Source organism: Pseudomonas sp. IT-P395, from assembly GCF_949767675.1.
Classification (GTDB): domain Bacteria; phylum Pseudomonadota; class Gammaproteobacteria; order Pseudomonadales; family Pseudomonadaceae; genus Aquipseudomonas.
Map to the genome: position 1 here is coordinate 111890 of NZ_CATKPW010000055.1, position 112767 is coordinate 224656.

General features: G+C 59.7%; 103 protein-coding genes (1 of these 103 running past the window's edge). 56 read left to right on the top strand and 47 right to left on the bottom strand.

The genetic code is table 11. From position 1 onward, the window contains the following. Window positions 1-1222, bottom strand: partial view of a C13 family peptidase gene (locus ACM6IN_RS22660; protein ID WP_414895089.1) — the 5' portion only. The gene continues 506 nt to the left of window position 1, outside the view; the window shows 1222 of its 1728 coding nt (coding positions 1-1222); its start codon is at window positions 1220-1222; its stop codon lies beyond the left edge, outside the window. 102 nt (window positions 1223-1324) lie between these two features. Then, window positions 1325-1780 carry a MaoC family dehydratase gene (locus ACM6IN_RS22665; protein WP_007909575.1) on the bottom strand — a complete coding sequence of 152 codons (456 nt, stop codon included), beginning with the start codon at window positions 1778-1780 and terminating at the stop codon, window positions 1325-1327. 194 nt (window positions 1781-1974) lie between these two features. On the opposite strand from ACM6IN_RS22665, the gene ACM6IN_RS22670 reads away from it, so the two are divergent. From ACM6IN_RS22670 to ACM6IN_RS22680, 3 genes are read left to right on the top strand one after another with little or no spacing between them, the layout of a single operon-like run. Then, window positions 1975-2337: a CidA/LrgA family protein gene (locus ACM6IN_RS22670; protein ID WP_007909577.1), complete on the top strand. Its 363-nt coding sequence runs from the start codon at window positions 1975-1977 to the stop codon at window positions 2335-2337. Then, on the top strand, window positions 2337-3053 hold the full coding sequence (locus ACM6IN_RS22675; protein WP_108226259.1) for an LrgB family protein: 717 nt from the start codon (window positions 2337-2339) through the stop codon (window positions 3051-3053). Before ACM6IN_RS22670 ends, ACM6IN_RS22675 begins: the two co-directional genes overlap by 1 nt. A 10-nt stretch (window positions 3054-3063) precedes the next feature. Next, entirely contained in the window at window positions 3064-3654 is a 591-nt protein-coding gene (locus tag ACM6IN_RS22680) for an LON peptidase substrate-binding domain-containing protein (RefSeq protein WP_007909580.1), read from the top strand. 336 nt (window positions 3655-3990) lie between these two features. Here ACM6IN_RS22680 and ACM6IN_RS22685 read toward each other — a convergent pair whose 3' ends face one another. The 6 genes from ACM6IN_RS22685 to ACM6IN_RS22710 form a co-directional block, all read right to left on the bottom strand. After that, window positions 3991-5694, bottom strand: a complete 1704-nt coding sequence (locus ACM6IN_RS22685; RefSeq protein ID WP_414916733.1) for a hypothetical protein — start codon at window positions 5692-5694, stop codon at window positions 3991-3993. A gap of 320 nt (window positions 5695-6014) precedes the next feature. Then, the gene (locus tag ACM6IN_RS22690) at window positions 6015-7778 is read right to left on the bottom strand and encodes a hypothetical protein (RefSeq protein ID WP_414916734.1); all 1764 of its coding nucleotides are present in this window, start codon (window positions 7776-7778) and stop codon (window positions 6015-6017) included. A gap of 330 nt (window positions 7779-8108) precedes the next feature. Beyond that, window positions 8109-11588, bottom strand: coding sequence for a calcium-binding protein (locus ACM6IN_RS22695; protein WP_414916735.1), 3480 nt, complete (start codon window positions 11586-11588; stop codon window positions 8109-8111). Between the two features lie 51 nt (window positions 11589-11639). Next, window positions 11640-13670, bottom strand: coding sequence for a hypothetical protein (locus tag ACM6IN_RS22700; RefSeq protein ID WP_414916736.1), 2031 nt, complete (start codon window positions 13668-13670; stop codon window positions 11640-11642). Between the two features lie 350 nt (window positions 13671-14020). Then, a complete protein-coding gene (locus ACM6IN_RS22705; protein ID WP_414916737.1) occupies window positions 14021-15337 on the bottom strand; it encodes a bifunctional DedA family/phosphatase PAP2 family protein in 1317 nt (438 codons plus the stop codon). Window positions 15338-15374: 37 nt separating this feature from the next. Beyond that, window positions 15375-16070: a DNA-3-methyladenine glycosylase gene (locus tag ACM6IN_RS22710; RefSeq protein WP_007909587.1), complete on the bottom strand. Its 696-nt coding sequence runs from the start codon at window positions 16068-16070 to the stop codon at window positions 15375-15377. A 177-nt stretch (window positions 16071-16247) separates the two neighbouring features. On the opposite strand from ACM6IN_RS22710, the gene ACM6IN_RS22715 reads away from it, so the two are divergent. The 13 genes from ACM6IN_RS22715 to ACM6IN_RS22775 all read left to right on the top strand — a co-directional run bounded on the left by ACM6IN_RS22715 (window position 16248) and on the right by ACM6IN_RS22775 (window position 28826). Next, window positions 16248-17519, top strand: coding sequence for a glutamate-5-semialdehyde dehydrogenase (locus ACM6IN_RS22715; protein ID WP_414916738.1), 1272 nt, complete (start codon window positions 16248-16250; stop codon window positions 17517-17519). Beyond that, window positions 17488-18210 carry a nicotinate-nucleotide adenylyltransferase gene (gene nadD, locus ACM6IN_RS22720; protein WP_007909589.1) on the top strand — a complete coding sequence of 241 codons (723 nt, stop codon included), beginning with the start codon at window positions 17488-17490 and terminating at the stop codon, window positions 18208-18210. The genes ACM6IN_RS22715 and nadD overlap by 32 nt, the downstream gene beginning before the upstream one ends. Before the next feature lie 72 nt (window positions 18211-18282). Further along, complete coding sequence (gene rsfS, locus ACM6IN_RS22725; protein ID WP_007909591.1) at window positions 18283-18774, top strand: ribosome silencing factor; 492 nt, start codon at window positions 18283-18285, stop codon at window positions 18772-18774. 9 nt (window positions 18775-18783) lie between these two features. Beyond that, window positions 18784-19251, top strand: coding sequence for a 23S rRNA (pseudouridine(1915)-N(3))-methyltransferase RlmH (rlmH, locus tag ACM6IN_RS22730; protein WP_003185785.1), 468 nt, complete (start codon window positions 18784-18786; stop codon window positions 19249-19251). A 10-nt stretch (window positions 19252-19261) separates the two neighbouring features. Continuing rightward, complete coding sequence (mrdA, locus tag ACM6IN_RS22735; protein ID WP_007909593.1) at window positions 19262-21157, top strand: penicillin-binding protein 2; 1896 nt, start codon at window positions 19262-19264, stop codon at window positions 21155-21157. A gap of 31 nt (window positions 21158-21188) precedes the next feature. Further along, window positions 21189-22292 (top strand): rod shape-determining protein RodA, encoded by a 1104-nt coding sequence (rodA, locus tag ACM6IN_RS22740; RefSeq protein WP_042704880.1) that lies wholly within the window; start codon window positions 21189-21191, stop codon window positions 22290-22292. A gap of 17 nt (window positions 22293-22309) precedes the next feature. Further along, a complete protein-coding gene (mltB, locus tag ACM6IN_RS22745) occupies window positions 22310-23320 on the top strand; it encodes a lytic murein transglycosylase B (RefSeq protein ID WP_007909597.1) in 1011 nt (336 codons plus the stop codon). Beyond that, window positions 23320-24330 carry a septal ring lytic transglycosylase RlpA family protein gene (locus ACM6IN_RS22750; RefSeq protein WP_007909599.1) on the top strand — a complete coding sequence of 337 codons (1011 nt, stop codon included), beginning with the start codon at window positions 23320-23322 and terminating at the stop codon, window positions 24328-24330. The genes mltB and ACM6IN_RS22750 overlap by 1 nt, the downstream gene beginning before the upstream one ends. A gap of 187 nt (window positions 24331-24517) precedes the next feature. Continuing rightward, entirely contained in the window at window positions 24518-25675 is a 1158-nt protein-coding gene (locus ACM6IN_RS22755; RefSeq protein ID WP_007909601.1) for a D-alanyl-D-alanine carboxypeptidase family protein, read from the top strand. Window positions 25676-25760: 85 nt separating this feature from the next. Then, on the top strand, window positions 25761-26036 hold the full coding sequence (locus ACM6IN_RS22760) for a DUF493 domain-containing protein (protein ID WP_007909603.1): 276 nt from the start codon (window positions 25761-25763) through the stop codon (window positions 26034-26036). Next, the gene (gene lipB / locus ACM6IN_RS22765) at window positions 26036-26683 is read left to right on the top strand and encodes a lipoyl(octanoyl) transferase LipB (RefSeq protein WP_008087909.1); all 648 of its coding nucleotides are present in this window, start codon (window positions 26036-26038) and stop codon (window positions 26681-26683) included. Before ACM6IN_RS22760 ends, lipB begins: the two co-directional genes overlap by 1 nt. A gap of 25 nt (window positions 26684-26708) precedes the next feature. Further along, a complete protein-coding gene (lipA, locus tag ACM6IN_RS22770; protein WP_162130178.1) occupies window positions 26709-27707 on the top strand; it encodes a lipoyl synthase in 999 nt (332 codons plus the stop codon). Between the two features lie 171 nt (window positions 27708-27878). Then, a complete protein-coding gene (locus tag ACM6IN_RS22775; RefSeq protein WP_414916739.1) occupies window positions 27879-28826 on the top strand; it encodes a S66 peptidase family protein in 948 nt (315 codons plus the stop codon). Window positions 28827-28929: 103 nt separating this feature from the next. On the opposite strand, the gene ACM6IN_RS22780 is transcribed toward ACM6IN_RS22775, so the two are convergent. The 5 genes from ACM6IN_RS22780 to leuS all read right to left on the bottom strand — a co-directional run bounded on the left by ACM6IN_RS22780 (window position 28930) and on the right by leuS (window position 35029). Next, complete coding sequence (locus tag ACM6IN_RS22780; RefSeq protein WP_007909611.1) at window positions 28930-30252, bottom strand: lytic murein transglycosylase; 1323 nt, start codon at window positions 30250-30252, stop codon at window positions 28930-28932. 60 nt (window positions 30253-30312) lie between these two features. Then, entirely contained in the window at window positions 30313-30477 is a 165-nt protein-coding gene (gene arfA, locus ACM6IN_RS22785; protein ID WP_007909612.1) for an alternative ribosome rescue factor ArfA, read from the bottom strand. Window positions 30478-30652: 175 nt separating this feature from the next. Beyond that, entirely contained in the window at window positions 30653-31690 is a 1038-nt protein-coding gene (gene holA / locus ACM6IN_RS22790; RefSeq protein ID WP_123375872.1) for a DNA polymerase III subunit delta, read from the bottom strand. Window positions 31691-31729: 39 nt separating this feature from the next. Then, on the bottom strand, window positions 31730-32335 hold the full coding sequence (lptE, locus tag ACM6IN_RS22795; protein WP_007909616.1) for an LPS assembly lipoprotein LptE: 606 nt from the start codon (window positions 32333-32335) through the stop codon (window positions 31730-31732). 87 nt (window positions 32336-32422) lie between these two features. Next, the gene (gene leuS / locus ACM6IN_RS22800) at window positions 32423-35029 is read right to left on the bottom strand and encodes a leucine--tRNA ligase (protein WP_414916740.1); all 2607 of its coding nucleotides are present in this window, start codon (window positions 35027-35029) and stop codon (window positions 32423-32425) included. A 255-nt stretch (window positions 35030-35284) separates the two neighbouring features. Here leuS and ACM6IN_RS22805 point away from each other — a divergent pair, with 255 nt between their 5' ends. Together ACM6IN_RS22805 and ACM6IN_RS22810 are read left to right on the top strand one after the other, a co-directional pair. Then, entirely contained in the window at window positions 35285-35608 is a 324-nt protein-coding gene (locus tag ACM6IN_RS22805) for a hypothetical protein (protein WP_414916741.1), read from the top strand. Window positions 35609-35712: 104 nt separating this feature from the next. Then, window positions 35713-36474, top strand: coding sequence for a YdcF family protein (locus tag ACM6IN_RS22810; protein WP_095114029.1), 762 nt, complete (start codon window positions 35713-35715; stop codon window positions 36472-36474). Window positions 36475-36561: 87 nt separating this feature from the next. Here ACM6IN_RS22810 and lnt read toward each other — a convergent pair whose 3' ends face one another. From lnt to miaB, 5 genes are all read right to left on the bottom strand, one after another. Further along, on the bottom strand, window positions 36562-38085 hold the full coding sequence (lnt, locus tag ACM6IN_RS22815; protein ID WP_414916742.1) for an apolipoprotein N-acyltransferase: 1524 nt from the start codon (window positions 38083-38085) through the stop codon (window positions 36562-36564). 14 nt (window positions 38086-38099) lie between these two features. Further along, complete coding sequence (locus ACM6IN_RS22820; protein WP_007909641.1) at window positions 38100-38939, bottom strand: HlyC/CorC family transporter; 840 nt, start codon at window positions 38937-38939, stop codon at window positions 38100-38102. Between the two features lie 5 nt (window positions 38940-38944). Beyond that, window positions 38945-39439 (bottom strand): rRNA maturation RNase YbeY, encoded by a 495-nt coding sequence (gene ybeY, locus ACM6IN_RS22825; RefSeq protein ID WP_007909643.1) that lies wholly within the window; start codon window positions 39437-39439, stop codon window positions 38945-38947. After that, entirely contained in the window at window positions 39432-40430 is a 999-nt protein-coding gene (locus ACM6IN_RS22830; protein ID WP_042704951.1) for a PhoH family protein, read from the bottom strand. The genes ybeY and ACM6IN_RS22830 overlap by 8 nt, the downstream gene beginning before the upstream one ends. A gap of 177 nt (window positions 40431-40607) precedes the next feature. Continuing rightward, window positions 40608-41936 (bottom strand): tRNA (N6-isopentenyl adenosine(37)-C2)-methylthiotransferase MiaB, encoded by a 1329-nt coding sequence (miaB, locus tag ACM6IN_RS22835; RefSeq protein WP_007909647.1) that lies wholly within the window; start codon window positions 41934-41936, stop codon window positions 40608-40610. A gap of 133 nt (window positions 41937-42069) precedes the next feature. On the opposite strand from miaB, the gene ACM6IN_RS22840 reads away from it, so the two are divergent. Next, entirely contained in the window at window positions 42070-42399 is a 330-nt protein-coding gene (locus ACM6IN_RS22840) for a DUF1820 family protein (RefSeq protein ID WP_003185742.1), read from the top strand. A gap of 124 nt (window positions 42400-42523) precedes the next feature. On the opposite strand, the gene ACM6IN_RS22845 is transcribed toward ACM6IN_RS22840, so the two are convergent. The 4 genes from ACM6IN_RS22845 to ACM6IN_RS22860 form a co-directional block, all read right to left on the bottom strand. After that, a complete protein-coding gene (locus tag ACM6IN_RS22845) occupies window positions 42524-43078 on the bottom strand; it encodes a tetratricopeptide repeat protein (protein ID WP_003228518.1) in 555 nt (184 codons plus the stop codon). A gap of 225 nt (window positions 43079-43303) precedes the next feature. Next, on the bottom strand, window positions 43304-44587 hold the full coding sequence (gene hemL / locus ACM6IN_RS22850) for a glutamate-1-semialdehyde 2,1-aminomutase (RefSeq protein WP_007909648.1): 1284 nt from the start codon (window positions 44585-44587) through the stop codon (window positions 43304-43306). A 15-nt stretch (window positions 44588-44602) separates the two neighbouring features. Then, window positions 44603-45226: a thiamine phosphate synthase gene (gene thiE / locus ACM6IN_RS22855; protein ID WP_414916743.1), complete on the bottom strand. Its 624-nt coding sequence runs from the start codon at window positions 45224-45226 to the stop codon at window positions 44603-44605. An 18-nt stretch (window positions 45227-45244) separates the two neighbouring features. Next, window positions 45245-46042 carry a hydroxymethylpyrimidine/phosphomethylpyrimidine kinase gene (locus tag ACM6IN_RS22860; RefSeq protein ID WP_007909650.1) on the bottom strand — a complete coding sequence of 266 codons (798 nt, stop codon included), beginning with the start codon at window positions 46040-46042 and terminating at the stop codon, window positions 45245-45247. Between the two features lie 347 nt (window positions 46043-46389). Here ACM6IN_RS22860 and ACM6IN_RS22865 point away from each other — a divergent pair, with 347 nt between their 5' ends. The 4 genes from ACM6IN_RS22865 (at window position 46390) to ACM6IN_RS22880 (ending at window position 52889) form a co-directional block, all read left to right on the top strand. Beyond that, window positions 46390-48744, top strand: coding sequence for a 7TM diverse intracellular signaling domain-containing protein (locus ACM6IN_RS22865; protein WP_414916744.1), 2355 nt, complete (start codon window positions 46390-46392; stop codon window positions 48742-48744). 95 nt (window positions 48745-48839) lie between these two features. Beyond that, a complete protein-coding gene (locus ACM6IN_RS22870; RefSeq protein ID WP_414916745.1) occupies window positions 48840-50489 on the top strand; it encodes an acyl-CoA dehydrogenase family protein in 1650 nt (549 codons plus the stop codon). Window positions 50490-50681: 192 nt separating this feature from the next. Next, entirely contained in the window at window positions 50682-52181 is a 1500-nt protein-coding gene (gene amn / locus ACM6IN_RS22875; protein ID WP_161986511.1) for an AMP nucleosidase, read from the top strand. 72 nt (window positions 52182-52253) lie between these two features. Then, window positions 52254-52889, top strand: coding sequence for a pseudouridine synthase (locus ACM6IN_RS22880; RefSeq protein ID WP_414916746.1), 636 nt, complete (start codon window positions 52254-52256; stop codon window positions 52887-52889). Here the strand turns inward: ACM6IN_RS22880 and ACM6IN_RS22885 are convergent. Both ACM6IN_RS22885 and ACM6IN_RS22890 read right to left on the bottom strand, forming a co-directional pair. Then, a complete protein-coding gene (locus ACM6IN_RS22885; protein ID WP_007909655.1) occupies window positions 52884-53093 on the bottom strand; it encodes a DUF2788 domain-containing protein in 210 nt (69 codons plus the stop codon). The two genes, ACM6IN_RS22880 and ACM6IN_RS22885, sit on opposite strands and share 6 nt — an antisense overlap. A 280-nt stretch (window positions 53094-53373) precedes the next feature. Beyond that, a complete protein-coding gene (locus tag ACM6IN_RS22890) occupies window positions 53374-53853 on the bottom strand; it encodes an Lrp/AsnC family transcriptional regulator (RefSeq protein WP_008081091.1) in 480 nt (159 codons plus the stop codon). Between the two features lie 450 nt (window positions 53854-54303). On the opposite strand from ACM6IN_RS22890, the gene ACM6IN_RS22895 reads away from it, so the two are divergent. Then, window positions 54304-55368 (top strand): DUF6515 family protein, encoded by a 1065-nt coding sequence (locus ACM6IN_RS22895; protein WP_414916747.1) that lies wholly within the window; start codon window positions 54304-54306, stop codon window positions 55366-55368. Here the strand turns inward: ACM6IN_RS22895 and ACM6IN_RS22900 are convergent. Further along, the gene (locus tag ACM6IN_RS22900; protein ID WP_123375878.1) at window positions 55362-56270 is read right to left on the bottom strand and encodes a cation diffusion facilitator family transporter; all 909 of its coding nucleotides are present in this window, start codon (window positions 56268-56270) and stop codon (window positions 55362-55364) included. The two genes, ACM6IN_RS22895 and ACM6IN_RS22900, sit on opposite strands and share 7 nt — an antisense overlap. A gap of 12 nt (window positions 56271-56282) precedes the next feature. Continuing rightward, the gene (locus tag ACM6IN_RS22905; protein WP_007909665.1) at window positions 56283-56702 is read right to left on the bottom strand and encodes a hypothetical protein; all 420 of its coding nucleotides are present in this window, start codon (window positions 56700-56702) and stop codon (window positions 56283-56285) included. Window positions 56703-57066: 364 nt separating this feature from the next. Between ACM6IN_RS22905 and hrpB the strand changes: the two genes are divergently transcribed. Continuing rightward, complete coding sequence (hrpB, locus tag ACM6IN_RS22910) at window positions 57067-59586, top strand: ATP-dependent helicase HrpB (RefSeq protein ID WP_414916748.1); 2520 nt, start codon at window positions 57067-57069, stop codon at window positions 59584-59586. 111 nt (window positions 59587-59697) lie between these two features. Here hrpB and ACM6IN_RS22915 read toward each other — a convergent pair whose 3' ends face one another. After that, window positions 59698-60612: a LysR substrate-binding domain-containing protein gene (locus tag ACM6IN_RS22915; RefSeq protein ID WP_414916749.1), complete on the bottom strand. Its 915-nt coding sequence runs from the start codon at window positions 60610-60612 to the stop codon at window positions 59698-59700. A 221-nt stretch (window positions 60613-60833) separates the two neighbouring features. Here ACM6IN_RS22915 and ACM6IN_RS22920 point away from each other — a divergent pair, with 221 nt between their 5' ends. The 4 genes from ACM6IN_RS22920 (at window position 60834) to ACM6IN_RS22935 (ending at window position 65394) form a co-directional block, all read left to right on the top strand. Continuing rightward, window positions 60834-62324 (top strand): aldehyde dehydrogenase, encoded by a 1491-nt coding sequence (locus ACM6IN_RS22920; protein ID WP_414916750.1) that lies wholly within the window; start codon window positions 60834-60836, stop codon window positions 62322-62324. A gap of 445 nt (window positions 62325-62769) precedes the next feature. Further along, window positions 62770-63756 (top strand): ABC transporter substrate-binding protein, encoded by a 987-nt coding sequence (locus tag ACM6IN_RS22925; RefSeq protein WP_095114041.1) that lies wholly within the window; start codon window positions 62770-62772, stop codon window positions 63754-63756. A 10-nt stretch (window positions 63757-63766) separates the two neighbouring features. Next, the gene (locus ACM6IN_RS22930; protein ID WP_007909675.1) at window positions 63767-64570 is read left to right on the top strand and encodes an ABC transporter permease; all 804 of its coding nucleotides are present in this window, start codon (window positions 63767-63769) and stop codon (window positions 64568-64570) included. Continuing rightward, entirely contained in the window at window positions 64558-65394 is an 837-nt protein-coding gene (locus ACM6IN_RS22935) for an ABC transporter ATP-binding protein (RefSeq protein ID WP_007909677.1), read from the top strand. The genes ACM6IN_RS22930 and ACM6IN_RS22935 overlap by 13 nt, the downstream gene beginning before the upstream one ends. A 49-nt stretch (window positions 65395-65443) precedes the next feature. On the opposite strand, the gene ACM6IN_RS22940 is transcribed toward ACM6IN_RS22935, so the two are convergent. From ACM6IN_RS22940 to ACM6IN_RS22950, 3 genes are all read right to left on the bottom strand, one after another. Continuing rightward, window positions 65444-66364: a hypothetical protein gene (locus tag ACM6IN_RS22940; protein WP_414916751.1), complete on the bottom strand. Its 921-nt coding sequence runs from the start codon at window positions 66362-66364 to the stop codon at window positions 65444-65446. A 51-nt stretch (window positions 66365-66415) separates the two neighbouring features. Beyond that, window positions 66416-67495: an endonuclease/exonuclease/phosphatase family protein gene (locus ACM6IN_RS22945; RefSeq protein WP_095114043.1), complete on the bottom strand. Its 1080-nt coding sequence runs from the start codon at window positions 67493-67495 to the stop codon at window positions 66416-66418. Window positions 67496-67569: 74 nt separating this feature from the next. After that, a complete protein-coding gene (locus ACM6IN_RS22950; RefSeq protein ID WP_007909682.1) occupies window positions 67570-68244 on the bottom strand; it encodes a YciC family protein in 675 nt (224 codons plus the stop codon). Window positions 68245-68422: 178 nt separating this feature from the next. Here ACM6IN_RS22950 and ACM6IN_RS22955 point away from each other — a divergent pair, with 178 nt between their 5' ends. The 3 genes from ACM6IN_RS22955 to ACM6IN_RS22965 all read left to right on the top strand — a co-directional run bounded on the left by ACM6IN_RS22955 (window position 68423) and on the right by ACM6IN_RS22965 (window position 70446). Then, window positions 68423-69181, top strand: a complete 759-nt coding sequence (locus ACM6IN_RS22955; protein ID WP_414916791.1) for a DUF2076 domain-containing protein — start codon at window positions 68423-68425, stop codon at window positions 69179-69181. A 138-nt stretch (window positions 69182-69319) separates the two neighbouring features. Continuing rightward, entirely contained in the window at window positions 69320-69799 is a 480-nt protein-coding gene (locus tag ACM6IN_RS22960; protein WP_007949802.1) for an NYN domain-containing protein, read from the top strand. A 41-nt stretch (window positions 69800-69840) separates the two neighbouring features. After that, on the top strand, window positions 69841-70446 hold the full coding sequence (locus ACM6IN_RS22965) for a PolC-type DNA polymerase III (protein WP_007909701.1): 606 nt from the start codon (window positions 69841-69843) through the stop codon (window positions 70444-70446). A gap of 130 nt (window positions 70447-70576) precedes the next feature. Here the strand turns inward: ACM6IN_RS22965 and ACM6IN_RS22970 are convergent, their stop codons facing one another. Beyond that, on the bottom strand, window positions 70577-71032 hold the full coding sequence (locus ACM6IN_RS22970; RefSeq protein WP_414916752.1) for an Lrp/AsnC family transcriptional regulator: 456 nt from the start codon (window positions 71030-71032) through the stop codon (window positions 70577-70579). 162 nt (window positions 71033-71194) lie between these two features. On the opposite strand from ACM6IN_RS22970, the gene yedA reads away from it, so the two are divergent. Both yedA and ACM6IN_RS22980 read left to right on the top strand, forming a co-directional pair. Then, a complete protein-coding gene (yedA, locus tag ACM6IN_RS22975) occupies window positions 71195-72130 on the top strand; it encodes a drug/metabolite exporter YedA (RefSeq protein ID WP_095114045.1) in 936 nt (311 codons plus the stop codon). Between the two features lie 52 nt (window positions 72131-72182). Further along, window positions 72183-73520 (top strand): DEAD/DEAH box helicase, encoded by a 1338-nt coding sequence (locus tag ACM6IN_RS22980; RefSeq protein WP_007909704.1) that lies wholly within the window; start codon window positions 72183-72185, stop codon window positions 73518-73520. A gap of 235 nt (window positions 73521-73755) precedes the next feature. On the opposite strand, the gene ACM6IN_RS22985 is transcribed toward ACM6IN_RS22980, so the two are convergent. Then, window positions 73756-75003 (bottom strand): TIGR03862 family flavoprotein, encoded by a 1248-nt coding sequence (locus ACM6IN_RS22985; RefSeq protein WP_414916753.1) that lies wholly within the window; start codon window positions 75001-75003, stop codon window positions 73756-73758. Window positions 75004-75283: 280 nt separating this feature from the next. Next, window positions 75284-76204 carry a histone deacetylase gene (locus tag ACM6IN_RS22990; RefSeq protein WP_007909706.1) on the bottom strand — a complete coding sequence of 307 codons (921 nt, stop codon included), beginning with the start codon at window positions 76202-76204 and terminating at the stop codon, window positions 75284-75286. 82 nt (window positions 76205-76286) lie between these two features. Here ACM6IN_RS22990 and ACM6IN_RS22995 point away from each other — a divergent pair, with 82 nt between their 5' ends. The 3 genes from ACM6IN_RS22995 to ACM6IN_RS23005 all read left to right on the top strand — a co-directional run bounded on the left by ACM6IN_RS22995 (window position 76287) and on the right by ACM6IN_RS23005 (window position 78425). Continuing rightward, window positions 76287-76856, top strand: coding sequence for a GNAT family N-acetyltransferase (locus ACM6IN_RS22995; protein ID WP_123375887.1), 570 nt, complete (start codon window positions 76287-76289; stop codon window positions 76854-76856). Between the two features lie 109 nt (window positions 76857-76965). Continuing rightward, window positions 76966-77835 carry an acyl-CoA thioesterase II gene (tesB, locus tag ACM6IN_RS23000; protein WP_414916754.1) on the top strand — a complete coding sequence of 290 codons (870 nt, stop codon included), beginning with the start codon at window positions 76966-76968 and terminating at the stop codon, window positions 77833-77835. After that, complete coding sequence (locus ACM6IN_RS23005; RefSeq protein WP_007909708.1) at window positions 77832-78425, top strand: HAD family hydrolase; 594 nt, start codon at window positions 77832-77834, stop codon at window positions 78423-78425. Before tesB ends, ACM6IN_RS23005 begins: the two co-directional genes overlap by 4 nt. A 114-nt stretch (window positions 78426-78539) precedes the next feature. On the opposite strand, the gene ACM6IN_RS23010 is transcribed toward ACM6IN_RS23005, so the two are convergent. From ACM6IN_RS23010 to ACM6IN_RS23025, 4 genes are all read right to left on the bottom strand, one after another. Beyond that, on the bottom strand, window positions 78540-79490 hold the full coding sequence (locus ACM6IN_RS23010; protein ID WP_042704932.1) for an alpha/beta hydrolase family protein: 951 nt from the start codon (window positions 79488-79490) through the stop codon (window positions 78540-78542). Beyond that, a complete protein-coding gene (locus ACM6IN_RS23015) occupies window positions 79491-80378 on the bottom strand; it encodes a neutral zinc metallopeptidase (RefSeq protein ID WP_123375888.1) in 888 nt (295 codons plus the stop codon). Between the two features lie 192 nt (window positions 80379-80570). After that, window positions 80571-81404 (bottom strand): aldo/keto reductase, encoded by an 834-nt coding sequence (locus ACM6IN_RS23020; protein ID WP_414916755.1) that lies wholly within the window; start codon window positions 81402-81404, stop codon window positions 80571-80573. Further along, entirely contained in the window at window positions 81388-83127 is a 1740-nt protein-coding gene (locus ACM6IN_RS23025) for an FAD-dependent oxidoreductase (RefSeq protein WP_414916756.1), read from the bottom strand. Before ACM6IN_RS23025 ends, ACM6IN_RS23020 begins: the two co-directional genes overlap by 17 nt. Before the next feature lie 177 nt (window positions 83128-83304). Between ACM6IN_RS23025 and ACM6IN_RS23030 the strand changes: the two genes are divergently transcribed. The 4 genes from ACM6IN_RS23030 to ACM6IN_RS23045 all read left to right on the top strand — a co-directional run bounded on the left by ACM6IN_RS23030 (window position 83305) and on the right by ACM6IN_RS23045 (window position 87091). Next, entirely contained in the window at window positions 83305-84081 is a 777-nt protein-coding gene (locus tag ACM6IN_RS23030; RefSeq protein ID WP_414895073.1) for an IclR family transcriptional regulator, read from the top strand. Between the two features lie 152 nt (window positions 84082-84233). Continuing rightward, window positions 84234-85295 carry a Gfo/Idh/MocA family protein gene (locus ACM6IN_RS23035; protein WP_007909715.1) on the top strand — a complete coding sequence of 354 codons (1062 nt, stop codon included), beginning with the start codon at window positions 84234-84236 and terminating at the stop codon, window positions 85293-85295. Window positions 85296-85297: 2 nt separating this feature from the next. Beyond that, window positions 85298-86113 (top strand): sugar phosphate isomerase/epimerase family protein, encoded by an 816-nt coding sequence (locus tag ACM6IN_RS23040; RefSeq protein ID WP_414916757.1) that lies wholly within the window; start codon window positions 85298-85300, stop codon window positions 86111-86113. Between the two features lie 99 nt (window positions 86114-86212). Then, window positions 86213-87091, top strand: a complete 879-nt coding sequence (locus tag ACM6IN_RS23045; protein WP_007909717.1) for a DMT family transporter — start codon at window positions 86213-86215, stop codon at window positions 87089-87091. A gap of 126 nt (window positions 87092-87217) precedes the next feature. On the opposite strand, the gene ACM6IN_RS23050 is transcribed toward ACM6IN_RS23045, so the two are convergent. Beyond that, entirely contained in the window at window positions 87218-88555 is a 1338-nt protein-coding gene (locus tag ACM6IN_RS23050; RefSeq protein WP_414916758.1) for an MFS transporter, read from the bottom strand. A gap of 356 nt (window positions 88556-88911) precedes the next feature. Between ACM6IN_RS23050 and quiC the strand changes: the two genes are divergently transcribed. Further along, entirely contained in the window at window positions 88912-90813 is a 1902-nt protein-coding gene (quiC, locus tag ACM6IN_RS23055) for a 3-dehydroshikimate dehydratase QuiC (protein WP_007909724.1), read from the top strand. A gap of 101 nt (window positions 90814-90914) precedes the next feature. Next, window positions 90915-91592: a TetR family transcriptional regulator gene (locus tag ACM6IN_RS23060; RefSeq protein ID WP_007909725.1), complete on the top strand. Its 678-nt coding sequence runs from the start codon at window positions 90915-90917 to the stop codon at window positions 91590-91592. 113 nt (window positions 91593-91705) lie between these two features. Here the strand turns inward: ACM6IN_RS23060 and ACM6IN_RS23065 are convergent, their stop codons facing one another. Then, entirely contained in the window at window positions 91706-92560 is an 855-nt protein-coding gene (locus ACM6IN_RS23065; protein WP_007909726.1) for a shikimate dehydrogenase, read from the bottom strand. 5 nt (window positions 92561-92565) lie between these two features. Next, window positions 92566-93006: a type II 3-dehydroquinate dehydratase gene (aroQ, locus tag ACM6IN_RS23070; protein WP_007909727.1), complete on the bottom strand. Its 441-nt coding sequence runs from the start codon at window positions 93004-93006 to the stop codon at window positions 92566-92568. A 330-nt stretch (window positions 93007-93336) separates the two neighbouring features. On the opposite strand from aroQ, the gene ACM6IN_RS23075 reads away from it, so the two are divergent. Together ACM6IN_RS23075 and ACM6IN_RS23080 are read left to right on the top strand one after the other, a co-directional pair. Next, window positions 93337-93765, top strand: a complete 429-nt coding sequence (locus tag ACM6IN_RS23075) for a DUF4160 domain-containing protein (protein ID WP_081498730.1) — start codon at window positions 93337-93339, stop codon at window positions 93763-93765. Next, the gene (locus ACM6IN_RS23080) at window positions 93762-94205 is read left to right on the top strand and encodes a DUF2442 domain-containing protein (protein WP_042704861.1); all 444 of its coding nucleotides are present in this window, start codon (window positions 93762-93764) and stop codon (window positions 94203-94205) included. Before ACM6IN_RS23075 ends, ACM6IN_RS23080 begins: the two co-directional genes overlap by 4 nt. Window positions 94206-94263: 58 nt before the next feature. Here the strand turns inward: ACM6IN_RS23080 and trmA are convergent, their stop codons facing one another. Both trmA and ACM6IN_RS23090 read right to left on the bottom strand, forming a co-directional pair. Continuing rightward, complete coding sequence (gene trmA, locus ACM6IN_RS23085; protein ID WP_007909731.1) at window positions 94264-95343, bottom strand: tRNA (uridine(54)-C5)-methyltransferase TrmA; 1080 nt, start codon at window positions 95341-95343, stop codon at window positions 94264-94266. Further along, complete coding sequence (locus tag ACM6IN_RS23090) at window positions 95340-96635, bottom strand: NCS2 family permease (protein ID WP_007909733.1); 1296 nt, start codon at window positions 96633-96635, stop codon at window positions 95340-95342. Before ACM6IN_RS23090 ends, trmA begins: the two co-directional genes overlap by 4 nt. 222 nt (window positions 96636-96857) lie before the next feature. On the opposite strand from ACM6IN_RS23090, the gene ACM6IN_RS23095 reads away from it, so the two are divergent. Then, entirely contained in the window at window positions 96858-97307 is a 450-nt protein-coding gene (locus ACM6IN_RS23095) for a DUF4879 domain-containing protein (protein ID WP_414916759.1), read from the top strand. Between the two features lie 66 nt (window positions 97308-97373). Continuing rightward, complete coding sequence (locus tag ACM6IN_RS23100; protein ID WP_414916760.1) at window positions 97374-97919, top strand: DJ-1 family glyoxalase III; 546 nt, start codon at window positions 97374-97376, stop codon at window positions 97917-97919. A 12-nt stretch (window positions 97920-97931) separates the two neighbouring features. Here ACM6IN_RS23100 and ACM6IN_RS23105 read toward each other — a convergent pair whose 3' ends face one another. After that, complete coding sequence (locus tag ACM6IN_RS23105; RefSeq protein WP_007909739.1) at window positions 97932-99170, bottom strand: MFS transporter; 1239 nt, start codon at window positions 99168-99170, stop codon at window positions 97932-97934. 392 nt (window positions 99171-99562) lie between these two features. On the opposite strand from ACM6IN_RS23105, the gene ACM6IN_RS23110 reads away from it, so the two are divergent. From ACM6IN_RS23110 to ACM6IN_RS23120, 3 genes are all read left to right on the top strand, one after another. Continuing rightward, window positions 99563-101011, top strand: a complete 1449-nt coding sequence (locus tag ACM6IN_RS23110; protein WP_007909747.1) for a cytochrome ubiquinol oxidase subunit I — start codon at window positions 99563-99565, stop codon at window positions 101009-101011. Between the two features lie 3 nt (window positions 101012-101014). Beyond that, entirely contained in the window at window positions 101015-102022 is a 1008-nt protein-coding gene (gene cydB / locus ACM6IN_RS23115) for a cytochrome d ubiquinol oxidase subunit II (protein WP_007909749.1), read from the top strand. Window positions 102023-102092: 70 nt separating this feature from the next. After that, window positions 102093-102260 (top strand): DUF2474 domain-containing protein, encoded by a 168-nt coding sequence (locus tag ACM6IN_RS23120; protein WP_007909751.1) that lies wholly within the window; start codon window positions 102093-102095, stop codon window positions 102258-102260. Between the two features lie 72 nt (window positions 102261-102332). Here ACM6IN_RS23120 and ACM6IN_RS23125 read toward each other — a convergent pair whose 3' ends face one another. Together ACM6IN_RS23125 and ACM6IN_RS23130 are read right to left on the bottom strand one after the other, a co-directional pair. Beyond that, on the bottom strand, window positions 102333-103457 hold the full coding sequence (locus ACM6IN_RS23125; protein WP_414916761.1) for a methyltransferase: 1125 nt from the start codon (window positions 103455-103457) through the stop codon (window positions 102333-102335). A gap of 178 nt (window positions 103458-103635) precedes the next feature. Then, on the bottom strand, window positions 103636-104349 hold the full coding sequence (locus tag ACM6IN_RS23130) for an autoinducer binding domain-containing protein (RefSeq protein WP_176472365.1): 714 nt from the start codon (window positions 104347-104349) through the stop codon (window positions 103636-103638). A 282-nt stretch (window positions 104350-104631) separates the two neighbouring features. On the opposite strand from ACM6IN_RS23130, the gene ACM6IN_RS23135 reads away from it, so the two are divergent. Further along, on the top strand, window positions 104632-105408 hold the full coding sequence (locus ACM6IN_RS23135) for a ferredoxin--NADP reductase (protein ID WP_007909769.1): 777 nt from the start codon (window positions 104632-104634) through the stop codon (window positions 105406-105408). A 46-nt stretch (window positions 105409-105454) separates the two neighbouring features. On the opposite strand, the gene mscL is transcribed toward ACM6IN_RS23135, so the two are convergent. Beyond that, entirely contained in the window at window positions 105455-105868 is a 414-nt protein-coding gene (mscL, locus tag ACM6IN_RS23140) for a large-conductance mechanosensitive channel protein MscL (protein WP_007909770.1), read from the bottom strand. A 286-nt stretch (window positions 105869-106154) separates the two neighbouring features. On the opposite strand from mscL, the gene katB reads away from it, so the two are divergent. The 3 genes from katB to radA are packed head-to-tail and all read left to right on the top strand — an operon-like array spanning window position 106155 to window position 109711. After that, the gene (gene katB, locus ACM6IN_RS23145; RefSeq protein WP_414916762.1) at window positions 106155-107696 is read left to right on the top strand and encodes a catalase KatB; all 1542 of its coding nucleotides are present in this window, start codon (window positions 106155-106157) and stop codon (window positions 107694-107696) included. Between the two features lie 58 nt (window positions 107697-107754). After that, complete coding sequence (locus tag ACM6IN_RS23150) at window positions 107755-108300, top strand: ankyrin repeat domain-containing protein (protein ID WP_414916763.1); 546 nt, start codon at window positions 107755-107757, stop codon at window positions 108298-108300. Between the two features lie 43 nt (window positions 108301-108343). Then, window positions 108344-109711: a DNA repair protein RadA gene (gene radA / locus ACM6IN_RS23155; RefSeq protein ID WP_007909773.1), complete on the top strand. Its 1368-nt coding sequence runs from the start codon at window positions 108344-108346 to the stop codon at window positions 109709-109711. A gap of 126 nt (window positions 109712-109837) precedes the next feature. Here radA and ACM6IN_RS23160 read toward each other — a convergent pair whose 3' ends face one another. Then, on the bottom strand, window positions 109838-110206 hold the full coding sequence (locus ACM6IN_RS23160) for a PilZ domain-containing protein (RefSeq protein ID WP_007909775.1): 369 nt from the start codon (window positions 110204-110206) through the stop codon (window positions 109838-109840). A gap of 159 nt (window positions 110207-110365) precedes the next feature. Between ACM6IN_RS23160 and ACM6IN_RS23165 the strand changes: the two genes are divergently transcribed. Together ACM6IN_RS23165 and ACM6IN_RS23170 are read left to right on the top strand one after the other, a co-directional pair. After that, window positions 110366-112432 (top strand): carbon starvation CstA family protein, encoded by a 2067-nt coding sequence (locus ACM6IN_RS23165; RefSeq protein WP_007909776.1) that lies wholly within the window; start codon window positions 110366-110368, stop codon window positions 112430-112432. A gap of 15 nt (window positions 112433-112447) precedes the next feature. Continuing rightward, window positions 112448-112645 carry a YbdD/YjiX family protein gene (locus tag ACM6IN_RS23170; RefSeq protein ID WP_003228401.1) on the top strand — a complete coding sequence of 66 codons (198 nt, stop codon included), beginning with the start codon at window positions 112448-112450 and terminating at the stop codon, window positions 112643-112645. The last annotated feature ends 122 nt before the right edge of the window (window positions 112646-112767 follow it).

Here is a 112767-nt window from a genome sequence, read left to right on the forward strand (position 1 = left end):
CTTCCGGGCCACTGCGTTCGGCGAGGGTTTGTGCGGCGCGGCGCAGGTTCTCGCGGGTGGCCATCGGCCGGTCGCCGAGGTGGTCGCGGTGGTTGACCAGACGGATCTGGCCATAAGCGCCGAAGCGCGTATTGAGCATGTTGGCGACATAGTCGGATTCACGCAGGAACACGCTTTGCTTGCCGTCACCGCCGAGGGTCAGGGTGTACAGCTCGACTGCCGGGGTCGACGCGGGAATGGCGGCCAGTGCGTCCTCGAGCAGACGGCCCTGAGCGAGCAAACCGAGTTCGAGCGTATCGGGCAGCAACTTGCCGTCGGCGTCGCGCACGCGCTGGCCGTTGATCCAGGTGCCACTCATGACGCTGCCATCGGTGAGCACCAGGGTGCCGCGTCCGGAGTAACTGTCGTTGTCGAAACCGCCGATGTAGAAACTGCCATCAGGCAGGTTCAAACGGCCCTGACCGCTGAAGCGCCAGTCGCTGAACACGCCGATGTAATGGCTGCCATCGGCGCCGATCAGTTCGCCCTTGCCGGTCAGCGCGCCTTCCTTGAACTGGCCGAGCCAGACATCGCCGTCGGCGTTTTCGTAGCGACCTTTGCCGTGCAGTTGATTGTTCTTGAAGCCGCCGACGTAGATATCGCCGTCCGCGCTGTTGAAGGTGCCGTTGCCTTCCAGCTGACCGTTGACGAAATGCCCGCTGAACGAGTTTCCGCTGGCGTCGCCGCGCTGACCCTCGCCGTTCGGTTTGCCGTGGGCGAACTGGCCTTGATAGGAGCTGCCGTCGTCCATTTCCAGACGTCCGAGCCCGGAGTATTGATCAGCCTTGAACTCGCCACGGTAGGTCATGGCGTTTTCTTTCAGCGTGCCTTCGCCTTCGCGGCGGCCCTGCTTGAAGCCGCCGGTGTAACTGCTGGCGTTGGTGGTCAGACTGCCCTGACCGTCGAACAGGCCTTGCTGGAACTGTCCGCGATAGACCTCGCCATTGCTGCCATGCCATTCGCCCTGACCATGCCATTGGCCCTTGTCGAACTGCCCGGCATACCAACTGCCGTTGGGGTAGTCGACGCGGCCCTGACCTTGCAGCAAGCCATCGACCAGTTCACCGCGATAGCGTCCGCCGTCGGGCAGGCGCGCATCCGGCGGCAACAGCGATTCGCCGTCGCCGCACGCGGTGAGCATCAGGGTCAAGGCAAGGGGTGCAAGACGAGCGAGTGAGCGCATAGCGGGATCCGGGCAATTAGGCGACCGAGTATGCCGCAGCTATGCGTCGCATATATAGAGACGTGACGCGAAACAGCGTGCGCTGCTTCGCATCCGGAACCATCAGACGAAGCAGAGCGACAGTGGCTCGGCGATATAGGCCGGTTTGTCCGAACCTTCTATCTCCAGGGTCGCGGTGGCTTTGAGCAGCCACTGCCCGGGTTTTTTCTCGGTGACTTCACCCAGATCGACCTTCAGGCGAACTTTGGAATTGACCTTCACTGGCTGGATGAAACGCACGCTGTCCAGACCGTAGTTGACGACCATCTTCACGCCTTGCGGCAGGATCAGGATGTCTTCCATCAATTTCGGGATCAGCGACAACGACAGGAAACCGTGGGCAATGGTGCTGCCAAATGGCGTTTGCGCGGCTTTGACCGGGTCGACGTGAATGAACTGATAATCACCGGTGGCTTCGGCGAACAGGTTGATGCGTTCCTGATCGATGGTGAGCCATTCGGAACGTCCGAGTTCCTTGCCGACATAATCTTTGAGCTCTGCAACGGGAACATAGGGCATTGAGACTCTCCTTGGGTTCATCGGTTTTATAGTTTTTCAGGTGGGGGGATTTGACCTCCCTGCGAACCACTGTAGATCATCATGGCGATTTGCTCCGGTCAACCGACCATGCTTTTGGCGAATGCCGATCCATAGCGCAGGCGTGCTTATAATGCCGAGCCCCTGCTGGGCAAAAAGTAAGACGGAGATGTCGGATGTTGCTACGTGGCCTGACCTTGCTGGTGCTGTTTCAATTGCTCGGCACGGCGCTCAATCATTTGCTGTTGCCGGTGCTGCCGGGGCCGATCATCGGCCTGCTGCTGTTGCTGGTCTTCCTGATCATTCGCGGTGAAGTCGGCGAACCGCTGAACCTTGCGGCCGGCAGTCTGCTGCGTTATCTGCCATTGCTGCTGGTGCCACCAGCCGTCGGCGTGATGGTTTACGCCACAGCCATTGCCGCCGATTTCTGGGCGATTGTCGGCGCACTGGTGCTGTCGCTGCTGCTGTCGATGGCGTTCGCCGGGGTATTGATGCAGCGCCTGGTTAAACGGCACGCGCCAGCGTCGGAGGAATCCTGATGCTTTTCGACTGGCAGGGCGCCTGGGCTTCGGTCATTCATCATCCGCTGTTCGGCATCGGCATTACCCTCGGTGCTTATCAACTGGTGCTGGCGGCGTTCGAGAAAACCCGCTGGATCTTTCTGCAACCTGTGCTGGTCTCCATGCTGTTGGTGATTGGTGTTCTGGTCGGCTGCGGCCTGACCTACGCCGAGTATCGCAAGAGCACCGAGATCCTCAGCATTCTGCTTGGCCCGGCGACCGTGGCGCTGGCGGTGCCGCTGTATCTCAATCTGCGGCGTATTCGCCAATTGTTCTGGCCGATTTTTACTACGCTGGTGATAGGCGGGGTGGTGGCGACGGGCATGGGCGTGTTGCTGGGCTGGTGGTTCGGTGCCGAGCACATGATCCTGATGACCATGGCGCCGAAGTCGGTGACTTCACCGATCGCCATGCTGGTGGCCGAACAGATCGGCGGCGTTGCGGCGCTGGCGGCGGTTTTCGTGTTGATCACCGGGGTGATTGGCGCGATCTTTGGTCCGACGCTGTTGAACCGCCTCGGTGTGCACAGCCCCGAAGCGCGCGGCATGGCGCTGGGTATGACCGCCCACGCGGTCGGCACGGCGGTGGCCATGCAGGAAAGTGATGAGTGCGGTGCCTTCGCGGCGCTGGCAATGAGTCTGATGGGCGTGGCCACGGCAGTCTTCCTGCCGTTGGCGGTGTCGATGGTGGTGTAAGGAAATGTCTATGAGTCTGCCGCTTTTCCCGCTGAACACAGTGCTGTTTCCCGGCTGCAACCTCGACTTGCAGATCTTCGAAGCGCGCTACCTGGACATGATCGGCCGCTGCATGAAACAGGGCGGCGGTTTCGGCGTGGTGTGCATCCTCGACGGCCAAGAAGTCGGCGTCGCACCACAAGGTTTTGCCTTGGTCGGCTGCGAAGCACGCATCACCGACTTCCAGCAGCAGGACAACGGCTTGCTGGGCATTCGTGTCCAAGGTGGGCGGCGGTTCACGGTGTCGCGTACCGAGGTGCAGCGCGACCAGTTGATCCTCGCCGATGTCGACTGGCTGGATGACGAGCCCGAGCAACCGCTTCAGGACGAAGACGCTGACCTGGTGGCGCTGCTCAAGGCGTTGGCCGAGCATCCGATGGTCGAAGCGCTGAACATGGGCACCGATGCGCTGGGTCAGCAATCGCTGGCTAATCAATTGGCCTATCTGCTGCCGTTCGCAGAAGAAGACAAGATCGACCTGCTGCAACTTGACGATCCCCAGCAACGGTTGGATGCGATTCAGGCATTGCTTGACGAGCTACAGGGTGAATTGTTCGCCTAGTTGCACTTTGAATTAACTCATTGCATCTGCCAGCATTGTTTGCTTTCGTCTTTGTCTTGATTTCAAGTTGCCCGCAGGAGACGGGCGACTTGAATAAAAATAAGGATGAAATCATGACTGTATATGAAGACGAGTGGGAGTTTTGGGATGACATTGCCGGCATGTATATTCTGAAGCATGCCGAAACGGATCATTCCTCAATGTCGACCCTCATCTGACGGGGCATAACGCGTTCAATAACAAACCAGCAACATTCGTGATCAAGGTGATCAAATAACGTCCAGCCGCTGATTAATAAAAAGGCGCCATTCATTTTTAAATGAATGGCGCCTTTTGTCAGACTCGGTAATGTTCGGCCACTGGCCAGGTCACATCGTTAGAGTAGGTGTTTTCGCCTTTTGGCAACTTCAACACGACACCGCCGGAGTTGGCTATTTGATCTATCAATTTGTCGTAAGCAGTGAGTCCATAAGAATAGACATCGTCCCCGTCGGTACCTGCCCATGTGGCTTTCTCGATAGCCTCAGCGTTGTCACCGGCCTGCCGCAAGATATCCTCGACTCTGACTGCCTGGCTCAGGTCCGATCTCACCAGCCAGATTCTTTCTGCGCTGATACCTCGCGTCGGCATTGATATCCGGCCTTCCAATGGATCACCGTCAAAATCCATGTCGTTCAGGTAAATATTTTCATCTCGGGGGACCACTTCGATGCCGCGGGTGTCGATGATGTAACGGAAGCCAAGACGTTGTTCGCGCCGCAGCAATGGATAGTTACGCGAGTCGTCCATTTCAAACGATGTATCAGAATCGTTAGCTGAACTGTGTCGATTCCCGCTCGACGAGTCGCTGTCAGAGAAATGCCCCGGATAACGGTTAGCTTGGCTGTTGTAATGCCGAGGGTTGGAGTAGTAATCAAAAAACATGTAGGACTTGAGCTTGGCCACAGAGAATGTCGCACTGAAAGCCGATTTGTTCGTGGAGTCTGAAGGGTTACCCCTCAATTTCACCAGTCGTTTGTCCCGCGCCAGTTCGAGAGGCGTGCGCAAATCGGCGCGGAACATGGCCGGGATGTCCGTTCTGAAAAGGTAGCCATGCCTGGTGAGCTGGTAGCCGGCATATTCCAGATAACTTTTCAGAAAACTTTCTTCATAGCGTTGTGCAACGGGATGTGAGTCGAAATCAGGCTGCTCGCCTTCTTCTCTTATTCTTAGAATCAATGGCTGTATTTCCTCTGCAATCTGATCGAAGCGGCGTTCGTCCAGCGTGTTCTGAGTCAATCGTTTGTGCTGTTCGGTCCATTCGGGAAAGCCATTATCCATGTCCGGGAGCAAGCGTTTTTGCTGGGCGATGGTCAAGTTGTAGCTGCGCAGAAGTTCGGCGCATTCGCTCCGGGATTTCTGCGGATAGGACCATCTCATGGAGTTCATGAGGGATTTGTGGTGATCGTCATTATCGGTGCGTCTTGCCCAGTCCGGCGCTCTGCCGCTGGCTTGGGCCTCGGCTCGAAAGGCCACAACTTCTGCACCGTGGATGTTGTACACGTCCCATATTTCGCGATCGGTCCAGTGCGCAAGCTTCAAGGGTACGGATGCGTCTCCGCGAGCCTCGCTCGGCTCGACTTTAACCAGATGGCCGTATCGATCCTTGAAGGCAAAGCCGACATTACGGCGCATGATAGAGTTCCCGTGAAGCGGCACATGTTTCCATTCGTGTACCGCGTAATAGCCTTGTGCATCTGGCACGTTACTAGTGTAGGTATGACCCTTTTCATGCACGGTGTAGCGATCAAGAGGGTAGTACGCAATGGGCTTTTTCAAGCTCCAGAGGTTGCTGTCAGCGACTCGATAGAGCGGAGGACCGGATGGCACCCGCTCACTCGGCAACCTGGCCCGGTAGGCTTTCATCAGATCGTGGAACGCCACCATCACCGTCAGTCCGGCGGCTGATCCATCTTCCTGGGCGATGTCCGCGAACGTGCGACCCTTGTGAATCTTCAGCCCGCCTGCGTCGTGGCTCAAAGACGCATCGACGTTCTGCAAATAGGGCTCGAGGGGCGAGGTTGTTGTACGAGGCCGGGGCATTTGCGTTTCGGGCATCTGTGTAATCGATAAGGCGGATTCCACTTTTGAGGTGCTGCTGTGAGGGCCGTCGGCGTTAATGCCCGGTGATTCGTTTGTCCCGTCCGGTCTGATGCGGCCAGGCAACCGGGGATCCAGATCGACTGGACGATCGGAGGGCGCAGGACGGGGTGTCGAGGTGGCGGATGTCTCTGTGGTTGGGGATGGGCGCAGTGGCCCGGGTTTTTGGCGCATAAAAGTCACTCCATGTGATTGAGTCAGCCATCCATTGGCTGAATGAGTCAGGGCCGGTCATGCTCGGGAGCCGGCCAGACGATGTCGTCGGCGAACGTCTTGTCGCCCTTGGGGAGTTCAAGAATCAGGCCGCCTGAACCGGCGATTCCATCGATCAGGCTGTCATAAGCGTTGCTGCCAAAATAGCTGCCTGTTTGACTGTCGGTTCCCGCCCAGGTTGCCTGTTCGATTGCAGCGACTCGGTCAGCGGCCTGCTCCAGTACATCCTTGACCCGGGCGGCGCGCGTCAGGTCGGAACGTACCAGCCAGATCCGCTCGGCACTGATGCCGCGTGTGGGCGTCGAGATATGCCCCTCCAGTTCGTCGAAGAAGAATTTACTGTTGCCGGGGTTGAATGCCTTGTTCTCCGCCCCCGGCACCACTTCCAGACCGCGTGTGTCGATGACATACACAAAGGAAGTCTTTTGCTGGCGGCGAGTGGATTCATAACCTTTCGACTCATCGAAAACGAACGAGCTGTCGGAGTCGGCTTCGTCGCCGGTCCGTTTACCGTCCGACACTGAACTGTCGCCGGAATCCGAGGGCTCACTGCTGCGTCCTTTGGAACTCTGTGGATTCACGCCGGGAAAACGATTGGCCTGCGAGTTGTAATGCAGCTCGTGATAGAAGCCGCCCCTGGTTGCCGCATAAGCGGTGGCGTCATGCAGTCCGAACGTTGCACTCAGCGCACGCTTGTTCGTGGTGCCCGTGGGATTGCCTTTGCGGTAAATCATCCGCCCGTCCCGGGCCAATTCGAAGGGTAATCGGGTTTCGCCCCGGAACATCGCCGGAATGTCCGTGCGGTAGAGCATGTTGTGTCGGGTTCGCTGGTAGCCAAGGTGGGTCGCGTAATCGGCTAAAAAAACATCGCTGTACCGGGTGGCGGGCCAGTGATGGTCGAGGGCCAGCCCTTGGCTTCTCAAGTCTTGAACGTAGTTTTCCAGTTCGTCGGCGATCAGTTTGAAGCGCTGGTCATTGCTCGGGTCGAGGCTCAGACGTTTATGCTGTTCGGCCCATTCCGGTATCTGGCCGTCGCCCGATTCAGTACGCAGACGACACAGTTGGTCTTGGGTCAGATTATAGCTGCGTTGTAATTCCAGACGCTGGGCAAGAGGCAGTTGTGGATGCAGCCACTTCAATGACTCGGCGACAAACAGATGGTCTTCGCTGTTCTGCGCCCGGGGTGCCCAGTCCGGTGCCTTGCCTGAGGCTTGCGCTTCTGTGCGGAAGGCGGCGATCCGGGTGTCATCCAGAATGTACATTTGCTGGATGTCCTGATCCGACCATTGCGCCAGTTGCCTGTCGGCCAGTCTCTCGTGTTTTGCTTGCGCGGGATCGATGGCAAGCCAGTGATGCTCCGGGTTTTTGATGGCATAGCCGAGAATGGCTGAATCACTGCTCGATCCGAAAGCGCGGAATGCGTAGTGGCCATCAGCGTTTGGGGTCGCGGAGAACGCATAATCATCGCCATTCAGGAGCGTGCGGTGACGATCCAGGCTCCATAGATTGTCCTGCGTGGTTCGGTATATCGGTGGGCCAGGGGCCAGACGTCTGAAGGACATCACTCGATATGCCTTGAGGTCGGCGTCGTATTTAACGCAAACGTGCTGCCGGCCTTGCGTGCCTGGAAGCTGGACATCGACCCACTCTTTGGTGAGATAACGCCTGACACCGGTTGCATTGGGTGCAGGCAGATCACCGAAGTAGGGTTGCACGAAATCTTCGAGTGAGGTTGCCGGAAAAAATGGCGGGTCGGCACGGTCGGGCGACATGACGCTGACTTCGATTGGCGAGGTTCCTTGTCGGGAGCTGCCTGGCTCATCCATACGGGGCCGCTTGGAGGAAGAAGGCGATTGGAGTGGAAAATGGCCGGGAATGTTTTCCGGTGTGGGAATTGCCGGGTTGTGCGCGGAATGATCTCCAGACGCGCGTGTTGTGGTCGCCGGCGTGTCGACTGTCGGTGAGGGGGGGCGTGACCCCTGCTTTTGTCGCATGCAGTGAATCTCCTTTATGTTTGACACAGCCTTTCCTTGGCTGAGTGATGCACGCACCCGGGCAATGAGTGGCATCGTCCGGGCTTGTTGATCATTGGCTGAAAATGTTCAGAGAGTGACGGCCGCTTCGATCAGCAGGTCTTCGGGTTTGATTCGCGCTGCCGGATCGCCAACACGCCCCCAATATTTCCTCTTCGAGTTGTAAAGCACTGTGCCGCTTTCTCCAGACGTCGAAGCGATGTGGGTGACATAAACGACTGCCGCCAGTTCGTTCCGTTGCTGATGTGCAGTTATCTCGGCCAGAAGCGCCTCGACGCTGGCATGACTGCGGGCGTCGATGACGTAAAGCTGAAACACTTCAAACAGCAGGGAAACCTCATAAATGTTGCCGGATGAAGTTGCTACGCTGATGAACTCCACCGGCACGTCGTCTTCGATATCGGGCAATTCAATTGTGACGCTGGCGACTCGCAAGCGGTTGCCGTTCAACTGAATGTCGTTGCGTGACACGGTTTCTTTCAGCGTATGGCTGAAAAGATTCCAGGTAGACGCATTGCTTGTTTTTGCCGTTGCGCCGGGAGTGGAGAGGCGAATGATCGAGTTGCTCGCAAGGTGGATGTCGTAAGTGGCACCTTTTCCTTCGAGCAGATAAATGTCGGTATGAGGCCTGGCGTCGATCACAACGGTGCTGTTATACGCCGGAAGCGGAGTCTTCTCGCCGGGTTGTGGTCGGGTAAACAGATATCTGCCATTGCGCTTCATCAGGCAACTGCGGGTGTGAAGTACCCTGCGGCCGGGATTTTTTACATCGTCTTCGTAGTCCAGGTCGGGCACTTGAAGTCGGTATGAAACTTCATCCAGCAGGATCAGGGCGATGTCTTGTACAAGGTGAACCGTGGTGACTCTCAGGCTGTTTCTCCCGCCGTAGCCTGTAGCGGCCGCGATTGGCTGGATCACCCCTTTGAATGCCACGACTTTTTCCGGCAGCCGGATTGAAAGATCGAAGTCTTTATAAATCAGGTAGGTGTAACCCGAAACACCTTTGCGCACTTCAACCTCATAGCTGACGGCGACGTCGACAATCTCCGAGTCCTTGAAATCCAGGTAAACGTTTCTTGAGGTTTCAGGTGTATTGCCCTTGGCCACAAACTCGACATTGCGGTTAGTGCGAGACACGAAATGCCGCTTCAACCCTTCCTCGGTAATGATGACGGTGCCGTCGTTGACGATTTGGGGGGGCAGGGCGGCCTGACCACTGACGGTTATTGCAACCTCGATGCGTTGATTTACCGTGTCGTCCGGTTGCGGTGGCAGCAACGCCACCAGTTCATAGCCGTCCTCCGTGATGAACCGCCACTGACCGTTCTTCAGGTGGCGTTTGTTATCGATCCATTGGTAGACATTTTCGATGGTCAGGACATGTTCGGGATCTCTGCCATCTTTGTCGCGCAAAGAGCGCACGATCAACGAGGTGCCGACGATCTTCCACTGCTGAATGACCTCCATCGGCCAGCCGAACTCGATCAGGCTCGACTGTTCGCCGTCCTCGACGATCGTCGTCCGTGCATTGGTGTTGGCAATGTAGTACCGATCTGTGCCGGCCCCCCCTTCAACCCGGCAGTCTGTTCCGTAGATGGCAATGGTGTCGTCACCGGCGCCGGCGCTGATGCGGTCGTAACCGTTGGCGGCAATCCGGTTGGCCTCATCAGTCCCGATGACCCGGCTCGTCCCCTTGCGCAATGTCGAGACGTTTTCAAACGAGGTGAGGTGTGCGACTTCCACCGCATCAGCAGCGAGATCAAGCCCACGCAAAGCCACCCTGCCCGTTTGCAGATTGATGTCGTGGCCAATGTGACGAGTATCAGAGCGCGGGCGAATGCCTTCAAAGGTCAGGGTGTCCGAGCCGGCACCACCATCCAGCACATTGAGATGAGCCGGTGGGGCGGCAAGATTCAAGGCCTGTTCGTTGATCTCCTGATGAAACGCATCGTTCCTGTCACCCCCGGTCAGCGCTTTGTGTCCTTCGCGATAGGTGAAGAGGTTGGTTTTGGCCTTGACGCCGACGACCCGGTCATTTCCATCCCCTAGGCGCCAGAACACACCCTTGTCAGCGCCTGCGCTTCCGCTGACCTTGCCTTTGAGATCGGCGGGCAAGCCATTACTGGCATCCACGATGTCGTCACCGCCGACGATGACCGCCTGACTGTCGAGTTTGAACGGCTTCTCGCCGGTGCTTTCATTCCATTGATAGCGCCACAGTTCAACCGGTTTCAATTCGACGCTGAAAATGCCATTCACTACGTGCTCGATGGCGTTTTTGTAGGCGCCTTCAAGCATGTCTTTAGCGGACAGTTCCAACTGCTTCTCGTGATCAACAAAACCTTTGGAAAGCTTGAAGCGATCCATGACTTGCGTGTCCAGGTCCTGGCGAGTGAAGGCGAACCAGCCAGAGCGCAAGCGTTCGTGGAAAGTCAGTTCAATGTAATCATCAATGTCATCCACCACCCTTGCGGCCTGGTAAATCACCGAGGCGGCGATGAGCAAACCGGCGGCGGCAAGGCCGAGCGGCCCGGCGGTACTGCCGAAGCCCGCCAGTGCGGCGATGCCCAGCACCAGGCTGATACCTGCGCCGGCGACGCTCAGGCCACCACTGACATAGTGATCCTGAGCTTCTTTGCCTTGCGCTGCCGCGGCGGCGTTGAACGATTTGACCGCATCGATGATGTCGAACGGAAGGGTGATCACGCTGGCGAACAATCCGGCGCCCCGGCTCATGTATTTGCCTACCGAGGTCAGGGGGAAGTACTTGAACGCGGTCGCGCCATTCGTGAGCATCGCCTCACCAGTCTTGGTCAGGCCTCGCTCGATGATCAATGAGCCAAACTCGGCAGCGATCGAACCTCCCTGGAAAATCGCTTCCAGCGCATCGCCTTGTCTGATCGCGTCGATCATGGCCCGGTAGCCGCTGTAGATGCCGAATGCCTGCATGCCTACGCCTGCGCCGCTCATCAGATAGCTTTTGTTTTTACTGATCCAGCCAGGGGCGTTTTCGAAAGAGTCGGCACGGTGGATATCCAGTTTCTGCGCGGCCTTGCCCAACTGATTCATGCGATCCATTGCGCTGCCTGGAGCCTGCGGTGTATCGCTGATGAACAGAGGGGGGGCGTCTACCGAACGCATCAAGGCGATTTCGAAGAACAGCATGGCCGGGGTGTCGCTGTTCGGAGTATCCGCCGAACGCAGCCGGGCCTTGACTCTGGTCTCCTCGAAATTGAGCCCGTCGAGAAATGTTTGATCCGGTGTTTGCATGCCTGCGTTCGCAGGGCTGATGGGCTGGCCATGGACCGTCGCGCCCAACGCCTGAAGTTCGACGCGGCTGGTCAGTATTTCACCGAAACGTAGCCGCCCGAAATGTTTGTCGAGGGATTTGAGCGTGCGTCGATAGGGGGCGTCAGCGTCGTCTGACGGCGTGACGTCGTGGAGCGTGCCCGCCAGCGGCGTATGAGGATTGGCCGAAACGTTGAGAGGCACGATCTGAACGGGGCTGACGTTGGCAATCTGCATAGGTGGGGAGATGATTTTTGACATGTCATTAATCCTTTAATGTAAAGCCATGGATCCGGTGTCCTTACCGGCGTATCACTGGCCTTGAGTTGTCGGCTTGTCCGTTTCGGGCCAAGTGATGTCGTAGGCGAATTCGTTGCCGTTGCCGGACAGTCTGAGCACGGGCTTGCCTGCGTCCTCGGCCTGGTCGATCAGCAGGTCGTATTCGAATTTGTTGGTGTGCCCCGCATGGGTGGCGGCCTCGATCCGTTCAGCGCGATCTCCTGCCTGGTACCTGATGTCGTCGACTTTCACCCCTTTGGTCAGGGCGGTGTTCAATAGCCAGACGCGGTCGGCATTCAGCCCGCTTCGAGTGACCGAAATCAGCCCTTCGAAATCATCGGAGGGAAACCAGGTCGCGGAGGTATCACGGGCCGCTGAGTTGAAGCGAATGTTTTCTTCATGGGGGACCACCTCAAGATGGCGGGTGTCGAGCGCATACATAAACATGACGGTCTGGCGCGTACGTGTGGATTCGTAGTGACGATCGTGATCCCACGGGATCGGGCTTGTGGCTTCGGACCACTCGGAAGACGAGGTGCCTGGCGTGTCACTGGCATCGCTGTCTGGGGCCTGGCCGTCAACGTCCCCTCCCGGGTGCTTGTTGGTCTGGCTGTTGAAGCGCAAGTACTCGGGGTCGGGTGCCCGGGCATACACCTGACCTTCATTGAGGCTGAAGGTGGCGCTCATCGGCTTGTGAGTCGTCGCGCCCGGTTCATGGTGGTAGCGCGGGAGCATCGCTTCGTCATTGGCGAGCTCGAAAGGCGTACGATCATCACCGCGGAACAGGGCCGGCACGTCCGTGCGGTACAGGCAATTGTTCTGGTTGCGCTGATAACCGAGTTTATTCAGCAGTGCTTCGAGCACTTCAGGGGTCATGCTGGCCTTGGGGCTGTACCAGTCATGTTGGGCACCGCGTTTGAGATTGAGTTCTTCGCTCACATCCCGACTCAGTTGCTCCAGACGCTGCGGGTTATCGAGGTCCTCTGTGAGTTGCTTGTGTTTCTGAGCCCATTGAGGAATGGCCAGTTCGGTGAGCAGGTCATCTCGCAAGCGCGTCAACTGACTCGGCAACAAGTTGTAGGACTGCAGTAGGGTTTCGCGCTGCTGGAGATTCATGTCGGGATGTAGCCAGCGCAGGGAGTCGTCCAGCAAATCGGTGAGCGGATTGTCCGTGGCCACGGATTCGACCCACTGCGGCGGTTTGCCAAGTGCTTGGGCTTCAGCTCGAAATCGCACGATCTCCTGACCATGAATGCCGTATGTCTGCCATATGTCGTGATCGGTCCAGTGCTTTAACAGGGCGTGTTGTGCGCCGAATCCGGCGGCGGGTGGATCGACCTGAACCCAGTTGCCGAATGGATCCCTGAAGGCAAACTGTATGTCGGTGCTGTGGCGATCAAGGGAAGGTTTGAGTTCGTAATAGCCCTGAGGGTCCGGTGAGCGCGGTGTTGCCGCGTATTGGCTTTGATTGAGATAAGCGGGGGCGGGGCGGGGTCGCTTGGCGACGGGAGCAAGACCGGAGTGCTCGGCCGTTGGCAGGGCGGGGCGTTTTGTCGATAGCGCGGGCCCTGAGGGGCGTTCTGTCAGGCGCCAGGTCGCCTGGCCTTCGTTTTTGTAAAGCCGCGGGCCGGACGGCACGCGTTCGAACAGCGTCTTGCTTCGATAGTGACCCGTGTCATCAAGGCCGACATGGGTGGTTTGCAGGCCACTTGCATATTCGACGTCGACAAACTGGCGCCCGACGATCCAGCGAAAACCATTGTCGTCAGCCGGTCGCATGCCGACCAGAAACTCATCGGACAGCCAGTAGCTTTCCACCGAACCGTCATTCGCGAGATGGGCCGGATTTTGCGTCGGCATGGCATGAATGACCACGGAGGGGGGAGTGATGCTCTGCGAAGTTGAATGCGTGCCGGTGGGGCGAGCGGGATCCGATGGGTGCGCAAAACCCGGCAATCGGTAGGCTGGCGGAACGCCCGGAGCAACGTGCTGATGGTGTAGGGAGACCGGATCAGGTTGTTGCGAGGAAGACAGGGGCGGTTTGCGGGGAATCTTCGGACTCATGGAATGCTCGAAATAATATTAAAGAGTTTAAAAGCCTGATGTAAGTGGTGAAATTTTTGTAACAGCAATGCGGCCCGTCGAATTGAAGTTGAAGGGGTGAGTTTGACGGGTTTTAATGTTTGTGAATTTAATCTAGCGCATTTTCGGCGTGGCGAAAGTTATTGTTGTTCTAATTCTTGTTGGAAGTGTAACTTTTGTTATAGCGTCTTTTAAATGTATGAGGTTGTCGGTTGGTCAGGCGGGAAGTTTTACCGGCTGCGAGAAAGTTTGAATGGGAGAAGTGCGCCGCTCATGTCGGAAGTTTCTTAAAAGAGCAGCGCGAAGGAAATAAGCCTTGTGTATTGCCTCGTTCAATAGGCGTAACGCAATAGCGTATGAGGCAGATGCCTGAGGACGAAAAAGCCAAACAGCGCCAACATGGCCGGCAAGATCAACCACCAGATCTTGTACGGCATGGGATTGAGTGCGGTTTTGCGTTGACTCAGCCACAGGGCGGCAGCGCAGACACAGGCGGCGAGCATAGCGCCGGCCAATACGTCGGTTGGCCAGTGAGCCCCCAGATAGACCCGCGACAGTGCGATGAAAAGAGCCGGAATACAGGCGATCAGCAACCAGGTCAGGCGCATGCGTGGCGGCTGGCCACGGCCGGCGAGTACTGCCAGGGTCAGAAACAGCGCGAACGAACCTGAGGCATGGCCACTGGGCATGCTGTAGGTGGTCAATGGATCAGTCAGCACTTCCGGGCGCACCCGGGCAAAGAAATATTTGGTTCCGGTGTTGGCCAGTGCGGTCACCAGGAGCGTGCCGCCGACGAAGATCGCCTGGCGCCATTGCCGGCACAGCAGCAACAGACCGGTCAGCAGGGCGCTGAACAACAGCATGTTGCGGAACTCGCCGACCAGGGTCAGCGTGACCGCAATTTCATCCAGCATTGGCTGGCGATGTTCCTGCACCAGCGTCATTACGCCTTGATCGAGCGCGGTCAGGTACGGGTAGCCGATGAACAGGCCAATCAGAATCAACAGGCTCATGCTGCTGATCCAGATCGTCGCGCGGCGGTGCCGGCGCAGGCTGCTGTTGACGCTGAGGCCGACCATCACGGCGATGCTGCCGGCGACAATCCCGGCTTCCAGCCAGAACCCTTCTGGCAATGGCAGGCGGAAGGCCGCGCCGGTGGCCCAGCCCGGCAGCAAATAGGCCAGACTCCAGCCGGCAGCCGCCAGCAGGCTGACAGCGGCGAAACGCGGGAAGGGCATGTCGCACATGCCGGCGACCATGGGCAGCATTGGCCGCAACGGCCCGATGAAGCGGCCGACCAATAGACTGGCGATGCCGTAGCGCTGGAAATACGACTCGGCACCGGCCATCCATTCCGGATGATGCCGTAGCCCCGGCAGGCGTCGAATGTTCTGGTGGAAATGGCGGCCGAGGAAGTACGAAACGGCATCGCCGAGAATCCCGCCGAGGAAACCCAGCAACAGCGTCTCGCTCAGCGAAAGAGCGCCGCTGCCGGCCAGTACGGCGACGGCAAACAGCAGCACGGTGCCCGGCACGATCAAACCGGCAATCGCCAGGCACTCCACAAAGGCAACAATGAACACCGCCACAGCCAGCCATTGTGGATTCGCCGCCAGCCACCCGGTAACGCTATCGAGCCATGGGCCCATACAGAAAAACTCCAATCGTTGATTAACCCTGTGGGGGTTACAGCAAGAAATAATCCCGGCCTTCGACCTGACCGCGTCGCAGCGGGTTCCGCGTGCACCATTGCGCATGGTTTGCGTCGACAAAGCGGTACATCAGGTGTTCGTCGCGGCCGCGGGGAATGCCCAGGCGGGTGGTTTGAATGATGTGCGAAGGTGCCGGCCCGGTGTCTTCTACCAGAAGGACTTCATGATCGAAACGCTTGGCGTCCCACACTGGCACTTTCAGTCCCAACGCTTTGCACAAGAGGGTTTGCCCGGCGCAGAGTTTTTGCGAAGGACGCGCACGTCCCTGTGCGTCGGGATTGTTCAGCAGCATTTGCGCCAGACTCGCCGGCCCGCTGACTTCATCGACCCACGGATAGGCGGATTTGATCAGTACCGCATTGCCCGGCCCCTGCGCGCTGAAGTTCAGCGAATCACCGCCTCGGGCGTAATACATATAGATGTGACCGCCATCCAGAAATAAAGCCTTACGTTTTTCTGTGTAGCCCAACGAGGCATGGCTGCCTTTTTCGGCACAGTAATAGGCTTCGGTTTCGATGATTCGCGCGCTCAGCCACAGATCGCCAACCCGGTGCCGGATGACTTTGCCGAGCAGGTCCTGCGCCAGCACTTGCGCATCTCGGTCGAAAAAGGCGTCGGGCAGCCCCAGCGGCAGGCGTTCGGCGCGGTTGCGAACGGTCAGATCGGACATGGCAGGCAATGATTATCCAGGCTCAGGAGGTCGTGATGATAACAACGCGTGGCTTAATTGGGCCTGAACACCGGCGAATCCGCGTTCATTTCGACCATCCGCCCGTCACCGCTGTTAGTCCCGGGACGCGACAGCTATAATCTGCCGCTTTCCTCTTTGCCAAGACCCCAGCAGACCATGACTGAGTCCGTTCTTGACTACATGACCCGATTGGGTCGCGCCGCCCGTGAAGCCTCCCGGGTCATCGGCCGTGCCAGCACCGCGCAGAAAAACCGCGCCTTGCAGGCTGCTGCCAATGCCCTGGATGCCGCGCGTGCCGAGCTTGCCGCCGCCAATGAGCAGGATCTGGCTGCCGGCCGCGCCAATGGTCTGGAACCGGCATTGCTGGAGCGTCTGGAACTGACCCCGGCGCGTATCGATGGCATGATCGTCGGTCTGCGTCAGGTCGCTGCACTGCCGGACCCGGTTGGTGCGATCCGCGACATGAGCTTCCGTCCGTCGGGGATTCAGGTTGGCAAGATGCGTGTGCCGCTGGGCGTGATCGGGATCATCTACGAATCCCGGCCAAACGTGACCATCGATGCCGCGAGCCTGTGCCTGAAGTCCGGCAACGCGACCATCCTGCGCGGCGGCTCCGAGGCGATTCATTCCAACCGGGCGATTGCCGCGTGCATTCAACGCGGTCTGGCCGAGGCCGAATTGCCCGCCGCCGTGGTGCAAGTGGTCGAAACCACTGACCGTGCCGCCGTTGGCGCGATGATCACCATGCCCGAGTACGTCGATGTCATCGTACCGCGCGGTGGCCGTGGCCTGATCGAACGCATCAGTCGCGATGCCCGTGTGCCGGTGATCAAGCATCTGGACGGCATCTGCCACGTTTACGTCAGTGCCCATGCCGACTTGCCGAAAGCCCAACGCATTGCTTTCAACGCCAAGACTTATCGCTACGGTATTTGCGGTGCGATGGAGACATTGCTGGTCGATCAAACTGTTGCGAAAGATTTCCTGCCGTCGATGGCGGCGCAGTTCCGCGAAAAAGGCGTTGAACTGCGCGGTTGCGAGCGTACGCGGGCGATCATCGACGCCGTTGCCGCCAGCGAAGACGACTGGAGCACCGAGTATCTGGCGCCGATTTTGTCGATTCGCGTGGTCGACGGTCTGGATCAGGCGATCGAACACATCAACCATTACGGCTCCCATCACACCGACTCGATCGTCAGCGAAAACCTCGCCGACACCCGTCGGTTTGTCGCGGAAGTCGACTCGGCGTCGGTGATGATCAACACCCCGACCTGTTTCGCCGATGGATTTGAATACGGATTGGGTGCCGAGATCGGCATTTCTACTGATAAGCTGCACGCCCGCGGCCCGGTGGGCCTCGAAGGGCTGACCTGCGAGAAGTACATCGTGGTCGGTGATGGCCAGTTGCGCGGCCAGGCGACGGTCTGACTTGACCGACCTCGACCTGACAGCGCCGGCACCCGGCAGCGAGTCCCGCCCTCGGCGCATTGGCGTCCTGGGCGGCACGTTCGATCCGGTGCACATCGGCCATCTGCGCGGTGGCCTGGAAGTCGCCGAAGCGCTGGCGCTCGACGAGTTGCGCCTGATGCCGAACGCGCGCCCGCCCCATCGCGGTACGCCGCAGGTGTCGGCGCAGGATCGGCTGGCGATGGTCGAGTGTGCGGTGGCCGGAATGCCGCCGCTGGTGGTGGACGCCCGCGAATTGCAGCGGGACAAACCGTCCTGGACCATTGATACCCTGGAGTCGATGCGCGCTGAAATGCCCGCCGAGACCCAGGTTTTTCTGCTTTTGGGCTGGGACGCATTTTGCGGCCTGCCCACTTGGCACCGCTGGGAAGAGTTGCTCCAGCATTGCCACATCCTGGTGCTACAGCGCCCGGACGCCGACAGCGAACCGCCGGATGCCTTGCGCAACCTGCTGGCAGCGCGTTCGGTGAGCGACCCGCTGGCCCTGAAAGGGCCGAGCGGACAGATTGCATTCGTCTGGCAGACACCGCTCGCGGTTTCCGCCACCCAGATCCGTCAACTGCTGGCCAGCGGTAAGTCGGTACGTTTCCTGGTGCCCGACGCGGTCCTGGCCTACATCGATGCGCACGGTCTGTACCGTGCGTCGAACTGAGCAAGGCGTGCTTCACTGATACGAATCCACGTATCGCCAAGCCGCCGAATATATGAGCAAAACGAGTTTTATATGACTGACAACGAAAAGAAAGTTAAGCGCAAAGGTACATTCAAGAGCGCTCCGCTGCCTGAGCCGATCAACACCAATGAGCCACTGACTGGCGATCAGCTGGTCAAGCTTGCCGAGGCGGCACTGGAAGACGTCAAGGCGCAAGATATCCAGATCATTGATGTCCGCGACAAGCAGAGCATCACTGACTACATGATCATCGCTACCGGTACGTCCAACCGCCAGATCAACGCGATGCTCGACAAGGTTCGCGAAGAAGTCAAAAAGCAGGGCGCCAAGCCGCTGGGCGAAGAAGGCAAGGGCGACAGCGACTGGGTGCTGTTGGACCTGGACCTGGTGATCGTGCACATGATGACCGCCTCGGCACGTCAGTTCTACGACCTGGAGCGCCTGTGGGCCGGTGCCGAGCAAAGCCGTGCGGCCGACGCCAAGCACCACAGCCCGGAAAACACCCACGAGCACTTCACCAAGCTCAACAAAGACCAGCTGTAAGGGATTGCTGTGCGACTGCGCCTGATCGCCGTCGGTTCACGCATGCCCAAGTGGGTGGAAGAAGGCTGGCATGAATATGCCAAGCGTCTTCCGTCCGAGCTGGCGCTGGAACTGGTGGAAATACCGCTCAATACCCGTGGCAAGAATGCCGACGTGGCCCGTTTCATCCGCCAGGAAGGCGAAGCCATGCTGGCCAAGGTCGGGCCGAACGAGCGGATTGTCACGCTGGAAGTCCACGGCAAACCCTGGAGCACCGAGCAGCTGGCGGTCGAACTTGATCGCTGGCGGCTGGATTCGCGCACGGTCAATTTCATGGTTGGTGGCCCGGAAGGGCTGGCGCCGGAAGTCTGTGCCCGGGCCGATCAGCGTTGGTCGTTGTCGCCGCTGACGTTGCCGCACCCGCTGGTGCGGATCCTGATCGGCGAACAGTTGTATCGTGCCTGGACCGTGCTGTCCGGTCACCCTTACCACAAGTAATCCAGCCCTCATGTCTCAGCCGATCCGCATCAAGGACCACGAAAAGGACGCACGCCTGGTGCGTAGCCGCGTCGTGTTCGGGGCCATTGCGATCATGTTGCTGATCGGCGTGCTGATCGCGCGGCTGTATTACTTGCAGGTGATCCAGTACGAGTACCACTCGACGCTCTCGGAAAACAACCGCGTCCACGTGCAGCCGATTCCGCCGACCCGTGGGTTGATTTTCGACCGCAACGGCGTGGTGGTGGCGGACAACCGTCCGAGCTTCAGCCTGAGCATGACCCGCGAGCGCTCCGGCGACTGGCAGCAAGTGCTCGACGTTATCGTCGAAGTGCTGGAGCTCACGCCTGAAGACCGGGTTATCTTCGAAAAACGCATGCGTCAGGGGCGCCGGCCGTTCGAGCCGGTGCCGATCCTGTTCGAGCTGAGCGAAGAGCAGATTGCCCGGATCGCGGTGAATCAGTTCCGCCTGCCGGGCGTGGAAGTGGTTGCACAATTGGTTCGTCACTATCCGCAGGGCGCGCATTTCGCGCATTCGGTGGGATACATGGGGCGGATCAACGAGAAAGAGCTGAAGAGCCTCGATCCGGTCAATTACAGCGGCACCCATCACATCGGCAAAACCGGCATCGAGCGTTTCTACGAGCCGGAATTGCACGGTCAGGTCGGTTACGAAGAAGTCGAGACCAACGCCCGTGGCCGCGTACTGCGAGTGCTCAAACGCACCGATCCGATTCCCGGCAAGGACATCGTCCTGAGTCTGGACATCAAGTTGCAGGAAGCGGCCGAGGCAGCGTTGGGCGGGCGTCGTGGCGCGGTGGTTGCGCTGGATCCGAAGACCGGCGAGGTGCTGGCGATGGTCAGTCAGCCGAGCTTTGACCCGAACCTGTTCGTCACCGGCATCAGCTTCAAGGCCTACGCCGAGTTGCGTGATTCCATCGACCGGCCATTGTTCAACCGCGTGCTGCGCGGTCTGTATCCGCCGGGTTCGACGATCAAGCCTGCGGTGGCGATTGCCGGTCTTGATTCCGGTGTGGTGACGGCGTCCAGTCGAGTGTTCGACCCGGGCTACTACATGCTGCCCAACTACGATCACAAATACCGTAACTGGAACCGCACGGGCGACGGCTTTGTCGACCTCGACACGGCGATCATGCGGTCCAACGACACCTACTTCTATGACCTGGCGCACAAGCTCGGCATTGATCGGCTGTCGGCCTACATGAACAAGTTCGGCATCGGCCAGAAGGTCTCGCTGGACATGTTCGAAGAATCCCCCGGCCTGATGCCGTCCCGTGAATGGAAGCGGGCGACGCGCAAGCAGGCGTGGTTCCCCGGCGAAACCCTGATCCTCGGAATCGGCCAGGGCTACATGCAATCGACTCCGCTGCAACTCGCCCAGGCGACTGCGCTGGTCGCCAACAAAGGCATCTGGAATCGCCCGCACCTGGCCAAATCCCTCGAAGGGGTGAAGCCGGTGGACGAGAATCCGATGCCGGACATTGTCCTGCGTGATCCGTCGGACTGGACCAAGGTCAATCACGGCATGCAGCAAGTGATGCACGGCGCTCGCGGTACCGCGCGCAAAGCGGCCATCGGCGCGCAATACCGTATCGCCGGCAAATCGGGTACGGCGCAGGTCGTCGCGATCAAGCAGGGCGAGAAGTACGACCGCTCCAAGGTTCAGGAGCGTCACCGCGACCACGCCTTGTTCGTCGGTTTCGCTCCGGCCGATGACCCGCGCATCGTCGTGTCGGTGATGGTCGAGAACGGTGAGTCCGGTTCCGGCGTTGCCGCACCCGTGGTGCGTCAGGTCATGGACGCCTGGCTGCTCGATCAGGACGGACGTTTGAAGGCCGAATACGCCAGCCCAATCAGTGCGGAGGCTACGGCCCGTGATGAATAACTTTGATCGCATGCTCTCCAGTGAGGATGTGATGCGTCGCCGCGCGACGCTGCTGCAAAGGCTGCATATCGATGGCCCGTTGCTGATCCTGCTGCTGATCCTCGCCGCCGGCAGCCTGTTCGTGCTGTATTCGGCGAGCGGCAAGAGCTGGGACCTGCTGGCCAAACAGGCGACCTCGTTCGGCATCGGTCTGGTGTCGATGATCGTCATCGCCCAGTTCGAGCCGCGTTTCATGGCGCGCTGGGTGCCGCTTGGTTATGTGATCGGCGTGGTGCTGCTGTTGGTGGTGGACATCATGGGCCACAACGCCATGGGCGCCACACGCTGGATCAACATCCCCGGAGTGATCCGCTTCCAGCCCTCGGAGTTCATGAAAATCCTGATGCCGGCGACCATCGCCTGGTATCTGTCCAAACGCACGTTGCCGCCGCAACTCAAGCACGTCGGCATCAGTTTGATGCTGATCGGCGTGCCGTTCATCCTGATCGTCCGCCAGCCTGATCTCGGTACTTCGCTGCTGATTCTCGCGGGCGGTGCGTTCGTGCTGTTCATGGGCGGGCTGCGCTGGCGCTGGATTCTCAGCGTGCTGGCGGCGGCGATTCCAGTGTCAGTGGCGATGTGGTTTTTCATCATGCACGACTACCAGAAGCAGCGAATCCTGACCTTCCTCGACCCGGAAAGTGATCCGCTCGGCACGGGCTGGAACATCATTCAGTCGAAAGCCGCGATCGGTTCCGGCGGCGTGTTCGGCAAAGGCTGGCTACTCGGCACCCAGTCACACCTGGATTTTCTGCCGGAAAGCCATACCGACTTCATCATTGCCGTACTCGGCGAAGAGTTCGGCCTGGTGGGCATCTGTGCGCTGTTGCTGATCTATCTATTGCTGATCGGCCGAGGACTGGTGATCACCGCTCAGGCCCAGACGCTGTTCGGCAAATTGCTCGCCGGTGCGCTGACCATGACGTTTTTTGTTTACGTTTTCGTCAACATCGGTATGGTCAGTGGCCTGTTGCCGGTCGTAGGGGTGCCGTTGCCGTTCATTAGCTACGGAGGAACTTCGCTGGTGACGCTGCTGTCAGCGTTTGGGGTTTTGATGTCGATCCATACCCATCGCAAGTGGATCGCACAGGTTTGAATAAGGTGAAGAGTTCAATGCAAGTAATGCGTGGCTGGGCGACTCGATGCGCGCCGCTGGTTGGCCTGATGGGCCTGCTGGGCAGTGTGCAGGAAGCGCTGGCTGGCGAATACGAAGGCTCGCCTCAGGTGGCCGAGTTCGTCGGTGAAATGACCCGCGACTATGGTTTCGCCGGTGAGCAATTGATGGCGGTGTTCCGCGAGGCTCAGCGTAAACAGGCGATTCTCGACGCCATTTCCAGACCTGCCGAGCGCGTGAAGCAGTGGAAAGAATACCGCCCGATGTTCATCACCGACGCGCGTATCGCCCGTGGTGTGGATTTCTGGCGTCAGCACGAGGCCACGCTGGCCCGTGCCGAGCAGGAATACGGCGTACCGGCACAAGTCATCGTGTCGATCATCGGCGTTGAAACCTTTTTCGGACGTAATACCGGTAATTACCGGGTGATCGATGCCTTGTCCACGCTCGGTTTCGACTATCCTCCCCGTGCCGAATTTTTCCGCAAGGAACTGCGTGAGTTCCTGCTGCTGGCGCGTGAAGAACAGGTCGATCCATTGACCCTCAAAGGCTCGTACGCCGGGGCCATGGGCCTGCCGCAGTTCATGCCGAGCAGCTTTCGTGCGTATGCGGTGGATTTCGACGGTGACGGCCACATCAATATCTGGAACAACCCGGATGATGCGATTGGCAGCGTAGCGAGCTATTTCAAACGTCATGGCTGGGTTGCCGGTGAGCCGGTAGTCAGCCGTGCCGATGTGCGTGGCGAGCAGGTTGATGAAGGCCTGACCACCGGCATCGAGCCGACGAAAACCGTTGGAGAGTTGCGGGTGCTGGGCTGGTCAAGTCATGATGCGCTGCGCGATGATATGCCGGTGACTGCATTTCGCCTCGAAGGCGACAACGGCCCTGAATACTGGATGGGCCTGAAGAATTTCTACGCGATCACGCGTTATAACCGCAGCGTGATGTACGCCATGGCCGTACATCAACTGTCTGAACAGCTGGTACAAGCACGGGGCGTCAAGTAATGCGGGCATTGCCTAACAATAAACCCCTGAAGCTGGTGGCATTCGCTGCGTTGGCGGTATTGGTCGCCAGTTGCACGACCAGCCGTTCCCCGACGCCGAAAACCTCCAATACCGCTGTGCGAGCGCAGCCGGGTCTGGATATCAACCGCGCGCACAAAGATGGCGCGCCGTGGTGGGATGTCGATGTTTCGCGCATTCCTGATGCCACACCAACCCTGCACACCGGTCCGTACAAGGCCAACCCGTACACCGTACTGGGCAAAACCTACTTCCCGTTGCAGGAATCCAAGACCTACGTCGCCTCCGGCACGGCGTCCTGGTATGGCACCAAGTTTCACGGCCAGAACACCGCCAATGGCGAGGTTTACGACCTGTACGGCATGAGTGCCGCGCACAAGACATTGCCACTGCCAAGTTACGTTCGGGTGACCAACCTGGACAACAACCGCACGGTGATCCTGCGCGTCAACGACCGTGGGCCGTTCTATTCCGATCGCATCATCGACTTGTCGTACGCCGCCGCGAAAAAACTCGGTTACGCCGAAACCGGTACTGCGCGGGTCAAGGTTGAAGGCATCGATCCGCAGCAATACTGGGCCGCCAAGGGTCGTCCGGCACCGTTGATGCTCAACGAGCCACAGGTCGCGCAGAACAGCGCTCCGGTGATCACGGCTTCGGCTGGCACCGTCGAGCAATGGACGCCACCGCCGCAGCAACATGCCTCCGACACCGTCCCCGTGCCGATGAGTGCAAAAAAAAACGCTTCTGCAACAGCAACTGGCCAGTATCTGCAGGTGGGCGCGTTCGCCAACCCGGACGCTGCAGAACTCCTGAGGTCGAAGCTCAGCGGGATGGTGAGCGCTCCGGTGTTCATCAGTTCGATCGTGCGCAATCAGCAGACCCTGCACAGGGTGCGACTGGGGCCGATCGGCTCGCCGGGTGAAATTGCCCAGGTGCAGAACAGCGTGCGCCTGGCCAACCTTGGTTCGCCAAGTGTGGTCACCGAGTAATACGTAGAACTTGATTGACGGTTCACTTGCAGTATTGGGGGGTGAACCAGGTTGTTGGCTCGTCGAAGAACAAAAGCCCGGCAAGGGTGACTGGAGTGAGCAACTGAACACGCGATGGCTCGTTAGAAAGTCATCTGATTAAATTTTGTCCGCAAGGACAGTTTCCATTAGCGATTTCGAGAGACGGATGAACATCACCACCTTTGCCAAACGCCTGTGTCTGCTAGTCCCGCTGCTCCTCTCGCCAGCCGCCTTCGCGGCCGAGATGATGCCGTCGCCACCGCAACTGGCCGCCAAAGCCTACGTCCTGATGGATGCCAGCAGCGGCAACGTGCTGGTCGAGAACAATGGCGACCAGCGTCTGCCACCGGCCAGCCTGACCAAGCTGATGACCGCGTACATCGCGACCCTGGAAATCCGTCGTGGCCAGATCGGTGAAAACGATCCGGTGACCGTCAGCGAAAACGCCTGGCGTACCGGCGGTTCGCGGATGTTCATCAAAGTCGGCTCGCAGGTCACTGTCAGCGACCTGCTGCACGGCATCATCATCCAGTCCGGCAACGACGCCAGCGTCGCGCTGTCCGAGCACATCGCCGGCAGCGAAGACGCGTTCGCCGACCTGATGAACAAGACAGTCGCTGATCTGGGCATGACCAATTCCCACTTCATGAACCCGACCGGTCTGCCAAACCCTGAGCACTACTCGTCGGCTCACGACATGGCGATCCTGGCCCGTGCGATCATCCACGAAGACCCGGCTCACTATGCGATCTACTCGCAGAAAGAGTTCTTCTGGAACGGCATCAAGCAGCCTAACCGCAACCTGCTGCTGTGGCGCGACAAGACCGTCGACGGTCTGAAAACCGGTCACACCGACGAGGCCGGCTACTGCATGGTGTCCTCGGCTGTACGTGACGGCCAGCGCCTGATCGCCGTGGTGTTCGGCACCAACAGCGAAGTGGCTCGCGCCGCTGAAACCCAGAAGCTGCTGACTTACGGCTTCCGCTTCTTCGAAACCCAGACCTTCTATCAGAAGGGCACCGAACTGGCTCAGGCCCCGGTGTGGAAAGGCACCACCAATCAAGTCAAGGCCGGCCTGGCTGAAGACCTGACCATGACCCTGCCAAAAGGCCAGCTGAAGAAGCTCGCTGCGAGCATGACCATGAACCCGCAACTGACCGCGCCAATCGCCAAGGGCGACGTGATCGGTAAAGTCGAAGTCAAACTGGAAGACAAGGTCGTGCACAGCGCCGACCTGATCGCTCTGGATGGCGTCGAGGAGGGTGGTATCTTCCGCCGCATGTGGGATAGCATCCGTCTATTCTTCTACGGCTTGTTCAACTGATTTGTGTTGACCTGCATGGCCCCGCCCCGATCCGGTGCGGGGCCATGTGCGTTACCACGGCTTGCGCTCTAGAGGCCGTTACGCCATGACCGATACCGAAGTAAAGGCGCCAAAGATCGAATTTCCCCAGGTTGATTATCCCGTTAAGGTGATCAGCGATACCGGCGTTGGCAACAAAGACAAGATCATCGACATCGTCAAGAAACACGCGACCATCAATGATGAACGCATCGACGAGCGTCAAAGCACCAACGGCAAATACACCACCATTCAGTTGCACATCGTCGCGACCGATCAGGATCAGCTGTACAACATCAACAGCGAACTGCGGGCGACCGGCTTCGTGCACATGGTGTTGTGATGCCGGGCACGCTGGGCTTTCGTGAGCTCGGCCAGATGGCTTACGAGCCGGTCTGGCATGCCATGCAACGTTTTACCAACGAACGCGGCAGCGATGCCGCCGACGAAATCTGGCTCGTCGAACACCCGCCGGTGTTCACTCAGGGCCAGGCCGGCAAGGCCGAACACCTGTTGCTACCGGGCGATATCCCGGTAGTGCAGGTCGATCGCGGCGGGCAGGTGACTTATCATGGTCCCGGCCAGTTGGTGGCCTACCTGCTGCTGGATGTACGCAAGCTGGGTTTCGGCGTGCGTGATCTGGTCAGCCGCATGGAGCTTTGCCTGATCGAACTGCTGGCCAGTTACGGGGTAACCGCAGCGGCCAAGCCAGACGCTCCCGGCGTGTACGTCGATGGAGCGAAAATCGCTTCTCTGGGTTTGCGGATTCGCCACGGTTGTTCCTTTCATGGCCTGGCCCTGAACGTGGATATGAACCTGGAACCGTTTCGACGGATTAATCCCTGCGGCTACGCCGGGCTGGCGATGACCCAGCTGAGCGACCACGCAGGATCGATTGAATTTGCCGAGGTAAGTGCCCGGCTGCGTGCGCAGCTCGTCAAACACCTCGACTATGCTGAGCAGACGACCCTGACGGGCGGAATCGACTGATATGACTACTGATGCAGTGCAAACCATGATCCCGACGCTCGACGTGACCGAGCGCCCGGCCCCGCGTCCCAAGGTAGAAGCCGGCGTCAAGCTGCGCGGCGCCGAGAAGGTTGCACGCATTCCGGTAAAGATCATTCCGACCACCGAGCTGCCGAAGAAACCTGACTGGATTCGTGTGCGCATCCCGGTTTCCCCGGAAGTCGACCGGATCAAGAGCCTGCTGCGCAAACACAAGCTGCACAGTGTTTGCGAAGAAGCGTCCTGCCCGAACCTCGGCGAGTGCTTCTCCGGTGGCACCGCGACTTTCATGATCATGGGCGACATCTGCACCCGTCGCTGCCCGTTCTGCGACGTCGGCCACGGCCGTCCGAAGCCATTGGACGTCAACGAGCCGGAAAGCCTGGCCATCGCCATCGCTGACCTTAAGCTCAAGTACGTGGTGATCACCTCGGTTGACCGCGACGACCTGCGTGACGGCGGTGCCCAGCACTTTGCCGACTGCATCCGCGAAATCCGCAAACTGTCGCCGAACGTGCAGCTGGAAACCCTGGTTCCAGACTACCGTGGTCGCATGGACGTCGCCCTGGAAATCACCGCCGCCGAGCCGCCGGATGTGTTCAACCACAACCTGGAAACCGTGCCACGTCTGTACAAGGCTGCGCGTCCGGGTTCGGATTACCAGTGGTCGCTGACCCTGCTGCAACGCTTCAAGCAGATGATGCCGCACATTCCGACCAAATCCGGCTTGATGCTGGGTTTGGGCGAGACCGACGACGAAGTCATCGAAGTCATGAAACGCATGCGCGAACACGACATCGACATGCTGACCCTGGGCCAGTACCTGCAGCCGTCGCGCAGCCACTTGCCGGTGCAGCGTTTCGTGCACCCGGACACCTTCGCCTGGTTCGCCGAGGAAGGTTACAAGATGGGCTTCAAGAACGTTGCCTCGGGCCCGCTGGTACGATCTTCGTACCATGCCGACGAGCAAGCGAAGTTGGTCAAGGCTGAGCTGCTGGGTTCCTGATCCGGCGCTGAATGAAAAACTGCCCGCCGAGGTTTAACGCCCGGCGGGCATTTTTTTGCCCGTCTTACATTCGATGCTGATTTTTCCTGCAACCTGCGGCGTGGCCGACCCTCTTCTGTTTGCCGCCGTTCCTGACTACTGTGTGTGCATGACTCACAGGGAGATCCAAGGATGACCGTTCGACCGACCCATACTCTTTGCCCACACAGAGCCGTGCCTGCACTGCCCTCGGAAGGGTTGATCGGCGTGATTGCGCCGGCGGGCCCCGGAGCTCTGGACACCGAGAAAGCGCTGCAATGGATGCGCGCCCGTGGTTATGGGCTGAAGGTGTTTCCCGGTGTTTATGAAAAGGACGGCTATCTGGCCGGCAGTGACGATATACGCCTGCGTGACCTGCACGCAGCGTTCGCTGATCCCGAGGTCGATGCGATCATTTGCTTGCGCGGCGGTTACGGTACGCCGCGCTTGCTCGACCGCATCGACTATGACCTGCTGAGCCGCAACGCCAAGCCGTTCATCGGCTACAGCGATATCACCGCGCTGCACCTGGCTATCAGTCGATACGCAGGATTTGTGACCTTTCACGGGCCACTGCTCAACGCCGACCTGTTGGGTGACAAGGAGCCGCCGACCGTTACTTCGTTCTTCGCCATGCTGCGTGGGCAATTGAAGGCGGGAAGTGTGTTCAGCCATCCGGTGGCGTATCCGTTGACCACTGTCGAGCCTGGTATCGCGCACGGCCGATTGCTCGGCGGTAATCTGGCGATGATCGCTGCGACGTTGGGTACGCCTTACGAAATCGATGTCGAGGGGGTAATTCTGCTGATCGAGGACATCAACGAGCCGCTGTATCGCATTGATCGCTTGCTGACCCAGATGCGCCTGGCCGGCAAGTTGGCGAAGTTGCGGGGGGTGTTGGTCGGGGACATTGCCGGCGTGGATGTCGCAGCGCTGAACCGCCTGCTCAAGCAGACGTTCGAGCCTTTACGAATTCCGGTGTTGTCGGGGTGGCGCAGCGGGCACTGCGATCCGAACCTGACGTTGCCAATGGGCGCGCTGGTGCGGCTGGATGCGGGGAAGCAGGAGTTGATGCTGGAGCAGGATGTCGTCACCCGATAGTGTGTGGGTGAAGCAAAAAGATCGCAGCCTTCGGCAGCTCCTACTGGGGATTGATATTTGCCCTGTAGGAGCTGCCGAAGGCTGCGATCTTTTGATTTTTACTTTATTGGTTGCGCAGGCTTTCCAGCAACTTGTGCGTCGGATACCCATCCGCCGGCCAGCCAAACGACTGCTGGGCACTGCGAATCGCTTTGCGCGTATTGGCGCCGATGATCCCGTCCGCTGTGCCGGCATCGTAATTGCGAGCGCTCAGCAATGTCTGCAATTCCATACGCTCGGTGCGGCTCAGCGGCAGGTCATCTTTCGGCCAACTGCCGTTGATCAAACCGCCACCGCTGAAACGCTCGGACAACAGGCTCACTGCCAGCGCGTACGACGAGGAGTTGTTGTACTTGAGGATCGCGCGGAAGTTGTCGAGGATCAGGAACGCCGGCCCACGATAACCAGCCGGCAGCAGCAGTGCGGCAGAAAGCTGTTCAGAACCTGCTGGCACCTGACCGCCATTCGGCAGAGTCACGCCCAACTGACGCCATTCGGCGACGCTCTTGCGAATCGCACCATCAGCCAGTGTGTAGTTGAAGCTGCTCGGCAACTGCACTTCAAACCCCCACGGCTGACCACGCTGCCAGCCGGAGCTTTGCAGGTAGTGCGCGGTCGATGCCAGTGCGTCAGCAGGGCTGCCCCAGATATCGCGGCGACCGTCACCGTCGAAGTCCACGGCATGAGTGTTGTAGGTGGTCGGAATGAACTGGGTCTGACCCATCGCGCCAGCCCAGGAACCGAGCATCTTCTCCGGCGTGATATCGCCTTGTTGCAGGATCTGCAGGGCGGCGATCAGCTGTGCATGAGCAAAGCCCGGGCGGCGGCCTTCGTAGGCGAGGGTGGCCAGCGAGTTGATCACCGACTTGCTGCCCTGAAACTGGCCGAAGTTGCTTTCCATGCCCCACACCGACACTAGCGCCTGGCGGTCGACGCCATATCGCTGTTCGATGCTTTGCAGAATATCGGCGTACTGACTGATCAGTGCCTGGCCTTTACGCACACGCAGTGGCGACAGGGCGCCGTCGAGGTATTCCCACACCGGGCGGGAGAACTCCGGCTGACTGCGATCGGCACGAATCACACTGGCGTCGAAGCTGACATTGGCAAACGCCTGATCAAACAGCTCGGCACGAATCCCGGCGGCCAGGGCATCTTTGCGAAAGCTCGCCTGCCATTCGGCAAAGGTCTGCGTTGGCTGCAGATCGAGAGGGTCGGCGGACGGCACTACCGGCGGGATGATCGCTGGGGCCGTGGCGACAGGAGCGGCTTGAAGAGGTTGCGCATCGGCTGCGGTCGGTTTTTCCGCACAAGCGACAAGCAGAATGAAGCTGGAGGCAGCGATCAGTTGGCGAACAGGCCAACGACGGGAAAGACTTAGGGGCATGCACAGTTCCAGGAAAACGAATCAGGTGCAGACCTTAACATGACCGGGGGGTACTGCGCTTTAAGCGGCCAGAAAGTAAGAAGCCTCCCAGCTGTCAGACTGGAAGGCTTCGCGGCGGTAGCTGCCTTTACCCTTGATTGGTCGTTCCTGGCGGCTGCGGAACAGGGGTTGGGCGACAATGGATTTGGCCTTGTTGGGGCCATGTTTCGATGGCTTTTTGCTCATGAGAGTTCTCTCGAGTGAGTGGGTTTTGCGGGGGAAATAATCTGCCGATGTTGGGCATCTGTCTATAGTGCAAATGCAGGCGTGCATTGTAGGAAACAAGATCAAAAGATTGCAGCGTGCCGCAGCTCCTACAGGGATTGGTGTAGGAGCTGCCGAAGGTTGCGATCTTTTGATCTTATTCGGCAGGCAGTGAAAGTCGCTGGCCAGCCATCAATAGAGCCAGACGACTCAAGCTCATCCACGGCGACCCGGCAGCCTGGCCCTTGATCTGCGCGTCAATACGCTGAGCCTCAAGCAACAACTGCGCCCAGCGTTGTGCCGAGTAGCGTTGCAGGGCTTTGCTCATCAACGGTTTGCGCTTGTCCCAGACCGGCGGTTTCGCCTGACTGAAGCACTTGTCCAGCGGCGTGCCCTGGCTGTACTGCAACGAGATATTGGCCAGCAGACGCAACTCCCGCGCCAGTGCCCAGAGAATCACCGGTGGCTCGACACCCTCGCCACGCAAGCCTTCCAGCATGCGCAAGGCATGGGCCGGCTCGCCGTTGAGCACGGCGTCGGTCAAACCGAACACGTCAAAACGTGCACTGTCCGCCACAGCGGCCTGCACGGTTTCGACTGTGATCTGGCCACCCTCGGCCATCAACTTGAGCTTTTCGATTTCCTGCGCGGCAGCGAGCAAGTTGCCCTCGACACGTGCAGCAATCAATTCGACCGCGTCCTGGCTGGCCGACAATCCGGCCTGAGACAAGCGCTGACGAATCCAGCTCGGCAGCTGATTGGCATCCACCGGCCAGATCTGAATGAACTGGGTCTGTTGGCCTTCAACCAGCGCCTTGCCCCACTTGGTCTTCTGCGCGCTGCCATCGAGTTTGGGCAGGCTGATCAGCAGCACAGTGTCTTCAGCCGGACGCGAGCAATATTCGATGAGTGCGGCAGCGCCCTTGTCACCAGGCTTGCCCGAAGGCAGGCGCAGTTCCAGCAGACGCTTTTCTGCGAACAACGACATGCTGGCGCCGGCCTGCAACAACGTGCCCCAATCGAAATTGGCGTCGGCGGCAAAGACCTGGCGTTCGTCGAAACCTTGCTGGCGCGCAGCACTGCGGATGGCGTCGGCGGCTTCCTGACACAACAGCGGGTCATCGCCGCTGATGATGTAGACGGGGCCGAGAGCACCTTGCAGGTGTTTACCGAGTTGGGCGGGAGCGAGCTTCATAAGAAAGGTCGAACGGGGCGCCTGAGCGCCCCGAACGTCTTACTGCTGCGGTATTTCGAGCGGCGACTGACGCGGGGTTTCCGCTTCAGCCTTTTGCGCCGCTTGCAGTGCATCGGCTTCTGCCTTGGCGCGATCATTGGCCGCTTGCTGCAGTTGTTGCAGTTGGCCCGGCGTCAGTTGCTGCAGACGCAGCATCATGCGCTGAACCAGTTCGCGGCGGGTTTCGCGGCGGGCGTCGTTGGCTTCCTGATCGGAGCCCACGAGGTTGTTACCGTCGTGAATGAACACTTTCTGCACTTCCAGCTTGTCGCTCAGCAGTTGCAGGTTCTTGTCGCCACGGATCTCGTAGTTCAGGACTGTATTGACCTGATATTCGCCCGTACGGCCGGCACCGGCGTAGCTGAGGATGCGCTGGCTTTCCTGCTCGTCAGCCAGGAACAGCTTGTACGGAGCGCCGCTGTAAACCTTGACGCCGCTCGACTCCAGCACCTGACGCAGTTGCGTGACCGTCTCGCCGTAGGCGTTGCGGGCGCTCAGATCAAGTTCCTTGATTGACAGCTCGTTGGTGCCGGTGCCGCGCAGCTGGAAACCGCAGGCGCTCAAGAGAACGGCGAGGCCCATCACCAGCAGATTGCGTTTGATCATTGTGTTGCTCCCCTTGAAACCACGTGGGCCGACGGTGCGGCCCGAAAGGTTTTACTTGGCGTCAGGCGAACCTGACGCCCGATCCAATTAGCTGGCGACGATATTGACCAGTTTCCCGGGCACTACGATCACTTTACGAATGGTCAGACCGTCGACGAAACGCAGTACGTTTTCGTTGGCGCGTGCTGCCGCTTCCACTTCTTCACGGGTTGCGCTGGCTGGCATGTCGATCTGGCCACGCAGCTTGCCGTTGACCTGGATAACCAGGGTCAGGCTGTCTTGCACCAAGGCGCTTTCGTCCACTGCTGGCCAACCGGCGTCGATCACTGCGTCGGCGTGACCCAGTTGATTCCACAGGTTGTGGCTGATGTGCGGCGTGATCGGTGCGAGCAACAGCGTCACGGCTTCCAGGCCTTCGTGAATCAGCGCGCGATCCTGCTCGGTGCCTTGTGCGGCTTTTTCCAGCACGTTCATCAGCGTCATCACCTGAGCGATGGCGGTGTTGAATTTGTGGTTCTGGCCGACGTCGTGGCTGGCCTGCTTGATGGCCAGATGGATCGCGCGGCGAACGGCTTTTTGTTCGTCGTTCAGGCTGGCGATGTCCAGTTTGCCCGGCAAGCCCTGTGTCACGTGGGCTTGCGCCAGACGCCAGACGCGCTTGAGGAAGCGGTGCGAGCCTTCAACGCCGGAATCGGACCACTCGGCGCTCATGTCTGGCGGCGAAGCGAACATCATGAACAGGCGGCAGGTATCGGCGCCGAACTGATCGATCATCGACTGTGGGTCGACGCCGTTGTTTTTTGACTTGGCCATTTTCTCGGTGCCACCGATTTCCACCGGCAGACCGTCGGATTTCAGTTTGGCGCTGATGACCTTGGCTTTGCTGTCGCGCTCGAGTTCTACGTCCGCCGGGTTGAACCAGGTGTAAGCACCATTGGCTTCGCGACGGTAGTAGGTTTCGGCGATCACCATGCCTTGGGTCAGCAGGTTTTTGAACGGCTCGTTGGAGCTGACCAGACCTTCGTCACGCATCAGTTTGTGGAAGAAGCGCGCGTAGAGCAGGTGCAGAATCGCGTGTTCGATACCGCCGATGTACTGATCGACCGGCAGCCAGTGATCGGCTGCGGATTTTTCCACCAGGCCGCCTGCAAAGTGCGGCGAGGCGTAACGGGCGTAGTACCACGACGACTCGACGAAGGTGTCCATGGTGTCGGTTTCGCGCTTGGCAGGCTGGCCGCATTTCGGGCAACTGCACTCGTAAAACTCAGGCATGCGTGCCAGCGGCGAACCGGCGCCGTCCGGCACCACGTCTTCCGGCAGGACGACAGGCAGTTGATCTTCCGGCACCGGCACGTCACCGCAGGCATCGCAGTGGATGATCGGGATCGGGCAGCCCCAGTAGCGCTGACGGCTGATGCCCCAGTCGCGCAGGCGGAACTGAGTGCGCGAGGCGCCCAGTTCTTTCTTGATCAGGGCGACTTCCATGGCGTCGAACGCGCCCGCGAAGTCGAGACCGTCGAACTCACCGGAGTTGATCAGCGTGCCGTGCTCGCCGTAGGCGTCTTGCCACGGGGCCGGGTTGCTGTCGCCGGAGCTGGTACGTACGACCGATTTAACCGGCAGGTTGTACTTGTGGGCGAATTCGAAATCGCGCTCGTCGTGCGCCGGTACTGCCATGACCGCGCCGTCGCCGTAGTGCATCAGCACATAGTTGGCGACCCACACCGGGAGTTTTTCACCGGTCAGTGGGTGCTCGACGAACAGGCCGGTCGGCAGGCCTTTTTTCTCTTGAGTGGCAACGTCGGCTTCAGCCACGCTGCCGCCCTTGCATTCAGCGATGAACGCTTGCAGCTCAGGATTGTTTTTCGCAGCCAGGGTGGCCAGTGGGTGCTCGGCAGCCACGGCGACATAGGTCGCGCCCATCAGGGTGTCCGGACGGGTGGTGAAGACTTTGAGGGTACCGGCTTCGCCGATCGAGTCGACGTTGTACGGGAACTGCACTTCCATGCCACGGGATTTGCCGATCCAGTTGCGCTGCATGGTCTTGACCTGTTCAGGCCAGCCAGTCAGTTCGTCGAGGCTCTCCAGCAGCTCATCCGCGTAAGCGGTGATCTTGAAGTAGTACATCGGGATTTCGCGCTTTTCGATCAGCGCGCCGGAACGCCAGCCGCGACCGTCGATTACCTGCTCGTTGGCCAGAACGGTCTGGTCGATCGGGTCCCAGTTCACGGTGCCGTTTTTACGGTAGATCACGCCTTTTTCGAACAGGCGAGTGAACAGCCATTGTTCCCAGCGGTAGTAATCCGGTTTGCAAGTGGTGACTTCGCGCGACCAGTCGACCGCCAGGCCCAGGCTGCGCAGCTGGGTTTTCATGTAGGCGATGTTTTCGTAGGTCCACTTGGCCGGGGCGACGTTGTTCTTCATCGCGGCGTTTTCCGCCGGCATGCCGAACGCGTCCCAACCCATTGGTTGCAGAACGTTTTTGCCAAGCATGCGCTGGTAGCGGGAGATCACGTCGCCGATGGTGTAGTTGCGCACGTGCCCCATGTGCAGCTTGCCGCTGGGGTAAGGGAACATCGACAGGCAGTAGAAAGTCTCCTTGCCTGGCTGTTCACTGACTTCAAAGGACTTTTGCTCGTCCCAGAACGACTGGGCGGCGGCTTCGATTTCACGGGGCTGATATTGTTCGTGCATGGCTACTTTTGTACTGGATAGGGGTGGCCTAATCCTCTTCAACGCAGGTTCCGGGGTTGGCCCGGACGAGCTGGAAGTGGAATTACAGGAAGCGCCGTAGCATACATGACCGCGCTTGGCCTAGGGAAACCCTGATTACAGCAGTTTGGCCCGGTCAATCCTTGGCGAGGGCCGTTGGTCGCGGCGTGCAGCCGGTTTGTGCAGCGAAGCTAAGCTCTAACTGGGGAGTGAGTCTTATCTTCAATGAGGTGAGGGATGGTGGAGCAACGGCAAAAAAACGTGACGAAACCCGAGTTGTACGAAAGGTTGATCGATCGTCTGGGGATGGCCCTGGACGCTGTAAAAACCGCTGACCGGCTGCGCGACGAGCGCCCCCTGGAACTGGAATTGCGTGGCTTGAGCCCCGCCGAGTTCAAACTGGTCAAGGCCTATCTGGATCGCAGTGAACGTGAATCGCATGGATGCCTGTCACAAGCAGTGAAGCAGCTCGATGCAGCACATTCGGCCAAGGTCATCTGGCTCAAGGACAAGGCGCCCGGCAGAGACACCGTCAAATTACGTGCTTTGCAGGCCAAGTAAGCGCATGGCAGGTCAAGAACCGGATCTTTTTCAACAGGATCCCACCTATTGGTTGTAACGCTTTATTAACACTCTTAGGCTTCGGGCATCTCTGGAGATGCTCGATGCCCTTTCGTTATTTCATCAAACAACTTTTATTGCCGCCCGGCATTCTTTTGCTGCTGTTGCTGGCTGCGTGGTGGTTACGCCGCTCACGGCCGCGACTGGCTGGCGTGTGTTTTGCCCTTGGTTTTGGCGGGTTGTGGCTCATGAGCCTGCCTGTCGTCGTGCAATGGGGCGCCAAAGCGCTGGAGCGCGAGCCGCCGCTGGCACGTGAAGAATGGGCGACGCTGGCGCAGCGCGCGGACGCGATTGTGGTGCTGGGCTCCGGGCGCGAGCGCGGCGATCTGGCCTGGGGTGAGGATCAGCCGACCGGCGTGGGGCTTGAGCGTCAACGTTACGCGGCGCGGCTGGCGAAAGCGTCCGGTTTGCCGATTCTGACCACGGGTGGCTTGCATTACGGTACACCGCCGACCGAGGCGAAACTGATGTCGGATTCATTGCGCGACGATTTTGGCGTGATGGTGCGTTGGCAGGAAGGCGAGAGTCGTACAACGTGGGAAAACGCCAAGTTCAGCGCTGACATTCTATTGCCGCAGGGGATCAAGCGCGTGGTTGTGGTGACGCAGGCTTGGCACATGCCGCGATCAGTCTGGAGTTTTGAACAGGCAGGATTTGAAGTGGTGCCGGCGCCGGTCGGCTTTTTGGGCACGGATAACGCAAGACCGTTTGGTGGCTGGCTTCCGGAGTTCAAGTCGATCTGGCAGAGCGGGCAACTGTTGAATGAAGCGGTGGGGCAGGTGGGGTATTCGTTGTTTTATCGCTGAAGATCAAAAGATCGCAGCCTGCGGCAGCTCCTAGATTGGGATTTGCGTTTTCCCTGTAGGAGCTGCCGCAGGCTGCGATCTTTTGCTTTAAAGGGTTTTCGACATCCGGCTGGCCATCAGTGCCCAGCCAAACAACAGCACGCACAGGATGATCAATGGCCACGAACGCCATTGCAGGTACGGCGTCAGGTTATGCATCGGCACCACTTCGCCGTACAGAATGCCCTGTTCAAACTGCGGAATCTGCTCGGTGATCTGACCGAACGGATTGATCAACCCGGTCACGCCGTTGTTGGTCGCGCGGATCATCCAGCGCCCGGCCTCAAGCGCGCGCATCTGCGCCATCTGCAGATGTTGCAGCGGGCCGATCGAGGTGCCGAACCAGGTGTCGTTGCTGATCGTCAGCAGCAGATCACTGCGCGCCGACAGGCTGGCGGCAAACTCCGGATACACCACTTCGTAGCAGATAAACGGTGCGATCTGATAACCCTTGGCCTGCAACAGTGCCTGATCCGCCGGGCCACGGGCAAAGTCGGACATTGGCAGGTCGAAGAAGGCGATCAGCCCGCGCAATACATCCTGCAGTGGCACGTATTCGCCGAAGGGCACCAGTTTCTGTTTCAGATAAGTACCGTCGCCTTCGCCGACCACGGTAATACCGTTGAAGAAGCGTTTTTCATGACGAACGGTTTCGCGAATCGGTACGCCGGTGATCAGCGCCGATTTACGCTCGGCGGCGAAGGTGCCCATCATGTTCAGGTAGCCCTCGGCGGACTCCTTGAGCACGGGCACGGCGGTTTCCGGCCAGATCAGCAGATCCACCGGTTTCGAACGGAAACTCAAATCGCGGTACAGGGCCAGCTGCGCGTTGAGCTCGGCCGGGTCCCATTTCATGCTTTGTGCGACGTTGCCTTGAATCGCGGCAACACTCAGCGGCGCGCCGGACGGACTTGTCCAGGCATGGCCCTTGAGCGTAATGCCGGCCACCCAAGGGCCAACCAGCAGCACCAGACCGGCAACGACAAAACCTTTGCGGCCGGTTTGCAACAGACGCGGCCCGTTGTAAATCAGCGCCGCAGTCAACGCCAGTACGAACGACACCAGCCACATGCCACCGACTGGCGCGAGTCCGGACAATGGGCCGTCGAGCTGGCTGTAACCTGAGTACAGCCACGGGAAACCGGTGAGGAACCAACCACGAAATGCTTCCTGGCCGACCCACAACGCAGCAAATGCCAAGGCATCGGCCACCGGCGCCTCGTTACGGCGCAACCAGCGCGCCCATAACCAGGCGGGCAGGGCGAAGAACCAGGCAATCGCCGCCGTAAACAGCAGCATCAGGAACCCGGCCAGCAGCACCGAAGCGCCGCCGAAATGATGAATGCTGTAATAGATCCAGCTGGTGCCGGCGCCGAACAGGCCGAAACCGAAACACCAGCCTCGGCCCAGCGCCTGACGCGGGCTCAGCTCGCGCAAACCGGCATAGAACAAGCCGACCGCCAGCAAAGCCAGCGGCCAGATGTTGAAAGGTGCCAGAGCGAAGGTGGTGATTGCACCGGCCGCCACGGCCAGCAGGTTACCGGGCCAGCCGGGGCGGGTTGTCCAGCGCATTTCAGTCCTTAGGATTAACGAGCAATTGGCGTCAGTCGCAGCAAATGAATCCGACGGCTGTCGGCGTTCAGGATGCGGAAACGATAGGCGCCGATTTCAGTGATTTCGTTGCGTTTTGGCAAGTGCCCGAACGCGCTCATCACCAGACCGCCGACGGTGTCGAATTCGTCATCGGAGAACTCGCTGTCGAAGAACTCGTTGAAGTTCTCGATCGGGGTCAGGGCCTTGATCAGGAAGTCACCGCTGGGCAGCGGCTTGATATAGCTGTCTTCTTCGACGTCGTGCTCGTCTTCGATGTCGCCAACGATCTGTTCCAGCACGTCTTCAATTGTTACCAGGCCGGCCACACCACCGTATTCGTCGATGACGATGGCCATATGATTGTGGTTGGCGCGGAATTCTCGCAGCAACACGTTCAGACGCTTGGATTCCGGCACGAAGGTGGCCGGGCGCAGCAGATCCTTGATGTTGAAGCTGTCGCCGTTCTCCTTGAGGATCAGCGGCAGCAGATCCTTGGCCAGCAGCACGCCCATCACGTCGTCATGGCTTTCACCAATGACCGGATAGCGCGAGTGGGCCGAGTCGACCACGGCCGGGAGGAATTCACGCGGTGTCTGGGTCGCCTTGATGCTGATCATCTGCGAGCGCGGCACCATGATGTCGCGTACTTGCAGGTCAGCCACCTGAATGGCACCTTCGACGATGGCCAGCGCTTCGCTGTCCAGCAGTTTGTTTTGATGTGCATCACGCAGTAGCTCAAGCAGCTCCTGACGGTTCTTCGGCTCGTGGGCAAAAGCCTGGGTCAGTTTGCCCAGCCATGACTTCTGCCCGTTGCTCGATCGATCTTCGCTCATAGCGATTACTCTGAATCCTTTGTTGTAACGATAGGGGATGTTTCGGGTTCGTCGTCCGCGTACGGATCGGGATAGCCCAATTCGGCAAGCAACTCGCGTTCCAGTGCTTCCATTTCTTCGGCTTCCTCGTCATCTATATGGTCGTAACCCAGTAGATGCAAGCAGCCGTGAATGACCAGATGTGCCCAGTGGGCCTTTAGTTCCTTGCCTTGTTCGGCGGCTTCACGCTCGACCACGGCCACGCAGATCACCAGATCGCCGAGCAACGGGATATCGAGAAACTCGTCGGGTACTTCCGCCGGGAACGACAGGACGTTGGTCGCGTAATCCTTGTGACGCCAGGTGTGATTGAGCTCGCGACCTTCTTCCTCGTCGACCAGACGAATGGTCATTTCCGAGTCGGCGGTGCGCTGGCGCAGGGCCAGTTCGCACCACAGGCGGAAGTCGGCTTCACTCGGCGCGCTCGCTTCAGTCGCGATTTGCAGGTCTAGCTCAAGCATTTCGCGAAGTGTCCTTGGGGGCGTCATCACGGTTTTCGAAGCGCTCGTAGGCTTCGACGATCCGCTGGACCAAAGGATGGCGCACGACGTCTTTAGGCTGGAAGTGCGTGAAGCTGATGCCCGGAACGTCTTTGAGCACTTCAATCACGTGGTGCAGACCCGACTTGGTGCCTTTCGGCAGGTCGACCTGGGTGATGTCACCGGTAATGACTGCTGTAGAGCCGAAGCCGATTCGGGTCAGGAACATCTTCATCTGTTCGACGGTGGTGTTCTGGCTTTCGTCGAGAATGATGAAGCTGTTGTTCAGCGTGCGGCCGCGCATATAGGCCAGTGGCGCCACTTCGATGACCTGACGTTCGATCAACTTGGCCACGTATTCGAAGCCGAGCATCTCGTAGAGCGCGTCGTAGAGCGGGCGCAGGTACGGGTCGATCTTCTGCGACAGGTCGCCGGGCAGGAAGCCGAGTTTTTCACCCGCTTCAACCGCCGGACGCACCAGCAGGATGCGGCGGATCTGCTCGCGCTCCAGGGCATCGACAGCGCACGCCACGGCCAGATAGGTCTTGCCGGTACCGGCGGGGCCGATGCCGAAGTTGATGTCGTTACCGAGAATTTCCTTCACGTAGCGCAACTGATTCAAGCCGCGCGGGCGAATCATGCCTTTCTTGGTGCGCAGGGCGACGGAGGCTTCGGCGGGGGCGTGATTGTCCAGCTCGACCACGGCTGATTCCTGCAGGAACAGGTGAACCGTATCTGGCGACAGCTCTGAACCTTTGGTTTCCCGGTACAGGCGACGAATCAGATTTTCCGCAGACGTGGTGTGTTTGGGGTCGCCGATCAGTTCGAACTGGTTTCCGCGGTTGCGGATCTCGATGGTCAGGCGCTGTTCGATCAAGCGCAAATGCTCGTCGAATTGCCCGCACAGATTGGCGAAGCGGCGAGCCTCAAAGGGCTCGAGGATAAAACGATGTGGTTCTATGGGAGCGTTCAAGGTCGTATTTAGCCGCCCTGGGGCAATTAAGATGAAATCAAGGATAACGCCAGAGGCCTGGGTGCGAAAGCTCTTAAATATTCTCGGCGTCGACACCGTCAAGATCGCAGCCTTCGGCAGCTCCTACAGGGGAATGTAATCCATGTAGGAGCTGCCGAAGGCTGCGATCTTTTGCATTTATTGGATCAGCGAGCCGCGCAGCGAGTGCGGCTGTGCCGCGTCGATGTGCACGTCGGCGAACTGACCGATCAGGGTTGGATTGTCGCAGCGGAAGTTGACGATACGATTATTCTCGGTACGCCCCTGCAACTCGCCCGGGTCTTTCTTCGAGTAATCGGTGACCAGAATGCGCTGGATCGAACCGACCATTTGTCGGCTGATCTCGAAGCCTTGCTGATTCAGGCGATGTTGCAGCGCGTTCAGGCGTTCCTTCTTCAGCTCTTCCGGGGTCTCGTCGGCCAGATCGGCCGCCGGCGTGCCCGGGCGCTGGCTATAAACGAAGGAATAAGAGAAGTCGAAACCGACGTCGGCAATCAGCTTCATGGTCTGTTCGAAATCTTTCTCGGTCTCGCCGGGGAAACCGACGATGAAGTCCGAGCTGATGCAGATTCCCGGCACAGCGGCGCGCAGTTTGCGCAGCTTGGATTTGTACTCAAGCGCGGTGTGGTTGCGCTTCATTGCCGCGAGAATCCGGTCGGAGCCCGATTGCACCGGCAAATGCAGGTGTTTCACCAGTTCCGGCACGTCAGCGTGGGCCTGAATCAGGCTGTCGGAGAATTCCAGCGGGTGCGAAGTGGTGTAGCGGATGCGGTCGATGCCGTCGATGGCGGCGACAACGCGAATCAGCTCAGCGAGATCCGCCAGGCGCCCGTCATGGGTGGTGCCGCGATAGCCGTTGACGTTCTGCCCGAGCAGCGTCACTTCACGCACACCGTTTTCGGCGAGGTGGATGACTTCGGCGATCACGTCATCGAACGGCCGGCTGACTTCTTCGCCGCGGGTATAAGGCACCACGCAGAACGTGCAGTACTTGCTGCAGCCTTCCATCACCGACACATAAGCGCTCGGGCCATCGATACGCGGCTCGGGCAAGTGGTCGAATTTTTCGATTTCCGGGAACGACACGTCGACTTGCGGCAGCTTGGTGATGCGCGCGGCGTCGATCATTTCCGGCAGGCGGTGCAGCGTCTGCGGGCCGAACACGACATCGACGTATGGGGCGCGATCACGAATCGCTGCGCCTTCCTGACTGGCCACGCAACCGCCAACGGCGATCACCATCTCCGGGTTGGCCAGTTTCAGTTCGCGCCAGCGGCCGAGCTGCGAATACACGCGATCCTGGGCGCGCTCGCGGATCGAGCAGGTGTTGAGCAGAATCACGTCGGCGTCCTCCGCGCGAGCGGTGACTTCCAGGGCCTGATGTTCACCCAGCAGATCGACCATGCGCGAGCTGTCGTACTCGTTCATCTGGCAACCGTGGGTTTCGATGTAAAGCTTCTTGGCCATGGATTAGTGTCGTCACGTGATTCAAAGAACCCGGCATTATAGGGAACAAGCCCGCAGGTTCCTACCGCTGTGCGTCCGGAGGCTATGCTATAGTTTGCGCCCTCATTTTTATCCCCGATGTTATCCCCCCGCCATGACCAAACGCGAAGCTCCAATCTATAAGGTGATTTTCCTCAACCAGGGCCAGGTGTTCGAAATGTACGCCAAGCAGATCTATCAAAGTGATCTGTGGGGTTTTCTGGAAGTGGAAGAGTTCGTCTTTGGCGAGCGCACGCAAGTGGTCGTCGATCCGAGCGAAGAAAAGCTCAAGGCGCAGTTCGAAGGCGTGGTGCGCAGCTTTGTGCCGATGCATTCGATTGTGCGCATCGACGAGGTTGAGCGTCTGGGTACCCCGAAAATCAGCGAAGCACGTGGCGCGGTCGGCAACGTGATGCCGTTCCCGATGCCGATGCCTGAGAAGTAAAACCGGATCTGGATTTTTGATCGTTCCCACGCTCTGCGTGGGAATGCCGCCTTCGACGCTCTGCGTCGGTGACGTGGAGCGTCACGGGATGAGTTCCCACGCAGAGCGTGGGAACTATCGGCGGTCAGGGAAGAGGCGAGAACGGCGTACGCCCATCGGCGCTCTGCAATTCCATCAGGTATTTACGGAAAATTTGCCCAAGCACCTGAGTGGCAGTCTCAAGGTCTTCGCGGGACATTTTTTCGGAGACTTCGTCGGCCGTGTCCAGCGCATCTTCAGCGCCGTTGACCGCCGCCATCTTCAGCACGATATACGCCTGAATGTTGTTGGCCTGCACGCCTTCACCGTGGAAGAACATCGTGCCGAGTTTGAACTGTGCCTGAGCGTGGCCTTGCAGCGAGGCCTTTTCGAAGTAGCTCAGGGCTTGATTGAGGTCGCGCGGCGCATTCTTGCCGTCGTAGTAGAACTCACCCAACTCGTATTGCGCTTGCGCATCCCCTTCGTCCGCCGCTTTCTGGCAGGCGGCCAGTGCCTGCGTGACGTCTTGCGGCTGAGTATTGAGGGTGCAACGACCCATCGCCGGGATCAACAACGAGTTGCCGCCTGCTTGTGCATGCGCGAGCAGGGGCTGAAGGAGCAACAGGCAGCCCAAGGCAAGGGTGCGGCCGGTGCGGTTCATGGGAATCGACTTACCTCTGAAGGGCACGCGGACCCATCGAGGGATCCAATAAGCGCGCATTATGAAATAAGCAGGGCCAACCTTACAAAGTCTTTACTCGTTTTTCTGCTGCACGGGGAATATATCGCCCACTTTAGGGGAGATTTTTAGCAGGAGCATCGGAAAAACAGCGCGGATGTAGGTGAATGCTGACGCTGGCGATAGCCAACGTCAGCGGCAGTGCGATTATTTCAGTGCGGCGAAGGCGCGCTCGGCAGCGTCCAGCGTCAGTTGCAACTCGGCTTCACCGTGGGCGATCGAGGTGAAACCGGCTTCGAAGGCGCTCGGTGCCAGGTAAACGCCACCTTCCAGCATCAGGTGGAAGAAGCGACCGAACAGGGCAGCGTCGCTGGCCATCACGTCTTCAAAGGTGACGATGTCATCGGCGCCGCTGAAGTACAGACCGAACATGCCGCCGGCCTGAGTGGTCACGAACGGAATGCCCGCGGCATCGGCGCGTTGTTGCAGACCGTCGAGCAGACGCGTGGTGTAGTCGGTCAACTCGGCGTGAAAGCCTGGACGACTGATCAAACGCAGCGTGGTCAAACCGGCGGCCATGGCCAGTGGGTTGCCTGACAGCGTGCCGGCCTGATACACCGGACCCAACGGCGCGATGCGTTCCATGATTTCACGCTTGCCGCCGAAGCAGCCGACCGGCATGCCGCCGCCGATGATCTTGCCGAAAGTGGTCAAGTCAGGATTGACCCCGTAGTACGCCTGGGCACCGCCGAGGGCAACGCGGAAACCGGTCATCACTTCGTCGAAAATCAGCACTACGCCATGCTTGTCGCACAGTGAACGCAGACCTTCGAGGAAACCTGGCGCTGGCGGCACGCAGTTCATGTTGCCGGCCACCGGTTCAACGATGATGCACGCCACGTCCTTGCCAACTTCAGCGAGCATCTTTTCAACCGCGTCGATGTCGTTGAACGGCAGGGTCAGGGTGTGTTTGGCGAATGCTGCCGGTACGCCGGCGGAGCTCGGCACGCCTTGGGTCAGTGCGCCGGAACCGGCCTTGACCAGCAGGCTGTCGGAGTGACCGTGGTAGCAGCCTTCGAACTTGATGATGCTGTCGCGGCCGGTGTAACCACGGGCCAGACGGATCGCGCTCATGGTCGCTTCGGTGCCGGAGCTGACCATGCGCACCATGTCCATCGAGGGCACCAGCGAGCAGACCAGGTCGGCCATCTCGGTTTCCATCGCCGTCGGCGCGCCATACGACAAGCCGTGTTGCAGCTGATTGCGCACCGCGTCGAGCACGTCCGGGTGGCTGTGGCCGAGGATCATCGGACCCCACGAGCCGACGTAATCGACATAACGCTTGTCGTCTTCGTCGGTCACGTAAGCGCCTTCGGCGTGTTTGAAGAACAGCGGGGTGCCGCCCACGCTTTTGAACGCGCGAACCGGCGAGTTCACGCCTCCGGGAATGTGTTTCTGGGCATTGGCAAACAGCGTTTCGGAACGAGACATGATCGGGCTCTCAAATCAGACTTTCAGTAATTCATTGAACGCGCGGGCGCGGCGGGTCACTTCGGCGGTGCTTTCGGCACCAAACAGACCGTGAACCACGGCCAGCAAGTCGACTCCATGGGCCACCAGCGGCGCGGCGTTGTCGAGGGTGATGCCGCCTATCGCACAGACCGGCAGGTGCAGTGTGCGCTTGGCCTCGTCCAGCAGATCGAGGCTGCAGGTCGGTGCGCCGGGCTTGGTGTTGGAATTGAAGAAGCGACCAAAGGCGACGTAACTCGCGCCTTCTTTGGCGGCTTGTTCGGCCAGCGCGATTTGCGCGTGGCAGGTCGAACCGATGATGGCTTTTGAACCGAGCAGGGCGCGGGTCGGCGACAGCGGGCCGTCGGTCTGGCCGAGGTGCACGCCGACGTTGAGGCGCGCGGCCAGTTCGGCGTCATCGTTGATGATCAGTTGCGTTTTGTAGCGCTCGCACAGATCGCGCAACGCTTCGGCCTCGCGCAGACGGCGGGCCTCGTCGTTGCTCTTGTCGCGGTATTGCAGCAGGGTGACGCCGCCTTCCAGCGCCGCCTCTACATAAGAGAGAAACTTGCCGGCCAGCAATTCGCTGTCGGTAATGGCATACAGGCCACGTAGTTTCATCGGGCAGACCTCACGACGTTACGAGCAGAAATCCAGCGGCAGGCGACGCGGGACGAACTGGCCTTTGCCCAGTTGTTCGGCATCGCGCAGGGTGCGCCAGGTGTAATCAAGTGCACTGCGCACGGCACTGGCGAGGTGTTCGCCTTGCGCCAGTCGACCGGCCAATGCGCTGGCCAGCGTGCAACCGGAACCGTGATAGCTGCCCGGCAGACGCTGGCAGATAAAGGTTTCACGCAGACCGTCGCGGCTGTACACGCGGTTATGGATTTCAGTTTCGTCGCCATGGCCGCCGGTGATCAGCAGGTTTTTGACGAACGGCAGGAGTTTTTCAGCGCACTCGTCCGCGGTGCCTTCGGGCAGTTCGGCGAGGATGCGCGCTTCGGGAAGGTTGGGGGTGGCAATGATCGACAGCGGCAGCAGACGCTCGCGCATCGCATAACCGACTTCGTCCTTGCCCAGGCGACCGCCGCCACCGGCGCGCAGTACCGGGTCGCAGACCACCGGCAAGTGCGGGTGTGCAGAAAGCAGTTCGACAACAGTGTCGACCATTTCCAGCGAACCGAGCATGCCCAGTTTGACCGCCGCGACTTCGGAGTCGTTGAGCACGGCATTGGCTTGAGCCAGTACCCACTCACGGTCGAGGACGCGGAAGTCAGTGACGTTGACGGTGTCTTGCACGGTCAGGGCGGTGACGGCCGGAGCCGCATGGCAACCCTGCGCGAGCAGGGCTTCGATATCTGCCTGCAAGCCGGCGCCACCACTGGGGTCGTGGCCGGAGAGACAGAGGACAACGGGGCGGGAGCTGTAGATATTCATGGTGCGCGAGCTTACCACCAAAGCTGATTTTCGGGTGTGGGTGGAACAGCAAGATCAAAAGATCGCAGCCTGCGGCAGCTCCTACTAGGGAACGCATTCAAGTGTAGGAGCTGCCGCGGTCTGCGATCTTTTTGTCTACCTGACCGATCCAACAGCTCTAGCTCGCCGCTTTGCTCTGGAACGCCCGTTCTAGAGCCTTTGTAGGAAAAATTTCAATGGTGCTCAATGGCCATCAACGGCTATGCTAGTCTGGATCCAAACCAATAACAGGTAATACCGGTTTTACGTCTACTCAAAGGGAATGGGGGGCTTCCTGACACAACCGGACGAGCCACGCTGGGGCTTCAATGCGCTATTTGCTGATGTTGCTGTTCTGCTTGCCCTTTATGGCGAGCGCCGTCGAATTCGACGAATTTACCCAGAGCCTCCCTCTGGGCCGATCACTGCAAGTGTTCGAAGACCCCAGTGGTCAGGCGAGCATTGCCGATGTTCGTGCGCAGGCTGCCGCCGGTAATTTCAAACCTCACGATAAAGCCACGCTCAATGCCGGATACTCGCGCTCGGCGTTCTGGCTGAAGATTGACCTGCATTACCGTCCGAGCAATCCCGCCGCCCAACGCACCTGGCTGCTGGAACTGGCGTATCCACCGCTCGACCATCTCGACCTCTACATGCCTGACGCCAGTGGCGACTACCGCCTCGTCCGGCAAACCGGCGACGCCCTGCCGTTCGCCAGTCGCGAGATCCGCCAGAACAACTATTTGTTCGACCTTTCATTCACGCCGAATCAACAGCAAACCGTGTACCTGCGACTGGCCAGCGAAGGCTCGATTCAGGCACCGGTGACGTTATGGTCGAGTACTGCGTACCTCGAAGACCAGCCGGTGCGCCTGTATGTGCTGGGCATCATTTATGGCGTGCTGTTGGGGATGCTGGTTTACAACCTGTTCATCTTCCTCAGCGTGCGCGACACCAGCTATCTCTATTACATCTTCTATATTGCCTCGTTCGGCCTCTATCAACTGTCGGTGAACGGTGCGGCAGTCGAGTACTTCTGGCCTGACAACCCATGGTGGGCCAACGCCGCGACGCCATTCTTCATCGGCTGTGCGGGGCTGTTCGGCAGTCAGTTCGCCCGCAGCTTCCTGCAGACCAAAAACCACAGCCGCTGGCTCGATCGCTTGCTGATTGCGCTGATCGCGTTCGGCGCGCTGGTGGTTGGTTTGTCGCTGATGACCAGTTACGCGTTGTCGCTGCGTCTGGCGACGGTACTGGCGCTGACCTTTACGGTCGTGATTTTCGCCGCCGGGATTCTGGCCTGGTGGCGCGGCTTGCGGGTGGCACGTTACTTCATCATTGCCTGGTCGGCGTTCCTGCTTGGCGGCATCGTCAACACCCTGATGGTGCTCGGCCTGCTGCCGAACGTGTTCCTGACCATGTACGCCAGCCAGATCGGTTCGGCCATCGAAGTGGCGCTGCTGTCGCTGGCGCTGGCCGACCGCATCAACGCGATGCGTGAGCAACAGGCGCAGACGTTGTACGACGCCGGGCAGAAACTCGAAGTGCTCAACCAGCAACTGGCCCACAGCAACAAGCTCAAGGATGAGTTTTTGGCGACCTTGACCCACGAACTGCGCACGCCGATGAACGGTGTGATCGGTTCGCTGGAACTGATGCAGACCGTCGATCTGGATCCGGAGCTTGAGCAATATCAGCAAACCGCCGCCGGTTCCGCGCGGGACATGATGCGCATGGTCAACGGCATCCTCACCCTCACCGAATTGCAGGCCGGCAAACTCAAGGCTGCGCCGGGCAGTTTCAGCCTGCGTGCGGTGGTCGAAGCATTGCGCGTGCAGTTCGACGGCAACGCGGCGAGCAAGTCGCTGGATTTCAAGGTTGAAGTACTGCCGACCTTGCCGGATCGCTTGTATGGCGACAGCGCCAAACTCGCGCAATGCCTGGAATGCCTGCTGGATAACGCGATCAAGTTCACCCGCGTTGGTGGTCTGGCACTGCGGGTTACCGGCAAACCGTCGACGGGCAATCGTTTGGCCCTGTCGTTTGCGGTGATCGACACCGGCATCGGTTTCACCGATCTGGGCGAGGCGACGATGTATCAGCGCTTCTTCCAGCTCGACGGTTCGATGACCCGCGAATATGGCGGATTGGGCGTCGGCCTGGCGATCTGCCGACAGTTGGTCGAGCTGCTCGACGGCAAGCTCACGCACCGCTCGGAACCCGGGCGTGGCAGCCGCTTCCAGCTGGATGTCGAGTTCGAACTACCGGTAATTGAACCGGCGTCGATCCCGGCGCCTTCGCGCCATTTTGTGCGCGCACCACAGGACTGCACGGTGTTGCTGGTGGACGACAACAGCGTCAACCAACTGGTGATGCGCGGCATGTTGCTCAAGCTCGGCTTCCGCGTGCGTACCGCCGATAACGGCGCGGCGGCGCTGGATTGCTTGCAGCGTGAGGCCTTCGATGCAGTGCTCATCGATTGCCAGCTACCTGCTCAGGAGGGCGCAGCGTTGTGCTGCCAGATTCATGCATTGCCGGGCTGCGCGAATCTGCCGGTGTTTATGCTGGCGCTGACCGTCGAGCGGGAACTTTGCACGCCTGGCGCGCCCATCGATTACTTGAACAAACCGGTGAAATTCGAAGAGTTGCAGTCCGCGCTGGAGCGCCGGGTGCTGTGTTGCTGACAGGGTAAAAGCGCCGCAAAATCGGCGGATATGACACTTTGATCGATCTTGGGGCGGTGCTTAACTGACCTTCTGGATGACCAAGGAGCCCCGTCATGAACCTGCATCAGTTCGCCGAAACCCACGAAGTCACCAACCAGCCGCCGTCGCTGGACGGCACCAATCTGTATCGCATCGACCTGCCATTGCAGGAGTGGTCGCGGCGCTTTGGTGCCGGGTGGGCGGAGTCGCGGATCGATGCCTACGGCGCGCTCGCCGGTGGCCCGCTGATGGAAGCCGGGTTCCTCGCCAACCAGAACAAACCGGTGTTTGCCAGCCATGATCGCTACGGCCATCGCATTGATCTGGTGGAATTTCATCCGGCTTATCACCAACTGATGCGCACCGCGATTGAACATGGTCTGACCTCGCTGCCATGGACTCATCCGCAGGACGGTGCTCACGTCGCCCGCGCGTCCATGAGCTATCTGCACAGCCAGGCAGAGGCGGGCAGCGGCTGCCCGTTGACCATGACCTTCGCCAGCGTGCCGGCCCTGCGTTTGCAGCCGAATCTGGCAGAACAATGGCTGCCGAAAGTCCTCGCCACGGAATACGATCCGCGCAACGTCGGTATGGCGCACAAGGCCGGCGTGACCATCGGCATGGCCATGACCGAGAAACAGGGCGGCACCGACGTGCGCGCCAACACCACCAAGGCGTATCCGGTCGGCGCCAGTGGCCCGGGCGAGGCCTATGAACTGGTCGGGCACAAGTGGTTCTGCTCGGCGCCGATGTGCGATGCCTTCCTGACGCTGGCGCAGACCGACAAGGGTTTGACCTGCTTCCTGCTGCCACGCCATCGCCCGGATGACACGCGTAATCAGTTCTATATCCAGCGTCTGAAAAACAAACTCGGTAACCAGTCCAACGCCTCCAGCGAAGTGGAGTTCCGTGGCGCGCTGGCGTGGATGGTTGGCGAGGAAGGGCGCGGCGTGCCAACCATCATCGAGATGGTCGCGATGACACGTTTTGATTGCATGGTCGGTTCCAGCGCGCTGATGCGCCAGGCGCTGACCCAGGCCAGCCACCACTGCGCGCACCGCAAGGTCGGCGGCAAACTGCTCAGCGAACAGCCATTGATGCAAAATGTGTTGGCCGATCTGGCGCTGGAAAGCGAAGCCGCGCTGGCGCTCAGTTTGCGGATGGGCAAGGCGCTGGATCATCTGGATGATCGCCATGAAGCGCAATTCGCGCGGCTGGTGACAGCGGTGGGCAAGTATTGGATCTGCAAACGTGCGCCGGGGATGATCAATGAAGCGGCCGAGTGCATGGGCGGCGCCGGGTATGTCGAGGACAGTATCCTGCCGCGCCTGTACCGCGAGGCGCCGGTGAATTCGACGTGGGAAGGTTCGGGGAATGTGCAGTGCCTCGACGTGCTGCGCGCGTTGTCGAAAGAGCCGGGTGTGCTGGATGTGTTGTTCAGCGAACTCGGTGATGGACATGGTGACAAACGGCTGGCCGCGCATATTCAGCAATTGCAGGCGCAGTTCAAGGACACCAGTGATATTCAGTACCGGGCGCGGCAACTGACCGAAGACATCGCGCTCGGTTTGCAGGCCAAGCTATTGCTGGAAGCCGGCAACTCGGCGGTCAGCGATGCGTTCATTGCCAGCCGTCTGAGCGGTGGTGGCCGCGTGTACGGCGCCTTGCCGCGTGGGCTGGACGTCGAAGCTATCGTCGCCCGCTCGACCCCGCAAGGTTTCTGACCGCAATCTCCCCAACACTACAAAACCCTGTGGGAGCTGGCTTGCCAGCGATGGCGGCCTGTCAGTCAACACTGATGTTGCATGTGCCAGCCTCATCGCTGGCAAGCCAGCTCCCACAGGGGTTCGCTTTGTCTGAAAGATTTGGGTACACCCACAACGCCACTGTTCCCGTGACGCCACGATGCAGGCAAGATGAAGCTCTGCAAGTCAGAACACAGGAAGCTGATCGTGACCGAAGCGTTTATTGTCGTTCAAACCGCCGAACAAGCCGTGGATCGTCTGGCCGAGTTGCACGAGCGGGCCACCACTGCGCTGAACTCGGCGCTCAAGCGTTACCTCAAGGATCGCGTCGAACCCGACGCTGCGCAGCGTGCTCTGTTTCGTTATCCCGAACTGCGTCTGACCTACCATTGCCAGGGCGAAGTCCCACAGACCACCCGCGCTTACGCCAAGGTGCAATTGCCGGGCACTTATAGCGTCACCGTCACCCACCCGGCGGCGTTCCGCAAATACCTGCTCGAACAACTTGTGCCGTTGATGCATGACTTCACCGTGACCGTGGAAGTCGGCGTCAGCCAGCAAAATATCCCGTATCCGTATGTGGTCGAGCAGGGCGATGAGCTGGCTGGCTCCGGCGTCACCGCTGCCGTGCTGGCGCGGGTGTTCCCGAGTACCGACCTGTCGGCGGCCACCGACGGCATCGCCGACGGTCTCTACGACTGGGAAAACACCGATCCGCTGCCGCTGGCCTTGTTCGACGCCGCGCGCGTGGATTTCTCGCTGCGTCGTCTGGTGCACTACACCGGCAGCGACTGGCGCCATGTGCAGCCGTGGATTCTGCTGACCAACTATCACCGCTACGTCGACCAGTTCATCGTCCATGGTCTGGAGCAACTGCGCAGCGACCCGCGTTTCGTGCGCATGGTCTTGCCGGGCAACGTGATCATCGAGAAGGGCATGGATCACGGCGAAGCGTCGGCGATTGCTGCCGGTGTGGTCTGGCACCGTTACCAGATGCCGGCCTATCACCTGATTGCCAGCGATGGCCACGGCGTGACCCTGGTCAACATCGGCGTCGGCCCGTCCAACGCCAAGAACATCACCGATCACCTGGCGGTGCTGCGTCCGCATTGCTGGCTGATGATCGGCCACTGCGGTGGCCTGCGTCAGTCGCAGACCATTGGCGACTATGTGCTGGCCCACGCTTATATGCGTCGCGACGGCATTCTCGACCGCGTGGTGCCGCCGAACATTCCGATCCCGGCACTGGCCGAAGTGCAAATGGCGCTGCAACAAGCAGCGGCGAATGTCACCGGCGAGAAGGGCGATGACCTGAAAAAACGCCTGCGCACCGGCACCGTGCTGACCTACGACGACCGTAACTGGGAATTGCGCTGGGCGCAGGAGCGGCCGTTGATCAACCTGTCCCGCGCCGTGGCGGTGGACATGGAAAGCGGCACGATTGCCGCGCAGGGTTATCGCTTGCGGGTGCCGTACGGCACGTTGCTGTGCGTTTCGGACAAACCGCTGCACAGCGAAATCAAGCTGCCGGGTTCGGCCAACGCCTTCTATGAGCGTGCGGTCAGCCAGCACTTGAAGATCGGCATCGAAGCGGTGGACCTGCTGCGCACTGAACTCAACTCGCTGCACTCGCGCAAACTGCGCAGCTTCGACGAACCGCCGTTCCGTTAACGGTTAGTCGTGGTCATTTGGCGGTCGGGGCACTAGCATTGTCAGCCTCGACCGTTAGATGTTCTTTTCGCCATGTCCCGTCCTCCACGTCCACCTTCCCGCCGCCCTGGCGCGAAGCCTCAGTCGTCTTCCCCGCGCCGTGTTGCCAAGGCACCCCCGGCCGAGCCGAAATTGATCCTGTTCAACAAACCGTTCGATGTGCTGACGCAATTCAGCGACGGCGAAGGGCGGGCGACCCTCAAGGATTTCATTGATGTGCCCGGCATTTATCCGGCCGGTCGCCTGGATCGTGACAGCGAAGGGTTGTTGCTACTGACCAACGACGGGCAGTTGCAGGCGCGCATCGCCGATCCGAAACACAAACTGGCGAAGACTTATTGGGTGCAGGTCGAAGGCGTGCCGACGGCCGAGCAGTTGCAGCGTCTGCGGGATGGTGTTGCGTTGAATGACGGCATGACCTTGCCGGCCGAAGCGCAACAACTGGACGAGCCTGAGTTGTGGCCGCGCAATCCGCCGGTGCGCTTTCGCGCGACCATACCGACTTCATGGCTGGAGCTGGTGATTCGCGAAGGGCGCAACCGTCAGGTACGGCGCATGACCGCGGCAGTCGGGTTGCCGACATTGCGGCTGGTGCGGGTGAGAATTGGCGACTGGTCGATCGAAGGGCTTGATCAGGGCCAGTGGAAGGAAGTGCCGGCGCGCTTATAGAGCGCCGGATTCGATCAGGCCGATCACCACACTCTTGATGATGAACGCGGCCACGCCCAGGCCCAGCACGAAGAACAGAATGAACGAGCCAAAGCGCCCGGCCTTGGACTTCTTCGCTAGATCCCAGACGATGAAACCCATGAAAATGATCAGGATGCTGACCAGGCCGGTCATCATCCACTCTTCTAATAATGCTGGATCCATTGGGTTTCTCCGGCGCGCATGCGGCTAAAAGGGCGCGGCGAGTATACGCCAAGGTGTGTGGGGTGACATTGATCTGGGTCTGATCCGAAGCCTTTGCCCTCACCCTAGCCCTCTCCCGTAGGGAGAGGGGACTGACCGAGGTGTCTGGCGTCATACATCGACCTGAAAGATCGAGTCGATTATGAATTCACAGCAGAACGCTCAGGTCGGCGTACTTCTTCAGCATCTCACGGTCGGCCCCCTCTCCCTCCGGGAGAGGGCTGGGGTGAGGGGCTTTTGATCAGTTGCGCAGGTGGGTCAGCGGCAGTTCTGTGCTGTTGAGCACCTGATTCAGCACAAAACTCGAGCGCACACTCGTCACCCCTTCAATCCGCGTCAAATGTCCCAGCAACAATTTCTGATAGTGATCCATATCTGGCACCACCACTTTCAATTGGTAATCGGCATCCACACCCGTCACCAGACTGCACTCCAACACCTGCGGCAACGTGCGAATCGCCGCCTCGAAGTTCTCAAAACGCTCCGGCGTATGCCGGTCCATGCCGATCAGCACATATGCGGTCAGACTCAGCCCGAGCATCTTGCGATCGAGCAACGCCACCTGACGTGAGATGTAGCCGTCGTCTTCCAGTTGCTTGACCCGGCGCGAGCAAGGGGAGGGCGACAGACCGATGCGCTCGGCCAATTCCTGGTTGGAGATGCGGGCGTCGCGCTGCAATTCCGCCAAAATGCTCAGGTCGTAACGGTCGAGTTTGCTCATCAATCTGTCCTTGGTTGTAACTATTGCGGCGGATTATCTATCCAGGGTTAAAAATTGCGCAAGTGGTGTTTATTTCAGCAATCTTCGCAATCCTCTGCCGCCGTCTCAGGCCTATTCTTATCACCAGAATCACTGCTCGGTAACACAGTCCACGCGGCCCGCCCTATCCGGCCTGCCGCGGCCGCCACCCCCACCGGGGTTGTGCCGGCCCCCGAGCTGCACACTGTCCAGAAGACGGCGTGAGGTGAGCCGACGTCAAAAGCGTCGAGCCAGGACGAAGTTCTCTAGAAGGGAGGCCGACGGGTCTCCCTTTTTTCTTGCCTGCGATTTCATGCCGGGCGCTCAATAAATAAGTTGCGTGACTGATAACCTGTTGCAGAACCCGGTGTGTGTAATCCCGGTCTTAGCTACAAGTCCTCTTACATTTACAGCCCCGCAGTGAGAAAAAGCATGAATTCGCGCATTTGGCGTCTGGCCAGTGTTGGTTTGCTGTGTGTGAGTGTCAGTGTGCAAACGCTCGCCGATGAGCCACAGAATCGCGGCCCGGAGGGCGGAGGCCACGGCCAGGATCATCAGGGCAACAATCAGGGCCGTGGCGGCAACAATCAGCCGCGTCCGCAGAACAATCCATCGCAGAATCAGCCGCAACAGAATCAGCCGCGCCCGCAGAACAACGAAATCATTCGTGGCGACAACAGCCGCCAGTTCGAGCACAACGGCAACAACAATGGCCAGTGGCAGAACCGCGATCAGAATCGCCCGGCTTACAACCCCAACCCGGTACGTCAGCCGCCACCACCGCCGCAACTGCCGGCCAACAGCCTGCCGATCCAGCCACGGCCCGACGCCGTACGCCAGACTCAAGAGCCGCGTCAGGGTTACTACCGCGACGAGCGTCCGCAGAACGGTTACCACAACCAGCAATGGCAGACCGGCAACCGGCCCAACGACAATCGCTGGCCGGGGCGCCCCGACGGGCATGGCAACGGTTGGGGCCCAGGCCCGCAATACCGGCCGGGACATGTGATCGACCGCTTCCCGGATCGCGATTACCGCGTGCCGTATCGTGGTCAGGATTACTTCTTTTCCGGCGGCTACTGGTATCGCCCGCAAGGCCCGCGCTACATCGTCGTGCAGCCGCCGCGCGGGATTCGCATCCAGTATTTGCCGGATTACGCCCGTGAGGTGTGGATCGGTGGTTCGCTGCTGTTCCTCGCCGCCGGTTCCTACTACGCGTATCAGGAAGCGACGCAGGATTACGTGGTGGTCGAGCCGCCGGTGCAGCAACAGCCGCAGCCGCAATCCCAAGGCTATGACGTCGAAGCGTATCCGGCCAACGGCCAGTCGCCGGAGCAGGTGCAGCAAGACGGTTATCAGTGCTACCAGTACGCGGTGCAGCAAAGCGGTTTCGATCCGCGCACCGCGACGTATCAACCGGCGCCCGAAGTGGTGCAGACGTACCGTCAGGCGCAGGGCAATTGCCTGAGCAGTCGCGGTTATCAGGTCAGTTACTGAAGCCGGGTTTGCGCCCGCTCTGACTTGACCACTTCCTGCGGGTCGGCGTGCACCAGCACTTCGGCTCGCGGGTAGGCCTTGTGAATGGCATCGGCGGCTTGGTCGCTGATGCCGTGCGCCACTGACAGGGTCAGCTCCCCCGGCAACTCCAGGTGCAACTGCACGAACCAGTGGTTGCCGGAAATCCTCGTGCGCAAGTCATGCGCGCCCAATACGCCCGGCACACTGCACGCCAGTTCGAGCATGTGCTGACTGACATCTGTTGGCAGTTCTTCATCCATCAACACCGAAAAACTTTCCCGGGCGATCTGGATCGCACTCCACAGGATATAGGCGGCAATGCCAAGTCCGAACCACGCATCCAGTTGATGCCAGCCGAACCCGGCCAACATCAGCGCCACCAGAATACTGCCGTTGAGTAACAGATCGGATCGGTAATGCAGTGAGTCGGCACGCACGGCATTGGAACCGGTCTGCTTGATCACTCGATGCTGCAGCACCAGCAAGGCCACCGTCAGCAGCAATGAGAAAATGATCACGCCAATGCTGATCCACGGCGCGCCAAGCGGTTCCGGATGCTGGATGCGTTCATAGGCCTGAAGCGCGATCAACACCGCACTGCCGCCAATGAACAGCGCCTGCGCCATGCCCGCCAGCGATTCCGCCTTGCCGTGACCATAACGGTGATCGTCATCGGCCGGGCGCAGCGCGTAATGCACTGCCAGCAGATTGAGCAGCGAAGTGACGCCATCCAGCGCCGAGTCGGTGAGGCCGGCGAGCATGCTCACCGAACCGCTGAGCCACCAGGCGATGGCTTTAGCGATGATCAGCGTGCACGCCACCGCCACCGAGGCGCGGGTCGCCAGCCGTAGCAGGCGGGCGTGTTCGGGGCTGGATGTCATTTAACTTCCTTTTTAAGCGGCGGGTTGCAGGCCGAACATCGCCAGTTGTTGAGTGCTGCCCTTGTGTTGAATCAGGCGCGGGTCATCCAGTGGGAAATCTCGGCCCAACTCGCTTTCGAGAATAGCCTGCAACTTGTGATTATCGACTTGACCGTCCGGGCCAATGGCTTGCTTGAGTTTGGCCGGATCGATCTGCGCGGTGTGGCCCGGTTCGAAATAGATCGCGCCGGTGGCGAAGTCGACGGCAAACGCGATCAGCCCGGGAATGACGTAGAACAGCAGGCCCACGGCGTCGAGCACGGCAATCGCCGGGTCGATCTTGCCGTCGATCTGACCGCGCCGGTCCGGGTAGAAAATCGAACCGCACGCGGTGATTTGCGTGAGCAGGGTGGCGACCAGTACACCGCCGATCAGGCGAAAAGGTAAGCGCATGGGGAAATCTCCTGATTGATCTAAGAACGAAGCGTCGTCGTGTGAAGTTAAGACCCTGACGAACGCCTCGCAGTTCGCCGTTATACTCGCCGCTGGCAGGGCGTGCCCACAGTAAATTGCGGCCTCGTCTCACCCCTACCGAAATACGTTGAGGATTGAAGTTGTTTTCTCCAGATCGACACCGCGTGAAGGCCAACGAATCCTATCGGGGTTCGGCCCTCCGGGCTAAAGCTGTGAGCGCGCCATGCTGCGTTGCGGGACTTGGCAAGGAAACGACCCTTACCTGCGTCCCGCGCCTTGCCTGGCACGCTCACCGCTTTAACGCGACTCGCAATTTACTGTGGGCACGCCCTGGGGAGCCAGCATGAATTCTTTGCCAATCGATGACGTTTTACCCGCTCTGCGTGAAGCCTTGGCGACGCGCCACGAAGCCGTGCTCGAAGCACCGCCCGGCGCCGGTAAAACCACCCGTGTGCCCTTGGCCTTGCTCAATGAAGCGTGGCTGGCCGGGCAGACCATTCTGATGCTCGAGCCGCGCCGTCTCGCCGCGCGTGCGGCGGCAGAACGTCTGGCCAGTGAGCTGGGCGAGAAGGTCGGGGAAACCGTCGGTTATCGCATCCGTCTCGACAGCAAGGTCGGCCCCGATACGCGTATCGAAGTGGTCACCGAAGGCATTCTCACCCGGCGTCTGCAGGATGACCCGGCGCTGGAAGGCGTGGGTCTGCTGATCTTTGACGAATTTCACGAACGCAGCCTCGACGCCGATCTGGCGCTGGCGTTAAGTCTGAACGGTCGCGAGCTGTTCCGCGCTGAACAGCCGCTGAAGATTTTGCTGATGTCGGCCACGCTCGAAGGTGAACGTCTGGCCGGGTTGCTGGATGATGCGCCGATCCTGCGCAGCGAAGGCCGCATGTATCCGGTGACGATGCGCTGGGGCCGTCCGTTTCAGCCCGGCGAATACATTGATCAACGCGTCACCCAAACCGTGCTTGAAGCGCTGCACGACGAAACCGGCAGCCTGTTGGTGTTTCTGCCGGGGCAGGCCGAGATTCGTCGCGTCCACCAGCAATTGGCCGATGCCATCGGCTCACGCAGCGATGTATTGCTGTGTCCGTTGCACGGTGAACTCGACCTCAATGCGCAACGTGCGGCGATCGATCCGGCGCCGGCCGGGCAGCGCAAAGTGGTGCTGGCGACCAATATCGCCGAGACCAGTCTGACCATCAACGGTGTGCGCGTAGTCATCGACGCCGGGCTGGCGCGGGTGCCGCGTTTCGATCCCGGCAGCGGCATGACGCGTCTCGATACCCAGCGGATTTCCAAGGCCAGTGCCACTCAGCGCGCGGGCCGGGCGGGGCGACTGGAACCGGGTGTTTGTTATCGCTTGTGGTCGCAGGATCAGCACGAACAATTGGCAGCGTATGGCAGCGCGGAAATTCTTTCGGCGGATCTTGCCAGCCTCGCCCTGCAACTGGGGCGCTGGGGCGTGACGCCGGGCGAACTGGTCTGGCTGGATGTCCCGCCAGCGGCGGCTTATGCGCAGGCGCAGGATTTGTTGCAAAGGCTTGGCGCGCTGGAAGGTGAGGCGCTGACCACTCATGGTCAGGCCATGGCTGAGTTACCGGCGCATCCGCGCATCGGTCATTTGCTGTTGCGCGGTCAGGCATTGGGTTTGGCCAACATGGCCTGCGACGTCGCCGCATTGCTTGGTGAACGCGATATCTTGCGTGGCGCCGGGGCGGATCTGCACAGTCGTCTGGTGTTGCTCTCGGGTGAGGAACGTGCGGCTCGAGGTGCGCAGGGTGGTGTGCAGCGCGCCAAGCAACTGGCGCGGCAATATCGCGGTTACTTGCGCGGCAAGGCCAGCGAGCCGGTCAGCGATCCCGATCATCCGCGTTGGCTCGGCGCTTTGCTGGCGCTGGCGTATCCGGATCGCGTCGCGCAACAGCGGCGTGCCGGTGGCGCCGAATATCGCCTGGCCAATGGTCGTGCGGCGCTATTCGCCGAAGCCGACAGCCTGATGAAAGAGCCGTGGATCGTCATTGCCGACCTCGGCAGCCGTCAGGGCCAGCGTGAAGAACGGATTTATCTGGCGGCGGATTTCGACCCGGCGCTGTTCGATTCGGTGTTGGCCGAACAGGTGCGCAACGTCGATCAACTGGACTGGGACGAGCGCGAAGGCGTGTTGCGCGCCGAGCGTCAGCGCAAGGTCGGCGAGCTGATTCTCAGCCGTGAACCGCTGACCGGTCTCGATGAAAATGCGCGCAGTCAGGCACTGGTCAATCTGGTGCGGCGCAAGGGGCTGGAGCTGCTGCCGTGGACGCCGGAGCTGCGCCAGTGGCAGGCGCGCGTGGCGTTGTTGCGGCAGTTGGAATTGAACAATCAGGACGACAGTCAATGGCCGGATGTCAGCGATGCGACGTTGCTCGATACCCTCGAAGACTGGCTGATGCCGTATCTGGGCAAGGTCTCGCGACTCAGTCATTTTGCCAATCTCGATCTGTCGAGCATCGTCCGCAATCTGCTGCCATGGCCGCTGCCGCAAAAGCTCGATGAGCTGGCGCCGCATCATCTGAGTGTGCCGTCGGGGTCGTCGATTCGTCTGGACTACAGCGAGTTTCCACCGATTCTGGCTGTGCGTTTGCAGGAGTTGTTCGGGCTGGCGGACACGCCTCGGATTGCGGGCGGGCGGCAGGTGGTCAAGTTGCATCTGCTGTCGCCGGCGCGGCGGCCGGTGCAGGTGACGCAGGATTTGGCCAACTTCTGGCGCAGCACCTATGCCGAGGTGAAGAAGGATTTGAAGGGCCGCTATCCGAAGCACTATTGGCCGGATGATCCGCTGGTGGCCGAAGCGACCGCGCGAGCCAAACCGCGCGGGACCTGAAGAGCAAAAGATCGCAGCCTTCGGCAGCTCCTACCGAATTGAAGTCGGCCACAAAATGACGGTACGACACCGACATACTGTAGGAGCTGCCGCAGGCTGCGATCTTTGCTGTTAAAGGTGAGTCTTTGCGGTCAATTGCTCGCGGCAATAATCGGCGAACAACTGCGCCGGTTTGGTCAGTTGCCCGCGCTTGAGCCATGCCGCGACCAAACCCGAACCGGTGACATCTTCGACGATGTCCACGCACACGACTTTCTTGCCGTCGTAGGTGCATTCCGAATGCGGTTTGGTCACCAGAATCGAGAAGCCGAAACCCTGGCCGACCATCCCGCGTACCATTTCAATCGATGGCGAGCTGAACTCGATGCGCGGCGTCAGCCCCAGTTCTTCAAACAGGCTGACGAAGTAAGTCCGGCTCGGCTGCACGTCGAGCAGGATCATCGGATCCAGACACAGATCGCGCAGCGACACTTGCTTGTATTGGGCAAAACGGTGGTCGGCGGGCAACAGCGCATACGGGCGTTGCGCCGGCATCAGCGGTTCGGTCTGGATGGTCGCGTCGAGTTCATGTTCATAAAGAATCACCAGATCGAACGCGCCTGACGTCAGGCCTTGCACCAGCTCTTGCTGTTCACCGTCGCGAATGCGGATTTGAACGCCCGGATACAGCGCCGAGAAACCGGCGATCAACTGCGGCAGGTACAACGGCGCGACCGTTTCGAAACAACCAATATCGATCTGCCCGGCGATCACGTCGTTGTCGGCGAGGGCGTTCTGTTCGAACTCCTTGGCCATGCGCAGCAACTCTTGAGCCTTGCGAAAAAACCGCGCACCGCTTGGCGTCAGTGACACACCTTGGGCGTGATGACGGATCAGCAGTTGCACACCGAAGCTGTCTTCCAGTCCTTTGATCGCGGTGGAAATCGCCGGCTGCGCGATGTACAGCTTGCGTGAAGCCTCGGCAACGCTGCCGCATTCGACGGTGGTGATGAAATACTTCAGCTGACGCAAATTGTAGGCGGCCACGGCAAACCTCAGGACGAGCGGACTCGACTTCAAAGCAATTTGTGCGCCGCCACGTCCATTGCACGACGATGTTTTTATCCTTCAACCATAGCCATCTGCACAGCGTTTGGGGGAAGTCATTGCCCCGCTTTTTTATTGCCAGCGAAGACATTTTTACTATTTTTAGCCCGTGTGGGCCTGAGCGACCATCGACGGACAATAACGTCTCAGGAGCATCTGTCGTGTTCGAGCTTGCAGAGTGGCAGCGCCGTGCCGTTGCATTGAAGTTTCCCGACCAGGCCGTGATCGACGGCAAACATTGCGCTGCGCAATCGGGGCAGACCTTTGCCGCGATCAACCCGGCGACCGGGCAATGCCTGGCGAATGTCGCTGCGTGTGGCGAGGCGGATGTCGACGTCGCAGTGCGCAATGCGCGACAAGTGTTTGAGGCCGGTACGTGGTCGCAACGATCTCCAGCCGAGCGCAAGCAAGTGCTGCTGCGCTTGGCTGATCTGCTGATGAGTCATCGCGAAGAGCTGGCCTTGCTCGACTCGCTGAACATGGGCAAACCGGTGATGGACGCTTACAACATCGACGTGCCGGGCGCCGCCGGGGTGTTTCGCTGGTACGCCGAAAGCATCGACAAACTCTACGATCAGGTCGCGCCCAGTGCGCCGAATGTGCTGGCGACCATCACCCGTGAAGCACTCGGTGTAGTCGCTGCTGTGGTGCCGTGGAATTTCCCATTGGACATGGCCGCGTGGAAACTCGCCCCGGCGCTGGCGGCGGGCAATTCGGTGATTTTAAAACCGGCCGAGCAATCGCCGTTTTCGGCCTTGCGTCTGGCTGAGCTGGCGCTGGAAGCGGGGCTGCCAGCGGGTGCGTTGAACGTGTTGCCGGGGCTTGGCGAACAGACCGGCAAGGCGTTGGGTTTGCACGCGGATGTCGATTGCCTGGTGTTCACCGGCTCGACGCAGGTGGGTAAATACTTCATGGAATATTCAGCTCGATCCAACCTCAAACAGGTGTGGCTGGAATGCGGTGGCAAGAGCGCCAATCTGGTGTTCGCCGATTGTCAGGATCTGGATCTGGCGGCGGAGAAAGCGGCGTTCGGGATCTTCTTCAATCAGGGCGAAGTCTGCTCGGCCAATTCGCGCTTGCTGGTGGAGCGTTCGATTCATGATGAGTTCGTGGAACGGCTGAAAGCACAGGCTGAACGGTGGTTACCCGGTGATCCGCTGGATCCGCAGAGCAGCGCTGGCGCCATCGTTGATCACAGGCAGACGGTGGGCATCATGCGCTTCATTCGCAACGCCGAGCAGTCGGGGGCGACCCGGGTTTGTGGCGGTGGGCAGCGGCGCTTGAATGGCTCTGACAACTTCATTGAACCGACGATTTTCACCGGTATAACCGCCGACATGCCGCTGTTTCGCGAAGAGGTATTCGGGCCAGTGCTGGCGGTGATGCCGTTCGATGATGAGGCCGAGGCTATTCGGCTGGCCAATGACAGTGTGTATGGACTGGCGGCGTCGTTGTGGACCGATGACCTCAACCGCGCACATCGTGTGGCGCGGCAGTTGCGGGCGGGTACGGTGTCGGTCAACACGGTGGATGCGCTGGATGTGACGGTGCCCTTTGGCGGCGGGAAACAGTCGGGGTTTGGTCGGGATCTGTCGCTGCATTCGTTCGACAAATACACCCAGCTGAAAACCACCTGGTTCCAGTTGCGCTGAGACCGAGTTGCCCCCTTCGCGAGCTTGCTCGCGAATGCGGTGGGTCAGCAGCATGGATATTGACTGCTTCGGCACCATCGCTGGCAAGCCAGCTCCCACAGGTTTCAGCGTTGTTCACACAATCCAGGCACATCCACGATCCCTGTGGGAGCTGGCTTGCCAGCGATAGCATTCTCCCCGCCGCCGAAAATCCCCAATCTGCACCCACCTCGCGCATCCCCGCAATCCCCGCCCTTTAGCAGTGCGCACTACCCAGTTTTTTCATCATTTGCAGCCAACAATTTCCTGATTTTCCTCACCGCGCACATGGGCCACCATCGATCTTGCCCGCCAGCCGAATGTTGTCCGCCCAAACGTCCGCGAGAGACCCATGGCAGCAACTGCACAACGGCCGGCGACCGTACTGCCCATGACAAAACTAAATCAACAGCGTCGGGAGTGCTCCATGATCAAGTCCTTGTGTCTCCGTCTCACTCACCCTCTGGCAATCACTGCTCTTGCCGCCACGGTCGCGACCAGCGCCCAGGCCGGGACCCTGTCCATCGGCCACACCACGTGGGTCGGCTACGGCACCCTGTATCTGGCTCAGGACCTGGGCTACTTCAAGGAAAACGGTCTGACCGTCGAATTGCCGGTGGTCGAAGAGGCGTCGATGTACATGGCCGCGCAGGCGTCCGGGCAACTGTCCGGCTCGGCGTCGACCATCGATGAAGTGCTCAAATACCGCCCGCAGTTCTGCTTCAAAGCAGTCGCGGCGCTGGATGACAGCCATGGCGGCGATGGCGTGCTGGTCGGCAAGGATGTGAAAAGCCTGCAAGAGCTCAAGGGCAAATCCGTGGCCGTCAACGAAGGTTCGACCTCGCAGTTCTGGCTCTCCTATTTGCTGAAAAAGAACGGCATGAAGATGAGCGACATCACCGTGCAGAACATGACCGCAGATGATGCCGCCACCGCGTTCATCGCCGGTCGCGTGCCCGCTGCGGTGACCTGGGAGCCGCACCTGTCGATGGTCCGCGACAAGCAACAAGGCAAAGTGCTGATCGACAGCAGCAGCACCCCCGGCGTGATCGTCGATGTGGTCGCGCTTAATTGCAGCGTGATCGAGAAGCAACCGGAAGACGTCAAGGCGCTGGTCGCCGGTTTGTACAAAGCCGTGCAATACACCAAGGATCATCCGGAAGACGCTTACAAAATCATGGCCAAAGGTGTCGGCGGTTACCTGTCCGATCCGAAGGAACTGGCCGCCGCCGCGCAAGGCGTGCGTTTCTACGATCAAGCCATGAGCGAGAAGCTCTTGGGCTCACCGGGCAAACCGGGTGACAGCGCAGCGCTGATCAAACTGGCCAACGAAACCGCCAGCGAATTGCAGGGCAAACCTTACAACGTCAGCAACGACGAGCTGGTCGACAACCGTTTCGTCAGCCCGCTCTAGGAGGTGTGCAATGTTCAAGCGCAATTCGTGGCTGAGCCGCAGCCTCACGCCAAAAACCGCGTTGCCGGTGCAAGTGGTGTGGAGCGCCAGCGCTCTGGCCTGGGTGTTGTTGGTCGGCCTGTGGGCCGGGCTGTCTTACGGCGGCATCGTCCCAGGGATGTTTTTGCCGACGCCGGGCGCGGTGGTTGAAGCCGCCATGCGCCTGGGCCGCGATGGCACGCTCGGCACACATGTGTGGGCGAGTGTCGAAGTGGTGATGGTCGGCTTCATTGTGTCGTCGTTGGTGGCGGTGCCGTTGGGGTTGCTGATGGGCAGCTTTCGCATCGTTCAGGCGTTCCTTGAACCGCTGGTGAACTTCATTCGTTACCTGCCGGTGACCTCGTTTGTGCCGCTGTTCATCTTGTGGATCGGCATCGGTCTGGAGCAGCGCGTGTCGGTGATTATCTTCGGTGTGTTCTTTCAGCAGTTGGTGATGATCGCCGACGTCTCGAAAGGCATTTCCAAGGACCTGATCAACGCCTCCTACACCTTGGGTTCCAGTCGCCGCGATGCGGTGTTGCATGTGATCGCGCCGGCCTCGGTGCCGGGCGTGCTCGATACCCTACGGGTAACTATGGGCTGGGCCTGGACGTATCTGGTGGTGGCTGAACTGGTCGCCGCGTCCAGCGGTTTGGGTTACCTGAGCCTGAAGGCCATGCGCGGTTTTCAGGTCGACGTGATTTTCCTCGCCATCGCGATCATCGGCCTGCTCGGTCTGGTCACCGATCAACTGTTCCGTTTTCTCCGCCTGAGGGTTGCCGCATGGGCTCAGTGACTGCTGCCAATCATCGTTTTATCGAACCCGTTGCGACCCCGGCACAAGCCGCGCCGCGCTTGCAGGTGGACAAGGTCAGCCTGCGTTACAGGAAACCTGACGGCGGCACGTTTACCGCGCTGGAAGAGGTCTCGTTCGAGGTGCCGGATCAGCAGTTTGCCGTGCTGGTCGGGCCATCGGGTTGTGGCAAGTCGAGCCTGTTGTACCTGACCGCCGGTCTGGCTGAGCCGACCTCCGGTGAGATCTACGTCGGCGGCCAGCAAGTGCAAGGCCCCGGTGCGGATCGCGGCATGGTCTTTCAGAGTTACACGCTGTTCCCGTGGCTGACCGTGCGGCAGAACGTCGAGTTCGGCCTCAAACGCCGCGGCATGCCGGCGGCGCGGCGCAAGGAGATCGTCGATTATTACGTCAACGAAGTCGGCCTCGGCGGGTTCGCCGACAACTACGCCAAGCAACTGTCGGGCGGGATGATGCAGCGCGTGGCGATCGCCCGCGCGCTGGCCAATGATCCGCAGATTCTACTGATGGACGAACCGTTCGGTGCGCTCGATAGCCAGACACGTCTGCAGATGCAGCAGTTGTTGCTGCGGGTGTGGGGCAACAGCAAGAAGACCGTGTTGTTCGTCACCCATGACATCGACGAAGCCATTCTGCTCGGCGATCGGGTCTATGTGATGGGCGCGAAACCGGGGCGGATCAAGCAGATTCTCGACGTGCCAATCGAACGTCCGCGCTCGCTCGACATGGTCATGGAGCGCTCGTTCATTGACATGAAGCGGCAGATCTTCGGGTTGCTGCATGATGACCTGGAAGAAGTGCATTGATCCAACGGTCATGTCACCTGGCCATTGTGGGGCAGCCGGCGATGTGATTTCACTGCTGGGCAAACACGGTTTTGACCCAGCCCTGCAGGGTGTATTGCTGGTAGATGGGTTCAGGCACATCGACATACGGATCAGTAATGAACCGTTCAGGAATCACCGGGTTGGCCTCATCAATGACCAGGATGTTCGCCGGGTTGTAAAAGTCATAGTCGACCACGCTCTTGTTGGTGGTGATGACTTTTTTTCGTGAAGCCATGGCTTCAAAGAAACGGAAGCTCAACCCGGCCTGGCCAGGCTTGGAAATGTCCAGAATGATGCGCGAGCGCTTTACCAGTTCGCCAACAGACGCCAGTGACATTCTCTGCTCGAAGAACGTGATACCCGGATGCGCGCCCGGGATCGGTTTGCACTGCACCAGAAACTTGTAATCGGTCACCCCGAGACGATCGAATGCCTGCGCCAGGCCTTCAAGTGCCGGCACCCGATCCTTGCCCGCCATTACCACAAACGCCGAGTATTCACCGGGTTCGCCGTCTGCGGTGTAGTCGTCGTAAATGAAGTTGTGGAGCTTTTTCAGGCCGTAGCTTTCAGCATTCTGCGGGTCGAAAGAAAACACCTCGTCATAACCGGCAAGTTCTTCCCGGGTCATCGGCCAGCGACTGAAACTGTCGTAGAGGTAGGCGATCTTGCGCTCGCTGGCATTGAGGCCGGCGGTCAGTTGCTTGGGCTCGATTTGCGCCGGGTTGATGATCAACGCAACGTCAAAGCGCCCTGAGGCACCGATACTCTTCTTGAACTGGCGTAACTGCGCCCAGCGTTTCAGCGGGCGGCGCAGGATCTTCGGCGCTCGATCAAAGCTGTTCTGCATCGCTGACGTATCGATGAAACACACGTCATTGTCGATCATCAGGTAGTCCGCCAGTTTGCGCGCGTAACCACCAATGTCCTTGCACACCAATAAGATTTTCATGAGATTCCATATCGTCAATTCGGGCGACGGGTCGATGTTCCTCGGCCCTGCCTAGGGCGCCGCCGGCAGCAGGAAGCGCGCAATCACCGGCAGATGATCGGAGATGCGCAGCGTATCGTCCTGGCGCACCCTCGCTTCCACCCGTTTGATCTTCGGGCTGTAAAACAGATAGTCGACCGTGCGATCCGGGCCATTCAGGCCGGGGTCGTTGGGGTAGTGGGTCAGCCACTGCGCACGGTCGATGCCGCTGGCTTCGTTGTTGGTCGGGATCATCGGGTACTTGTCCCACAGCAGATGCAGTTCGCTGTCGGCGGAGTAGGGCGTGCGCTGCTCGGCAGGCAGGCGGCGGAACTGGCCGAGCGGCAGCAGATTGAAATCGCCACCGATCAACCATGGCAGGCCCTGACTTTCGTACTTGTCGAGCACTTTGGCCACGGCGCTCACTTGCGCCTGCAACGTGTCATCGGGCTGGCTGGCACGCTCCAGATGGGTATTGAAAACGGTCAGTTGCCCACCATCGCTCAGGGGCAGTTTGGTCGCGAGCAGGGCGTCTTTTGGCTGGAATTGACGGCTGATGAAATTGGCCGCAGCAACCGGCAATTGCAGGCGTTCGGCGTGTTCGATGCGATAGCGGCTCAGGGTTGCCAGTTGCCGGCCAACGCTGCCGAAAACGTGTCGATCAGGGACGAAATCGGCTTTCCAGTCGAATGCGCTGGCGCTGCACGGGTACAGGTCGGCGACGCGTTCCTGCAACAGTTTTAGCTGGTTCTGATAATCGCTGGCCTTGGCGCCGTCATCGAGCTCCTGCAACAGCACCACATCGGGCTGCTCGTCGCGGATCACCCGCGCCACTTCGTCGAGGCTGAAGGCCATGTCTTCCTGTGTCGGCGCTTCATCGTTGCCCTGGGCCAGATCATTCCAGAACACGTAACGCTTGCCGGCCAGATACTGCACGTTCCAGGTCATGACTTTCAGCGCCTGGCCCGGCACCAGCGTCGGTGGGGTTCCTGTGCAACTGACTGGCAGGGTTTCGCGGGCGTCCGGGCGCCAGGTCAGGCTGAAGATCAGCGCGCCAATCAGCACAAGGGCGAGCACAGAAAGAAACAGGGTGTAGCGCAGTAGACGGGTCATGGCTCGGCTTATAGCGTTACAGAAAGTGGCCCGAGCATACCTGACGGCCGTCTCGAAGCCCAAGCGCAGTGCTGTCAGACCACTCTGTCGCGTTTGTCAGGCAATTCGCTGATCAGCATGAACAGGCGGAACAACACCACGCTGGTGAACAGTTGCAGGAAGCTGTGAGCACTGTCGATCAGTACGGCAATCAGCGGATTCTGCGGCTCGGGGTACACCGCCAATGTCGCGCCTTTGAGCAACCACAGTGGCGTCATCACACAGAGAATGCACAGCAGGATCCGCCAGAAGTGTCCACGGGTCAGGCGCAGGCTTTCTTTCATCGCCTGCAAAGGCCCCATGCCGCGCAGCACCAACAGGTATTCGCCGAACGCGAGCATGACCATCAGCATCAGGCCTGGCAGGAAATACAGCGACAGGCCCAACAGAATCAGCAAGGTATTGAGCGCCGTGAGCAACGCGAAGCGCGGCCACAGGGTCGCAGCCATTGCCAGCAGGTCACGGTTGCGCGGCGCTTCGCCACGGCTGCGCGCATCGAGGAACAGGATCAGCGCTGCGGTGTACAGCGGATACACCAGCAGACCGACGACGATACTGATGGCCGAGATATTTTCCGGCCCGCTGGCGCGATCGACCACTTGTTGTAAAAACGCTTCGAAAATCACCAGCGGCAGGCACAACCGTACGATGCTGCCCAAATGGCGTTTGAAAAAATACAGAGAGTCGCGCAACACTTCGAGGGCATTCATCAGTCGGTATCGCAGGTCGAAAACAGTGGCTCACTTTAACCGATGATGGCTGGTGCGACACAAACGTAAACATTCGGTAAAGGTCATTGAAACGTTTTGTCACCGTCTCCATTACAGGAGAGCACCTCGGCCAACGTGGACGAGGGCAATGTTATCCCCGGCAATCTACGAGGTCGCCATGAACAGCGAAGAGCAAACCCTGATCGATGGACTGTTTTCCCGGCTGCAACAGGCCGAAACGGAGGCAGCCCCGCGCGATGCCCAGGCTGAGGCGCGGATCAAGGAACACCTGACCCGCCAGCCAGCGGCAGGTTATTTCATGACCCAGGCGATTCTGGTGCAAGAGGCGGCGCTCAAAAGCCTCGATGAGCAGAACAAGCAACTGACTCAACAGGTCCAGCAGTTGCAGGCTGAACTGCAATCGGCCAAAGCGCAGAGTGCCGCACCGGCGCCGAGCGGTGGTGGCGGTTTCCTGTCGAGCATTTTTGGTGGCAGCCCGCGTCCGGCGCCGACCCAGAGCGCCGCCCCGGCGTCCACTGGCGGTTGGCGTGAGCCGGCACCGCAGCAGAACTTCGGTGCTCCTGCGCCACAACAGAACTTCGGCGCAGCGCCGCCTAACTATGCGCAGCAAGCCGCTCCGGCGGCCGGCAGCAGCTTCCTCGGCGGCGCCTTGAAAACCGCCGCGGGTGTGGCCGGTGGTGTGATGCTGGCGCAGGGCATCAGCAGCCTGTTCCATCACAACCAGCAGCCGGAGGAAATCGTTGAGGTCATCAAGGAAGAACCGGCGCAGGTCGCCGACCAGAGCAACAACGGTTGGGGCGATGACCAGCGTGTGGCGGACAATGGCTACGCTGGCAATGACCAGAGTGGTTTTACCGACACCGACTACAGCGATGACAACTCATCGTTCTTCGATGACGACGATTCCTTCGTCTGACTCACCATTCGTCCGGAGCCCCTGAGGGCTCCGGGCCGATTATTCGCGGAACCCTCCTGATGGCTGGCATACTGAGCGCCTTTTTCGGGCCCTGCGCCTGATCCCGCTTCGTGCGCTTGCGCGCCCACAGGAACTCCGGTGAAAAAAATCGCAGTGTTCGCCGACGTGCAGAACCTCTACTACACCGTGCGTCAGGCCTATGGTTGTCACTTCAACTACGCCGCATTGTGGGCAGACATCAGCAAGGACGGGCAGATCGTCGAGGCCTACGCCTACGCGATCGACCGTGGCGACAGCAAACAGCAGCAGTTCCAGCAGATCCTGCGCAACCTCGGTTTCACCGTGAAACTCAAGCCCTACATCCAGCGCAGCGACGGCTCGGCCAAGGGCGACTGGGACGTGGGCATCACCCTCGACATCATGGACGCCGCCGACCACGTCGACGAAATTGTCCTGGCCTCCGGTGACGGCGATTTCGACATGCTGCTCGAACGCATTATCAGCAAACACGGCGTGCAAGCGGTCGCCTACGGCGTGCCCGGCCTGACCGCCAACTCGCTGATCCGCGCCGCCAGCCGTTACGTGCCGATCGAAGGCGCGCTGCTGCTGAAAAATTGAGCGGCTACTGAAGAATTGATTTGTACGGAGTTGAACCCGGTTTGGAACGCATTGCAGTCATCGACTTTGAAACCACCGGCCTGTCGCCGAACAGCAGCTGCCGCGCCACGGAAATCGCCGTGGTCATGCTGGAGAACGGCCGCATCGTCGAGCGTTACCAGAGCCTGATGAACGCCGGCGTCCGCGTTCCGGCGTTTATCGAGCAACTGACCGGCATCAGCAACGCCATGCTGCGCACCGCGCCGCCGGCGGAGCGGGTGATGGAAGAGGTCAATGAGTTTGTCGGCTGCACGCCGCTGGTAGCGCACAACGCATCCTTCGACCAGAAGTTCTGGGATTTTGAGTTGGGCCGGATCAAGCGCACGCGGTTGCAGAACTTTGCCTGTTCGTTGCTGCTGGCCCGGCGTCTGATGCCGGCGGCGCCGAACCACAAGCTCGGTACGCTCACCACGTTTGCGCGTTTGCCGCACACAGGCCAGGCTCACCGGGCCATGGCCGATGCCGAGATGGCGGCCAATCTGATGGCGCATCTGGCTGATGAGTTGCGTCACAAGCACGGCGTCAGCGAGCTATCGCATGACCTGCTGTGCAAGTTGCAGAAAGTCCCCGCCGCCAAAGTCAGCGAGCACCTGCAGCGCTATCGCTGATCCCAAGCCCAACACAGACCCCCTGTAGGAGTGAGCCTGCTCGCGATGACGGTGTGTCAGTCAACATTCGTTTCGACTGACGCGCCGCTATCGCGAGCAGGCTCACTCCTACAGGGAGGAGTCATCATCCTCAGGATTTGCCGCTGCCTTCGATCTGGCTGAGTGGCACGCGCTTTTCGATGGCGCTCGACAGCACAATCGAGGTCTTGCTGAAACCAAACTTCGCCACCCGATTGATCAACTCCTCCAGCTCCGTCATCGATCCCACCGCAGCCTTCATCATCACGCACGGATCACCTGTCACTCGAAAGCATTCGGTCAGTTGCGGGATTTTCACCAGCTCGTCGTAGACCTTCTGACTGCCGTTCTGGTGCAGGCGCAATTCGATCATGCACTGGATCGGCAGGCCGATTTTCGACAGGTCAATTTTCGCCTCATAGCCGGTGATCACGCCCGATGCCTCAAGCTTGGCCACGCGCTCGGCAACTGCCGGGGCGGAGAGGTTAACTTTGCGCGCCAGATCGGCGTAGGACGCACGGCCGTTTTCCAACAGGGCGCTGAGCAGCATGCGGTCGTATTTATCCAAGGCCGGACTCCTGAAAATGCCAGACTTTCGAAATCACGGCTTAAGCCGTCGATCTCCGTTCTTTCCAAAGTGTACCGGCGCTATAAACAGGTTTTGTAACTTATTTTTAGTCGTGGGCCTTTCTAGAATAATCCATCCCCTGCCCAGACTTTCGAGCTGCCCATGCCTGCCTTGCGCCGTTTTTCCTTGCCGCTGATCGCCGCGTTTTTTGCGTTGTATGTGATTTGGGGATCGACCTATCTGGTGATCCGCATCGGCGTCGAGTACTGGCCACCGCTGATGCTCGGCGGTGTGCGCTTTGTGATCGCGGGTACGTTGATGTATGCCTTTCTGCGCTGGCGCGGGGCACCGGCGCCGACCTGGGCGCAGTGGAAAGCGGCGGGGATCATCGGGATTTTGCTGTTGAGTTTTGGTAATGGCGCGGTGAGTGTGGCTGAGCACACCGGTGTGGCCTCCGGCGTGGCGGCGTTGGCGGTGGCAACGGTGCCATTGTTCACCTTGCTCTGTGGATATTTCTGGGGCGCGCGCAATACCCGTCTGGAGTGGGCCGGGGTGGCGTTGGGGATTATCGGTATCGCCATGCTCAACATGGGTTCCAACCTGCAATCGAGTCCGCTGGGCGCGGCGTTGCTGATTTTCGCAGCGGCGACCTGGGCGTTCGGTTCGGTATGGAGCAAGCATCTGCCATTGCCGCAGGGGGCGATGGCCAGTGCGGTGGAAATGCTCGTTGGCGGTGTGGTGCTGCTGATTGGTAGCGCCGTCAGTGGTGAACACCTGCAAGCTGTGCCGCCGATTGAAGGCTGGCTGGCGCTGGCGTACCTGATCTTCTTCGGCTCGATCATCGCCTTCAACTCTTATATGTACCTGCTCAAGCACGTGCGTCCGGCGGCGGCGACCAGTTATGCCTACGTCAACCCGGCGGTGGCGGTGTTGCTGGGGATCGTGTTCGTTGGCGAGACCATCGGCATCGAAGAAGCGCTGGCGATGCTGGTGATCATCAGCGCCGTGGTGTTGATTGGCTTGCCACAGTGGCGCCGGCCAGCACAGCCGCCAGTCGTGGCGCCGACAGCCGTTCCCACAGAAACGCGTACGAATTAGGGTAAACTGCGCGGCATTGCATGCCTGCGTCATTTTTTCCTACGGTACTTCCATGACTTTCGCCACCCTTGGCCTGATCGAACCCTTGCTGCGCTCCCTCGAGAAGCTCGGCTACCAGACCCCGACGCCGGTTCAGGCGCAAGCCATTCCGGCCGTGCTGGCCGGTCGTGACCTGATGGCAGCGGCGCAGACCGGCACCGGCAAAACCGCCGGTTTCGCCTTGCCGCTGCTGCAGTTGCTGGCCATGGAAGGGCCGAAAGTCGCCGCCAATTCGGTGCGCGCGCTGATTCTGGTGCCGACCCGTGAGCTGGCCGAACAAGTCCACGAAGCCGTGCGCCAGTACGCCGAAAACCTGCCGTTGCGCACGTACGCGGTGTACGGCGGCGTCAGCATCAACCCGCAAATGATGAAGCTGCGCGGCGGCGTCGATCTGCTGGTGGCGACGCCGGGCCGTCTGCTCGACCTGTTCCGCCAGAAGGCGCTGAAATTCAATCAGCTGCAAACCCTGGTGCTCGACGAAGCCGATCGCATGCTCGATCTGGGCTTCTCCGAAGAACTGTCGAACATCTACCGCGCACTGCCGAAGAAACGTCAGACGCTGCTGTTCTCCGCGACCTTCTCCGATGACATCCGCCTGCTGGCCGGGCAGATGCTCGACGATCCGTTGACCGTCGAGGTCAGCCCGCGCAACGTGGCTGCCAACACGGTCAAGCAGTGGATCGTGACGGTGGACAAGAAGCGCAAGGCTGAGCTGTTCGTGCACTTGATGCGCAAGAACAAGTGGAAGCAGGTGCTGGTGTTCGCCAAGACCCGCAACGGTGTGGATGCGCTGGTGGAAAAACTTCAGGGCCTTGGTGTGAATGCTGACGGTATCCATGGTGATAAACCGCAGGCAACCCGTCAGCGAGCGCTGGATCGTTTCAAGCTCAGTGAAGTGCAGATTCTGGTTGCGACTGATGTAGCGGCGCGGGGGCTGGATATCGAAGATCTGCCGTTGGTGATCAACTTCGATCTGCCGATCGTGGCTGAGGATTACATTCACCGTATTGGCCGTACCGGCCGTGCTGGCGCAACCGGTGAGGCGATTTCGCTGGTGTGTGCGGATGAAGTGAACATGTTGTCGGCGATTGAAATGCTGACACGGCAGACCTTGAAGCGTCAGAACGAGCCGGATTTCGAACCTGAGCACCGCGTGCCGGACACCGACGCCAGCGGTCAGGTGATCAAGAAGCCGAAAAAACCGAAGAAGCCGAAAGCTTCGGGTGGTGGTGGCAAGCGCAATCTGGGTAAGTGGGTCGATAGCGGCGAGACGCAGGCGCCGGAGCCTTCGGTCAAGCCTGTGCGTAAAGTGCCGGTGTTTAACACTGGACCGCGCAAGCGTAAGCCTTAAGGTCAAAAGCCCCTCACCCTAACCCTCTCCCCAAGGGAGAGGGGACTGATTGGGGGATGCTCGCGAAGTACGCCGACTTGATCCTATGGCTGTGAATCCATAATCGACAAAGCTTTCGCCTGACACCTAGGTCGTCTGACCAAATCCATAATCGACTCGGTCTTTCAGGTCGATGGATGACGTGAGACACCTCGGTCGGCCCCCTCTCCCTCTGGGAGAGGGCTGGGGTGAGGGTTCAGGCAGACGCCTCGGACTTGAACCACTGCACAATCCCCAACCCTGCCGCCCGCCCGCTGGCAAAACACCCCGTCAGCAAATACCCGCCCGTCGGTGCTTCCCAATCCAGCATCTCCCCCGCGCAGAACACCCCCGGCAACGCCTTGAGCATCAAACGCTCATCCATCGCCTCGAACGTCACGCCACCAGCGCTGCTGATCGCTTCGTCCAGCGGACGGGTTTTCACCAAGGTCAGCGGCAACGCCTTGATCGCCCGCGCCAATAGCGCCGGATCGGCGAAAGTCGCAGCATCGGTCAGCTCACGCAGCAATGCCGCTTTCACCCCATCAATCCCGACCTGACTGTGCAAATGCTTGGCCATCGAACGCGAACCGCGAGGCTTGCTCAACGCTGCCTGCAATTTATCCACAGGCCGGCCGGGCAGCAGATCGATGTGAACGGTCGCTGCGCCGTACTGATTGATCGCCTCACGAATCGGCGCCGACAGCGCATAAATCAGACTGCCCTCGATCCCTGTAGCGGTGATTACACATTCGCCCAAGCGCGGTACATCATCGTTCAAACCAATGGCGATATTTTTCAGCGGTGCGCCGGCGAATTTGCTGACCATCAACTCGCTCCAAGCCTGCACCTCGAAGCCACAATTACTTGGCTGCAACGGCGCAAGTCCTACACCGCGTTGCTCCAGCGGCAGCATCCAGGCACCGTCGGAACCGAGGCGCGACCAACTGCCGCCGCCGAGGGCGAGCAGGGTGGCGTCGGGTTTGACGGTGATTTCACCTTCCGGGCTGTCGATGCGCAGCGCGCCGTGTTCATCCCAGCCGAGCCAGCGATGGCGGGTGTGGATAACTACGCCGCTGTCGCGTAAGCGTTTGAGCCAGGCGCGCAGCAGCGGCGCGGCTTTCATGTCGGTGGGGAATACGCGGCCGGAGCTGCCGACAAAGGTCTCGATGCCCAGATCGTGAATCCATGTGCACAACGCATCGGCGTCGAAGCCGCGCAGCAGCGGGGCGATTTGTGGCGCGCGTTCGGCGTAGCGCGAGAGAAACGCCGGGTACGCTTCAGAGTGGGTGATGTTCATGCCGCCGACGCCGGCCAGCAGAAACTTGCGTCCCACCGAGGGCATGCCGTCGTAGAGATCGACGCGGATTCCGGCCTGGCTCAGTACTTCAGCGGCCATCAGGCCGGCGGGGCCACCGCCAATGATGGCGACGTGAGCGGGGGAGGAGGCGGAAGTCTGGGTCATGGCATGCGCTGCGGTATGGCGGGATAAGGCGCGCATTCTAACAGCGCGGATCTCTTGTAGGAGTGAGCCTGCTCGCGATAGCGGTGTGTCAGCCAAATTAATGTTGAAGGTGCTGACGCATCGCGAGCAGGCTCACTCCTACAGGGATTTGAGGTGGCCTTGAGTTGTTGGTTGAAAAGTGATCAGTGCTCTGTAGGCCCTGTCGGATATGGCCTGTAGTCCCTTTCACTCAGGTTATCCACAGGCCGTTCCACAGCGATTGTGGGTAACGCAGCACAACTCAATGACAACCGTGTGACTGCCAGACCCGTTGCGCGCTGTGATGCAGGATGCCGTGGCGACGGGCGAGGGCGTGGCGATCCTTGCTGTAGCCGCCGCCAATCACGCCCATCACCGGAATATCGCGGCCCAGGCAATGGCGCATCACGCTTTCATCACGGGCGGCGACGCCTGCGTCGGTCAGTTGCAGATAACCGAGGGCATCGTCCTTGTGCACATCGACGCCGGCGTCGTACAGCACCAGATCCGGTTGATACAGCGGCAGCAAATAGCTGAGCGTGTCATCGACCACCTTCAAATAATCGCCATCGCCCATGCCTTTGGGCAGCGGAATATCCCAGTCACTTTCCGCCTTGCGTGCAGGAAAATTCTTCTCGCAGTGCAGGGAAACGGTAATCGCCTCCGGCGTGTCATGCAGGATTCGCGCGGTGCCATCGCCCTGATGCACATCGCAATCGAAGATCAGCACGCGATTCACGCGACCGCTTTGCAGCAGGTAATGGCTGATGATCGCCAGGTCATTGAAAATGCAGAAGCCCGCCGGGTAATCGTAATGCGCATGATGGGTGCCGCCGGCCAAGTGGCAGGCGAGGCCATGCTCAAGGGCTTTTTCCGCCGCCAGTATCGAACCGCCGACGGCCCGCACCGTACGCCTTGCCAACGCTTCGTTCCAAGGCAGGCCGAGGCGCCGCTGGTCTTCGCGGGACAACTCGCCGCTCATGTAGCGTTCGATATACGCACGGTCATGGGCGAGGGCGAGGATGTCGTTGGGGCAGATCTCCGGGCGCAGCAGGTCGGCATCGCGGGTCAGACCGCTGTCGACCAGGTGATCGCGCAGCAAACGAAACTTGTCCATCGGGAAGCGGTGATCCGCCGGAAACTCAGGGCTGTAGTCTTCGTGGTAGATCAGCGGCAGTGGCATGGCTAATTCATGTAGGAACGTAGGAAAGAGTGAAGGATCCTACCAGCGATGTAGACTTGCGGCATGGAAACGGAGGGGCACGATGGAGCCGATACTGGAACTTGAAAGCGCGCGCTTGCTGATGCGTCAGTGGCAGGACGAGGATTTGCCGGCATTTGCCGCGATGTGCGCCGATCCTCAAGTGATGCGTTATTTTCCGGCCCCGTTGAGCCGACTGGAAAGCGCTTCAATGATCGGCCGTGTGCGCGGGCATTTTGCCGAGCACGGTTTCGGGTTGTGGGCGCTGGAGCGCAAGGACAGCGGCGAATTCATCGGTTTCACCGGACTTGGCGTGGTCGGTTTCGACGCGCCGTTCACCCCAGCAGTGGAAATCGGCTGGCGCCTGGCCAAGGAACATTGGGGCCTGGGTTATGCCAGCGAAGCGGCATGGACCGCTCTACGCTGCGGCTTTGATCGCTTGGCCTTGAAGGAAATCGTCTCCTTCACCGCGCAATCCAATCTGCCGTCGGAGAAAGTCATGCAGGCGATCGGCATGCATCACGCCCCGGACGATGATTTCGATCACCCCAAGCTTGCCGCCGATCATCCGTTGCGCCGGCATGTGCTCTACCGCATCACCCGCGAACAATGGCTGCAAACCTTGCATGGATAAGCCGACACGGACGTTTACAATGGCCGCCATATCATTGGCCCGCGCCAGAATCTGAATCGGCCGCCGCAGCCAAGACTGCGCGGCATAGCTTTGTGTGAGGAGAGTCTGAATGAGCCAAGTGTTGGAAGATCTGGTTGACCTGCTGACCCTGGAACCGATCGAAGAAAACCTGTTCCGTGGCCGCAGCCAGGATCTGGGTTTCCGTCAGTTGTTCGGTGGCCAGGTGCTCGGCCAGTCGCTGTCGGCGGCCAGTCAGACCGTTGAAGAGGCGCGCCATGTGCATTCGATGCACGGTTATTTCCTGCGTCCGGGCGATGCCAAGTTGCCGGTGGTCTACTCGGTTGATCGCGTGCGCGATGGCGGCAGCTTCAGCACTCGTCGGGTCACGGCGATCCAGAAGGGCCATCCGATCTTCACCTGCAGCGCTTCGTTTCAGTATGACGAAGCAGGCTTCGAGCACAAGAGCCAGATGCCGGTGGTGGTCGGCCCGGAAAACCTGCCGTCGGAGCTGGAATTGACCCAGCAACGCGCGCACCTGATCCCGGAACACATGCGTGAAAAACTGCTGTGCCCGAAACCGATCGAAGTGCGCCCGGTCACTGAAAAGGATCCGTACAACCCGCAGCCAGCGGATCCGGTGAAGTACGTGTGGTTCCGTGCTGATGGTGCGTTGGCCGACATTCCGGCCCTGCACAAATACCTGTTGGCCTACGCCTCGGACTTCGGCTTGCTGACCACGTCGATGCTGCCCCACGGCAAGTCGGTCTGGCAGAAAGACATGCAGGTCGCCAGCCTCGATCACGCGCTGTGGTTCCACAACGATCTGCGCGCCGATGACTGGTTGCTCTATGCGATGGACAGCCCGTGGGCCGGCAATTCCCGTGGTTTCTCCCGTGGCAGCGTGTACAACCGCGCCGGGCAATTGGTGGCTTCGGTGACGCAGGAAGGCTTGATCCGCCATCGCAAGGATTGGGCATGAGCCTGAAGGATGTGAAGCACTGGGTGTTCGACATGGACGGCACGCTGACCGTCGCCGTGCATGATTTTGCAGCGATTCGCGTGGCGCTGGCGATTCCGCCGCAGGACGACATCCTCACTCATCTTGCGGCATTGCCGGCGGATGAGGCAGCAGCGAAACATGCCTGGTTGTTGGAGCACGAGCGCGATCTGGCGCTGGGTTCGACCCCGGCCAACGGGGCGGTAGAGCTGGTGCGTGATCTGCACGCACGCGGTTATCGCCTCGGCATTCTGACCCGCAATGCGCGGGAATTGGCACATGTGACGCTGGAGGCCATTGGTTTGGCTGACTGTTTTGCGGTGGACGATGTGTTGGGCCGTGATGAAGCACCGCCGAAGCCGCATCCGGGTGGTTTGCTGAAACTGGCAGACGCTTGGGACGTGCCGGCGAGTGAGCTGGTGATGGTCGGTGATTACCGCTTTGATCTGGATTGCGGCCGCGCGGCGGGCGCGCGGACAGTGCTGGTGAATCTGCCGGAAAACCCGTGGCCGGAGCTGACCGATTGGCATGCGAAGGATTGTGTCGAGTTGCGGCGGATGCTGCTGGCCTGAAATCTTGGCTGCTTTAGCGGGCCTCATCGCGAGCAGGCTCACTCCTACAATTGAATGCGTTCCCCTGTAGGAGTGAGCCTGCTCGCGATGGCGTCAGATCAATCAGCACAAAACTTATTCGAACAACGCCTTCTGCCCCTCCGGCGAGGTCAGCATTCCATCTCCGTTATGCCCAACCCCCGGCACTTCAACCAGTCGCTGATTAACTCCCTCCGGGTGGCGACGCAGCAAATAGCCGAAGTAAAACTTGCCACGCTCCAGGCGATACGCCCCTTGCGCTTCGGCTTCACAACGCTTGTCCAACGCCGGATGGTTAGGATCGGTGTCCTGCTGCCCAAGCAGATAAATCACCTCGCGTTTGACGTAACCGCTCTCAAGCTGCAACGGCGTTTGCCCACCGGCGTACACCGGCATGTCTGACAGACCGTACTTCCAGCGATTGAAACCCGCGCACTTGGCGTGATCGAACGCCACCGGCCGTTGCTCATTGAAATACGCATAGGACGACGGATTGGCCACCACATAACGCAAGCGAATGCCGTTGGCCTTCAGCGCTGGCTGATCCTTGGCGAGCAGGGCATAACGCTGCACCACTTGACCGCCACCGGAATGACCGAAAATCACGATCTGCTTCACGTCCGGAAACTGTTTGCGGTCGCTGATCCGCGCGACGATCTCATCGAGCGCCGCATAGGAACTCAACGGATTCGGTCCTGTGGATAACCCGCCGCCCATCCACTCGTTGCCTTGCCAGCGCAGCAACGTAGTGGGGAGCGAGTACAGCGCGACATCGCTTTCATTGAGGAACTGCGGCGCAATCACCAGCGTGTGGGGGCTTTGTCCCGCCAGCTCGGCCGCGCTCTCGGCGCTTTTGCGATAGGTCTCGGCGTTGCGCAACCGGCCATGAATGACGATCAGCACACGCTCGATCTTCTCCGGCGCAGGACCAATGCCTACCGCCATTTCCCCGGCCTTGAGTTGCAAACGACCGGGGCTGATCGCATCGACACCTGCGGCGTGCGCGGTGCTGCCAACCATCAGTAACGCTAAAAGCCATTTATGCATTTACAGGTTTTTCGCCGCGAAGGTGTCGCACTGGCCGACCTGGCCCTGTGCGAATCCGGTTTTGAACCAGCGCACCCTTTGCGCCGACGTACCGTGGGTAAACGAGTCCGGCACCACACGGCCCTGACCTTGTTGTTGCAAGCGATCATCACCGATGGCGTTGGCCGCATTCAAGGCCTCTTCGATGTCGCCCGGTTCCAGCCAGTTCAAGCGCTTCTGTGCGCTGTAGGCCCAGACGCCGGCGAGGCAATCGGCCTGCAATTCCTGACGCACCAGCAAACCGCCGTCGCCTTCCATTTGCCGACCTTGCTGGCGGGCTGTCTGAATTTTCGCCGAGACGCCAAGAAGCGTCTGCACATGGTGTCCGACTTCATGCGCGATGACGTAGGCCTGAGCGAAATCGCCGGCAGCCTTGAAGCGTTGCGACATCTCCTGGAAGAACGCCATGTCCAGATAAACCTTCTGGTCCGCCGGGCAATAGAACGGGCCAGTGGCCGAGGTCGCCAGACCGCAGGCGGAATTGACCCGGTTGCTGAACAGCACCAGGGTCGGGTCCTTATATTGCCGGCCAGCCTGCTGGAAAACCGCGCCCCAGGTGTCTTCGGTATCGCCGAGGATCGAGCGGACGAATTCGGCCTGTTCATCATTGGCCGGCGGCGCCTGACGGGTTTGCGAAGTCGGCGCGGCTTGTTGCCCCGATTGCCCGGCGAGCTGACCGAGGATCTGCAGCGGATCCTGCCCGGTGATCCAGCCAATGCCGACAATCAGCAGGATGGCCCCCAGGCTCAGGCCTTTGCCGCCGCCGAAACGCATGCCGCCACCGCCGCCGGCATCATCACCACGGGCATCGACGACGTTGTCACTGCGTCGGCCTTTTTTCCATAGCATGTGGGAATCCTCTGTGTGTATCGGGTGATGATGAGTGTTGCTGCTGTGTGAGTGTGGCGCCAGTCCGGTCGTCCGTCTATTGGCCACACGCAAACAGGCCCGGCCTCGTGCTGACGAGGTCGGGCCTGTTATTGACGATCACCCGCCCTGGGAATTCAATCCCTTGGCGGGTTTCTTTCAGCAGGTCATCGATCAGCGATCAAACGCATCCCACTGCGGTGCGAAATCCGGGCTGACCTGGCGTTGATTTTTCGGCAGTGCGGCAATCAAAGCACGGTCCTCATCGTCCAGTTCGACCTTCAGTGACGCCAGGTTGGCCAGTTGATTGGTCTGGCTGCTGGCCTTGGGAATGGCCGCAACGTTGGGCTGATCGAGCAACCATTTCAGTGCGACCTGCGTCGGCAATACGCCGTGCTTTTTGGCGATCTGTTGAATCTGCGGGATGTCCGAGACCTTGTTGCGTGCCAGTGGGGTGTAGGCCGTCAGTGCCATGTCGTGTTGACGGGCGTAGTCGAGCAGGGCGTTTTGTCCGAGCAGGACGTGGTACTCGACCTGAATCGCTGACAGATCAATCCCATATTCCTCGATGACTTTGCGTAGCAGGGGCAGCGGAAAATTCGCCACGCCGATGTTGCGCGCAAGGCCCTGCTCCTTGAACGATGCCAGCGTCTCGAGGGTGCGCGGCAGATCCCAGTCGGTGGCTGGCCAGTGGATCATGAACAGATCGACGTAGTCGCTGCGCAAAGCGCTAAGGCTGCGGTCCATGGAATGGCGCATCGCGTCGGGTTGCAGCTGATCCCACCAGACCTTGGTGGTGACATGAATCTGTTCGCGCGGTGTCGGCGTATTCGCCAGTGCTTGTCCGACCGCGTCTTCGTTGTTGTAGGCCGCCGCGGTGTCGATGTGTCGATAACCCAATTCCAGCGCTTGCTCGACGGCGCGGGTGCATTCGTCGCCGAGCATCGGCCAGGTGCCGAGACCGAGTTTCGGCATGTTCAAACCTTGGGCGTTAACGATGTGCTGCATGGTCGATCTCCTGTTCGAAAGCAGTCATGCCGGCAATGTGCCGGGCGGCGATGTAGCCGAAAGTCAGTGCCGGGCCGAGGTTGATGCCGCCCGCCGGGTAGTGGCCACCCATGATGCTGGCCATGTCGCCGCCCGCTGCGTAGAGGCCGGTGATGGGCTGTTCGTGGGCGTCCAGCACTTGTGCGTGTGGGTTGACCTTGAGCCCGGCAAACGTACCGAAGCAGCCCGGTTGGACTTTTACGGCGTAGTACGGGCCGGTATCTATTGGGGCAACGCAGGGGTTGGGAAGGTTCGCCGGATCACCCTGTTTGCGGTTGTAGGGTGTTGCGCCGCGACCGAACTGCGGGTCTTCGCCGTGACGGGCATGGCGGTTGTAGTTATCCACAGTCTGGCGCAAGCCGCTCGGGTCGATGCCGCAGGCGAGGGCCAATTCTTCAATACTGTTGCCGCTTTTCAGATAGCCGCTGCGGATAAATTCTGACACTGGCAGCGGAAATGGCCGCGATATGCCGAGGCCATAACGGCGTTGAAAAGCGTGGGTGCAGATCAGCCATGAGGCGACTTCTTCACCTTCAGGCGCGGCGGCAACCATGGCGCTGACGTAGTCGAAATAGCCGTTGGCTTCGTTGACGAAACGCTGACCGTTGCTGAGCACGCCGATGATGCCGGGTTTGCCGCGCTCGATGATGTGTGGGAAATGGCCGATGCTGCCGTCGGAATGTGGCACTTGCGAAACCGGTGCCCACGCCACGGGCGAAGCCACATCGGTATTGACCCGTGCACCGACGCTTTCGCCCAGGCGCAGGCCATCGCCGTTGATGGCCTGCGGTGGCAGCGCCCAATGCTCGTGACCGGTCGGCGTGCGCGGGAACAGGGCTTTGCGCCGCTCGATGTCATTGGCAAAACCACCGGCGGCGAGTACTACGGCTTTGCGTGCATGAATGCGGATCGGGCCCTTGCGGGTGCTGACCTGCGCGCCCGAGACGCGCGAGCCATCACGCAGCAGTTCCGTTACGGGCGCCGATTCCCAGAGCAGAACGCCAAGGTCTTCGGCGGACTTCGCCAGCCTTGCCACCAGCGCCACGCCGTTGACCAGTTGCATCGCCCGGCCATGCACCGCGAAGTCGAACAAGTGCCGAGTGAATCGTCGCGTCACGTGCCACGCGGCTTTCAGCGAACGGGTCAAGTTGAGGAACGCCGACAGATCTGCGCCCGCCATGATCGGCATGCCCATGAAGGACGTTTCGCGCATGGTCGTGCGAAGTCGCTTGAGCAAGCGTCCGACCTTGCGGCCATCGTAGGGTGCGGCGATCACCGATCGACCACCGGTGCCTGCGCCCGGTGTGTCGCCATGGATGTCGGCGATCGCATTGCCGTCGGCGAATTGCAAGGCAGTGTGCTGCTCGAAAAACGCAACCATGCGTGGCCCGGCTTCCAGGAAAGCGTCGATCATCGCCGGATCGAAATGCTCGCCCAGTTCATGGCGCAAATAGGTGCGCGGTTGTTCGACGTCTTCGATGATGCCGGCGCGACGTGCCAGCGGATTGCACGGCACCCACGCCCAGCCACCCGACCACGCGGTGGCGCCACCGAACACCGAATCCTTTTCGACGACGATGACTTTCAGACCATGCCATGCAGCGGTGACGGCTGCTGACAATCCGGCGGCGCCGGAGCCGATGATTAAGACGTCGCAGTCGATAGCGGGAAGTTCGGCAGGCATCAAACAAGGCTCCAGCATTGGTTTTTTTTTGGAATTTGATTCCAGAAAATAACCATTGCCGCCATCGGCCTACAAGCCTTGATACGACAAACCGGGCGGTTATCGAACGCGCAGTTCCGGATTTCGCTTTGCGGTAGATGTCTTCTAGAATCGGCGAAATTTCATTTGGATTTCCCTATGGCCGGCAGTCAAATCGAACGGGTTTTCAGCGTGCTGGAAAGCCTCACCAGTGATCCGCGCGGGCTGCCGATGCAGACGCTGGCCGAGCAATTGGACATCCCCAAGAGTGCAACGCACCGCTTGCTCGCCGAGCTGATCCGCCTGGGCTACGTGCGGCAGAATGGGGAAACCTTGCGTTATCACTTGTCGACCAAACTGGTGGCGATGGGCTTCCAGTATTTATCGAGCAGCGGCGCCGATATTGTCCAGCCCGTGTTGGATCGACTGGCGCAGGAAACCGGTGAACTGGTGCGTCTGGGCGTGATCGATGGCGAGCGGCAGACCTGGATCGCCAAGGCGCAGGGCGCGCGTACCGGCCTGCGTTACGACCCGGACATGGGCCGCGATGCGCCGCTGTTTTACACCGCGTCCGGGCACGCATGGCTGGCGTGCATGAGCGATGCCGAGGCGCTGTCGCTGGTTGAGCGTCAAGCGGCGGAAGTGCCTGTGGGGATTGGGCCGAATGCGCCGCGCTCGAATATCGAATTGCTGGAACGCCTGCGTCTGGCGCGCGAGCAGGGCTATGCCTGGGTCGAGGAGAGCTCGGCAGTCGGCACTTCGGCGATTGCTGCGGTGGTGAAGCACCCGGCGGATGGACGGGTGATCGGTGTACTCAGTATTGCCGGGCCGAGCGCGCGGATGCCGGGGGCACGGTTGCATGAGCTGGCGCCGTTGTTGCTGAAGTCTGCCGAGGAAATGTCAGCGGCGAGCCTGGCCTCAGAACTGTTTATCTAATCCGCCGCAAATCCTCCTACATGGATCTTCGTTTGGCGTGAAATTGTGCGGTGTTCGCACGGTTTTGGCGTTGACGGGTTTTTGATTGTGGAACTCGGTTCTAGATTGTTTGTGGAGTGTCATTCCAAGAACAATCACAAAAGGACCGCACCTTGAATTCGCCCCTTCGAATCGCCTTGATCGGTGCCGGCAACATGGGCCAGCAACATTATCGGCATCTGCAATCTCTCACCGAAGCGACGCTGTGCGCGGTGGCTGATCCCGGGCCGCAATCAGCAGGGCTTGCGGCTGAGTGGGGTGTAAGGCATTTCGCTGATCATCGTCAGATGCTCGAGCACATCAGGCCCGACGCGGTGATCGTCGCCAATCCGAATAACCAGCACGTCGCTACGGCGCTCGATTGTCTGGCGGCAGGCGTACCGGTGCTGTTGGAGAAACCGGTCGGCGTGCACCTGGATGAAGCGCGCGAGCTGGTCGCGGCGGTTAAACGCAGCGGTGTGCCGGTGCTGGTCGGCCACCACCGGCGCCACAATCCACTGATCGTGCGCGCCCATGAGCTGTTACAGCGCGGAGCGCTCGGGCGTCTGACCACGGTCACCGCGCTGTTTCAGTTGCGCAAACCGGATAGCTATTTCGAGGTCCCGTGGCGCCGTGAAGCGGGGGCGGGGATGTTGCTGACTAATCTGATTCACGATCTCGATCTGTTGCGTCACCTGTGCGGCGAAGTGCGCTCGGTACAAGCGATCACCGACAACTCAGTGCGCGGTTTCGCCAATGAAGACAGCGCGGCGGTGTTGCTGCAATTCGAAGGTGGCACATTGGGCACGTTGAGCGGGTCCGATGCGGTGGCTGCGCCGTGGAGTTGGGAACTGGATTCCGGTGAGAACCCGGTGTATCCGCGTCAGGCCGATCAGCCGTGTTATCTGCTGGCCGGGACTGCCGGCGCCTTGAGCATTCCGCAGCTCAAGCGTTGGCATTACGCCGCTGATCAGGTCGATGCCGGTTGGCATGAACCCTTGTTGATGGTCGAAGAGTCCTACAGCGGTGACGAAGCTTTGCGCTTGCAGTTACAGCATTTCGTACGCGTGGCACGGCGTGAAGTCGCGCCACTGGTGAGTGCGGCCGACGCTGCGCGCACTTTGGCGCTGATCGAAGCCATCCGCGAGGCCGCCGCCACTGGCCGCGCCTGCGCCCCTGCACTGATCGAGGCTTGAACATGAGCGAACGAATCCTGTCCCTGGCCAGCCTGACTGTGCTGGAGTTATCGCCACCGCAAATGGTCGAGGTGGCGGCACGTGCCGGATACAGCCATGTCGGTTTGCGCCTGGAACCGGCAACGCCCGAGGAGCATCACTTCCCGTTGGTCGCCGATGCTGAATTGCGCCGTCAGACGTTGCAGCGTCTGCGCGCTACCGGCATCCGTGTGCTCGACGTGGAAATCCTGCGCTTGAAGCCGCAAACCATCGTTGCCGATTTCGAGAAACTTTTAACGGTCGGTGCAGAATTTGGCGCTACCGAATTGCTGGTCGCCGGTAACGATCCTGACGAGCAGCGGCTTACCGATAACTTTGCGGCGCTTTGCGATCTGGCCAGGCCTTACGGGTTGCACCCGCATCTGGAGTTCATGCCCTGGACCGATGCGCGCGACCTTGAACAAGCGCTGCGAATTGTCGAGAACGCGGATCGGGAAAACGCTGCGATGCTGGTCGATGCCTTTCACTTTGATCGTTCGGCTTCACGGCTTGAGGATCTGCAAACGGTGTCGCCGGCGAGGCTGCGTTATGCACAATTATGTGATGTCGCGGGTCCGCGACCGTCAGACATGGCCGAGATCTTGCGTCAGGCGCGCAACGAGCGGCGGTTTCCCGGCGAGGGTGATTGTGATCTGCTCGGGCTGCTGAAAGCGCTGCCGGCTAATATCCCACTGAGTCTGGAAATTCCCACGGTTAAACTGCTGGAGCAGGGCGTGAGCGGATTGCAGCGGGCGCAGATGGCGATTGATCGAACGCGCAAGTTGTTGGCGCGCCTGTAAGCGGGGCTGCGCACCTGTCGCGGGCAAGCCCGCTCCCACAGGGGGAGGCGAGACTGCCTGCGAAGCTTTTGATCTTTTACGGCACCACAAGGAAACCCGATGACTGTCAGCACTCCGCTCTCTGGTGTCAACCAACCCTTCAAGGGGATCTTGCTGATTGTCGTGGCGACCTTCCTGTTCTCCAGTCACGACGCATTGTCGAAATATCTCTCGGGTTTCTATCCGATCGTGATGGTGGTCTGGGCGCGCTATCTGGTGCACACCTTACTGATGGCGGGGATTTTTCTGCCGCAGTCCGGGTTGCGCGTCCTACGCACCAAGAAGCCGTTATGGCAGTTGACCCGAGCACTTTGCCTGCTCGGTACCAGCCTGTTTTTCACCACGGCCTTGCTGTATATCCCGCTGGCGGAAGCCACGGCGGTCAACTTTCTTGCGCCGGTATTGGTGACCGCGTTGTCGGTGCCGCTGCTCAAGGAGCGAGTGACACGCGGCCAATGGATCGCGGTGATCTGCGGCTTTATCGGCGTGCTGATCATCGTCCACCCGGGCGGTGAATTGTTCACTCCGGCGGTGTTGCTGCCGTTCTGCTCGGCGCTGTTTTTCTGCTTCTATCAACTGCTGACCCGCAAGCTCGCCGAAGTCGACAGCCCGACCACCAGCAACTTCTTCGCCGGGCTGTGCAACACATTGGTGATGAGTGCGCTGGTGCCGTTCTTCTGGCAAGTGCCGACGTTGACCCATGCCGGGTTGATGCTGGCGCTGGGCAGTTGCGGGATGACTGCGCATTTGTTTCTGACCCAAGCCTTCCGCCATGCCGCACCGGCGCTGCTGGCGCCGTTCGGTTATTGCCAGATCGTGTTTGCCGGGTTGTTGGGTTGGCTGCTGTTCAATCACACGCCGAGTCTGTTGACGATCATTGGCATTGCGGTGATCTGTTGCAGTGGACTGGCGGCAGCGTGGCAGCAGAGCCGCCGCTGAAGAGACCGCAACCCGCTGTGTAGGAGCTGACGAGTGAAACGAGGCTGCGATCTTTTGATCTTCAACATCAAGATCAAAAGATCGCAGCGTGCCGCAGCTCCTACAAGGGAGCCGGGTGTAGGCAGGTTATTCGGTGACGGTAGGAATCTTGCGCGGTGCCATGAAGTACATCCACGTCAGCGCAAGGAAATACATCGCCGGAATCAGGGTGAACAACACGGTGTAGTTGTTGTTGGTCACGGTCAGGATGTGGCCGACGATCTGGGTCATGAACATCCCGCCAATCGCTGCGCACATGCCGCCGAAACCGAACACCGTGCTCATCATGTGCTTGGGCGTGTAGTCCATCACCAGGCTCCAGATGTTCGCCGTCCACGCCTGGTGCGCACCGATGGCCAGAGAGATCGCAGCGACTGCAACCCACAGATTGGCTGAACCGGCCGCCATGACCACGCCGATGATGCAGCAGGCGAACAGCAACATCGACAGCAGCCGCGCCTTGATCGAGTTCATGCCGCGACCGATCAGGAACGAAGACAGAATCCCGCCGCCGACGCTGCCGAAGTCAGCCGTGACGTAGATGATGATCAGCGGAATACCCATCTGGGTGACGTTGATGCCCAGGTTGTATTGCTGATTGAGAAACGGTGGCAGCCAGTACAGGTAGAACCAGAACACCGGCGCGGTCAGCGCATAAGCGATGGCGAAGGCCCAAGTGCCGCGCATCCGCAGGATTCTCGAGAACGGCACGCGAGCCTGTTCCGGTTCGACTTCCTGCTGGATGTAGTCCAGTTCGGACTGTTTAACGCTCGGGTGATCTTCCGGGTTGAAGTACTTCAAACCCCAGAGCAGCAACCAGATGCCGCCCAGTGCCGCCATGCACAGGAACGCCGCTTGCCAGCCCCAGACGTGCAGAACCAGTGGCAGCAGCATCGGTGTGAACATCGCGCCGACGTTGGTGCCGGCGTTGAAAATGCCGGTGGCGACCGCACGTTCGCCGGCCGGGAACCACAGGCGTGTGGTTTTCACGCAGGCCGGGTAGTTGGCCGCTTCAGTGAGGCCGAGGATGAACCGGCAGACCATGAAGCCAACGGCTGACGTTGCCAGACCGTGAGCACCGGTGGCCAGGCTCCACAGCAGTACGGCACAGAAGAACACGCGTTTGACGCCGACCCGGTCGATCAAGCGACCTTGCAGAACGAAACCGATCGCGTAGCCGACCTGAAACCAGAAGTTGATGTTGGCGTAATCCATCGCCGTCCAGCTCATTTCCTTGGCGAGGATGGGTTGCATGACGCCGAGGGCGGCGCGGTCGATGTAGTTCAGGGTAGTGGCGAAAAACACCAGCGCCAGCATGCCCCAACGGGTTTTGCCGACAGCCATGGCGCCGCGGATCTTGTCGCCGATGCCACCCGTGGCAGTGCTCATGGCTGGAGCCATGCGGGAAGTCTGTGAAGGAATCATGTGTTCCACCCGTTTTTGGATTTGTTATTTGGTGTGCTTGTTACTTGCACGCTGCGACCGGTGGTTCAGATCCGGACTCAATGTGCGGTCGATGTTGGGCAGTGGACGAAAAATCGTCAATTCGCCAAACCGCCATTGTGTTCGATAATCGCACGCAAAACTAACCGGGTAGTACACTTTAAATTGCTGCCGCGATCGATGCAGCCAATAATTTCCCTACTATAAAAACCATCCCATGTAGGAGCTGCCGAAGGCTGCGATCTGTTGATTCTGTTTTCACGAAGAAAGATCAAACGATCGCAGCCTGCGGCAGCTCCTACAGTAAAGATAAAGCGGCGCAGTCCGGGAGTTGAAACATGCAGCGTTCCATTGCCACCGTTTCCTTGAGCGGCACCCTGCCGGAAAAACTCGAAGCCATTGCCGCCGCCGGGTTCGACGGGGTGGAGATTTTCGAAAACGACCTCCTGTACTACGACGGCAGTCCACGGGAAATTAAACAGATGTGCGCCGACCTCGGCATCGCCATCACTCTGTTTCAGCCGTTCCGCGATTTCGAAGGCTGCCGTCGTGATCGCCTCGCGCGCAATCTCGAGCGGGCCGAGCGCAAGTTCGACCTGATGCAGGAACTGGGCACCGATCTGGTGCTGGTCTGCAGTAACGCCTCGGCCGACAGCGTCGGCGATCAACAAATTCTAGTCGATGACCTGCGGCTGCTGGCTGAACACGCCGGTGCGCGTGGTTTGCGCATCGGTTACGAAGCACTGGCCTGGGGCCGTCACGTCAACACTTATCAACAGGTCTGGGACATCGTGCGCCAAGCCGATCACCCGAGCCTGGGCGTGTTGCTCGACAGTTTTCATACGTTGTCGCTGAAGGGCGATCCCCGCGCCATCGCCGACATTCCCGGTGACAAGATCTTCTTCGTACAGATGGCAGACGCGCCGATTCTGGCCATGGACGTGCTGGAGTGGAGCCGGCATTTCCGCTGCTTCCCGGGACAGGGCGAATTCGATCTGCCGGGCTTCCTCGCGCCGATCATCCAGAGCGGTTACACCGGGCCGCTGTCGCTGGAAATCTTCAACGACGGCTTCCGCGCCGCACCGCCACGGGCCAATGCCGCCGACGGTTTGCGTTCGCTGCTGTATCTGGAAGAGAAGACCCGTCAGCGTCTGGAGCAGGCAGCCCAACCTGTGGCCAACCGTGAAATCCTTTTCGAAACACCGAAGGCCAGCGAGTACAACGGCATCGAGTTTCTTGAGTTTGCCGTAGACGAGAGCCTCGGCGCCAAACTGTCGAACTGGTTGGAGCGCCTCGGTTTCGTCAAGGCCGGGCAGCATCGTTCCAAGAGTGTGAGCCTGCTGCGTCAGGGCGACATCAACCTGATCCTCAACTCCGAACCGTATTCGTTTGCTCACAGCTTTTTCGAGGCCCACGGCCCGTCGCTGTGCGCCACCGCCGTGCGGGTCAAGGACAGCGCCAGTGCGCTGGCCCGCGCCGTCGCTTACAAAGGTCAGCCTTATCGCGGACTGGTCGGCCCCAATGAACTGGAGCTGGCAGCGGTGCGCGCGCCGGACGGCAGCCTGATTTATCTGGTGGATGAACAGGCCGATGTCTACGGCACCGATTTCAATCTGCTGGCAGATGCGCCGGCCCGTGGCGGCCTTAAACGTATCGACCACATGGCCATGGCGCTGCCGGCCGACAGCCTCGATAGCTGGGTACTGTTCTACAAGAGCCTGCTGGATTTCGAGGCGGACGATGAAGTGGTACTGCCCGACCCGTACGGTCTGGTGAAAAGTCGCGCACTGCGCAGCCGCGACAGTTCGATCCGCTTGCCGCTGAACATTTCCGAGAACCGCAACACCGCCATTTCCCATGCGCTGTCGAGTTATCGCGGCTCCGGTGTGCACCACATCGCCTTCGATTGTGACGACATCTTCGCCGAAGTGAGTCGCGCCAAAGAGGCTGGCGTACCGTTGCTGGATATCCCGCTCAACTATTACGACGACCTTGCTGCGCGCTTCGATTTCGACGACGAATTTCTCAGCGAACTGGCCTATTACAACGTCTTGTACGACCGTGATGCCCAGGGCGGCGAGCTGTTCCATGTCTATACCGAACCGTTCGAAGGGCGCTTCTTCTTCGAGATCATCCAGCGCAAAAACGGCTATGCCGGGTATGGCGCGGCGAACGTCGCGGTGCGTCTGGCGGCGATGGCCAAATCACGCAGTGGCGCTGTGCGCCAGGCGAAGTTGTAGGAAATTCGTAAACGCGGGATTAAACACAGGTCCCGCAGCTTCCTTCACTGTGCTGCGCGGCCCATAATCGCCGCCTGTGCAGTGATGGCCGTGAGCCCGCAATGACGATGAATACAGAACTTTCCGCAGCTCCTGAAGTGTCCGCCGTAGAGCCGCGCAAGAGTCGCAAGAACAACCCGGAAAAGACCCGCGAGAATATCCTGCAGGAGGCGATCGTCGAGTTCGTCCAGCAGGGTTTGTCCGGCGCTCGCGTTGATGCGATTGCCGAGCGCATCCACACCTCAAAACGCATGATCTATTACTACTTCGGCAGTAAGGAGCAGTTGTACGTTGAGGTGCTGGAGAAGCTTTACGGTGATATCCGCAGCACTGAAAGCCGTTTGCACCTGGCCGAGCTGGCGCCGGTGGACGCGATTCGCCGACTGGTCGAATTCACCTTCGATCACCATGATCGCAACGTCGATTTCGTGCGCATCGTCAGCATCGAAAACATCCACAACGCTGAATACGTGAAGCGTTCCGATGCGATCAAGGCGATGAACAACACCATCCTCGATTCGCTCGGCGAGATTCTGCGTCGGGGCGCTGAAGAGGGTGTGTTCCGTGCCGGGCTGGATGCTCTGGATGTGCATTTGCTGATCAGTTCGTTCTGCTTCTATCGCGTATCGAACCGGCACACGTTTGGCGAGATTTTCCAGATCGATCTACCGGATGAAAGCATCAAGCAGCGGCATCGCGAGATGATTTGCGAGTCGGTGTTGCGCTACCTGCAAGCCTGACACAGCTCCCCTGTAGGAGTGAGCCTGCTCGCGATGGCGTACCGTCAGCTAACACATTAGTTGCCTGACACACCGCTTTCGCGAGCAGGCTCGCTCCCACAGGGGGAAAGCGTTCAGCCATTCATGCTTTGAAAATGCGCGAGCATCCGCTGCGCATCCGGCACCATGCCACTGAACAACTCAAACGCCTTCACCGCCTGAAACACCGCCATATTGCCGCCGTCCAGCGTCCGGCAACCGAGCGCGCGGGCATTGCGCAGCAGTTCGGTTTCCAGCGGGAAATACACAATCTCCGCCACCCACAATTCCTTGCGCAGCAGTTCGACCGGTACCGGCATGCCCGGCAGTTTGGCCATGCCCATGGGCGTGGTATTGACCAGACCGTCGGCCAGATTCAGCGTGCTCGGCAGATCCCGACCGGCCACCGCACGACCAAAACCGAAATGCTGATTGAGATTGTTCGCCAGGCTCTCGGCGCGCTCACTGTCGACGTCAAAAATGCTCAGTTGCTGTACGCCTTCGCTCAACAGCGCGTGGGCCACTGCCGCGCCAGCGCCGCCAGCGCCCATCTGCACAACGCGCTCACGGGCAGCGTCCTTCAAACCCCGACGAAAACCTTCGGCAAAACCGAGGCAGTCGGTGTTGTGGCCGACACGTTTGCCATCCTTCAGCACCACCGTGTTCACGGCGCCGATGCCCTTGGCTTCCGGCGACAGCTCATCGAGCAGCGGGATGATTGCCTGCTTGCACGGGAAGGTGATGTTCAGCCCGGTGTAATTCATCCGCTCGGCCGCCAGCAACAGGTCGGGCAGGGCGGTGCTATCCATTTTCAACTGATCGAGATCGATCAGTCGGTACAGATAACGTAGGCCTTGGGCATCGCCTTCGTGCTCATGCAGCGCCGGCGTGCGCGAGGCCTGAATGCCGGCGCCGATCAGTCCTGCGAGTATTACGTTAGAGCGAGACATGCGCGTTACCCCTTCAGCCGCTGGCTGAAATGTTCCAGTGCCAGTCGATAGCCGTGACTGCCAAAACCGGCCATTACCGCTGTGGCAATCGCCGAGACAAAAGAGTGATGACGAAACGGTTCGCGGGCGTGGACGTTGGACAGGTGTACTTCGATCACCGGCAACTCACTGGCCACCAGCGCATCGCGAATCGCTACCGAGGTGTGCGTCCACGCCGCCGGATTGATCACGATCCCGGCGCAGCGACCACGGGCGGCGTGTATCCAGTCAAGCAGTTCGCCTTCGTGATTGGTCTGGCGAAATTCCACGGCGAGGCCGAATTCTTCGCCAGCGCGACCGCACAACGCCGAGATGTCCGCCAGGGTTTCGTGACCATAAGTCGCCGGCTCGCGGGTGCCGAGCAGGTTCAGGTTCGGGCCGTTGAGCACCAGAACGATAGGGGGCATGAGGGGTAACTCCACTTATTGTTTTTGGCTTTGGCCGAGGGTTTCAGCCTGTGGAGATAAAATGTACTAGATGGTTACCATGGTCAATCGAAGTGCCTGAGCCCAGGATTTTTGTGTTCGGTAATCGCACCAAGGCTGTTTCTTACTTAATGTTGTTCGAATCGTAACGACAGCTTTGCTTACGTTTTCCCTCGAAGATTTACCGACTCCTGGCCCATGCCGGCGCTAGCCTGAGAGAAGAGCGGAGCCGCTTGCGTTCTACGGCACCGGTCGTCGGATTTGAAAGGATTATCGAATCCTGAAATTTATTAACCTAACGGATGGGTTAGCATGAACGTATGCAACTACAAGGGATTGTCGATACGCGTAATGTTGCGGAATGAGCATTGCCCACCGCACGCTCATGTAAATGCGGGCGCCTGGAGTGCGCGATTCCATTTCAGCTTTTGGCACAACGACATTGATCTGTGGGATGTCGTGCCGCTGTCTCGTCGACCGACGATGGCTGTATTGGAGGGTTTGTGTCGATCGTTGGGACATCCCGTTCATCTGCGTCGCGCACGAGGGATCTGGTGGTCAGGTTTGCAAACCGTCTGTCTCGGCAATCAAGTGTGGGACTGCGAATCAAACGAGGTACCCGTGATGAAACTGGTTACCGATACGACTTACAGGATCGCTGCGGCGCGCTACGAACCAGAAGAAGACAAGTTGCTTCTGACATTGGTTGGCAAACTGGAAGGAGTTGAAATCCATTTATGAAAGTCATTAAGGCAAAGCCGTCCGTACATCGACCACTGACGGAAGAAATGCTCGATGCAGCCATAAAGCTTGGTGAAGTACGACAGGCCAGCAGTTTCCAAGCTGTTTCTGTGTGCTTTGAAAAATCATCTTTGGTCATCCGTTTTGAGGATGGCAGCGGTGTGTTGCTTCCGGTGAACCAGTATCCAGAGTTTGACGGGTTTGATGCAGGCGATTACGAGGGGCTGACAGTCGGATTCGCAGGCACTGCGCTTTGCCATGAGGGCAAAGACCTTGACGTTTCCATTGCCGGAATGATTTCAGCGAGCCCGTCACTCATGAAGATGGCTGCGTCGGTGGTTGCATCGCGTAACGGTCGTCAAAGCAGTGCCGCAAAGTCCGAAGCCGCGCGGGCGAATGGCAAAAAGGGCGGGCGTCCGCGTAAGGTCGATCCCGCTTAGTGAGCGCCCACAAAAAAGCCGTCAATCACGACGGCTTTTTCGCATCCGGCATCGGCCATCAACGCCGGGTCAGCAACACACCCGATTCCATGTGATGCGTCCACGGGAACTGGTCAAACAACGCGCACGTGGTAATGCGGTGCGTGTCGTGCAACTGAGCAATGTTCGCTGCCAGGGTTTCCGGGTTGCAGGAGATGTACAGGATGTTGTCGAAGCGCCGGGTCAGCTCGCAGGTGTCCGGATCCATGCCAGCGCGCGGCGGGTCGACGAAGACGCTGCCGAATTCGTAGCTCTTCAGGTCGATACCCTGCAGGCGGCGGAACGGGCGCACGTCGTTGAGCGCTTCGGTCAGCTCTTCGGCGGACAAACGCACCAGGGTGACGTTGTCCACAGCGTTTTCGCTGAGGTTGCTCAATGCGGCGTTGACCGAGGTCTTGCTGATTTCGGTGGCCAGCACTTTGCGCACGCGCGTGGCGAGTGGCAGGGTGAAGTTGCCGTTGCCGCAGTACAACTCCAGCAAGTCATCGGTACGATCGCCCAGTGCTTCGTACGCCCAGTTGAGCATCTTCTGGTTCACCGTGCCGTTAGGCTGGGTGAACGCGCCTTCCGGCTGGCGATAGCTGAAGGTGCGACCGCCGACGTCGAGCTTCTCGACCACGTAATCGAGGCCAAGTACTTCGCGTTTGCCCTTCGAGCGACCAATGATGCTGACGCCCAGATCTGCCGACAACTGGGTCGCAGCGGCATGCCAGTGCGCGTCCAGCGGGCGGTGATAGCACAGGGTGATCATTGCATCGCCGGCCAGCGTGGTCAGGAACTCGACCTGAAACAACTTGTGGCTCAACGCTGAACTGGCCTGCCACGCCGCTTTCAGCTGCGGCATCAATTGGTTGATGCGCAGGCTGGCGATCGGGAATTCTTCAATGAGGATCGGCGTGCGTTTGTCGTCCTGAGCGAACATCGCGTAATGCCGCTCGCCACCCTCGCGCCACAGGCGGAATTCGGCGCGCAGACGGAAGTTCTGCAGCGGCGAATCGAACACCGTTGGCTCGGGGGCATCGAACGGCGCCAGCAGATCACGCAAGCGCGTGACCTTGGCTTCTAGTTGCTCGGCGTAAGCCTGGGAATCGAAAGTCATGCGTTGAACCAACCCAACTTGATCACAAACAGAATCGACAGAATCACCAGCGCCGGGTTCAGCTCACGAGCGCGGCCGGACAGCAGCTTGATCACGGTCCAGGCGATGAAACCAAACGCGATGCCGTTGGCGATCGAGTAAGTGAACGGCATGGCCAGCGCGGTCACGACAACCGGTGCGGCGACGGTGATGTCGTCCCAGTCTATTTCCGCCAGACCGGAAGTCATCAACACGGCGACGAACAGCAGCGCTGGCGCGGTGGCGAAGGCCGGAACGCTGGCCGCCAGTGGCGAGAAAAACAGCGCCAGCAGGAACAGAATCGCCACGACGATGGCCGTCAGACCAGTACGCCCGCCCGCACTCACGCCGGCAGCGGATTCGATGTAACTGGTGGTGGTCGACGTACCCAGCAACGAACCGGCCATGGCCGCAGTGCTGTCAGCGATCAGGGCGCGGCCCATTTTCGGCATGTGGCCGTCCTTGCCCATCAGGCCGGCGCGTTTGGCGACGCCGATCAGGGTGCCGGAGTTGTCGAACAGGTCGACGAACAGGAAGGCGAAGATCACGCTGACCAGACCGATGTCCAGTGCGCCTTTGATGTCCAGTTGCATGAAGGTCGGCGCCAGCGAAGGTGGCATCGAAGTCACGCCGTTGAACGGGGTGAAGCCCATCGCGATGGAAATGATGGTCACTGCCAGAATGCCGATCAGTACCGCACCGCGCACTTTCAGCGCTTCGAGCGCGACGATCAGAGCGAAGCCGAGGGTGGCGAGGATCGGGGCCGGGGCTTTCAGGTCACCGAGGCCGACCATGGTCGCCGGGTTGCTGACCACGATGCCAGCGTTGTGCAGGGCGATCAACGCCAGGAACAGGCCGATACCGGCGGCAATCGCCGAGCGCAGCGGCAGCGGAATGCTGTTGATGATCCATTCACGGATGCGGAAGATCGACAGCAGGAAGAAGCACACCGCCGAGATGAATACCGCGCCCAGCGCCACTTGCCAGGTGTGACCCATGTGCAAGACCACGGTGTAGGTGAAGAAGGCGTTCAGGCCCATGCCCGGAGCGAGGGCAATCGGGTAGTTGGCGATCAGGCCCATGATCGTCGAACCGATCGCAGCCGCCAGGCAGGTGGCGACAAACACCGCACCTTTGTCCATGCCGGTCTCGCCGAGAATGCTCGGGTTGACGAACAGGATGTAGGCCATGGCCAAGAAAGTCGTGATGCCCGCGAGAATCTCGGTGCGCACGTTGGTGTTGTGTGCCTTGAGTTGAAACAGCCTTTCCAGCATGTCTGCTCCCCGTGGCGCGCGTGGCGCCGTGAATGTATCGACCTCAACAGCAAAGCACAGACCGTCGCAAGCGCCTGGAAAATTGTGGTGGGCCGGAAAAAGCCGCGCATCATACCAGCAGCGTGAGGAATATGGCGGTTGTTGGTGTCGATCGTCGGCGAAGTTTTGCGTTGACGCCAACTGCGCCATACTGCGCGCTGATTTTTTCGGGGCGGGAAGCGCATGAGCAAGTGCTGGATGAAGGTTTTGGGTTTGATTGCCGTACTGTTGGCCGGGATGTCGACAGCCTGGGCGGCATCGGCGCCACCGTTGACGCAAGTGAAAGTGATCAAGGTGCAATCGCCAGCCTGTGGTCTTGAAGACATCGCCGATGGCCAGGCGCAGACCCAGTGCAATCACAGCGGACCGAATATCAAGGTCTACGTGCTCGAAGTCGGCTACGGCAAGAGTCAGCCTCAGGTCGCACTGGACGGCTTTGAAGTGAACGGCACCCGTGCCCCGGTGTGTGCCTTTGATAACGGCAACCTGACCGAATGCACCCCCGGTAATAAAACCGTCGGTTCTCTTTATACCTTCGATCTGGCGGGCAAGCAGGAAGGCACCTTCACCTTCAGCAACACCTCGATCAATGCGCCGCGCAACACAATGTCGACTCAGCTTTACATCAAGTAACGGCTGCTGCAGCGCGATCCGGTTGAAGCTGACTACGCTTCAAGCATCACCCAGCGGATAACGCCCATGACCTTTAGAGCCCTGATTACCCTCGCCGAGGGCATCGATGATCTGCAAAGCGTGACCCTGATCGACGTGCTGCGCCGCGCCGGTATCGAAGTGGTGGCCGCCAGTATTGAAGGACGACGCATGCTGACCTGCGCGCGTGGCACACGCCTGACCGCCGACGGCATGCTGGTCGATGTGCTGGCGCAAACCTTTGACCTGATCGTCCTGCCCGGCGGTGTTGTCGGTTCACAACACCTGGCCGCGCACCAACCTCTGCAACAGTTGCTCAAGGATCAGGCCAGCGCCGGACGCCTGTTCGCCGCCATCGCCGAATCCCCGGCCGTCGCCCTGCAATCCTTCGGCGTGCTGCGCCAGCGGCGCATGACCTGCCTGCCCAGCGCCAGCCATCTACTCTCGGGCTGTACGTTTGTTGATCAACCGGTGGTGGTCGACGGCAACTGCATCACCGCACAAGGCTCCAGCTCTGCGCTGGAATTTGCCTTGACGCTGGTCGAGCAACTCGGCGGCAAGGCCTTGCGGGGGAAAGTGGCGGGGGAGTTGTAGGTCTGGATCGCTTCAGACCTTTACCTCTTCCACCGGCACATGCATCCGATCGCGGTTAGCCAGCGTCGGAAACAACTTGATCCACGTCCCCGTCACCACCAGCGTGCCGATCCCGCCCATCACCACCGCCGGCACCGTGCCGAACCAGTGAGCGGTGACGCCGGATTCGAATTCGCCCAACTGGTTTGAAGCTCCGATAAACAGCCCGTTCACCGCGCTGACCCGGCCACGCATTTCGTCCGGGGTTTCCAGCTGCACGAAAGACGCGCGGATGACCATGCTGATCATGTCCGCCGCGCCGAGCACCACCAGCACCGCCAGCGAAAACCAGAACGAGGTCGACAGGCCGAAGGCAATGGTCGCGACGCCAAACACCCCAACCGCGGTGAACATCACCCGGCCAACATTGCGTTCCACGGCAAATCGCGCGAGGAACAGCGACATGCCCAATGCGCCGACCGCCGGTGCCGAACGCAGCAACCCGAGGCCCCACGGCCCGGTCAGCAGAATGTCTTTGGCAAATACCGGCAGCAGCGCCGTGGCGCCGCCGAGCAACACCGCAAACAGATCCAGCGAAATCGCCCCGAGAATGTCCGGGCGGCTGCGAATGAAACGAATCCCCGCGAGCAACGAATCCAGTGTGGCTTTGCCTTTATTCAGCGGCGTTTGCCGCGCGGGCAGGTTGAGCATCAGCGTGCAAGCGATCACATAGAGCAGCACTGTCGGGCCATAAACCCAGACACTGCCGAATGCATAGAGCAAACCGCCCAGCGCCGGGGCGACGATCGTTGCCGACTGCTGCGCTGACTGCGCCGCCGCCACTGCCCGAGGAAACAGCGCGCTGGGCACGATGCTCGGCAGCAGTGCCTGCGTGGTCGGCATCTCGAACGAACGCGCCGCGCCGAGCAGGAAGGCGAGGATGAAGATCATCTCGCGGGTGACGTGATCGGTGGCGCTGCCGATGGCCAGCGCCAGGGCGATCAACGCCTGCAACGACTGACAGATCGCCGCGACTTTGCGCCGGTCGTAGCGGTCGGCGACATGCCCGGTGTGCAGCATGAACAGCACGCGCGGGGCGAATTCAACCAGCCCGACCAGACCCAGATCGAGGACGTTACCGGTCAATTGGTAGAGGTTCCAGCCAATCGCCACGGTGAGCATCTGGAAACCGCTGGCGGTAAAAATCCGCGCGAACCAGAAAGCGAGAAACGGACGATGGTGACGTAACAGCAGGGGCTCTTGACTGGGCATCTGAAGGCAGGTCTGGCTCGAGGGGAACCGCGAGGTTATCACCAGTCTGTAACAGGAAGTTGCTATGACAAAAAATTTAGTTAGCCAGACATCGATTTCCACAAGCTCGCCGCAAGAAATCCATTGCAGAGCATTGCCACGCCGATGAGGCAACTTGTCACGCGGCAAACGACCACGCAGTTCATCGGCAAAAATGGGACTACTCTTTTAACGTTGCTTGATCCAGATCAAGACCTAGAAGGAATTGATCCGGTGGCCAGTTGGCCAGACTCCCTGCGTTGCGATGGTTGTTTAAAAAGAACGAATCAGAATTCGCCGCACTCCATATCCGTGGGGGCAGTGGGTGCAGGCCTCCGGGTCCGCAGCCGGTATTACCTGACAGAGGAAGCCATATGTTCGGTTTAGAGGCACTAGATCTCGCCCGAATTCAGTTCGCGTTCACCATTTCGTTCCACATCCTGTTCCCGGCCATCACCATCGGCCTGGCGAGTTACCTCGCGGTACTCGAAGGCCTGTGGCTGAAAACCCGCAACGACACCTACCGTGACCTCTACCATTTCTGGTCGAAGATTTTTGCCGTCAACTTCGGCATGGGCGTGGTCTCGGGGTTGGTCATGGCCTACCAGTTCGGCACCAACTGGAGCCGTTTCTCGGACTTCGCCGGCGCCGTCACCGGGCCGTTGCTGACTTATGAAGTGCTCACGGCATTCTTCCTTGAGGCCGGTTTCCTCGGGGTGATGCTGTTTGGCTGGAACAAGGTCGGGCGCGGGCTGCACTTCTTTTCCACCGTCATGGTGGCGATCGGTACGCTGATTTCGACGTTCTGGATTCTCGCTTCCAACAGCTGGATGCAGACACCGCAGGGCTTCGAAATTGTTAACGGGCAAGTCATTCCCACCGATTGGCTGGCGATCATTTTCAACCCTTCGTTCCCGTATCGCCTGATGCACATGGCGACGGCGGCGTTCGTCGCGACGGCATTCTTTGTCGGCTCCTCGGCGGCCTGGCACTTGCTGCGCGGCAAGGACAACCCGGCGATCCGCACCATGCTGTCGATGGCAATGTGGATGGCGCTGATCGTCGCGCCGATCCAGGCCGTCATCGGCGACTTTCATGGTTTGAATACGCTCAAGCACCAACCGGCAAAAATCGCTGCGATCGAAGGTCACTGGGAAAACCACGGTGACGAGGCAACGCCGCTGATCCTGTTCGGCTGGCCGGACATGAAAGAAGAGAAGACCAAATACGCCGTGGAGATTCCGTACCTCGGCAGCTTGATCCTCACCCACTCGCTGGACAAACAGGTGCCAGCGCTCAAGGAATTCCCGCCGGAAGACCGGCCGAATTCGACCATCGTGTTCTGGTCGTTCCGGATCATGGTCGGCCTCGGTTTCCTGATGATCTTCACCGGTCTGTGGAGTTTGTGGCTGCGTAAACGCGACACGCTCTACACCTCACGTCCGTTCCTGTATCTGGCGTTGTGGATGGGGCCGTCCGGTCTGATTGCGATTCTCGCTGGCTGGTTCACCACCGAAATCGGTCGTCAGCCGTGGGTGGTCTACGGGCTGATGCGCACGGCGGACGCGTCCTCCAACCATAGCTTCATGCAGATGAGCATCACCCTGATCATGTTTGTGGTGGTGTACTTCGCGCTGTTCGGCGCAGGTCTGGGCTACATGATGCGTCTGGTGCGCAAAGGGCCGAAGATCAGCGAGGGCACGGAAACGCCCGACGGTGGTCCAGGCAAGAAACGCACACCGGCCCGTCCGTTGTCCGCTGCCGACGACTCGGCCGATGCCGATCACGGCGACGACGACATTCGCGTGACCAAGGAGATTTGAATCATGGGTATTGATCTTCCGCTGATCTGGGCCGTGATCATCATCTTCGGCATCATGATGTACGTGGTCATGGACGGCTTCGACCTGGGGATCGGGATTCTCTTCCCGTTCATCCCCGGCAAAGTCGACCGTGACGTGATGATGAATACGGTCGCACCGGTCTGGGACGGCAACGAAACCTGGCTGGTATTGGGCGGCGCGGCGTTGTTCGGCGCGTTCCCGCTGGCCTATTCGGTGGTGTTGTCGGCGCTGTACCTGCCGCTGATTTTCATGCTGATTGGTCTGATCTTCCGCGGTGTAGCGTTCGAATTCCGCTTCAAGGCCAAGGATGACAAGCGTCACCTGTGGGACAAGGCTTTTATCGGCGGCTCGGTGGCGGCGACTTTCTTCCAGGGTGTGGCGCTGGGCGCGTTCATCGACGGCTTGCCGGTGGTCAACCGGCAGTTCGCCGGCGGCTCACTCGACTGGCTGACGCCGTTCACAATGTTCTGCGGCGCCGCGCTGGTGGTGGCCTATGCCTTGCTTGGCTGCACCTGGCTGATCATGAAAACCGAAGGCAAGCTCCAGGAACAGATGCATGACCTGGCAAGGCCATTGGCTTTCGTACTGCTGGCCGTGATCGGTATTGTCAGTATCTGGACGCCGCTGGCTCATCCGGATATTGCCACCCGCTGGTTCAGCATGCCGAACCTGTTCTGGTTCATGCCGGTGCCGATTCTGGTGCTGGTGACGATGTACGGTCTGATCCGCGCCGTGGCACGCAACGCCAACTACATGCCGTTCCTGCTGACGCTGGTGCTGATCTTCCTCGGCTACAGCGGTTTGGGCATCAGCCTGTGGCCGAACATCGTGCCGCCGTCGATCTCGATCTGGGACGCCGCCGCACCGCCGCAAAGCCAGGGCTTCATGCTGGTGGGCACGCTGTTCATCATCCCGTTCATCCTCGGTTACACCTTCTGGAGCTACTACGTGTTCCGCGGCAAGGTTACCCATGAAGACGGTTATCACTAAACCTGTGGGAGCGTGCTCGCTCGCGATGGCGTCGGCAGCGGCGCCATCGATCTGACTGAGGATCGAAACAATGCCCGGCAAACATTCCCTGCACGACATTGAAGAAGCCGAAAAAAAACCGCTGTGGCAGCGGCTCGGCTGGTTGGCCCTGATCTGGGTCGGTAGCGTCGGCGTGCTGTTTATCGCCGCCAGCCTGATGCGCATGTTCATGAACGCAGCAGGCTTGACCACGCACTGAATCATCCCCGTCCCGGCGCCTTCGGGTACGGCTTTGCAACCCTCCTCACGGAGGGTTTTTTTTGTCTGAAGGTTACTTGCGGGCCTTGAGGATCACGAATTTCGGCGTGGCAGCCACTTGCTCGACGCCGCGGAACAGCCGCGCCAGTTTGCTGTGGTAACCCAGATGGCGGTTGCCGACGATGTACAGCGCGCCACCCACCACCAGCGCTTCGCGCGCCTGCTGGAACATGCGCCAGGCGAGGAAATCGCCCACTACCTGCTGCTGATGGAATGGCGGATTGCACAGCACCACGTCCAGTGATTGCGGGGCCTGGCCGGCCAAGCCATCGCTGGCACGCACGATGACCTCGCGATCGCCCAGCGCTGCCTGCCAGTTCTCGGCAGCCGATTGCACGGCCATGAACGATTCGTCGACCAGTGTGTAATGCGCATCGGGGTTTTGTAGTGCACTCGCGATCGCCAGAACACCATTACCACAGCCCAGATCGGCGACTCGGGCACTGCCAAGGTTTTTCGGCAGGTGCGGGAGGAAGGCACGTGTGCCGATGTCCAGACCTTCGCGGCAAAACACGTTGGCGTGGTTGAGCAATTCGATCGACGGCTCGTCGAGGCGATATCGCGAAGGGTAGGGCGACACGGCCGGGGCTTTGGCTTCTGGCGTGGCGATCAACAGCCGTGCCTTTTTTACCGCTAGCGAGGCTTGTACCGGACCGATGTAGCGTTCAAGCAGATCACCGGCAGCGCGTGGCAGGTGTTTGACCATGGCCGCTGCAATCACTTCGGCGCCGGGTGCGAGTTGCCCTTGCAAGCGGATCAATTGTTCTTCCAGCAGCGCGAGGGTTTTCGGCACGCGGATCAGTATCCGGTCGAACGGTCCGACCAATGGCTCGCTGGCGGGTATCCCGCGAACAGCGTCAAACGCCTGGCCATTGCGCAGCAGGTTTTTCTCCAGCCCCTGAAAACCCAGGAATGAGTCACCACTGCTACTGACCTTGACCTTGCCCGACAGACTGGCAGCCAAAGCGCCGAAGCTGTCGTTGAGCACCAATACGCGGGTGTCGGCCGTCGGTTGCTGCGCCGCCAGATGATTGAGCAGGTATTCGTCGGCGGCATCGAAGGCTTGCAGCGGTTCATTCTGCTGTTCAGGCTGGCGGATCAGATCGAGCTGGGCAAAGGGCGTATCAAGCAAAGGCATCGGGCGGGAACTCAGGATAATCAACGGGGTGTTCCGCAGCCCTGACATTGTGCAGCGGAACCGACCGAGTGTAATGCAACGCTTAACGTTCGCGTCATCACTCTGGAGGGTCTCGAATGGTACGTTTTTTTCTTCTTTATTACCCGCAAGTTTTCTATGGGAGGCAAGGCTGGATCGACTAGATGATCCCGGCTCTGGCGGCCGCTATGACAGCGGAAATCTTGTTGCAGACGTTGAGCTTCTCGATGACGTTCTGCACGTGGTAGTTCACGGTGCGCTCGCTCAGGCTGAGGATCTTCGAGATTTCATAGGCTGTCTTGCCTCCCGCGGACAATTGCAGAACCTCCAGCTCTCGCGGCGAAAGGTGTGGTTGGCGGGGTTTGAGGGACTCTGCCGGCAGGGTTCGGGCAAACAGCTCACTCAGGTGACTGGTGGCGTAGAACATATAACCAAAGTGCTCATACAGCTCCAGAGGACTGATCGGACAGTGTTTGCGCGCCAGGCTGATAATGCTGCACAAGCCGCTTTGCTCATGATGGAACGACTGGGACCAGCCATGTTGCATACCGTGATGCTGTAATCCTTGCCATAACGGTCGAGTATTTGCGAATACCGACTCGCACCAGACAATAGGTGACATCGAGTGATTGCAGTGTGCTATTAGTGGGTCAACTTTGCTGTAATTGTTTTTCTCGTATTGTGAATTCCATTCGTCAGGGTAGTTGTTGATTTGAAAGGTTTTAAGAGGCATATCGCGATGTAGTGAAACAACTGAAATTGCACAAAAATTGAATCCGAGATTTTCTGCGAATTGCAATAATATCGGATAGGCAGTCTCTACTCCGTTGGCAAAAGTCAGTCTTTTTAACTGTGACTCCTTCCACGTTTCCATCTCTGAACACTCCATTGGCGTTGCGGGGGGCGCCGAATGGATCCAAAGGATCCGGCACGAAACGAAGTGTAGGATGTTTCTTACAATAAGCTTTAAATTTTTTCGAGATTGCAGATAGCCAAATATCCATAAAGCGTTCTTAGGATGCGCGATTTTTATATTGATGTTGTCATCTGATAATACTGCCGACTTGCTTAATTGATTGAATGTCATTACCAATCATCAGTGTTTAGACCAGTTAATTTGCGCGACACTGTCGGCAATCGTTCAATGGAGTGTCCCATGACTGCCAGCGCAGAGAAGTACACCACGCAGACGTTGCTCGATGTCCAACCCCTGACCTCGAGCCTGTTTACCCTGCGCACCAGCCGGGATGCCGGTTTCCGCTTCCGCGCCGGGCAGTTCGCCAGGCTGGGTGTGAGCAAAGCCGATGGCAGCATCGTGTGGCGCGCGTATTCGATGGTGTCGTCGCCTTTTGACGAGTTTCTCGAGTTCTTTTCCATCGTCGTGCCGGGCGGGGAGTTCACCAGTGAGCTGAGCCGGTTGCAGGTCGGCGACACCTTGCTGGTGGATCGCCAGGCATTCGGCTACCTGACGCTAGATCGCTTTGTCGACGGGCGCGATCTGTGGCTTTTGTCCACAGGCACCGGGGTGGCGCCGTTTCTGTCGATCCTGCAGGACTTCGAAGTCTGGGAGAAATTCGAGCGCATCATTCTGGTGTACAGCGTGCGCGAAGCGCGGGAGTTGGCTTATCAGGAGTTGATTGCCGGACTTACGCAGCGTGAATACCTCAGCGAATACGCGCACAAATTGCAGTTCATCGCCACGGTGACGCGTGAAGCTCACCCCGGTGCACTGCACGGGCGCATCACCACATTGATTGAAAGCGGTGAGCTGGAGCGCGCAGCGGGCGTGGCGCTGTCGGCGGAGCACTCACGGGTCATGCTGTGCGGCAATCCGCAGATGATCGATGACACACGCGCGTTGCTGAAAAAGCGCCACATGAGCCTAAGCCTGACGCGTCGGCCCGGTCAGGTGGCGGTGGAAAACTACTGGTAAACAAACGGCGCCTCGAAGGCGCCGTTGTTTCTATCGTGCACAGAATTCAGGGCCGGGTGTTCTGGGCCTTGAGCAAGTCGCGGATCTCGCCGAGCAACTCTTCTTCCTTGGTCGGAACCGGTGGCAGGGTAGGGGCCACGGCTTCTTCGCGTTTGAGACGGTTGATGGCTTTGACGCCCATGAAGATCGCGAAAGCGACGATCACGAAGTCCAGAACACTCTGGATGAACTTGCCGTAAGCCAGCATGACCGCAGGGGCATTGCCCTCGGCGGCCTTGAGCGTGATGGCCAAGTCACTGAAATCCACCCCACCGATCAGCAGGCCGATTGGCGGCATGATCACGTCACCGACAAACGACGAAACAATCTTGCCGAAGGCCGCACCGATGATGATACCGACGGCCATGTCGACCACATTGCCTTTGACCGCGAAGGCCTTGAACTCACTTAGCACGCCCATAGTTATTTCCTTGTTACAGATGAGTTTGGTGTACGCAGTGTAAATCAGCAAAACGCGTCCTGCGCGAAACACCTTCTTACAATGCCCGTTTTTATCGACACATCAATCGGCGATTAGTTTGCAAAGTGCCATCAATCGCGCGCGAAATATACGGTAACTCGCTGATCGAACAGCCAATTTTCTCAATCATGGCGTTACGTTCTTTCTATTTATGTTCGACGTCGCAGGCCTCTAGCCTTGGCTTGGCGCATCTGGATGCGCCCCAAAATAACCAGAGGATCCTGATATGAACTCCGCACTTGGACTGGGGGCTTTTCCCCGTCGCCGCACCCTCGGTGTACTCACCGCCAGCCTGTTGACCTTCTCCGTAAACGCCGCGCCCCTGACCCGCGATAACGGGGCTGCGGTCGGCGACAATCAGAACTCGCAGACCGCCGGCGCCAACGGCCCGGTGCTGCTGCAGGATGTACAACTGATTCAGAAGCTGCAGCGTTTCGACCGTGAGCGCATTCCCGAGCGTGTGGTTCACGCCCGCGGTACCGGCGCCCATGGCACCTTCACCGTGACCAACGATCTCAGCGACCTGAGCAAGGCCAAGGTCTTTGCCGCCGGTCAGACAACGCCGGTGTTCGTGCGTTTCTCTGCGGTGGTGCACGGCAATCACTCGCCGGAAACCCTGCGTGATCCGCGAGGTTTCGCCACCAAGTTCTACACCGCCGACGGCAACTGGGATCTGGTCGGTAACAATTTCCCGACCTTTTTCATCCGCGACGCGATCAAGTTTCCCGACATGGTGCACGCGTTCAAACCGGACCCGCGGACCAACCTTGATGACGATTCGCGCCGATTCGATTTCTTCTCCCATGTACCGGAAGCCACCCGTACCTTGACCGAGTTGTATTCGAACTCGGGAACGCCTGCCAGTTATCGAGAAATGGACGGCAACGGCGTACACGCTTACAAGTTGATTAATGCCAAGGGCGAAGTTCACTACGTCAAGTTCCACTGGAAGAGTTTGCAAGGACTTAATAACCTTACGCCAAAGCAAGTCGCGAAAGTTCAGGGTCAGGACTACAGTCACATGACCAATGACTTGGTGAGCAACATCAATAAAGGTAACTTCCCGAAATGGGACTTGTACATTCAAGTGCTGAAACCACAAGATTTGTCCAAGTTTGATTTTGATCCATTAGACGCGACCAAGATCTGGCCAGGTATTCCTGAGCGAAAAGTTGGACAAATGGTATTGAACCGTAATCCGGCAAATGTATTCCAGGAAACCGAACAAGTGGCCATGGCGCCGGCGAATATTGTTCCGGGTATCGAACCTTCTGAAGACCGTTTGTTGCAAGGCCGAGTGTTTTCTTATGCCGATACACAAATGTATCGCCTGGGTGCCAATGCCCTGCAATTGCCGATCAATGCGCCGAAAGTTGCCGTGAACAATGGCAACCAGGATGGCGCGATGAACTTCGGCGCCAGCAACAGTGGTGTGAACTACCAGCCAAGCCGACTGCAACCCCGTGACGAGACGCCAGGCGCACATTACAGCCAGTTGGCGCTGTCGGGCAGCACGCAGCAGGCGAAGATCCAGCGTGAGCAGAACTTCAAGCAGGCCGGCGATCTGTATCGCTCGTTCAGCAAAAAGGAACGCCGGGACCTGATCGACAGCTTCGGTGGCTCGCTGGCGACCACCGATGACGAGAGCAAGCACATCATCCTGTCCTTCCTTTATAAGGCCGATCCGGAATACGGCACCGGCGTCACGGAAGTGGCCAAGGGTGACCTGAGCCGGGTCAAGGCGCTGGCGGCCAAATTGGTCGACTGATACCGACATAGCGCACACGGGGCCTGAGCCAGGCCCTGTTCCGTGCAAGGAGACTACGATGCGAACCTGTCTTTTACTGTTGGCCGGTTGTCTGTCGTTCGCGGCATGGGCGGCACCGGTCGAGCAGACTCCCGAGGCGATCAAGGCCCAGTTACAGGACTACTATTTCGACGCGGCCCGGCGCGGTGATGTGCCGATGCTCGACACGTTCATCGAGTCCGGCTATTCCCTCGACACTCGTGACAGCAAGGGTTACACCGCGCTGATTCTGGCGGCCTATCACGGTCAGGCACCGGCGGTGGAACGTTTGCTCGCTGCTGGCGCCGATGCCTGTGCCCAGGATCAACGCGGCAACACCGCGCTGATGGGGGCCATTTTCAAAGGTGAACTACAGATCGCCCGACGCCTGATGGCCACCGATTGCAGCCCCGACCAGCGTAACGGTGCCGGGCAGACGGCGGCGATGTACGCCGGGTTGTTCAAGCGTCTGGAATTGCTCGATGCACTGAAGGCCAAGGGCGCGGACCTGAATGCCGAAGATCCGTTGGGCAACAGCGCCGCGCGTCTGGCCAACGGCGAAATCCGCACCGCCACGCCGCGCTGAGCGGTGGCTGCGTTATCATCGCGGTTTTTGCCGGGGGATCCAGATGGCCAAGGCCAAGCGCATGTACGGCTGCACTGAGTGCGGCGCAACCTTTCCCAAATGGGCGGGCCAGTGCGGCGAGTGCGGCGCCTGGAACACCCTGACTGAAACCATGATCGAAAGCGGCGGGGCCACGGCGCCGACCGGCCGCACCGGCTGGGCCGGGCAGCAGGCGCAGATCAAGACCCTGGCCGAAGTCAGCATCGAAGAGATTCCGCGCTTCTCCACCGCGTCCGGTGAACTGGACCGGGTCCTTGGCGGCGGTCTGGTCGACGGTTCGGTGGTGCTGATCGGTGGTGATCCGGGGATCGGCAAATCGACGATCCTGTTGCAGACCCTGTGCAACCTCGCCAAAAGCATGCCCGCCCTGTACGTCACCGGCGAAGAATCCCAACAGCAAGTGGCCATGCGTGCCCGGCGCCTCGGCTTACCGCAGGATCAACTGCGGGTGATGACCGAAACCTGCATCGAAACCATCATCGCCACGGCCCGTCAGGAAAAACCCAAGGTGATGGTGATCGACTCGATCCAGACGATCTTCACCGAACAGTTGCAATCGGCTCCCGGTGGCGTCTCTCAGGTGCGTGAGAGCGCGGCGCTGCTGGTGCGGTATGCCAAGCAGAGCGGTACGGCGATTTTCCTCGTCGGCCACGTCACCAAAGAAGGCGCACTGGCCGGTCCGCGGGTTCTCGAGCATATGGTCGATACCGTGCTGTATTTCGAAGGCGAATCCGATGGGCGTCTGCGTTTGTTGCGTGCGGTGAAAAACCGTTTCGGCGCGGTCAACGAATTGGGTGTGTTCGGCATGACCGACAAGGGTTTGAAAGAAGTCTCCAACCCTTCGGCGATTTTTCTCACCCGTGCGCAGGAAGAAGTCCCGGGCAGTGTGGTCATGGCGACGTGGGAAGGCACTCGGCCGATGCTGGTGGAAGTGCAGGCGCTGGTCGATGACAGCCATCTGGCCAACCCGCGACGGGTGACGTTGGGCCTGGATCAGAACCGTTTGGCGATGTTGCTTGCGGTTTTGCATCGCCACGGCGGAATTCCGACTCACGATCAGGATGTGTTCCTCAACGTCGTGGGTGGGGTGAAGGTGTTGGAGACGGCTTCAGACCTGGCGCTGATGGCGGCCGTGATGTCGAGCCTGCGCAACCGGCCATTGCCGCATGATCTGTTGGTATTTGGTGAAGTGGGGCTGTCCGGTGAGGTGCGGCCGGTGCCGAGCGGGCAGGAGCGTTTGAAGGAAGCGGCCAAGCATGGCTTCAAACGGGCGATCGTGCCCAAGGGCAATGCGCCGAAGGAATCTCCGCCAGGCCTGCAGATCATCGCCGTGACCCGCCTCGAACAGGCTCTCGACGCGCTCTTCGAATAACTTGAACCCACTGCATAACCTGTGGAGCTGGCTTGCCAGCGATTGCGTTCTGTCCGTCGACATATTCGTCGACTCTGAAATCGCTATCGCTGGCAAGCCAGCTCCCACAGGGTTCAATTGTGGATTCTAGATTTCGATCAGGGCAGCCAACTCGCGCTCCAGTTCGGCCTCATCCGCCAGATTCAACTCGATCAGGCGCCGCAAGCGCTGGATCGATTCCAGGCTTATATGTCGGCAGACAAAGCCCAACTGGTTATTTTCTTCGTGTGCCAGATGCACATCCATCTTGATATCGACGTCATCGCTCAGGTGAATGTCGACGAAAAAATCCTTCTCCGCATCCCCCAACCACGGCTCCGGCCTTTCGATCAGCAATCCTTTGAGCGACAGGTCGATCAGCTTGACCGGCCAGATGTAATCGCCCTGACTCAGCTCGGTTCTGGCATCGAACGCAATACGTTTGAAGCGACGACGGTTGGCTGGGTGTTCGCTCATGGCGCAATCCTCATGAAGGTTCGCTGACTATAGACCGCGAATGCGGGCGCCAGCCAATCGCTAAAGCGTCTAGACCAACGTCGGGGTATGGCCTTTGGCGCCGTAAGCGCTAAACTCGGGGTGGCTGTCTTTCTTGTCCACCCTGGCTGGAATAATAAAATGAAAAATAATAATAGCCTGCTACGCCATTTACCCTGGCTAGTGCTGGCAATCGTAGGAGCGTGCGCCCTGGGCGTAGTGGCATTGCGCCGCGGCGAGGCGATCAATGCCTTGTGGATTGTGGTCGCAGCCGTGGCCATTTATCTGGTTGCGTACCGTTACTACAGCCTGTTCATCGCTAACAATGTGATGCAACTCGATCCGCGTCGGGCCACCCCCGCCGTGCTCAACAATGATGGTCTGGACTATGTGCCGACCAACAAACACATTCTTTTCGGTCACCACTTCGCCGCGATCGCGGGCGCCGGACCTCTGGTCGGCCCGGTGCTGGCGGCGCAGATGGGCTACTTGCCTGGCACGCTCTGGCTGATTGCCGGCGTGGTGCTGGCGGGCGCGGTGCAGGACTTCATGGTTCTGTTCATGTCGACCCGGCGCAACGGCCGTTCCCTGGGCGACATGGTGCGTGAAGAAATGGGCCGCATTCCCGGTACCATCGCCCTGTTCGGCTGCTTCCTGATCATGATCATCATCCTCGCGGTGCTGGCTCTGATCGTGGTTAAAGCGCTGGCCGAGAGCCCGTGGGGCATCTTCACCGTGATGGCGACCATCCCGATCGCGATGTTCATGGGCATTTACATGCGCTACATCCGCCCGGGCCGTATCGGCGAAATCTCCGTGGTCGGCGTGTTGCTGCTGCTGGGTTCGATCTGGCTCGGTGGGCAGATTGCCGCTGATCCGGTGTGGGCCAAGGCGTTCACCTTCACCGGCGTGCAGATTACCTGGATGCTGGTCGGTTACGGTTTCGTCGCTGCATCGCTGCCTGTTTGGCTGATTCTGGCACCGCGTGACTATCTGTCGACGTTCCTCAAGATCGGCACCATCGTCGCCCTGGCGATCGGTATTCTGATCACCATGCCCGAGCTGAAAATGCCGGCGCTGACCCAGTTTGTCGATGGCACTGGCCCGGTGTGGAAGGGCGGTCTGTTCCCGTTCCTGTTCATCACCATCGCCTGCGGTGCGGTGTCCGGTTTCCACGCACTGATTTCTTCGGGCACCACGCCGAAGCTGCTGGATAACGAAACCAACGCCCGTTACATCGGCTACGGCGGCATGCTGATGGAGTCGTTCGTCGCCATCATGGCCATGGTTGCCGCTTCGGTGATCGAGCCAGGCGTCTACTTCGCCATGAACAGCCCGGCTGCCGTGGTCGGCAGTGATGTCGCTTCGGTTGCGCAAGTGGTTTCCAGCTGGGGCTTCGCGATCACGCCGGAAGCGCTGCAAGCGGTAGCACACGACATTGGTGAAACCACCATCCTGGCCCGTGCCGGTGGTGCGCCGACCCTGGCGGTCGGTATCGCGCAGATCCTGCACAGTGTCCTGCCGGGTGAAAACACCATGGCGTTCTGGTACCACTTCGCGATCCTGTTCGAAGCACTGTTCATTCTGACCGCAGTCGACGCCGGTACCCGTGCCGGTCGTTTCATGCTGCAGGACTTGCTCGGCTCCTTCGTTCCGGCGCTGAAACGCACCGAATCGTGGACCGCCAACCTGATCGCCACCGCCGGTTGTGTGGCGATGTGGGGCTGGTTGCTGTACCAGGGCGTGATCGATCCACTGGGCGGCATCAACACCTTGTGGCCGCTGTTCGGTATTTCCAACCAGATGCTGGCCGGTATCGCGCTGATGCTCGGCACTGTGGTCCTGATCAAAATGAAGCGCCAGCGCTACATTTGGGTCACCCTGCTGCCAGCCACCTGGCTGCTGATCTGCACCACGACCGCGGGCTTCATCAAACTGTTCGATGCCAACCCGGCGATCGGCTTCCTGTCGCTGGCCAAGAAATACAGCGATGCGCTGGCCAATGGTCAGGTGCTGGCACCGGCAAAAAGCGTCGAGCAGATGCAGCACGTGATCTTCAACGCTTACACCAACGCAACGCTCACCGCGCTGTTCCTGTTCGTGGTCTTCAGCATCCTGTTCTATGCGCTCAAGGTCGGCATCGCCGCCTGGGGCAAAAAAGAACGCACGGATAAAGAATCGCCATTCCAGGCCCTGCCGGATGCGTAACCAGAGGATTGCAGCATGTTCAATGACCTGAGTCGCCTCGGTAAATACCTCGGTCAGGCCGCGCGCCTGATGGTCGGCATGCCCGACTACGACACCTACGTCGAGCATATGCAAACCAAGCACCCGGACAAACCGGTGATGAGCTACGAGATGTTCTTCCGCGAACGTCAGGAAGCCCGTTACGGTGGCAAGGGTGGGCCGAAGTGCTGTTGAGCTGACAGCGCAAGGTTGAGGTAATCCCCCTGTGGGAGCGAGCTTGCTCGCGAATACGGAGTGTCAGTTGATGAATGATTTGACTGACACACCGCTTTCGCGAGCAAGCTCGCTCCCACAGT

Excerpts from the sequence above, each read along its gene's own strand:
- ACM6IN_RS23170 (WP_003228401.1), top strand. The coding sequence starts at position 112,448 with ATGTTCAATGACCTGAGTCGCCTCGGTAAATACCTCGGTCAGGCCGCG.
- ACM6IN_RS23015 (WP_123375888.1), bottom strand. The coding sequence starts at position 80,378 with ATGCTATGGAAAAAAGGCCGACGCAGTGACAACGTCGTCGATGCCCGT.
- ACM6IN_RS22780 (WP_007909611.1), bottom strand. The coding sequence starts at position 30,252 with ATGCCCCTAAGTCTTTCCCGTCGTTGGCCTGTTCGCCAACTGATCGCT.
- hrpB (WP_414916748.1), top strand. The coding sequence starts at position 57,067 with ATGAATTCTTTGCCAATCGATGACGTTTTACCCGCTCTGCGTGAAGCC.
- ACM6IN_RS22940 (WP_414916751.1), bottom strand. The coding sequence starts at position 66,364 with ATGAAAATCTTATTGGTGTGCAAGGACATTGGTGGTTACGCGCGCAAA.
- tesB (WP_414916754.1), top strand. The coding sequence starts at position 76,966 with ATGAGCCAAGTGTTGGAAGATCTGGTTGACCTGCTGACCCTGGAACCG.
- ACM6IN_RS22680 (WP_007909580.1), top strand. The coding sequence starts at position 3,064 with ATGAGTCTGCCGCTTTTCCCGCTGAACACAGTGCTGTTTCCCGGCTGC.
- lnt (WP_414916742.1), bottom strand. The coding sequence starts at position 38,085 with ATGCGCTGGACAACCCGCCCCGGCTGGCCCGGTAACCTGCTGGCCGTG.
- ACM6IN_RS22890 (WP_008081091.1), bottom strand. The coding sequence starts at position 53,853 with ATGAGCAAACTCGACCGTTACGACCTGAGCATTTTGGCGGAATTGCAG.
- holA (WP_123375872.1), bottom strand. The coding sequence starts at position 31,690 with ATGAAGCTCGCTCCCGCCCAACTCGGTAAACACCTGCAAGGTGCTCTC.
- ACM6IN_RS22935 (WP_007909677.1), top strand. The coding sequence starts at position 64,558 with ATGGGCTCAGTGACTGCTGCCAATCATCGTTTTATCGAACCCGTTGCG.
- ACM6IN_RS22670 (WP_007909577.1), top strand. The coding sequence starts at position 1,975 with ATGTTGCTACGTGGCCTGACCTTGCTGGTGCTGTTTCAATTGCTCGGC.
- rsfS (WP_007909591.1), top strand. The coding sequence starts at position 18,283 with ATGACTGACAACGAAAAGAAAGTTAAGCGCAAAGGTACATTCAAGAGC.
- ACM6IN_RS22715 (WP_414916738.1), top strand. The coding sequence starts at position 16,248 with ATGACTGAGTCCGTTCTTGACTACATGACCCGATTGGGTCGCGCCGCC.
- ACM6IN_RS22675 (WP_108226259.1), top strand. The coding sequence starts at position 2,337 with ATGCTTTTCGACTGGCAGGGCGCCTGGGCTTCGGTCATTCATCATCCG.
- ACM6IN_RS22985 (WP_414916753.1), bottom strand. The coding sequence starts at position 75,003 with ATGACCCAGACTTCCGCCTCCTCCCCCGCTCACGTCGCCATCATTGGC.
- ACM6IN_RS23065 (WP_007909726.1), bottom strand. The coding sequence starts at position 92,560 with ATGTCTCGCTCTAACGTAATACTCGCAGGACTGATCGGCGCCGGCATT.
- ACM6IN_RS23125 (WP_414916761.1), bottom strand. The coding sequence starts at position 103,457 with ATGCCTTTGCTTGATACGCCCTTTGCCCAGCTCGATCTGATCCGCCAG.
- ACM6IN_RS22995 (WP_123375887.1), top strand. The coding sequence starts at position 76,287 with ATGGAGCCGATACTGGAACTTGAAAGCGCGCGCTTGCTGATGCGTCAG.
- ACM6IN_RS23090 (WP_007909733.1), bottom strand. The coding sequence starts at position 96,635 with ATGCTGGAAAGGCTGTTTCAACTCAAGGCACACAACACCAACGTGCGC.
- ACM6IN_RS22930 (WP_007909675.1), top strand. The coding sequence starts at position 63,767 with ATGTTCAAGCGCAATTCGTGGCTGAGCCGCAGCCTCACGCCAAAAACC.
- ACM6IN_RS22705 (WP_414916737.1), bottom strand. The coding sequence starts at position 15,337 with ATGGGCCCATGGCTCGATAGCGTTACCGGGTGGCTGGCGGCGAATCCA.
- ACM6IN_RS22810 (WP_095114029.1), top strand. The coding sequence starts at position 35,713 with ATGCCCTTTCGTTATTTCATCAAACAACTTTTATTGCCGCCCGGCATT.
- ACM6IN_RS23095 (WP_414916759.1), top strand. The coding sequence starts at position 96,858 with ATGAGCAAGTGCTGGATGAAGGTTTTGGGTTTGATTGCCGTACTGTTG.
- ACM6IN_RS22775 (WP_414916739.1), top strand. The coding sequence starts at position 27,879 with ATGACCGTTCGACCGACCCATACTCTTTGCCCACACAGAGCCGTGCCT.
- ACM6IN_RS22955 (WP_414916791.1), top strand. The coding sequence starts at position 68,423 with ATGAACAGCGAAGAGCAAACCCTGATCGATGGACTGTTTTCCCGGCTG.
- ACM6IN_RS23075 (WP_081498730.1), top strand. The coding sequence starts at position 93,337 with ATGAACGTATGCAACTACAAGGGATTGTCGATACGCGTAATGTTGCGG.
- quiC (WP_007909724.1), top strand. The coding sequence starts at position 88,912 with ATGCAGCGTTCCATTGCCACCGTTTCCTTGAGCGGCACCCTGCCGGAA.
- arfA (WP_007909612.1), bottom strand. The coding sequence starts at position 30,477 with ATGAGCAAAAAGCCATCGAAACATGGCCCCAACAAGGCCAAATCCATT.
- ACM6IN_RS22665 (WP_007909575.1), bottom strand. The coding sequence starts at position 1,780 with ATGCCCTATGTTCCCGTTGCAGAGCTCAAAGATTATGTCGGCAAGGAA.
- ACM6IN_RS22990 (WP_007909706.1), bottom strand. The coding sequence starts at position 76,204 with ATGCCACTGCCGCTGATCTACCACGAAGACTACAGCCCTGAGTTTCCG.
- ACM6IN_RS22710 (WP_007909587.1), bottom strand. The coding sequence starts at position 16,070 with ATGTCCGATCTGACCGTTCGCAACCGCGCCGAACGCCTGCCGCTGGGG.
- ybeY (WP_007909643.1), bottom strand. The coding sequence starts at position 39,439 with ATGCTTGAGCTAGACCTGCAAATCGCGACTGAAGCGAGCGCGCCGAGT.
- ACM6IN_RS22805 (WP_414916741.1), top strand. The coding sequence starts at position 35,285 with ATGGTGGAGCAACGGCAAAAAAACGTGACGAAACCCGAGTTGTACGAA.
- thiE (WP_414916743.1), bottom strand. The coding sequence starts at position 45,226 with ATGAAACTACGTGGCCTGTATGCCATTACCGACAGCGAATTGCTGGCC.
- cydB (WP_007909749.1), top strand. The coding sequence starts at position 101,015 with ATGGGTATTGATCTTCCGCTGATCTGGGCCGTGATCATCATCTTCGGC.
- katB (WP_414916762.1), top strand. The coding sequence starts at position 106,155 with ATGAACTCCGCACTTGGACTGGGGGCTTTTCCCCGTCGCCGCACCCTC.
- ACM6IN_RS23040 (WP_414916757.1), top strand. The coding sequence starts at position 85,298 with ATGAGCGAACGAATCCTGTCCCTGGCCAGCCTGACTGTGCTGGAGTTA.
- mrdA (WP_007909593.1), top strand. The coding sequence starts at position 19,262 with ATGTCTCAGCCGATCCGCATCAAGGACCACGAAAAGGACGCACGCCTG.
- ACM6IN_RS23120 (WP_007909751.1), top strand. The coding sequence starts at position 102,093 with ATGCCCGGCAAACATTCCCTGCACGACATTGAAGAAGCCGAAAAAAAA.
- ACM6IN_RS23020 (WP_414916755.1), bottom strand. The coding sequence starts at position 81,404 with ATGCAGCACATCGTTAACGCCCAAGGTTTGAACATGCCGAAACTCGGT.
- ACM6IN_RS23105 (WP_007909739.1), bottom strand. The coding sequence starts at position 99,170 with ATGCCCAGTCAAGAGCCCCTGCTGTTACGTCACCATCGTCCGTTTCTC.
- ACM6IN_RS23050 (WP_414916758.1), bottom strand. The coding sequence starts at position 88,555 with ATGATTCCTTCACAGACTTCCCGCATGGCTCCAGCCATGAGCACTGCC.
- lptE (WP_007909616.1), bottom strand. The coding sequence starts at position 32,335 with ATGATCAAACGCAATCTGCTGGTGATGGGCCTCGCCGTTCTCTTGAGC.
- ACM6IN_RS22750 (WP_007909599.1), top strand. The coding sequence starts at position 23,320 with ATGCGGGCATTGCCTAACAATAAACCCCTGAAGCTGGTGGCATTCGCT.
- mscL (WP_007909770.1), bottom strand. The coding sequence starts at position 105,868 with ATGGGCGTGCTAAGTGAGTTCAAGGCCTTCGCGGTCAAAGGCAATGTG.
- lipB (WP_008087909.1), top strand. The coding sequence starts at position 26,036 with ATGCCGGGCACGCTGGGCTTTCGTGAGCTCGGCCAGATGGCTTACGAG.
- ACM6IN_RS22865 (WP_414916744.1), top strand. The coding sequence starts at position 46,390 with ATGCGCTATTTGCTGATGTTGCTGTTCTGCTTGCCCTTTATGGCGAGC.
- ACM6IN_RS22980 (WP_007909704.1), top strand. The coding sequence starts at position 72,183 with ATGACTTTCGCCACCCTTGGCCTGATCGAACCCTTGCTGCGCTCCCTC.
- mltB (WP_007909597.1), top strand. The coding sequence starts at position 22,310 with ATGCAAGTAATGCGTGGCTGGGCGACTCGATGCGCGCCGCTGGTTGGC.
- ACM6IN_RS22755 (WP_007909601.1), top strand. The coding sequence starts at position 24,518 with ATGAACATCACCACCTTTGCCAAACGCCTGTGTCTGCTAGTCCCGCTG.
- ACM6IN_RS22880 (WP_414916746.1), top strand. The coding sequence starts at position 52,254 with ATGTCCCGTCCTCCACGTCCACCTTCCCGCCGCCCTGGCGCGAAGCCT.
- ACM6IN_RS22950 (WP_007909682.1), bottom strand. The coding sequence starts at position 68,244 with ATGAATGCCCTCGAAGTGTTGCGCGACTCTCTGTATTTTTTCAAACGC.
- ACM6IN_RS22885 (WP_007909655.1), bottom strand. The coding sequence starts at position 53,093 with ATGGATCCAGCATTATTAGAAGAGTGGATGATGACCGGCCTGGTCAGC.
- ACM6IN_RS22905 (WP_007909665.1), bottom strand. The coding sequence starts at position 56,702 with ATGCGCTTACCTTTTCGCCTGATCGGCGGTGTACTGGTCGCCACCCTG.
- ACM6IN_RS23160 (WP_007909775.1), bottom strand. The coding sequence starts at position 110,206 with ATGAGCGAACACCCAGCCAACCGTCGTCGCTTCAAACGTATTGCGTTC.
- ACM6IN_RS22860 (WP_007909650.1), bottom strand. The coding sequence starts at position 46,042 with ATGAATATCTACAGCTCCCGCCCCGTTGTCCTCTGTCTCTCCGGCCAC.
- ACM6IN_RS23110 (WP_007909747.1), top strand. The coding sequence starts at position 99,563 with ATGTTCGGTTTAGAGGCACTAGATCTCGCCCGAATTCAGTTCGCGTTC.
- ACM6IN_RS22700 (WP_414916736.1), bottom strand. The coding sequence starts at position 13,670 with ATGAGTCCGAAGATTCCCCGCAAACCGCCCCTGTCTTCCTCGCAACAA.
- yedA (WP_095114045.1), top strand. The coding sequence starts at position 71,195 with ATGCCTGCCTTGCGCCGTTTTTCCTTGCCGCTGATCGCCGCGTTTTTT.
- amn (WP_161986511.1), top strand. The coding sequence starts at position 50,682 with ATGAAGCTCTGCAAGTCAGAACACAGGAAGCTGATCGTGACCGAAGCG.
- ACM6IN_RS22845 (WP_003228518.1), bottom strand. The coding sequence starts at position 43,078 with ATGAACCGCACCGGCCGCACCCTTGCCTTGGGCTGCCTGTTGCTCCTT.
- ACM6IN_RS22945 (WP_095114043.1), bottom strand. The coding sequence starts at position 67,495 with ATGACCCGTCTACTGCGCTACACCCTGTTTCTTTCTGTGCTCGCCCTT.
- ACM6IN_RS22925 (WP_095114041.1), top strand. The coding sequence starts at position 62,770 with ATGATCAAGTCCTTGTGTCTCCGTCTCACTCACCCTCTGGCAATCACT.
- ACM6IN_RS22820 (WP_007909641.1), bottom strand. The coding sequence starts at position 38,939 with ATGAGCGAAGATCGATCGAGCAACGGGCAGAAGTCATGGCTGGGCAAA.
- ACM6IN_RS22690 (WP_414916734.1), bottom strand. The coding sequence starts at position 7,778 with ATGTCGCCCGACCGTGCCGACCCGCCATTTTTTCCGGCAACCTCACTC.
- ACM6IN_RS23150 (WP_414916763.1), top strand. The coding sequence starts at position 107,755 with ATGCGAACCTGTCTTTTACTGTTGGCCGGTTGTCTGTCGTTCGCGGCA.
- miaB (WP_007909647.1), bottom strand. The coding sequence starts at position 41,936 with ATGGCCAAGAAGCTTTACATCGAAACCCACGGTTGCCAGATGAACGAG.
- ACM6IN_RS23005 (WP_007909708.1), top strand. The coding sequence starts at position 77,832 with ATGAGCCTGAAGGATGTGAAGCACTGGGTGTTCGACATGGACGGCACG.
- ACM6IN_RS23025 (WP_414916756.1), bottom strand. The coding sequence starts at position 83,127 with ATGCCTGCCGAACTTCCCGCTATCGACTGCGACGTCTTAATCATCGGC.
- ACM6IN_RS23100 (WP_414916760.1), top strand. The coding sequence starts at position 97,374 with ATGACCTTTAGAGCCCTGATTACCCTCGCCGAGGGCATCGATGATCTG.
- lipA (WP_162130178.1), top strand. The coding sequence starts at position 26,709 with ATGATCCCGACGCTCGACGTGACCGAGCGCCCGGCCCCGCGTCCCAAG.
- rodA (WP_042704880.1), top strand. The coding sequence starts at position 21,189 with ATGCGTCGCCGCGCGACGCTGCTGCAAAGGCTGCATATCGATGGCCCG.
- ACM6IN_RS23060 (WP_007909725.1), top strand. The coding sequence starts at position 90,915 with ATGACGATGAATACAGAACTTTCCGCAGCTCCTGAAGTGTCCGCCGTA.
- ACM6IN_RS23165 (WP_007909776.1), top strand. The coding sequence starts at position 110,366 with ATGAAAAATAATAATAGCCTGCTACGCCATTTACCCTGGCTAGTGCTG.
- ACM6IN_RS22870 (WP_414916745.1), top strand. The coding sequence starts at position 48,840 with ATGAACCTGCATCAGTTCGCCGAAACCCACGAAGTCACCAACCAGCCG.
- aroQ (WP_007909727.1), bottom strand. The coding sequence starts at position 93,006 with ATGCCCCCTATCGTTCTGGTGCTCAACGGCCCGAACCTGAACCTGCTC.
- ACM6IN_RS22695 (WP_414916735.1), bottom strand. The coding sequence starts at position 11,588 with ATGTCAAAAATCATCTCCCCACCTATGCAGATTGCCAACGTCAGCCCC.
- nadD (WP_007909589.1), top strand. The coding sequence starts at position 17,488 with ATGGCCAGTTGCGCGGCCAGGCGACGGTCTGACTTGACCGACCTCGAC.
- hemL (WP_007909648.1), bottom strand. The coding sequence starts at position 44,587 with ATGTCTCGTTCCGAAACGCTGTTTGCCAATGCCCAGAAACACATTCCC.
- ACM6IN_RS23135 (WP_007909769.1), top strand. The coding sequence starts at position 104,632 with ATGACTGCCAGCGCAGAGAAGTACACCACGCAGACGTTGCTCGATGTC.
- ACM6IN_RS22900 (WP_123375878.1), bottom strand. The coding sequence starts at position 56,270 with ATGACATCCAGCCCCGAACACGCCCGCCTGCTACGGCTGGCGACCCGC.
- ACM6IN_RS22760 (WP_007909603.1), top strand. The coding sequence starts at position 25,761 with ATGACCGATACCGAAGTAAAGGCGCCAAAGATCGAATTTCCCCAGGTT.
- ACM6IN_RS23030 (WP_414895073.1), top strand. The coding sequence starts at position 83,305 with ATGGCCGGCAGTCAAATCGAACGGGTTTTCAGCGTGCTGGAAAGCCTC.
- ACM6IN_RS22895 (WP_414916747.1), top strand. The coding sequence starts at position 54,304 with ATGAATTCGCGCATTTGGCGTCTGGCCAGTGTTGGTTTGCTGTGTGTG.
- ACM6IN_RS23130 (WP_176472365.1), bottom strand. The coding sequence starts at position 104,349 with ATGGAAACGTGGAAGGAGTCACAGTTAAAAAGACTGACTTTTGCCAAC.
- ACM6IN_RS23045 (WP_007909717.1), top strand. The coding sequence starts at position 86,213 with ATGACTGTCAGCACTCCGCTCTCTGGTGTCAACCAACCCTTCAAGGGG.
- trmA (WP_007909731.1), bottom strand. The coding sequence starts at position 95,343 with ATGACTTTCGATTCCCAGGCTTACGCCGAGCAACTAGAAGCCAAGGTC.
- radA (WP_007909773.1), top strand. The coding sequence starts at position 108,344 with ATGGCCAAGGCCAAGCGCATGTACGGCTGCACTGAGTGCGGCGCAACC.
- ACM6IN_RS23080 (WP_042704861.1), top strand. The coding sequence starts at position 93,762 with ATGAAAGTCATTAAGGCAAAGCCGTCCGTACATCGACCACTGACGGAA.
- leuS (WP_414916740.1), bottom strand. The coding sequence starts at position 35,029 with ATGCACGAACAATATCAGCCCCGTGAAATCGAAGCCGCCGCCCAGTCG.
- ACM6IN_RS23010 (WP_042704932.1), bottom strand. The coding sequence starts at position 79,490 with ATGCATAAATGGCTTTTAGCGTTACTGATGGTTGGCAGCACCGCGCAC.
- ACM6IN_RS22840 (WP_003185742.1), top strand. The coding sequence starts at position 42,070 with ATGACCAAACGCGAAGCTCCAATCTATAAGGTGATTTTCCTCAACCAG.